At 59.9% G+C, this 114,554-nt stretch carries 103 protein-coding genes, 1 tRNA gene, 3 rRNA genes, 1 other RNA gene and 1 pseudogene (2 of these 109 only partly in view); 62 read left to right on the top strand and 47 right to left on the bottom strand.

Features of this window, described 5'->3' with window-relative positions; genetic code table 11:
* Positions 1–173, bottom strand: the 5' portion of a protein-coding gene (locus ABZS45_RS06825) for a septum formation initiator (protein ID WP_412099185.1). 1,099 nt of this gene lie to the left of the window's left edge; 173 of the gene's 1,272 nt are visible here — the first part of the coding sequence; the start codon lies at positions 171–173; its stop codon lies off the left edge, out of view.
* A gap of 211 nt (positions 174–384) precedes the next feature.
* On the opposite strand from ABZS45_RS06825, the gene ssrA reads away from it, so the two are divergent.
* Positions 385–764: a transfer-messenger RNA gene (gene ssrA, locus ABZS45_RS06820) on the top strand.
* Between the two features lie 58 nt (positions 765–822).
* Here ssrA and ABZS45_RS06815 read toward each other — a convergent pair.
* Positions 823–1,890, bottom strand: coding sequence for an LLM class flavin-dependent oxidoreductase (locus ABZS45_RS06815; RefSeq protein WP_412099183.1), 1,068 nt, complete (start codon positions 1,888–1,890; stop codon positions 823–825).
* A 202-nt stretch (positions 1,891–2,092) separates the two neighbouring features.
* On the opposite strand from ABZS45_RS06815, the gene ABZS45_RS06810 reads away from it, so the two are divergent.
* The 11 genes from ABZS45_RS06810 to rrf all read left to right on the top strand — a co-directional run bounded on the left by ABZS45_RS06810 (position 2,093) and on the right by rrf (position 16,666).
* Positions 2,093–2,743 (top strand): DJ-1/PfpI family protein, encoded by a 651-nt coding sequence (locus tag ABZS45_RS06810; RefSeq protein ID WP_412099182.1) that lies wholly within the window; start codon positions 2,093–2,095, stop codon positions 2,741–2,743.
* 193 nt (positions 2,744–2,936) lie between these two features.
* Entirely contained in the window at positions 2,937–3,410 is a 474-nt protein-coding gene (locus tag ABZS45_RS06805) for a GNAT family N-acetyltransferase (protein WP_255365831.1), read from the top strand.
* Positions 3,411–3,711: 301 nt separating this feature from the next.
* Complete coding sequence (locus ABZS45_RS06800) at positions 3,712–5,382, top strand: AbgT family transporter (protein ID WP_412099181.1); 1,671 nt, start codon at positions 3,712–3,714, stop codon at positions 5,380–5,382.
* Between the two features lie 4 nt (positions 5,383–5,386).
* On the top strand, positions 5,387–6,739 hold the full coding sequence (locus ABZS45_RS06795) for a M20 family metallopeptidase (RefSeq protein ID WP_070524658.1): 1,353 nt from the start codon (positions 5,387–5,389) through the stop codon (positions 6,737–6,739).
* 171 nt (positions 6,740–6,910) lie between these two features.
* Positions 6,911–7,942 (top strand): siderophore ABC transporter substrate-binding protein, encoded by a 1,032-nt coding sequence (locus ABZS45_RS06790; protein WP_070524657.1) that lies wholly within the window; start codon positions 6,911–6,913, stop codon positions 7,940–7,942.
* Between the two features lie 35 nt (positions 7,943–7,977).
* Positions 7,978–8,979, top strand: a complete 1,002-nt coding sequence (locus tag ABZS45_RS06785; RefSeq protein ID WP_412099180.1) for an ABC transporter permease — start codon at positions 7,978–7,980, stop codon at positions 8,977–8,979.
* A gap of 35 nt (positions 8,980–9,014) precedes the next feature.
* Entirely contained in the window at positions 9,015–10,034 is a 1,020-nt protein-coding gene (locus tag ABZS45_RS06780) for an iron chelate uptake ABC transporter family permease subunit (RefSeq protein WP_412099179.1), read from the top strand.
* Entirely contained in the window at positions 10,031–10,786 is a 756-nt protein-coding gene (locus ABZS45_RS06775) for an ABC transporter ATP-binding protein (protein WP_412099178.1), read from the top strand. The genes ABZS45_RS06780 and ABZS45_RS06775 overlap by 4 nt, the downstream gene beginning before the upstream one ends.
* Positions 10,787–11,354: 568 nt before the next feature.
* Positions 11,355–12,872 (top strand): 16S ribosomal RNA (locus tag ABZS45_RS06770).
* 470 nt (positions 12,873–13,342) lie between these two features.
* Positions 13,343–16,421 (top strand): 23S ribosomal RNA (locus tag ABZS45_RS06765).
* A 127-nt stretch (positions 16,422–16,548) separates the two neighbouring features.
* A 5S ribosomal RNA gene (gene rrf / locus ABZS45_RS06760) occupies positions 16,549–16,666 on the top strand.
* Together the 16S, 23S and 5S rRNA genes form the textbook arrangement of a ribosomal RNA operon.
* Before the next feature lie 266 nt (positions 16,667–16,932).
* On the opposite strand, the gene ABZS45_RS06755 is transcribed toward rrf, so the two are convergent.
* Positions 16,933–17,643, bottom strand: a complete 711-nt coding sequence (locus ABZS45_RS06755; RefSeq protein WP_412099177.1) for a GAP family protein — start codon at positions 17,641–17,643, stop codon at positions 16,933–16,935.
* Positions 17,644–17,825: 182 nt separating this feature from the next.
* Here ABZS45_RS06755 and ABZS45_RS06750 point away from each other — a divergent pair, with 182 nt between their 5' ends.
* Positions 17,826–18,437 (top strand): TetR/AcrR family transcriptional regulator, encoded by a 612-nt coding sequence (locus ABZS45_RS06750; RefSeq protein ID WP_412099176.1) that lies wholly within the window; start codon positions 17,826–17,828, stop codon positions 18,435–18,437.
* Between the two features lie 77 nt (positions 18,438–18,514).
* Here the strand turns inward: ABZS45_RS06750 and ABZS45_RS06745 are convergent, their stop codons facing one another.
* The 4 genes from ABZS45_RS06745 to ABZS45_RS06730 are packed head-to-tail and all read right to left on the bottom strand — an operon-like array spanning position 18,515 to position 24,066.
* Positions 18,515–19,645 carry a pyridoxal phosphate-dependent aminotransferase gene (locus ABZS45_RS06745; protein WP_412099175.1) on the bottom strand — a complete coding sequence of 377 codons (1,131 nt, stop codon included), beginning with the start codon at positions 19,643–19,645 and terminating at the stop codon, positions 18,515–18,517.
* On the bottom strand, positions 19,646–20,284 hold the full coding sequence (locus ABZS45_RS06740) for a DUF3239 domain-containing protein (RefSeq protein WP_412099174.1): 639 nt from the start codon (positions 20,282–20,284) through the stop codon (positions 19,646–19,648).
* Between the two features lie 4 nt (positions 20,285–20,288).
* The gene (locus ABZS45_RS06735) at positions 20,289–21,926 is read right to left on the bottom strand and encodes a DNA repair helicase XPB (RefSeq protein WP_412099173.1); all 1,638 of its coding nucleotides are present in this window, start codon (positions 21,924–21,926) and stop codon (positions 20,289–20,291) included.
* Positions 21,927–21,963: 37 nt separating this feature from the next.
* Positions 21,964–24,066 (bottom strand): helicase-associated domain-containing protein, encoded by a 2,103-nt coding sequence (locus tag ABZS45_RS06730; protein WP_412099172.1) that lies wholly within the window; start codon positions 24,064–24,066, stop codon positions 21,964–21,966.
* 100 nt (positions 24,067–24,166) lie between these two features.
* On the opposite strand from ABZS45_RS06730, the gene ABZS45_RS06725 reads away from it, so the two are divergent.
* On the top strand, positions 24,167–24,352 hold the full coding sequence (locus tag ABZS45_RS06725) for a hypothetical protein (protein WP_010187772.1): 186 nt from the start codon (positions 24,167–24,169) through the stop codon (positions 24,350–24,352).
* Positions 24,353–24,628: 276 nt separating this feature from the next.
* On the opposite strand, the gene ABZS45_RS06720 is transcribed toward ABZS45_RS06725, so the two are convergent.
* Complete coding sequence (locus ABZS45_RS06720) at positions 24,629–25,267, bottom strand: resuscitation-promoting factor Rpf1 domain-containing protein (RefSeq protein ID WP_412099170.1); 639 nt, start codon at positions 25,265–25,267, stop codon at positions 24,629–24,631.
* Positions 25,268–25,795: 528 nt separating this feature from the next.
* Between ABZS45_RS06720 and ABZS45_RS06715 the strand changes: the two genes are divergently transcribed.
* Entirely contained in the window at positions 25,796–26,176 is a 381-nt protein-coding gene (locus ABZS45_RS06715) for a cold-shock protein (protein WP_412099169.1), read from the top strand.
* Between the two features lie 147 nt (positions 26,177–26,323).
* On the opposite strand, the gene ABZS45_RS06710 is transcribed toward ABZS45_RS06715, so the two are convergent.
* Positions 26,324–26,926 (bottom strand): DUF2771 domain-containing protein, encoded by a 603-nt coding sequence (locus ABZS45_RS06710; protein ID WP_412099167.1) that lies wholly within the window; start codon positions 26,924–26,926, stop codon positions 26,324–26,326.
* Positions 26,927–26,937: 11 nt separating this feature from the next.
* Positions 26,938–27,786 carry a glutaminyl-peptide cyclotransferase gene (locus ABZS45_RS06705; protein WP_412099166.1) on the bottom strand — a complete coding sequence of 283 codons (849 nt, stop codon included), beginning with the start codon at positions 27,784–27,786 and terminating at the stop codon, positions 26,938–26,940.
* Positions 27,787–27,851: 65 nt separating this feature from the next.
* On the opposite strand from ABZS45_RS06705, the gene ABZS45_RS06700 reads away from it, so the two are divergent.
* The 3 genes from ABZS45_RS06700 (at position 27,852) to ABZS45_RS06690 (ending at position 30,877) form a co-directional block, all read left to right on the top strand.
* Positions 27,852–28,481, top strand: coding sequence for a DUF3027 domain-containing protein (locus tag ABZS45_RS06700; RefSeq protein WP_412101147.1), 630 nt, complete (start codon positions 27,852–27,854; stop codon positions 28,479–28,481).
* A 126-nt stretch (positions 28,482–28,607) separates the two neighbouring features.
* Complete coding sequence (locus tag ABZS45_RS06695) at positions 28,608–30,011, top strand: NCS2 family permease (protein WP_412099165.1); 1,404 nt, start codon at positions 28,608–28,610, stop codon at positions 30,009–30,011.
* A gap of 44 nt (positions 30,012–30,055) precedes the next feature.
* The gene (locus ABZS45_RS06690) at positions 30,056–30,877 is read left to right on the top strand and encodes a TrmH family RNA methyltransferase (protein WP_412099164.1); all 822 of its coding nucleotides are present in this window, start codon (positions 30,056–30,058) and stop codon (positions 30,875–30,877) included.
* Here the strand turns inward: ABZS45_RS06690 and ABZS45_RS06685 are convergent.
* The 3 genes from ABZS45_RS06685 to serC form a co-directional block, all read right to left on the bottom strand.
* Positions 30,829–31,659 (bottom strand): DUF6928 family protein, encoded by an 831-nt coding sequence (locus ABZS45_RS06685; protein ID WP_412099163.1) that lies wholly within the window; start codon positions 31,657–31,659, stop codon positions 30,829–30,831. The two genes, ABZS45_RS06690 and ABZS45_RS06685, sit on opposite strands and share 49 nt — an antisense overlap.
* Positions 31,660–31,672: 13 nt before the next feature.
* On the bottom strand, positions 31,673–32,857 hold the full coding sequence (gene sepH / locus ABZS45_RS06680) for a septation protein SepH (protein WP_412099162.1): 1,185 nt from the start codon (positions 32,855–32,857) through the stop codon (positions 31,673–31,675).
* Between the two features lie 154 nt (positions 32,858–33,011).
* Positions 33,012–34,142, bottom strand: coding sequence for a phosphoserine transaminase (serC, locus tag ABZS45_RS06675; RefSeq protein WP_412099161.1), 1,131 nt, complete (start codon positions 34,140–34,142; stop codon positions 33,012–33,014).
* 151 nt (positions 34,143–34,293) lie between these two features.
* Here serC and ABZS45_RS06670 point away from each other — a divergent pair, with 151 nt between their 5' ends.
* From ABZS45_RS06670 to ABZS45_RS06645, 6 genes are all read left to right on the top strand, one after another.
* A complete protein-coding gene (locus ABZS45_RS06670; RefSeq protein ID WP_412099160.1) occupies positions 34,294–35,586 on the top strand; it encodes a citrate synthase in 1,293 nt (430 codons plus the stop codon).
* Between the two features lie 172 nt (positions 35,587–35,758).
* The gene (locus ABZS45_RS06665) at positions 35,759–36,115 is read left to right on the top strand and encodes an FKBP-type peptidyl-prolyl cis-trans isomerase (protein ID WP_010187736.1); all 357 of its coding nucleotides are present in this window, start codon (positions 35,759–35,761) and stop codon (positions 36,113–36,115) included.
* 165 nt (positions 36,116–36,280) lie between these two features.
* Positions 36,281–37,138: an aldo/keto reductase gene (locus ABZS45_RS06660; protein ID WP_412099159.1), complete on the top strand. Its 858-nt coding sequence runs from the start codon at positions 36,281–36,283 to the stop codon at positions 37,136–37,138.
* A 459-nt stretch (positions 37,139–37,597) separates the two neighbouring features.
* A complete protein-coding gene (locus ABZS45_RS06655; protein ID WP_049154159.1) occupies positions 37,598–37,942 on the top strand; it encodes a DUF485 domain-containing protein in 345 nt (114 codons plus the stop codon).
* 3 nt (positions 37,943–37,945) lie between these two features.
* The gene (locus ABZS45_RS06650) at positions 37,946–39,592 is read left to right on the top strand and encodes a cation acetate symporter (RefSeq protein WP_412099158.1); all 1,647 of its coding nucleotides are present in this window, start codon (positions 37,946–37,948) and stop codon (positions 39,590–39,592) included.
* A gap of 49 nt (positions 39,593–39,641) precedes the next feature.
* Positions 39,642–40,664 carry a hypothetical protein gene (locus tag ABZS45_RS06645; RefSeq protein WP_412099157.1) on the top strand — a complete coding sequence of 341 codons (1,023 nt, stop codon included), beginning with the start codon at positions 39,642–39,644 and terminating at the stop codon, positions 40,662–40,664.
* Between the two features lie 23 nt (positions 40,665–40,687).
* Here ABZS45_RS06645 and ABZS45_RS06640 read toward each other — a convergent pair whose 3' ends face one another.
* A complete protein-coding gene (locus ABZS45_RS06640; protein ID WP_412099156.1) occupies positions 40,688–41,614 on the bottom strand; it encodes a DUF1906 domain-containing protein in 927 nt (308 codons plus the stop codon).
* A gap of 194 nt (positions 41,615–41,808) precedes the next feature.
* Between ABZS45_RS06640 and ABZS45_RS06635 the strand changes: the two genes are divergently transcribed.
* Positions 41,809–42,792 carry a hypothetical protein gene (locus ABZS45_RS06635; protein ID WP_412099155.1) on the top strand — a complete coding sequence of 328 codons (984 nt, stop codon included), beginning with the start codon at positions 41,809–41,811 and terminating at the stop codon, positions 42,790–42,792.
* A 32-nt stretch (positions 42,793–42,824) separates the two neighbouring features.
* Here the strand turns inward: ABZS45_RS06635 and ABZS45_RS06630 are convergent, their stop codons facing one another.
* Positions 42,825–43,253, bottom strand: a complete 429-nt coding sequence (locus ABZS45_RS06630; RefSeq protein WP_412099154.1) for an OsmC family protein — start codon at positions 43,251–43,253, stop codon at positions 42,825–42,827.
* A gap of 126 nt (positions 43,254–43,379) precedes the next feature.
* On the opposite strand from ABZS45_RS06630, the gene ABZS45_RS06625 reads away from it, so the two are divergent.
* From ABZS45_RS06625 to ABZS45_RS06605, 5 genes are all read left to right on the top strand, one after another.
* Entirely contained in the window at positions 43,380–45,602 is a 2,223-nt protein-coding gene (locus tag ABZS45_RS06625) for a LamG-like jellyroll fold domain-containing protein (RefSeq protein WP_412099153.1), read from the top strand.
* Between the two features lie 184 nt (positions 45,603–45,786).
* Positions 45,787–46,161 carry a TetR/AcrR family transcriptional regulator gene (locus tag ABZS45_RS06620; RefSeq protein WP_230308896.1) on the top strand — a complete coding sequence of 125 codons (375 nt, stop codon included), beginning with the start codon at positions 45,787–45,789 and terminating at the stop codon, positions 46,159–46,161.
* Positions 46,162–46,172: 11 nt separating this feature from the next.
* Positions 46,173–46,529: a hypothetical protein gene (locus tag ABZS45_RS06615; protein WP_216379929.1), complete on the top strand. Its 357-nt coding sequence runs from the start codon at positions 46,173–46,175 to the stop codon at positions 46,527–46,529.
* Positions 46,530–46,750: 221 nt separating this feature from the next.
* Positions 46,751–47,032, top strand: a complete 282-nt coding sequence (locus tag ABZS45_RS06610) for an MFS transporter (RefSeq protein WP_216379928.1) — start codon at positions 46,751–46,753, stop codon at positions 47,030–47,032.
* A gap of 481 nt (positions 47,033–47,513) precedes the next feature.
* Entirely contained in the window at positions 47,514–47,747 is a 234-nt protein-coding gene (locus ABZS45_RS06605) for a hypothetical protein (RefSeq protein WP_070517043.1), read from the top strand.
* A gap of 144 nt (positions 47,748–47,891) precedes the next feature.
* Here the strand turns inward: ABZS45_RS06605 and ABZS45_RS06600 are convergent, their stop codons facing one another.
* The 5 genes from ABZS45_RS06600 to ABZS45_RS06580 are packed head-to-tail and all read right to left on the bottom strand — an operon-like array spanning position 47,892 to position 54,236.
* The gene (locus ABZS45_RS06600) at positions 47,892–49,664 is read right to left on the bottom strand and encodes an ABC transporter ATP-binding protein (RefSeq protein ID WP_070545080.1); all 1,773 of its coding nucleotides are present in this window, start codon (positions 49,662–49,664) and stop codon (positions 47,892–47,894) included.
* Positions 49,657–51,405 carry an ABC transporter ATP-binding protein gene (locus ABZS45_RS06595; protein WP_216379927.1) on the bottom strand — a complete coding sequence of 583 codons (1,749 nt, stop codon included), beginning with the start codon at positions 51,403–51,405 and terminating at the stop codon, positions 49,657–49,659. The genes ABZS45_RS06600 and ABZS45_RS06595 overlap by 8 nt, the downstream gene beginning before the upstream one ends.
* A gap of 7 nt (positions 51,406–51,412) precedes the next feature.
* On the bottom strand, positions 51,413–52,882 hold the full coding sequence (locus ABZS45_RS06590) for an ABC transporter ATP-binding protein (protein ID WP_216379926.1): 1,470 nt from the start codon (positions 52,880–52,882) through the stop codon (positions 51,413–51,415).
* Positions 52,879–53,550 carry an energy-coupling factor transporter transmembrane component T family protein gene (locus tag ABZS45_RS06585; RefSeq protein WP_366511210.1) on the bottom strand — a complete coding sequence of 224 codons (672 nt, stop codon included), beginning with the start codon at positions 53,548–53,550 and terminating at the stop codon, positions 52,879–52,881. The genes ABZS45_RS06590 and ABZS45_RS06585 overlap by 4 nt, the downstream gene beginning before the upstream one ends.
* A gap of 50 nt (positions 53,551–53,600) precedes the next feature.
* Positions 53,601–54,236: an MptD family putative ECF transporter S component gene (locus tag ABZS45_RS06580; protein WP_216379924.1), complete on the bottom strand. Its 636-nt coding sequence runs from the start codon at positions 54,234–54,236 to the stop codon at positions 53,601–53,603.
* Between the two features lie 140 nt (positions 54,237–54,376).
* On the opposite strand from ABZS45_RS06580, the pseudogene ABZS45_RS06575 reads away from it, so the two are divergent.
* A pseudogene (locus tag ABZS45_RS06575) lies at positions 54,377–54,654 on the top strand (IS481 family transposase); the annotation flags it as partial.
* 21 nt (positions 54,655–54,675) lie between these two features.
* On the opposite strand, the gene ABZS45_RS06570 reads toward ABZS45_RS06575, so the two are convergent.
* The 5 genes from ABZS45_RS06570 to ABZS45_RS06550 all read right to left on the bottom strand — a co-directional run bounded on the left by ABZS45_RS06570 (position 54,676) and on the right by ABZS45_RS06550 (position 57,251).
* A tRNA-Arg gene (locus tag ABZS45_RS06570) sits at positions 54,676–54,748 on the bottom strand.
* A gap of 70 nt (positions 54,749–54,818) precedes the next feature.
* Positions 54,819–55,106, bottom strand: coding sequence for a mycoredoxin (locus ABZS45_RS06565; RefSeq protein WP_216379917.1), 288 nt, complete (start codon positions 55,104–55,106; stop codon positions 54,819–54,821).
* Positions 55,106–55,651 (bottom strand): dihydrofolate reductase, encoded by a 546-nt coding sequence (locus ABZS45_RS06560; RefSeq protein WP_216379916.1) that lies wholly within the window; start codon positions 55,649–55,651, stop codon positions 55,106–55,108. The genes ABZS45_RS06565 and ABZS45_RS06560 overlap by 1 nt, the downstream gene beginning before the upstream one ends.
* Positions 55,651–56,457 carry a thymidylate synthase gene (locus ABZS45_RS06555; protein ID WP_216379915.1) on the bottom strand — a complete coding sequence of 269 codons (807 nt, stop codon included), beginning with the start codon at positions 56,455–56,457 and terminating at the stop codon, positions 55,651–55,653. The genes ABZS45_RS06560 and ABZS45_RS06555 overlap by 1 nt, the downstream gene beginning before the upstream one ends.
* A gap of 35 nt (positions 56,458–56,492) precedes the next feature.
* Complete coding sequence (locus ABZS45_RS06550; protein WP_412099152.1) at positions 56,493–57,251, bottom strand: 3'(2'),5'-bisphosphate nucleotidase CysQ; 759 nt, start codon at positions 57,249–57,251, stop codon at positions 56,493–56,495.
* A 34-nt stretch (positions 57,252–57,285) separates the two neighbouring features.
* On the opposite strand from ABZS45_RS06550, the gene ABZS45_RS06545 reads away from it, so the two are divergent.
* The 5 genes from ABZS45_RS06545 (at position 57,286) to ABZS45_RS06525 (ending at position 66,053) form a co-directional block, all read left to right on the top strand.
* The gene (locus ABZS45_RS06545) at positions 57,286–62,241 is read left to right on the top strand and encodes a DEAD/DEAH box helicase (RefSeq protein ID WP_412099151.1); all 4,956 of its coding nucleotides are present in this window, start codon (positions 57,286–57,288) and stop codon (positions 62,239–62,241) included.
* 87 nt (positions 62,242–62,328) lie between these two features.
* Positions 62,329–63,597, top strand: a complete 1,269-nt coding sequence (locus ABZS45_RS06540) for an alpha-hydroxy-acid oxidizing protein (protein ID WP_412099150.1) — start codon at positions 62,329–62,331, stop codon at positions 63,595–63,597.
* Positions 63,598–63,624: 27 nt separating this feature from the next.
* Complete coding sequence (locus ABZS45_RS06535; RefSeq protein ID WP_412099149.1) at positions 63,625–64,452, top strand: DNA-formamidopyrimidine glycosylase family protein; 828 nt, start codon at positions 63,625–63,627, stop codon at positions 64,450–64,452.
* Between the two features lie 67 nt (positions 64,453–64,519).
* Positions 64,520–64,933, top strand: a complete 414-nt coding sequence (locus tag ABZS45_RS06530; RefSeq protein WP_412099148.1) for a YccF domain-containing protein — start codon at positions 64,520–64,522, stop codon at positions 64,931–64,933.
* Positions 64,934–64,985: 52 nt separating this feature from the next.
* Complete coding sequence (locus ABZS45_RS06525; protein WP_412099146.1) at positions 64,986–66,053, top strand: HNH endonuclease signature motif containing protein; 1,068 nt, start codon at positions 64,986–64,988, stop codon at positions 66,051–66,053.
* A gap of 159 nt (positions 66,054–66,212) precedes the next feature.
* Here the strand turns inward: ABZS45_RS06525 and pgi are convergent, their stop codons facing one another.
* The 3 genes from pgi to ABZS45_RS06510 form a co-directional block, all read right to left on the bottom strand.
* On the bottom strand, positions 66,213–67,847 hold the full coding sequence (gene pgi / locus ABZS45_RS06520) for a glucose-6-phosphate isomerase (RefSeq protein ID WP_412099145.1): 1,635 nt from the start codon (positions 67,845–67,847) through the stop codon (positions 66,213–66,215).
* Positions 67,848–67,948: 101 nt separating this feature from the next.
* Positions 67,949–68,842, bottom strand: coding sequence for a trypsin-like serine protease (locus ABZS45_RS06515; protein ID WP_412099144.1), 894 nt, complete (start codon positions 68,840–68,842; stop codon positions 67,949–67,951).
* A gap of 67 nt (positions 68,843–68,909) precedes the next feature.
* The gene (locus tag ABZS45_RS06510) at positions 68,910–69,272 is read right to left on the bottom strand and encodes a chorismate mutase (RefSeq protein ID WP_412099143.1); all 363 of its coding nucleotides are present in this window, start codon (positions 69,270–69,272) and stop codon (positions 68,910–68,912) included.
* Between the two features lie 122 nt (positions 69,273–69,394).
* On the opposite strand from ABZS45_RS06510, the gene pcrA reads away from it, so the two are divergent.
* Positions 69,395–71,920, top strand: a complete 2,526-nt coding sequence (gene pcrA, locus ABZS45_RS06505) for a DNA helicase PcrA (RefSeq protein ID WP_412099142.1) — start codon at positions 69,395–69,397, stop codon at positions 71,918–71,920.
* A gap of 4 nt (positions 71,921–71,924) precedes the next feature.
* Here the strand turns inward: pcrA and ABZS45_RS06500 are convergent, their stop codons facing one another.
* The 5 genes from ABZS45_RS06500 to ABZS45_RS06480 all read right to left on the bottom strand — a co-directional run bounded on the left by ABZS45_RS06500 (position 71,925) and on the right by ABZS45_RS06480 (position 78,027).
* Positions 71,925–72,680, bottom strand: coding sequence for a M23 family metallopeptidase (locus tag ABZS45_RS06500; protein ID WP_412101111.1), 756 nt, complete (start codon positions 72,678–72,680; stop codon positions 71,925–71,927).
* Between the two features lie 386 nt (positions 72,681–73,066).
* Positions 73,067–75,763, bottom strand: coding sequence for an FtsX-like permease family protein (locus tag ABZS45_RS06495; protein WP_412101110.1), 2,697 nt, complete (start codon positions 75,761–75,763; stop codon positions 73,067–73,069).
* A 1-nt stretch (position 75,764) separates the two neighbouring features.
* Positions 75,765–76,481 (bottom strand): ABC transporter ATP-binding protein, encoded by a 717-nt coding sequence (locus ABZS45_RS06490; RefSeq protein WP_412101109.1) that lies wholly within the window; start codon positions 76,479–76,481, stop codon positions 75,765–75,767.
* Positions 76,478–77,020 (bottom strand): PadR family transcriptional regulator, encoded by a 543-nt coding sequence (locus ABZS45_RS06485; protein ID WP_412101108.1) that lies wholly within the window; start codon positions 77,018–77,020, stop codon positions 76,478–76,480. The genes ABZS45_RS06490 and ABZS45_RS06485 overlap by 4 nt, the downstream gene beginning before the upstream one ends.
* Positions 77,021–77,274: 254 nt before the next feature.
* Complete coding sequence (locus ABZS45_RS06480; protein WP_010187647.1) at positions 77,275–78,027, bottom strand: M23 family metallopeptidase; 753 nt, start codon at positions 78,025–78,027, stop codon at positions 77,275–77,277.
* A gap of 375 nt (positions 78,028–78,402) precedes the next feature.
* Between ABZS45_RS06480 and ABZS45_RS06475 the strand changes: the two genes are divergently transcribed.
* Genes ABZS45_RS06475 through purH form a run of 3 tightly spaced genes read left to right on the top strand, consistent with a single transcriptional unit; the run spans position 78,403 to position 82,334 of the window.
* A complete protein-coding gene (locus ABZS45_RS06475) occupies positions 78,403–80,115 on the top strand; it encodes a DUF6350 family protein (RefSeq protein WP_412101107.1) in 1,713 nt (570 codons plus the stop codon).
* Between the two features lie 41 nt (positions 80,116–80,156).
* Positions 80,157–80,762: a phosphoribosylglycinamide formyltransferase gene (gene purN, locus ABZS45_RS06470; protein ID WP_070731081.1), complete on the top strand. Its 606-nt coding sequence runs from the start codon at positions 80,157–80,159 to the stop codon at positions 80,760–80,762.
* A gap of 39 nt (positions 80,763–80,801) precedes the next feature.
* Positions 80,802–82,334 carry a bifunctional phosphoribosylaminoimidazolecarboxamide formyltransferase/IMP cyclohydrolase gene (gene purH, locus ABZS45_RS06465; protein ID WP_412101106.1) on the top strand — a complete coding sequence of 511 codons (1,533 nt, stop codon included), beginning with the start codon at positions 80,802–80,804 and terminating at the stop codon, positions 82,332–82,334.
* A gap of 225 nt (positions 82,335–82,559) precedes the next feature.
* Here the strand turns inward: purH and ABZS45_RS06460 are convergent, their stop codons facing one another.
* A complete protein-coding gene (locus tag ABZS45_RS06460; RefSeq protein ID WP_412101105.1) occupies positions 82,560–83,381 on the bottom strand; it encodes a hypothetical protein in 822 nt (273 codons plus the stop codon).
* Between the two features lie 271 nt (positions 83,382–83,652).
* Between ABZS45_RS06460 and ABZS45_RS06455 the strand changes: the two genes are divergently transcribed.
* Both ABZS45_RS06455 and ABZS45_RS06450 read left to right on the top strand, forming a co-directional pair.
* Complete coding sequence (locus tag ABZS45_RS06455; RefSeq protein WP_412101104.1) at positions 83,653–84,576, top strand: hypothetical protein; 924 nt, start codon at positions 83,653–83,655, stop codon at positions 84,574–84,576.
* A 32-nt stretch (positions 84,577–84,608) separates the two neighbouring features.
* Positions 84,609–85,535: a hypothetical protein gene (locus ABZS45_RS06450; protein WP_412101103.1), complete on the top strand. Its 927-nt coding sequence runs from the start codon at positions 84,609–84,611 to the stop codon at positions 85,533–85,535.
* A 23-nt stretch (positions 85,536–85,558) separates the two neighbouring features.
* Here ABZS45_RS06450 and ABZS45_RS06445 read toward each other — a convergent pair whose 3' ends face one another.
* A complete protein-coding gene (locus ABZS45_RS06445; RefSeq protein WP_070646108.1) occupies positions 85,559–86,227 on the bottom strand; it encodes a hypothetical protein in 669 nt (222 codons plus the stop codon).
* Between the two features lie 144 nt (positions 86,228–86,371).
* Between ABZS45_RS06445 and ABZS45_RS06440 the strand changes: the two genes are divergently transcribed.
* Complete coding sequence (locus ABZS45_RS06440; protein ID WP_284763390.1) at positions 86,372–87,694, top strand: serine/threonine protein kinase; 1,323 nt, start codon at positions 86,372–86,374, stop codon at positions 87,692–87,694.
* Positions 87,695–87,828: 134 nt separating this feature from the next.
* Positions 87,829–88,509 (top strand): DNA-binding response regulator, encoded by a 681-nt coding sequence (locus ABZS45_RS06435; protein ID WP_284763392.1) that lies wholly within the window; start codon positions 87,829–87,831, stop codon positions 88,507–88,509.
* A gap of 17 nt (positions 88,510–88,526) precedes the next feature.
* Here the strand turns inward: ABZS45_RS06435 and ABZS45_RS06430 are convergent, their stop codons facing one another.
* From ABZS45_RS06430 to rpmB, 6 genes are all read right to left on the bottom strand, one after another.
* Positions 88,527–89,243, bottom strand: a complete 717-nt coding sequence (locus ABZS45_RS06430; RefSeq protein ID WP_070447240.1) for a TetR/AcrR family transcriptional regulator — start codon at positions 89,241–89,243, stop codon at positions 88,527–88,529.
* A gap of 88 nt (positions 89,244–89,331) precedes the next feature.
* Complete coding sequence (locus ABZS45_RS06425; protein WP_070447238.1) at positions 89,332–90,126, bottom strand: hypothetical protein; 795 nt, start codon at positions 90,124–90,126, stop codon at positions 89,332–89,334.
* 240 nt (positions 90,127–90,366) lie between these two features.
* On the bottom strand, positions 90,367–90,621 hold the full coding sequence (gene rpsR, locus ABZS45_RS06420) for a 30S ribosomal protein S18 (RefSeq protein WP_010187626.1): 255 nt from the start codon (positions 90,619–90,621) through the stop codon (positions 90,367–90,369).
* 15 nt (positions 90,622–90,636) lie between these two features.
* Positions 90,637–90,942, bottom strand: coding sequence for a 30S ribosomal protein S14 (gene rpsN, locus ABZS45_RS06415; RefSeq protein ID WP_010187625.1), 306 nt, complete (start codon positions 90,940–90,942; stop codon positions 90,637–90,639).
* Positions 90,943–90,945: 3 nt separating this feature from the next.
* Positions 90,946–91,110, bottom strand: coding sequence for a 50S ribosomal protein L33 (gene rpmG / locus ABZS45_RS06410; protein ID WP_010187624.1), 165 nt, complete (start codon positions 91,108–91,110; stop codon positions 90,946–90,948).
* A gap of 2 nt (positions 91,111–91,112) precedes the next feature.
* Positions 91,113–91,349, bottom strand: a complete 237-nt coding sequence (gene rpmB, locus ABZS45_RS06405) for a 50S ribosomal protein L28 (RefSeq protein WP_010187623.1) — start codon at positions 91,347–91,349, stop codon at positions 91,113–91,115.
* 538 nt (positions 91,350–91,887) lie between these two features.
* On the opposite strand from rpmB, the gene ABZS45_RS06400 reads away from it, so the two are divergent.
* From ABZS45_RS06400 to ABZS45_RS06370, 7 genes are all read left to right on the top strand, one after another.
* The gene (locus ABZS45_RS06400; RefSeq protein WP_005530151.1) at positions 91,888–92,157 is read left to right on the top strand and encodes a type B 50S ribosomal protein L31; all 270 of its coding nucleotides are present in this window, start codon (positions 91,888–91,890) and stop codon (positions 92,155–92,157) included.
* A 15-nt stretch (positions 92,158–92,172) separates the two neighbouring features.
* Complete coding sequence (gene rpmF / locus ABZS45_RS06395; protein ID WP_010187615.1) at positions 92,173–92,346, top strand: 50S ribosomal protein L32; 174 nt, start codon at positions 92,173–92,175, stop codon at positions 92,344–92,346.
* 257 nt (positions 92,347–92,603) lie between these two features.
* Positions 92,604–93,302, top strand: coding sequence for a response regulator transcription factor (locus tag ABZS45_RS06390; RefSeq protein WP_010187613.1), 699 nt, complete (start codon positions 92,604–92,606; stop codon positions 93,300–93,302).
* A gap of 158 nt (positions 93,303–93,460) precedes the next feature.
* Positions 93,461–94,909, top strand: coding sequence for an ATP-binding protein (locus ABZS45_RS06385; RefSeq protein WP_412101102.1), 1,449 nt, complete (start codon positions 93,461–93,463; stop codon positions 94,907–94,909).
* 132 nt (positions 94,910–95,041) lie between these two features.
* Complete coding sequence (locus ABZS45_RS06380; RefSeq protein ID WP_070731063.1) at positions 95,042–96,487, top strand: S1C family serine protease; 1,446 nt, start codon at positions 95,042–95,044, stop codon at positions 96,485–96,487.
* Positions 96,488–96,596: 109 nt separating this feature from the next.
* On the top strand, positions 96,597–97,190 hold the full coding sequence (locus ABZS45_RS06375; RefSeq protein ID WP_010187605.1) for a molybdenum cofactor biosynthesis protein B: 594 nt from the start codon (positions 96,597–96,599) through the stop codon (positions 97,188–97,190).
* Positions 97,190–97,456, top strand: a complete 267-nt coding sequence (locus tag ABZS45_RS06370) for a hypothetical protein (protein ID WP_070447232.1) — start codon at positions 97,190–97,192, stop codon at positions 97,454–97,456. The genes ABZS45_RS06375 and ABZS45_RS06370 overlap by 1 nt, the downstream gene beginning before the upstream one ends.
* A 91-nt stretch (positions 97,457–97,547) precedes the next feature.
* Here the strand turns inward: ABZS45_RS06370 and mscL are convergent, their stop codons facing one another.
* From mscL to ABZS45_RS06355, 3 genes are all read right to left on the bottom strand, one after another.
* Positions 97,548–97,976, bottom strand: a complete 429-nt coding sequence (gene mscL / locus ABZS45_RS06365) for a large conductance mechanosensitive channel protein MscL (protein ID WP_070447230.1) — start codon at positions 97,974–97,976, stop codon at positions 97,548–97,550.
* A gap of 378 nt (positions 97,977–98,354) precedes the next feature.
* Positions 98,355–98,999 (bottom strand): SAF domain-containing protein, encoded by a 645-nt coding sequence (locus ABZS45_RS06360; protein WP_216379899.1) that lies wholly within the window; start codon positions 98,997–98,999, stop codon positions 98,355–98,357.
* A gap of 91 nt (positions 99,000–99,090) precedes the next feature.
* Complete coding sequence (locus ABZS45_RS06355; protein ID WP_216379898.1) at positions 99,091–99,657, bottom strand: 5-formyltetrahydrofolate cyclo-ligase; 567 nt, start codon at positions 99,655–99,657, stop codon at positions 99,091–99,093.
* A gap of 70 nt (positions 99,658–99,727) precedes the next feature.
* Between ABZS45_RS06355 and ABZS45_RS06350 the strand changes: the two genes are divergently transcribed.
* The 4 genes from ABZS45_RS06350 to glpR all read left to right on the top strand — a co-directional run bounded on the left by ABZS45_RS06350 (position 99,728) and on the right by glpR (position 104,181).
* Positions 99,728–100,657: a UTP--glucose-1-phosphate uridylyltransferase gene (locus ABZS45_RS06350; RefSeq protein ID WP_412101101.1), complete on the top strand. Its 930-nt coding sequence runs from the start codon at positions 99,728–99,730 to the stop codon at positions 100,655–100,657.
* 88 nt (positions 100,658–100,745) lie between these two features.
* A complete protein-coding gene (gene glp, locus ABZS45_RS06345; protein ID WP_070447222.1) occupies positions 100,746–102,038 on the top strand; it encodes a gephyrin-like molybdotransferase Glp in 1,293 nt (430 codons plus the stop codon).
* Between the two features lie 18 nt (positions 102,039–102,056).
* Positions 102,057–102,773 (top strand): GNAT family N-acetyltransferase, encoded by a 717-nt coding sequence (locus tag ABZS45_RS06340; protein WP_412101100.1) that lies wholly within the window; start codon positions 102,057–102,059, stop codon positions 102,771–102,773.
* Positions 102,774–102,942: 169 nt separating this feature from the next.
* Positions 102,943–104,181, top strand: a complete 1,239-nt coding sequence (gene glpR / locus ABZS45_RS06335) for a gephyrin-like molybdotransferase receptor GlpR (protein ID WP_412101099.1) — start codon at positions 102,943–102,945, stop codon at positions 104,179–104,181.
* A 40-nt stretch (positions 104,182–104,221) separates the two neighbouring features.
* Here the strand turns inward: glpR and ABZS45_RS06330 are convergent, their stop codons facing one another.
* Positions 104,222–104,839 carry a DNA-3-methyladenine glycosylase I gene (locus ABZS45_RS06330; RefSeq protein WP_412101098.1) on the bottom strand — a complete coding sequence of 206 codons (618 nt, stop codon included), beginning with the start codon at positions 104,837–104,839 and terminating at the stop codon, positions 104,222–104,224.
* A gap of 24 nt (positions 104,840–104,863) precedes the next feature.
* A complete protein-coding gene (locus tag ABZS45_RS06325) occupies positions 104,864–105,367 on the bottom strand; it encodes a methylated-DNA--[protein]-cysteine S-methyltransferase (protein ID WP_216379895.1) in 504 nt (167 codons plus the stop codon).
* Between the two features lie 54 nt (positions 105,368–105,421).
* On the opposite strand from ABZS45_RS06325, the gene ABZS45_RS06320 reads away from it, so the two are divergent.
* Together ABZS45_RS06320 and ABZS45_RS06315 are read left to right on the top strand one after the other, a co-directional pair.
* A complete protein-coding gene (locus tag ABZS45_RS06320) occupies positions 105,422–105,835 on the top strand; it encodes a DoxX family protein (protein ID WP_010187578.1) in 414 nt (137 codons plus the stop codon).
* Positions 105,822–106,511: a zf-HC2 domain-containing protein gene (locus ABZS45_RS06315; protein ID WP_216379894.1), complete on the top strand. Its 690-nt coding sequence runs from the start codon at positions 105,822–105,824 to the stop codon at positions 106,509–106,511. Before ABZS45_RS06320 ends, ABZS45_RS06315 begins: the two co-directional genes overlap by 14 nt.
* On the opposite strand, the gene ABZS45_RS06310 is transcribed toward ABZS45_RS06315, so the two are convergent.
* Positions 106,508–108,121, bottom strand: coding sequence for a dolichyl-phosphate-mannose--protein mannosyltransferase (locus ABZS45_RS06310; protein ID WP_412101097.1), 1,614 nt, complete (start codon positions 108,119–108,121; stop codon positions 106,508–106,510). The genes ABZS45_RS06315 and ABZS45_RS06310 overlap by 4 nt on opposite strands.
* A 38-nt stretch (positions 108,122–108,159) precedes the next feature.
* On the opposite strand from ABZS45_RS06310, the gene rsmI reads away from it, so the two are divergent.
* The 5 genes from rsmI to ABZS45_RS06285 form a co-directional block, all read left to right on the top strand.
* Positions 108,160–109,008, top strand: coding sequence for a 16S rRNA (cytidine(1402)-2'-O)-methyltransferase (rsmI, locus tag ABZS45_RS06305; RefSeq protein WP_412101096.1), 849 nt, complete (start codon positions 108,160–108,162; stop codon positions 109,006–109,008).
* A 305-nt stretch (positions 109,009–109,313) separates the two neighbouring features.
* A complete protein-coding gene (locus ABZS45_RS06300; protein ID WP_412101095.1) occupies positions 109,314–111,158 on the top strand; it encodes a BCCT family transporter in 1,845 nt (614 codons plus the stop codon).
* Between the two features lie 75 nt (positions 111,159–111,233).
* The gene (gene metG / locus ABZS45_RS06295; protein ID WP_412101094.1) at positions 111,234–113,066 is read left to right on the top strand and encodes a methionine--tRNA ligase; all 1,833 of its coding nucleotides are present in this window, start codon (positions 111,234–111,236) and stop codon (positions 113,064–113,066) included.
* A 4-nt stretch (positions 113,067–113,070) separates the two neighbouring features.
* On the top strand, positions 113,071–114,264 hold the full coding sequence (locus ABZS45_RS06290) for an MFS transporter (RefSeq protein ID WP_070731051.1): 1,194 nt from the start codon (positions 113,071–113,073) through the stop codon (positions 114,262–114,264).
* A 101-nt stretch (positions 114,265–114,365) separates the two neighbouring features.
* Positions 114,366–114,554, top strand: the 5' portion of a protein-coding gene (locus tag ABZS45_RS06285) for a type II toxin-antitoxin system RelE/ParE family toxin (protein WP_412101093.1). The gene runs 93 nt beyond the window's last position; only the first 189 of its 282 coding nucleotides appear in the window; the start codon lies at positions 114,366–114,368; the stop codon falls past the right edge of the window.

Below are 114,554 nucleotides of genomic sequence, written 5' to 3'. Positions count from 1 at the left end.
ATCAGGATGGTTGCCACGAGTAGCGGCCAGAAGCCGAAGCTGCCGGCGTTGATGGGAAGGAACAAAATGCCGGCGCCCACGGCGGTACCAAAGAGGGAGATGGCCCATTCGGTATTGCTCGCTTGATGGTGGGCGGTTTCTTGGGAGCTAGAGGTTTCGGTGGTTGCGCTCACTTTGCAGCCTTTAACAAAGTAGGTGAATAGGACTCACACACCTTAACAGCGTTTAAGTTGATGTTAATCACAAGGGGGTGCTTATGAAAGCTATGCCTCATGTGGCCTGGGGTGAAGCTTGCGGGAATAGGGGCGGGTGCAGTAGCGTTGAACGAACCGTAGGGCGCGCAGAGGCGCGTGCTGCGCAGCTTTCACAGCAATGTGTAATCGAGGGGTCGACATGGTTTCGACTTCGTACATTGAGCCAGGGGAAGCGTGCCGGTGCAGGCTAGAGACCACCGTTAAGCGTCGTAGCAACCAATAAACGCAGAGAAGAACTCTCAGCGTGACTACGCCCTCGCTGCCTAATTTCAGCGACGCGTGTCTGTCAGCCTAGGTTTGGTTCCTGACCTAGATCCTGGCATCGACTAGGGAACTTGCCTGACCGGTTTGTTGTTCGGCCGGTTGGGGACTTTAAGAGCAACTGGGCCCATCATCCGGAGCGAGTTTGCCCGAGCCGGAGGGCCGAGTAGAGATCCTGTGCAGACTGCGCACGGAGAAGCCCTGGCGAGGTGACGAAGGACCCGGGTTCAATTCCCGGCGGCTCCACAAATAGCAGCAAACCCGCTGGCCATAACGGCCAGCGGGTTTCTTGTGTGAAGGGGGCGGATTAGTCGATCGGGTAACCGGTGACCGGGCCCTCGGTATTTGGCTGCCAGCCCAGCGCAGGGGCGACATGGGTTGCGAAGTTTTCGAGAATCTTCACGTTGACGTCCACACCCATGCCGGTCGGGATGGTGATCAGCAGGGTGTCGGCGGACATCACGGCCGAGTCGGCCTTGAGCTGCTCGATGAGCTTGTCAGGCTCGGCGGCATACGTGCGGCCGAATGTGGAAGCGCCGGCGTCGGGCAGCACGCCTACTTGGTCGGAGCCGGAGGCGTGCATGCCGAAACGCTGCATATCGGCGCCGTCCACGATGGGGAAGATGGAACGGGAGACGGACACGCGCGGGGTCCAGTCGTGGCCCGCTTCCTTCCATGTGGCACGGTAGCGGCTGATCTGGTCCGCCTGGATCTCACCCAAGGTCGCGGCGGTGGTCTCGGAAACCAGGGTGGAAGACATCAAGTTCAGCCCGTCCTTCGCGGTCTGCTCTGCCGAAGTGTGAGTGCCGGAGCCGTAGAAGATGTGCTTGCGCAGCTCAGATGCCGTGGGGAAGACGGGGAGGGTGGAGCCTGGCTGAAACATATTTGGGTACTGGCGGTCTAGGGGTGCGGCGGTGGCAAACCCGTTGCCGTCCACCGCGGCCATGAACGCCTCGAGGTGGTCGCGCGCCACGTCCGCGCCGTTGGGGGCCTCGCCCTTGTAGCCGAAAGCCTCCCAACCGCGCTCGGCAACCTCCGGGGCGCCGCGAGAGACACCCAGGGCCACGCGGCCGCCGGAGAGCTGGTAGAGGGAGGCGGCCTCTTCGGCGAGGTAAAGTGGGTTTTCGTAGCGCATGTCGATCACGCCGGTACCCACCTCGATGTTCTTGGTGGTGGCGGCGACTGCGCCGAGTAGCGGCATGGGGGCTGAGGCTTGCGGTACGAAGTGGTGGACGCGGAAAGACGCGTTGTTCACGCCGATCTCATCTGCAGCCTGGGCGATTTCCAGGTGGATCTTCGCGACTTTTTCGGCGGACGGTCCACGCTGGCCGCCGAAGGCGTAGTGTCCGAAGCTTAAGAATCCGAATGCTTTCATTGGCTAAACACTCCTATTGGTGACGTATCAACAACCAGGGTAGCGCCCCATCAGCAGATTGTCACGGTCTAAGGCTGCTCCGCCAAAATCCCCAGTTAGAAAGCGTTCTATCTGGGGTCTCTTCGTGTGTGGAGCCGCCGGGAATTGAACCCGGGTCCCAGATGCTCGTCCGTGCTCATAGGGCCTGCTTTAGGATGGCCGCATGGATACCGAATCTCTCCGCATCGCTGTCGTCTTGTTTGAAGGCTTTGAGCTTCTCGACGTCTTCGGACCCGTCCAGCTGCTTCAAGCGGTGCCTGACATCACCGTGGTTTTCGCCGGGCCGACGGGCGAGCCAGTTGCAAGCTCGCAGGGCGTGGAAGTGGTGCCGACGATTTCTTATGGGCAGATTGGGCCGACCGACGCTCTCCTCGTTCCCGGCGGTAAAGGAACCCGGCAGCTCGTAGGGGACGAATCTTTTCTGTCGTGGCTTCGTGGGTTGGGCGCACAAGCACCGTGGGTTGCCTCCGTGTGCACGGGTTCTGCGGTCTTGGCGGCAGCGGGGCTTTTGGAAGGCTACGCCGCGACGAGCAACAAGCGTGCCTTTGCGTGGGCGAGCTCCTTCGGGGAGTCCGTGATTTGGAAGCCCAAGGCGCGGTGGGTGCAGGACCGTAATCGGTGGACTTCCTCAGGCGTGGCGGCGGGGATGGATATGACGGTCGCACTCATTGAGTACCTCAGCTCCGAAGCTGTTGCCATCGACGCTGCCAACTTTGCGGAATTCGAGCCGCATCGCGATTGCGAGTGGGATCCTTTCGCCCGGCTTTATGGGCTGGTGCCCTCGAGCGTTGACGACGCTGAATGCGGGGAGTGACGTCTGGGAAGCCGACGACGCTCACGGTAGATAAGGTGCTAAAAACGGTCGATTTTGGGCCACTATTTACCGTGAGTGTAGCGATGGGTGAAAAGCGCTCTTGGTGAGAGGGCGCTCGGAACTTCGTCGTCAGCAGAAGCGTTAATGTTCTAGTGACTGATCAAATCTTGCGTGGTGAACTATGGCGATAAAGATGCCTATCGACTTAAGGCCGCTTCGTGTCGAGGATGCTACCGAGATGGCTACTGTGCTTTCCAGCCGTGCCCTGTACACGTTTACGGGTGGTGAGCCGCCTTCTGCTGATGAGCTTGCGCGACGGTACGCGTTCCAAACCCGAGGCGGCTCGAGCGACGGTACCGAAGAATGGATCAATCTCATCGTCACCCTCGGTTCGAGTAAGCAACCGATAGGTTACGTCCAGGCGACTGTGCCCCGCAGCGGTGATGCGACGGAGATCGCATGGGTGATTGGGAAACAGTGGCAGGGGCATGGATACGCCAAGGAAGCTGTGAAACTGCTTAGCGCTTATCTTGCGGAGCGAGGCATTACGCATCTCATCGCTCATATCCATCCCGAGCACTTAGCCTCACAGCATGTCGCTGCCTATGCAGGGATGAGCCCCACGGCACAGGTCGTTGACGGCGAAGTCCGTTGGGAGCGCAGATAGTCTCCAACAAAATCGTGAAAAGCGAGCATCATTGCCAACTCAGGGCTAATGGACACCTCTCAGTGTTGTTCACGGTAGATAAGGGGCTAAAAACGGCGTCGAATTTGGGGCGCTATTTGCAGTGAGCGTAATGAGAATCCCGTGAGGGGTGTAGGGGCGCGGGGCGAAAGCGGAGGACGGCTGGCCGGGAAAATGTGACGAAGAAGGAAAATATTTGTTACCCAAGTTACATTCCCGTGGTAGCCTTTCCCCAACAGTGTGACGTGGAGCACTGGGACTGACCCCTACGACAGGAGTACCCATGAACAGCCCATCCAATACGGCGCCGAAAGGCGGCGCCGGCACCACGGAGAAGTCGAAAGCAAATCCCGCCAAGGCCGAGCAAAAATCGAGCCAGCAATCCAGCGGGGGAATGCTGGATAAATTCCTCAACGGTGTCGAGTACATCGGCAACAAGCTGCCGGAGCCCTTCACCATCTTCTTAATCCTCTTCCTAATTACCGGTGTCCTCTCCACCATCATGGCCAAGATGGGCGTGGAGATTAAGATTCCCGGATCGGATGAGATTCAGCCGGTGAAGGGTCTCTTCACCGGTGAGGGACTGACGTGGTTCACCACGACAATGGGTGAGAACTACATCAACTTCCCGCCGCTGGTGACGGTGCTGCCCATCATGCTGGCGGTGGGTGTGGCGGAGCGCTCCGGCATGCTCTCTGCGTTGATTCGCAAGCTCTTTGGTTCCGCCAAGCCCTGGCTGCTTCCGTACGCCGTCGGCGTTATCGGCGTGACCGCTTCCGTCATGGCGGATGCCGCCTTCGTCATTGTTCCGCCGCTGGCCGCGATGGTCTTCAAAGCCGCGGGCCGCCACCCAGTGGCAGGTCTGATTGGTGGCTTCGCCGCCGTGGGCGCTGGTTATTCCACTGCCTTGGTGCCCACCTCCCTGGATGCCCTCTTTGCCGGTATTACGACCGCAGTCATGGAGACTCTGCCAGATACCGAGTTCGCGCCGGTTAACGCCATGTCGAATTACTACTTCAACGTGGCTTCTTCCATCGTGCTCGGTGTGCTTGCTGGATTCATCATCGACAAGGTCATCGAGCCGCGCATGTGGAAGCAGGAAGTTCCCACCGAGGAAGATATTGATCCCGAGGATGCCGCTGAGCGCGGTGACCGCGATGAAAACGGCGAGGAGCTCACCGCCGAACTGCGCCCGGCCGAATCCAAGGGCCTTATCTGGTCCGGTGTGGCCACGGTTATCCTCACCGCCATCATCCTCTTCGCAGTCCTTCTGCCGGAATCGCCGTGGCGCAATGAAGAGGGCAGCTTCTTGCCCAAGTCCCCGCTGCTGAATTCCATCGTCTTCATCGTCTTTGCCTACTTCTTGGTGCTTGGCGTGGTCTACGGCAAGGTCGTGGGCACGGTCAAGGGGATCACCGACGTCGTGAACATGATGATCGGTGCTCTCAAAGACATGATGAGCTTCCTTATTCTGGCCTTCATCCTGGGTCAGTTCGTGGCGCTCTTTGCGTGGACCGGTATCGGTACCTTTACTGCCGTGAAGGGTGCGGCCTTCCTCGAGTCCATTGGGCTTACCGGCTTCCCGGCCATCTTCGCCTTCATCGCGCTCGCGTCGTGCCTGAACCTGCTGATCATTTCCGGTTCTTCCATGTGGACGCTCATGGCAGCGGTCTTCGTTCCGATGTTTGCCCTGCTGGGTTATGAACCGGCCTTCATTCAGGGTGCGTTCCGCGTTGGTGATTCCGCGACCCAGATCATCACCCCGCTGAACCCGTACATGATCGTCATGCTTGGCTTCCTCCAGCGCTATGAGCGCGGGGCGGGCCTGGGGACACTGATGTCGCGCCTCGTGCCCTTCGTTATCCCGTTCTTTACCGCGTGGGCAATTCTGCTGGCCATCTGGTTCTATGTGGATCTTCCGCTGGGACCGGGCAACAACGTCATGATTGGTTAATCGAATGGACGAACGCAACAATCCGTCGACAGCGTATTTGGAGGCGATGGAGGAGGGCGTCGCCAAGCGCGTGGCGTCCGCCGCCCCACCGGAAAAGCACGGAGAGGACTACCCGGGCCAATCGCGGCTCTGGGACGCTGCTGCCGCACAGGCAGATGTCCTGCGGGAGCAGGCAGCGCACATCGTTGCGGATCTGCACGCCCACCCCGAAACCGCTTTTGAGGAGCATCGCTCCATGTCGGTACTCGCGGACCTCGTGGAGGAGCATGGTTTTTCCACGCGCCGCGGGGTCTATGGTGTGGAGACCGCGTTCGAAGCCTCGTGGCGGAGCCCGGATTTCAATCCCGAGCAGCATCCCACCGTGGCCATCCTTGCGGAGTATGATGCCCTGCCGCATATTGGGCACGCGTGTGGGCACAATGTCATCGCCGCGGCGGGTGTTACTGGATTCTTGGCGGCTACTGCCGTGCTGGACGACGCCACCCCTTCCTTATCCGGCCGCATACTTCTCCAGGGAACCCCTGCGGAGGAAGGTCATTCCGGCAAGGAATACATGATTCGCGGAGGCAGCCTCGACGGCGTGGATGCCGCAGTGATGATCCATGGCTTTGGTTATGACATCGGCGCGCACGCCTGGGTAGGCCGCCGCATCTTGCGTGTGACATTTCGTGGTGTGGCTGCACATGCGAGCTCCCAGCCCTTCATGGGGCGCAACGCCCTCGACGCCGCGAGCTTGGCCTACCAGGGCATTGGTCTGATGCGGCAGCAGATGCCGCCTTCGGATCGCGTGCACGCCATCATGAGCGGTGGCGATCGCCCTTCCATTATTCCGAGCGAGGCGGAGATGACTATTTACGTGCGCTCGTTGGGAACGCGCACGCTCATGGATCTGTCCGCCAGGGTGGAAGACATCGTCCAGGGTGCAGCGCTCATGGCCGGCGTTGAGGTGGATGTGGATTGGGACGAGCATCCGATGACGCTGCCCGTGCGCAACAATGCGGCGCTGGTGGACCGCTGGACGGCGACGCAAGCGCGCCGGGGGCGCACTGCGCTGCCGGCGGGGACGGTTCCGGATACGGTGGCTGCCTCGACGGACTTCGGCAACGTCTCCCACCTCGTTCCGGGTTTGCACCCGATGGTGCAGGTTTCGCCTACCGACGTGGCCTTGCATACCGAGGACTTCGCCCGCTGGGCGGCCACGCCGCAGGCGGTGGATGCGGCTGTCGATTCGGCTGCCGGGTTGGCGCAAGTAGCGCTAGATTTCTTGGCGGACTCGGACTTTCGCCGCGCGGCGCAGGAAGACTTTGATAGGGAAGGGCCCGTATCGGTGACCGATCTCATCGCGGAGAAGGGGTAGCGGGCCACGTCCTTGTAATGGCACGTCACGGGGCGTCGCCCAGCGTATGCGTACCCCCGTGATGAATTAAGAAACAATTGTGTGCTTGAAAGGTAAGCCTTACATAGGTTAGGTTATGCGCTGACATTATTTGCCAGCTGTGGTTAGCCACACCTAATATGCAAGGAAACTATGTTTACTCTTTCTCGCCGTGCCGCAGGCGCGACCGTCACCAAAGTTGCCGCCACCCTCTCCGTGGCTGCGCTCGCTCTAACGGGTTGCTCCGCAAACCAATCCCAGGATTCTGCTGAGCCGACCAACTCCGCAGCCGCGGACTCCTCCACGATTACGCTGGAGGATAACTTTGGTTCGAAGGAGGTCGCGCTGCCGGTAGAGAACCCCGCGGTGACGGATAACCGCGCTTTCTCCGTTCTGGCTCAGTGGGATATCGACCTTGCCGCCGCGCCGCTTCCGCTGGTGCCGAAGTCCCTGCGTGATACCTACAACAAGGACACCGTCGAGGTTGATCTGGGCTCCCATAAGGAACCGGATCTGGAAAGCCTCGTCGCAGCGGAGCCGGACGTGGTGTGGAACGGCCAGCGTTTCGAGCAGCACCAGGAGGACATCGAGAAGCTGCTCGAAGATGTTCCAGTTGTTGACTTCGAGCCGCGCGATGACAAGGACTTCTTCGAAGAGCTCAAGCGCCACACCGAGGCGCTGGGCCAGGTCTTTGGCCACGAGGAAGACGCCGAAAAGCTCATCGCGGACTTCGACGCTGCCGCCGAGCGTGCCAAGAAGGCCTATGACCCTGAGCAGAAGGTGATGGCCGTGAATACCTCCGGTGGTGAAATCGGCTACATCGCTCCTGGCATCGGGCGCGTGTATGGGCCGGTCTTCGACTTGCTCGGCCTGACCCCGGCCCTAGAGGTCGACAATGCTTCTGACGACCACGAGGGCGATGATATTTCCGTCGAGGCGATTGCTCAGTCCAACCCGGATTGGATCCTCGTTATGGACCGCGACGCTGCCATTTCCAAGGAAGGCGAGCAGGTCACCCCGGGTGAGAAGCTGGTCAAGGACAATGCGGCGCTGAAGAGCGTGAGCGCGGTAAAGGACGGCAACGTTTACGTGGCGCCGAATGACACCTACATTGATGAGTCCATCATTACCTACACCGAGATCTTGAACGCGCTTGCCGACGCCTTCGAGAAGGCCCAAGCCTAAACAGTTCTGCGTTAGCGAAGGAGAAGATTCACAACGTGACGGTGAAGAGTAGCGCTGCGTCCCAGCGGCCAGCCGCGAACAAGCGCAGTTCGCGCGGTTCTGTGCTGACCTGGAAGCTGGGCCTTGGCGTACTTGGCGTCGTCGCGCTACTCCTCCTTTCCCTCATGGTGGGCGAGTACAGCATCCTCGATAATGAGGATGGCTGGGACATGTTCTTCACCACCCGCATACCGCGTACCGTGGCGCTCGTTTTGGCGGGCGCTGCGATGGCAATGAGCGGTTTGGTTATGCAGCTGCTGACTCAAAACCGCTTCGTGGAACCCACGACGACGGGTACCACTGAGTGGGCAGGTCTTGGCTTGCTTTTTTCTTTAATCCTCTTCCCGCACGCATCGGTGCTGGTGAAGATGATCATTTCGGTGCTCTTCGCATTTGTGGGCACCATGGTGTTCTTCGCGTTCTTGCGCCGTGTGGCGTTGCGCTCTTCACTCATCGTGCCGATCATCGGCATCATGCTGGGCGCGGTCGTCAGTGCGGTGTCTTCCTACGTGGCGCTAGCGACGGATACCTTGCAGCAGCTCGGCATCTGGTTCATGGGATCCTTTACCTCTGTCTATGAAGGACAGTACGAAGTCCTGTGGATCGTGCTGCTGGTTTTGGTGGCTGTGTATTTCTATGCTGACAAACTCACCGTCGCTGGGCTGGGTGAGGATATCGCCACCAATATTGGGTTGAACTATCAGCGGATGATTCTGCTGGGAACCGGGCTCATCGCCGTGGCGACGGGTGTTGTTACCGTCGTCGTCGGCGCATTGCCGTTCCTCGGTCTTATCGTGCCCAACGTAGTGAGCATGCTGCGCGGCGATGACCTGCGCTCTAACCTCCCGTGGGTCTGCCTGCTCGGTATCGCCACGGTGACCTTATGCGACCTCATCGGCCGCACCATTATTTCCCCGTTTGAAATGCCCGTATCAGTCATCCTGGGCATTGTGGGTGCTATCGTGTTCGTCGTCTTGATCGTGAGGTCGACCAAGTGAGCGTAAGTATCTCTATCCCAGCGACGAAGGAACCTGTGCAAACGTCACGTGCCCAGCGGAACGTGGGAAGCTTCCAGTCTGCTGCTGCGGCACGAAAATACTGGATCATCCTCTGCGTACTGATTGTCGCTGGTTTGGCCTTCGCCTTTGGGCTCTTGGCCTACGACAACCCCATGGAATTTGGCACCCGCAAATGGTGGCTCATTGCACGTCGCCGCGCTGATGCAGTGACGGCCATGGCGATCGTCGCCGTATGCCAGGCCGTGGCTACGGTGGCTTTCCATACGGTGACCAACAACCGGATTCTCACTCCTTCCATCATGGGGTTTGAGTCCTTGTACGTAGCAATTAATACAGCCACGATCTTTTTCCTTGGCGCCTCCGGTCTAACTCAGGCCCGCAACATGGGAACCTTCCTTGTACAGCTTGTGCTCATGGTGGCCCTATCCCTCGTGCTGTACTCATGGCTGCTGACCAGCCGCCGCAACAATATGCATGCGATGTTGCTGGTCGGCATCATTATCGGTGGAGGCCTGGGATCGCTCTCGACGTTTATGCAGCGCATGCTGACACCCAGCGAATTCGATGTGCTGACTGCACGCCTTTTCGGTTCCGTGAATAACGCGGAGAGCGAGTACTATCCCATCGCCATTCCGCTGGTTCTCGCCGTGACACTGCTGATGTATCTGAACTCCCGCCAGCTCAACGTGCTAGCTCTGGGCCGCGATGCTGCGACGAACCTTGGTGTCAACCACAAGGTCAATGCAATTTATACCCTGATTTTGGTCTCCATTCTTATGGCGACGAGCACCGCGCTTGTAGGGCCTATGACCTTCCTTGGCTTCCTCGTGGCGACCTTGGCCTACCAGGCGGCGGAGACGTATGACCACCGTTTTTTGTTCCCAATGGCAATTGCCACAGCCTTTGCTGTTCTTACCGGCGCCTACTTCCTCATGCAGCACGTCTTCTATGCGCAGGGCGTGGTCTCCATCATTATCGAGCTCGTGGGTGGCAGTGTCTTCCTTCTGGTCATTCTGCGAAAGGGCAAGCTGTGATCAAGCTTTCCAAAGTTTCCAAGTCCTACTCCGGTGAGACCAACATTGGCCCCATCGATCTGGAGATCCCCTCCGGCGGTATCACTGCGCTGATTGGGCCGAATGGCGCGGGCAAGTCCACGATGCTGACGATGATTGGCCGGCTTCTCGACGTCGACGAAGGCACCATCGAAGTCGCCGGTTACGACGTGTCCGCCACGAAATCTCAGGACTTGGCGAAGATCCTCTCCATCCTGCGCCAGGAGAATCACTTCATTACCAAGCTGACCGTGCGCCAGCTGGTGAGCTTCGGCCGTTTCCCTTACTCGAAGGGGCGCCTGACTGCGGAAGATGAAGAGATAGTCTCGCGCTACATTGACTTCTTCCACTTGCGTGAATTGGAGAATCGCTATCTCGATGAGCTGTCCGGCGGCCAGCGCCAGCGCGCCTACGTGGCGATGGTGCTCTGCCAGGAAACGGATTACGTGCTTCTCGACGAACCCCTCAACAACCTCGACATCTCACACTCCGTGGAGATGATGAAGCATTTGCGGAAGGCCGCCAAGGAATTTGGCCGGACGATCATCATCGTCCTCCATGACATCAACTTTGCTGCCCGCTATGCCGACTATATTTGTGCGGCCAAGGACGGGAGCATCGTTGCCTTCGGAAGCCCGGAGGAGATCATGCGTGATGAGATCCTCACGCCCATCTTCGAAACCCCAATCACTGTTATCGATGGCCCGGATGGGCTGTTGGCCTGTTACCACTAGCTATTAACATTCAGGTGGACTGCCCGACAGCGAGGAAAACCGCCCCAGGAAGAGTGTCAAAAGGTGCATCTTCCTGGGGATTTGTTGTTTGTTGGGGGTGTGCGTATATTTATCGGAGTCGCCGCGAGACGCCGGTGACAAGGAGATTAACTCCCAGTTGACAAGATTTAAACTTGTTGGCTAGAGTATGAACTCCAGCCGCTCAGAGCAATGAATAAACAGATTCAGTGCAAAGAGTGTGCGGATGATGTTTGAGAACTCAATAGTGTGCCAATGTACTTTTTTGTTGGTTGATTTTATTCATTTTGGCCGTGATGCGTTGTATGTGTGTTGCGGTTGGTGTATGCCGGATGGCGCTTTTCTTTCAAGCGGCGTCATTGTAAATAACATAAGTTGTTTGGGCGTATTGTTTAAAATCTTCTAACGTGACCGGCTCCCTGTATATCCCCGTCGGGTTGGGGGTTGGTTGATGGATTTTTTCTTTATGTAATTTTTGGATAGCCAGTTCAGGCCTTTTGGTCTGTTGTGGTTTGTTCTTTTTGTTAGGTTTGGGCTTTTCACGGCCTTTTTTGTGGAGAGTTTGATCCTGGCTCAGGACGAACGCTGGCGGCGTGCTTAACACATGCAAGTCGAACGGAAAGGCCAGTGCTTGCACTGGTACTCGAGTGGCGAACGGGTGAGTAACACGTGGGTGATCTGCCTTGCACTCTGGGATAAGCTTGGGAAACTGGGTCTAATACCGGATATGAACCGTCTTTAGTGTGGTGGTTGGAAAGTTTTTTTCGGTGCAAGATGAGCTCGCGGCCTATCAGCTTGTTGGTGGGGTAATGGCCTACCAAGGCGTCGACGGGTAGCCGGCCTGAGAGGGTGTACGGCCACATTGGGACTGAGATACGGCCCAGACTCCTACGGGAGGCAGCAGTGGGGAATATTGCACAATGGGCGGAAGCCTGATGCAGCGACGCCGCGTGGGGGATGACGGCCTTCGGGTTGTAAACTCCTTTCGACAGGGACGAAGCGCAAGTGACGGTACCTGTATAAGAAGCACCGGCTAACTACGTGCCAGCAGCCGCGGTAATACGTAGGGTGCGAGCGTTGTCCGGAATTACTGGGCGTAAAGAGCTCGTAGGTGGTTTGTCGCGTCGTCTGTGAAATTCCGGGGCTTAACTTCGGGCGTGCAGGCGATACGGGCATAACTTGAGTGCTGTAGGGGAGACTGGAATTCCTGGTGTAGCGGTGAAATGCGCAGATATCAGGAGGAACACCGATGGCGAAGGCAGGTCTCTGGGCAGTTACTGACGCTGAGGAGCGAAAGCATGGGTAGCAAACAGGATTAGATACCCTGGTAGTCCATGCCGTAAACGGTGGGCGCTAGGTGTAGGGGGCTTCCACGTCTTCTGTGCCGTAGCTAACGCATTAAGCGCCCCGCCTGGGGAGTACGGCCGCAAGGCTAAAACTCAAAGGAATTGACGGGGGCCCGCACAAGCGGCGGAGCATGTGGATTAATTCGATGCAACGCGAAGAACCTTACCTGGGCTTGACATACACCAGATTGCTGCAGAGATGTAGTGTCCCTTGTGGTTGGTGTACAGGTGGTGCATGGTTGTCGTCAGCTCGTGTCGTGAGATGTTGGGTTAAGTCCCGCAACGAGCGCAACCCTTGTCTTATGTTGCCAGCATTTGGTTGGGGACTCATGAGAGACTGCCGGGGTTAACTCGGAGGAAGGTGGGGATGACGTCAAATCATCATGCCCCTTATGTCCAGGGCTTCACACATGCTACAATGGTCGGTACAACGCGCAGCGACACTGTGAGGTGGAGCGAATCGCTGAAAGCCGGCCTTAGTTCGGATTGGGGTCTGCAACTCGACCCCATGAAGTCGGAGTCGCTAGTAATCGCAGATCAGCAACGCTGCGGTGAATACGTTCCCGGGCCTTGTACACACCGCCCGTCACGTCATGAAAGTTGGTAACACCCGAAGCCAGTGGCCTAAACTTGTTAGGGAGCTGTCGAAGGTGGGATCGGCGATTGGGACGAAGTCGTAACAAGGTACCCGTACCGGAAGGTGCGGGTGGATCACCTCCTTTCTAAGGAGCTTTAATTTTAAGCACCAGTTGGTGCTATGAGCATGTGAGTATTTGTTCTCATGTGTGTGGTGGTTGATGTAGGCGATTGTTCTACTGCCATCGAATGATAATCGGGTGGAGATACATCTTAACCAGAATGGTTGACTAACATTTTTTTTAAAAGTACGTGGTGCATTGTTGGGTGTCTGGGGCATTGTTCCCTGGTTGTATAACCCACATGATGGTAATGACCGTGTGTAGGCCTTTGTTGGTTGTGGTTGTTGGGTTGTGTGGGGTGTTGTGTGAGAACTGTATAGTGGACGCGAGCATTAAACCGCATGCTTTTTACCTTGTGGCAGCTGGCTTTTTATAGTTGGTTGTTGTGGTGGGTGTGTGGTTTGTGTGATTTCTTTGTTCTTTTTGTGTTTTGTGTGTTCACGCCACTGTTGATGATTGCTGCTTGTTGTGTGGTGGTTGTTGGTGGTGGTTGTGTGTTCGTTATTTAGGGCGCATGGTGGATGCCTTGGCATGCTGAGCCGATGAAGGACGTGTAAGGCTGCGTTAAGCCTCGGGGAGTTGTCAATAAAGCGTTGATCCGAGGATGTCCGAATGGGGAAACCTGGCACCTGTTATGGGGTGTTACCCTTCAGTGAATTCATAGCTGTTGTGGGGGTTTACGCGGGGAAGTGAAACATCTCAGTACCCGTAGGAGAAGAAAATAAAATTTATGATTCTGCTAGTAGTGGCGAACGAACGTGGATGAGGCTAAACCGTGTGCATGTGATACTTGGTAGGGGTTGTGTGTGCGGTGTTGTGGGCCCCAATGTGAATCAGCTACCACTGGTTTGCTTGTGTGTTGTTGTTAGGTGAAGTGGTGTGGAAACGCCTACCGTAGAGGGTGATAGTCCCGTAGTTGAAGGCTGCAATGCATGGGTTGTTGGGTTGCCCGAGTAGCAGCGGGCTCGTGGAATCTGCTGTGAATCTGCCGGGACCACCCGGTAAGCCTAAATACTCAGTGTGACCGATAGTGTATGAGTACCGTGAGGGAATGGTGAAAAGTACCCCGGGAGGGGAGTGAAATAGTTCCTGAAACCATGTGCTTACAATCCGTCAGAGCACCTTTTTATGGTGTGATGGCGTGCCTTTTGAAGAATGAGCCTGCGAGTCAGCGGCATGTCGCGAGGTTAACCCGTGTGGGGTAGCCGTAGGGAAACCGAATCCTAATGGGGTGTTTTAAGTGGCATGTCCTGGACCCGAAGCGGGGTGATCTACCCATGGCCAGTGTGAAGCAGTAGTAAGATGCTGTGGAGGCGCGAACCCACGTAGGTTGAAAACTGCGGGGATGAGCTGTGGGTAGGGGTGAAAGGCCAATCAAACTCCGTGATAGCTGGTTCTCCCCGAAATGCATTTAGGTGCAGCGTCGCATTAGCTTGGTGGAGGTAGAGCTACTGGTTGGTTGAGCGGGACTACAATCTTAGCAATGTCAGCCAAACTCCGAATGCCATCAATTTGTGTTGTGCGGCAGTGAGACTGTGGGGGATAAGCTTCATAGTCGAGAGGGAAACAGCCCAGATCGCCGGTTAAGGCCCCTAAGGGTGTGCTAAGTGGAAAAGGATGTGGGATCGCGAAGACAGCCAGGAGGTTGGCTTAGAAGCAGCCATCCTTGAAAGAGTGCGTAATAGCTCACTGGTCGAGTGGTCCTGCGCCGACAATGTAGTGGGGCTCAAGCACACCGCCGAAGCCGCGGCAAACTTTTTTGTTTGGGTAGGGGAGCGTCGTGCATGTGTTGAAGCGTTACCGTAAGGAGGCGTGGAGTGTGTGCGAGTGAGAATGCAGGCATGAGTAACGAATTGGAAGGTGAGAATCCTTCCCGCCGGATGACTAAGGGTTCCTGGGTCAAGTTCGTCTTCCCAGGGTGAGTCGGGACCTAAGGCGAGGCCGACAGGCGTAGTCGATGGATAACCAGTTGATATTCTGGTACCCGTATATCCGCGCCCATGATAAAGCACTGATACTAACCACCGCGGATATAATTGATGTGTTCTTTGAACATGTTGGTTGTTGATGTCGTGGGGCCTGATGTGTGGTTCAAGTGATGGGGTGACACAGTGTAGTAGCCATGCCGCTTAGTGGATTGTTGGTGTAAGCGTGTGAGGTGGTGTGTAGGCAAATCCGCACACCGTAATGCCTGAGGCGTGATGCGTAGCCCAAATGTGGGTGAAGTTGGTGATCTAGTACTGTCGAGAAAAGCCTCTAGCGATGTGGATGTATGGCCCGTACCCTAAACCGACACAGGTGGTCAGGTTGAAAATACTAAGGCGTTCGGGTGAACTGTGGTTAAGGAACTCGGCAAAATGCCCCCGTAACTTCGGGAGAAGGGGGACCACATGACTTAAACCAGTCTTTGCGCTGGTGGTGGGTTGTGGGGTCGCAGAGAATAGAGGGAAGCGACTGTTTATCAAAAACACAGGTCCATGCGAAGACGTGAAGTTGATGTATATGGACTGACGCCTGCCCGGTGCTGGAAGGTTAAGAGGACCGGTTAGTAGTCTTTTGGCTGCGAAGCTGAGAATTTAAGCCCCAGTAAACGGCGGTGGTAACTATAACCATCCTAAGGTAGCGAAATTCCTTGTCGGGTAAGTTCCGACCTGCACGAATGGCGTAACGACTTCTCTGCTGTCTCAACCACAGGCCCGGTGAAATTGCACTACGAGTAAAGATGCTCGTTACGCGCGGCAGGACGAAAAGACCCCGGGACCTTCACTATAGCTTGGTATTGGTGTTCGGTTCGGTTTGTGTAGGATAGGTGGGAGACTATGATGCATGCACGCCAGTGTGTGTGGAGTCGTTGTTGAAATACCACTCTGATCGGATTGGATGTCTAACCTTGGCCCATGATCTGGGTTGGGGACAGTGCCTGGTGGGTAGTTTAACTGGGGCGGTTGCCTCCCAAAATGTAACGGAGGCGCCCAAAGGTTCCCTCAGCCTGGTTGGCAATCAGGTGGTGAGTGTAAGTGCACAAGGGAGCTTGACTGTGAGACAGACATGTCGAACAGGGACGAAAGTCGGGACTAGTGATCCGGCACCTACTTGTGGATGTGGTGTCGCTCAACGGATAAAAGGTACCCCGGGGATAACAGGCTGATCTTCCCCAAGAGTCCATATCGACGGGATGGTTTGGCACCTCGATGTCGGCTCGTCGCATCCTGGGGCTGGAGTAGGTCCCAAGGGTTGGGCTGTTCGCCCATTAAAGCGGCACGCGAGCTGGGTTCAGAACGTCGTGAGACAGTTCGGTCTCTATCCGCCGCGCGCGTTGAAACTTGAAGAAGGCTGTCCCTAGTACGAGAGGACCGGGACGGACGTACCTCTAGTGTGCCAGTTGTTCCGCCAGGAGCATCGCTGGTTGGCTACGTACGGAAGGGATAACCGCTGAAAGCATCTAAGCGGGAAGCCTGTTTTAAGATGAGGTTTCACTTGAGGTCCCCCAAAGACGATGGGGTTGATAGGCCAGACCTGGACGCACCGCAAGGTGTGAAGGCTACTGGTACTAATAGACCAAAACAAACACACACACTCACAATTGAGTGTGTCAACATATAAACACAAATAAAGACAAGAAACACACTGTCGCTTCGCGTCCACTACACAGTATCTGACACAACACACGCAACCAGGCACAAAGATGCCTCGAGTGTTTGTCGGTGGCCTATAGCAGCAGGGAAACGCCCGGACCCATTCCGAACCCGGAAGCTAAGCCTGCTAACGCTGATGGTACTGCAACCGGGAGGTTGTGGGAGAGTAAGAAACCGCCGACACCAAACAAAACAACAACTCAATAAACACAGAAGAGACCCTTTGAAAGCACCACCGCTTTCAAAGGGTCTCTTCGTTGTTTTCGCATGCAGCCTAAAAGTACAGACACGAAGATGCATACATCCTGCTGGCAGGCCACTACCCGCACGAAGGCGTGGAGAAGGGGTGGAGAAGACTTAGCCCTCGGCTGCCGTTATGACGGGCCGGGGCTAGCTCTGCAGGAAGGGGCTCTTCAATCGCCGCTATCGCTCAAGGTTCAACCCGGCACTCAACCGATCAATCCGAGTCCTTCTGCACTCGATGCCGCCATGTAGACTCCCACAATTGCCGCAATCCACAGCAACGTCACTTTGGCTTCATGCTCCAGCCGACGGATGGCGCGCTCCAGACGGGGAAATATAGCCGGCCCTGCTGCGCCTGCAATGACAGCCATAAGAGTTGCCGGAAGGACCATGATGATGCAGTACCCCGCAATAAGCGCGACCTTGCCGCTAAACCCGAAAGACATAGACTGGATAATTCCCATTGCGCCTAGGTAGGGCAACATCGTTGCAGCCTCGACAACGGCAGCACCTAGCGCAAGCCCTACCATGCCGGACGCACTCAGTGACGCGCCCCGTGCAAGGCGGGAGGCGCGACTCTTCGGTACTTCGGGGCCGGCGGTCTGCGTGGCCGCGGGCTTTTTGGGGTTTGGCGAGAAGACGCCGAAGATGAAAAGCCCTGCGCCCAGAACAAGCGTCACCCACTGGAACCAGTCAGTCTCGCTTACGCCAGAAAGTCTCGATACTGCAGCATCGAATCCTAATAGAAGCGCAATGCCAAGGCCGCAGTAGGCCGTGGCGATCGTAGCGAGATAGGTGCCCAATAGGCCTAAACGTACTCGTCGCCAGATAACAATCATGGCGATAGGAATGACAAGGGTACCTGCACTCAAACTATCTACGAGTGCAAGGCCGGCAAGGGGAAGGAAGTCTGACATGGAATTCTCCAGTAGTCGGGTGTTCGAGGGGAGGTTGACCTTAGCTTCGCGAAGGGCCTCAACCCCGATTAATACGTTCGTATTAATCGTGCGGTTGGTACGATTGTATGAGGCGCAATGCGTGAGTGCAACTACACTTATGAATGGCTCATCGCATTTGAGCCACGGAAGATTGGAGCTCCTTGTCTGTTGATCGCAATACCCCCATCACCGGTACCACCGCAGTGATCGCTGATGCTGCGATTCGAGTGATGGTCAGCCAGGGCCTCGATGCCCTGAGCGTGCGCAATGTCGCCACTGAGGCTGGCGTCGCACCTGGGACTGTCCAGTACCAGATGGGTAAACGGGACGATATCATCGCGAAAGCTTTTGTCAGGTCGTTGCAGCGCCAGGAGTCGCGGGCCCTTACACAAACCGATGCGACGGATTTTCACGCGGTCTTCCACGGTCGCCTGGCTGAACTTTTGCCAATTGGACCTGTCCAGCGCGAGGATTCCGCTGTGTGGGTCATAGTGGGAGCTGCTGCCTCGACGCGCGAATGGCTGGCTGACTTATACGACGCCGAGGTGAGGAAGTTTCGGGCGCGAGTGTCTGAAGGTCTCGAAGTAGCGCAACGTTTCGGAAAGTTAGCCCGAGGGCTGTCGCCTGAGCAAGGTGCTCGTCTTGTCACCGCACTGGTCAACGGGCTGACGATCGACTACCTCAATGCGCCTGTGGACTCGGCGAAGCAGCTGCTGGCAGACCTTGCTTCGGGACTCGCGCTGATTGTAGAACCCGGTTCTCCTAAAGGCTAGAACGGAATGTAGGGGTTGAAAGCCGTTAAAGACAAGAACGCGCAGGACGGTGAAGGCATGCTTAGGAGCCTGAATTCTTAGGACTCTGCAGTTAGCCGGCGCACGGCTTCCCGTATCACCTCGGGACGCTTGCAGAAGGCAAAGCGCACCTTGTACTTCCATGGCTCAGGGTTGTCCGTGAAGGCAGCAAGCGGGATGGCAGCCACGCCCTTCGTGGTTGGGAGTTGCATGCAGAAGTCCACGCCGGTCATGCCGGTCGAGGAGACATCGGCAACCACGTAGTAGGTGCCGCCAGTGTCATGCACGTGGAAGCCCAGCTGCTTGAGGCCTTCCACTAGGATGCTGCGGCATTCTGCAAGCTCATCCACCATGCCGTCCAGCCATTCTCGTTCGTAGCGCAGGGCGTGGGCCACGGCGGGCTGAAAGGGCGTGGTGGAGACGAAGGTGGTGAATTGCTTGGCTTTGATGACGCCATCGAGAAGCGCAGGCTCCGCAATGGCCCAGCCGGTCTTCCACCCGGTGCAGTTGAAGGATTTGGCGGCAGAAGACACGGTGACGGTGCGCGCGGCCATCCCCGGCAGGGAAGCGATGCTGACGTGCTCGGCGCTGCCGAAGGTGAGGTTTTCGTAGACCTCGTCAGCCAACACGAGGAGGTCCTTCTCCACGCAGAGTTCAGCGAGCTTGGTGAGTTCTTCGCGGGAGAAGACCGAACCGGTCGGGTTGTGCGGGGTATTGATGATGACCATGGCGGTCTTGTCCGTCACTGCGGCGCGCACGGCATCGACGTCGATGTCCCAACTGTTGCCGGATTCCTTCAAGGGGACGGGGACGCGGGTGGCGTCGGCAAGCGCGATGGCAGCGGCGTAGGCATCGTAGTAGGGCTCGAGGACGATGACTTCTTGTCCAGGCTCCACGAGGCCCAGCACCGTGGCGGTGATGGCTTCGGTAGCACCCGCGGTGACCACGACGTGATCCTGCGGTACGGAGTAGGTCTCCGCGATGGCGCTGACAAGGTCCGGAACACCGCGCAGGGGAGCGTATTGGTTGTTGCCGCCGGCGATGTTCTCCTGGGCAATCTCCAGCATGCGCTGTGGGCCGTCGCTGTCGGGGAAACCCTGGCCTAGGTTCACCGCGCCATTCTCTACGGCAAGCGCGGTCATGGTGGCGAAGATGGTTTCGCCAAATTCTTGTAGTCTCTCAACAGTCATTTAGAGCACCAGCAGATCGTATTTCGTAGCTTTTACATCGGTTAGACGCTTGCGGGCGCGCTCGAGGCGCTGCCACTGATCTTCCGGAATGGACTTGCGGGCAATCGTCACGGTCTCCGCATCTGGGGTGCCCCAGGCAATCGGCATGGGGGTGATCTGCTGCCAATGTTCCTTGTCGTCGCTGCTGCGCTGGCCGGAGACAGCGGCCACCGGAACCTTGGTTCCCACGGTGCGCTTAATGCCCGGGATATTGGTGACCGTGCGCAGGCAGGCGCCCCAGCGCGGCGGAGCCTTCGGGTCCACGTTGGTGTTCACCAAGGCCATGAGCACCATATCGCGCTCGTTGACCTCCGCCACGACGGCGGGGGCAAGCGGATAGGAGTCGTAGAGCTTTTGGGCCGATCCAACCTTGCTCGAAGCCAAGACACCGATGACGGCGCAAAAGATGCCGAAGAGCGCCATGCCTACCGCCAGCGTGATGCGCCAGACGGGGTCGATTCCAAAATAGACGGCAATCGCACCGATGATAAGCACCAGACCCATGACGAGGCCGGAATTGCGCAGGCGCGAGGAATCACGCAGGAGCTCATTGTTCTTCTTGGCAAAGTCTTCGTTGACTTCAAACTTGAAAATCTTCATCAGCTCACAAGTCTACTTCGTCCACCAGCCGGTAGGCATAACCTTGCTCGGCCAAAAAACGCTGGCGGTGCATGGCATATTCCGCATCAATCGATTCGCGCGCCACGAGAGTGTAGAAGGTAGCCTCCTGCCCGTCCTTTTTCGGGCGCAGTAGGCGGCCTAGGCGCTGGGCCTCCTCCTGGCGGGAGCCGAAGGTACCGGAGACTTGGATGGCCAGGGCGGCTTCGGGCAGGTCAATGGAGAAGTTGGCCACCTTGGACACCACGAGGGTGTCCAGGTTGCCTTCCCGGAATTGTTGGAAGAGCTTTTCGCGTTTGGCGGTGGAGGTCTTGCCGTCGATAACCGGTGCGTCTAGGTGCTCACCGAGCTCCTCCAGCTGGTCCACGTAAGCGCCAATGATGAGTGCCTGCTGACCTTCATGTTTCTTCAGCAGCTTGTCGACGGCCCGCAGCTTCGCGCCTGCCGACGCCGCAATCCGGTAGCGCTCCCGCGCTTGTGCCGTGGCATAAAGCAGGCGTTCCTCCTGCGTCATGTCGACGCGCACCTCGACGCAGTCCGCGGTGGCGATATAGCCGGCGGATTCCAGCTCCTTCCACGGCGCGTCATAGCGCTTGGGTCCGATGAGCGAAAAGACATCACCCTCGCGGCCGTCCTCGCGGATCAACGTGGCGGTCAGCCCGAGGCGGCGGCGCGATTGCAGGTCGGAGGTCATCCGGAAGACTGGGGCGGGCAAGAGGTGGACTTCGTCGTAGATAATAAGGCCCCAGTCATGGGAATCGAAGAGCTCGAGCGCCCGGTATTCACCTTTGGTCTTGCGGGTAACCACTTGGTAGGTGGCGATGGTAATCGGCTTGATTTCCTTCTTCTCGCCAGAGTATTCACCAATTTCCTCCGGCGTGAGGCTGGTGCGGCGCAGTAGTTCATCGCGCCATTGGCGCCCGGCCACGGTGTTGGTCACCAGGATGAGCGTGGTGGCCTGGGCTTTGGCCATGGCGGCAGCACCCACGATGGTCTTGCCCGCGCCACAGGGCAGGACCACGATGCCGGAGCCGCCAGACCAGAAAGATTCGGCGGCATACTGCTGATAATCGCGTAGCTGCCAGTCCACCTCCTCCGTGCTCAGCGCGATGGGGTGGGATTCGCCGTCGACGTAGCCTGCGCGGTCATCGGCGGGCCAGCTGGCTTTGAGCAGCTCTTGCTTGAGCCGCCCACGCGCGGAGGGCGGCACGGCGATGGTGTTGTCATCAATGCGCGGGCCCAGAAGTTCGCTGACCTTCTTGGTGCGCGTGAGCTCCTCCAGGATGACGGGTTCGTCCGATTCGAGGATGAGGCCGTGGGCCGGATGTGCCAGCAGGCGCACGCGCCCGTAGCGCGACATGGTCTCGGCGACGTCGATCAGCAGCGCCTGCGGCACCGGGAAGCGGGAGTAGTTCTCCAGAACGTCGACGACCTGCTCGGCATCGTGCCCGGCGGCGCGGGCATTCCACAGTGCCAGTGGGGTGATGCGATAGGTGTGGATGTGCTCGGGGGCGCGCTCCAGCTCAGCAAAAGGTGCGAGCGCTGCGCGAACCTCGTCGGCCTGCGGGTGATCCACCTCGAGGAGGACGGTCTTGTCCGATTGGACGATGAGTGGTCCGGGCATGTCTGGGGCCTTTCTACTCTGGGCGTCAGGGAAGGACTTAATCCCTGTCGGCGAAGCGGACGGAGGAAATGCGGTGTACCGGGAAGCGCACGGGTTTGCCCGCTGCGCCTAGGGCATCAATGTAGCCGCCTTCCACCGACAGTGGCTTCACAGTCACGGTGCGCAGCTCGCCGCTTTTATCGGCATAGGAGATCACGATATCGGCGTGGAAGCGCGCGGCGGCACGGGCGAGCGTGAGGGGATCCGGTTCCTCTTCCTTCTGCGCGCTGGGATTCTGTGCTGACTTCTGCAAAGCCTGAAGCGCTTGGTCCACCGAGGCCGGCTCCCGCTTGTGGGCTTTCGGACGAGGCGTAGGAAGCAGGTAAGGCTCGGGTGCGACGGTAAGGGAGGCCCCGGATTCATCCTCCGCAGTGGGGGAGAGGCCCTTAGCGCGCAGCTTCTCCAGCAGCTCGCCCACGCGCAGCTGAGATATCGCCACGGTGGGCGCGAGCAGACGCAAATCAGGAACGGATGCGACGGCGAGCTCCAGAAGCGAGGGGTCCTCGCTGCGGAGATAAGACAGTGCAGCTCCGCTGCGGAGGGTGCCATGGCGCTTGGCGACGTCCCCGATGGCAAACCCCAACGCCTGCGGCACGCCCGTCGGCGAGTGTGCTTCCAAGAAGTCGGTCATTTCCTGCGCGGTGAGCCCCTGGTCCATGCAACGGCGAATGGTGGCCTCGCTGATGCGGTACACGCTGGCTAGGCCTGGGGATTCGAGGTCCGCCAGGGAGGCGAGGGTGCGGTGCGTGTCTGGCTCAAGGGGTCCGGGCACGAGGACGGTGAGATCTTGCTGGATGATGAATTCGCTGACGGTATCGGGGACAAGGCTGGCGGCTGCTGCGCAATCAGCCAGCACGCGGGTGGCTTTGCCCAGCGCAATGGCGCCGATCCATTCGGCTTCGGCGCGCAGATTCTCAATGGTCAGCGTGCGCGTGTGGCTGGCAAAGAGTGGGGATCGAAAGCGCAACTCTTCCCAGAACTCATCGTCATTCAGCGCGACTGCGGAGTGTGCATAGACGCCGAGAACGAAAGCGCGGAAGCGCGGCAGGCGGCGCACGAGGCTATCCTCCGCGAGCACCCGGGTCTCAGCCCAGCTGGCCCAGGGGGAGGTGCGCCAGGCGTCGAGAAGAATGCGCCACTTCTCCCCGAGATCGGCCTCGAGCCAGTCCTGGGAGCCGGTGGTAGGCGCGAGGAAGTGGCCCTCCAAGCCATCCGGCTCGCCGCGGTGGAGAAGCCTAGCGTGGTGGCCCATGCAGATGAGCCGCGCAACCTCCTCCTTCTCCAGAGCGAGATCCTTGGCCAGCTGGTTGAGTGGACGAACGCCCACCGAAGAATCCTTCAGTAGTGCTACCGGATGGCTTCCGAGCAACTCGATGAGCCGCTCCATGCCGCGCACGGCTTCGAGGCCAGCTGCGGCACCGGCGTCATCCGCCTTGGGATTCGGCTCAGGGGTGCCCGCGCGCCCCGAGGGGGTGGTGGGAATGGGCGGGGTGGTATCACCAGCCAGCAGGCGGGCGAGCGAGTGCGGCAAGCGCACAGAGTGCGCGTTGATACGCTCCAGAAAACCTTTGGCCAGCAGGCGCTTGGCGGGATCCTCGGAGTTGATGTCCGGCTCGGTGTCGGTGGTATAGCCCATGCCGTCGCTTTTGCTTAAAGCATCAAGGACTCGGCGCTCCTCGGGGGCAAGCGCGGCTAGATCCTTCTCATCGACCTCTACTTGGTTGCGCAACGACCAGCCGGTGGGAAGTGAGCCCATCACGGCGGTGACGATGCGCACCTGTGGGGCATCGCCGAAGACGAGGCCGCGTTCCTTGAGCTGCCGAGTTACCTCAGGGTTGGTGTCCTCGACCATGTCGACCTCGCCGCCGCGTTGGGCGATATCCTCCAAGACAGCTAGCTGTTCGGCGTTGCTGGCTGCCAAGGCATCCGCGACGTGCATCGGAAGGGTCAGGCGTGAGGCCAGTGCGTCGAAGTCCTTCGGTGCGGGGGAGAGAACATCGCTGCGGTTGCTCAGCAGGGCGCGCAAGTCTTCGTCGGGCAACTGGCTGAGCCACTCGCGGTAGCTCTCGGTGACGCGGGCGCGGTGTGAAGGGGAGGTCATAATGGCGATCAAGTTTAGTAGTTAGCAGAAGGGGGAGGCATGGGGCCCTCGTTGGGCGAATAAGTTACTTTTTGCCGCGGGGTTTGGAATAATGAGGAGCATGTCGAACGAGAACAAAGGCTTCGTATCCCCGGCTTGGCCGAAGAACAGCCCCCGCGAGCACGCAATTACTGAACTTACTGCACCTTTTGCTGGCGCTTCCAGCCCGTACGGTGACGACCTGATTCTGCCGATGCCGGCAGAAAAGCTCAACTACGTTCACCCGTACACCCGCATCAACCGCTAAGTAGATGCGCAACTAACGGCGCATCCATACGCGGTGAAGCCGAGCCTTGGCGGCTTGCTTTCAGCCCCTCCGAGAGTGTTCTCCTCGGTGGGGCTATACGTGTATGTGTCGGATCCCTTCATCCCTTCTTCGGGATGTCTTGGGGCTAAGTAGAGCGGCTCCTCTGGAGCCTAGGAAGAAATGAAAGTAGGGGCCGGCTGGATTTCTCCAGGCGGCCCCTACTTTTTATGTACTTAAAGCTCTGCCTCTACGTGCCAAGCTTGCACAGCGCACTACTTAGCGTGTAGCCAGAACCTGTGCCAGCGGGTCGATGATGTGGCGGTTAGCGGAGTAGAAGGCGTTGAAGTCGTGGCGGTTAGCCTTGTACTGCTCGGTAAAGGTTGCCGGGATGGTCAGGCCGTACTGGGTAGCGGTGTCCTCGATGAGGGTGTAGAGGGCGTCGGAAGCCAGCTCATCGGTCGGCTGCTCAGCAGCCTCTTGGACCGCCTTCGGTGCCTCAGCCGGAGCCTGCGGTGCAGCCGGTTCCGGAGCGGCGCTCACGTCGCGCGGGGTCGGAGCAGAGTTCAGGCCCAGGCTAGCGGAGCAAGCTGGCCATGCGCCCCAGCCCTGCTGTGCCAGGGTGCGCTCAGCAACAGCGATCTGCTGCTCGCGGGTTGCCAGGTTAGCGGTCGGAGCGAATTCACCGCCGCCGTAGGCCTGCCAGGTCTGAGCGTTGAACTGCAGACCGCCGTGGTAACCGTTGCCGGTGTTGATGGCCCAGTTGCCGCCGGACTCGCACTGTGCGAGGCGGTCCCAATCGGAATCCGGTGCAGCGGCAGCGTTCGGTGCCATGATGGCTGCGGCGGCGCCCACGGCAACAGTGGAGGCGGCAAACTTGGTGGCGATGGACTTGTTCTTAGCGGAGTGGCGTCCCATTAAAGTATTCCTTCTCTAGGTTGTTCTTGCTTTCTCGCGCCCAGATGATGCCCAGTCCGGCATGTAGTTCTGCAATTGATGTTCATGTTCATGCACATCATGTATGGCCGCCGTGTGGAAGCCCGGACTGTGTCTGGGGCGAGACTTCCACGGCCGGCGGCCGAAGTGCCTGTGGGAAAGAGTAGCGGTTTATAACGAAACAGTCACGTTAAATGCTCTAAAACGGTAACGGAAGTTCCGATTCCCCAACATTTCCCCTGTTCGCAGTGCAAATGTTAGCTATCTCACACATGTAACGGGTGTGGTTGCTGGGGTGATATCTATCGTGGGTTTCTTTGTCGGGAGCGTGAGGGTTAAAATGTATCTCTTTAAAAGTTCCACGGATAATTCCTCCGCGCGGCTGCAAGGATTCGGTTCACGCTTCGCCGCGCCTCCTCGTCCCAAGACGGGCGGATCCTATCAGCCTGGTGCCTGGCAGCGCCTAAGCTCTTAGAAGAGGAGACACGGAAAGAAAGTGAGTGAAGAGCCATGCCTATCGGCAAAGTGAAGTGGTATGACGCAGACAAGGGCTTCGGCTTTGTCAGCAACCCTGGCGATGAAGACGTCTATGTTGGTCGCAATGTGCTGCCCAAGGGCGTTGATGAGCTGCACCAGGGCCAGCGTATTGAATTCGATTTCGCGGCTGGCCGCCGTGGCCCGCAGGCACTGCGTGTCAAGGTGCTTGATATCCCGCGCCGTCGCACCCCGGCCCGCAAGCCCGAAGAGCTGGCGAGCATGCTCTCCGACGTCATGACAATGCTTGAGACCCAGGTGCAGCCGGTGCTGAGCCAAGGCCGCTACCCGGAGCGCAAGACTGGCCGCCAGGTTGCCGAGATCCTGCGCGCTATCGCCAAGGACTTGGATAGCTAAGGGATCTAAAGCGTTAGGCCCGTAACTGAAAAGTGCCCTAGCTGACGAAAGTTGTGCTGATTTTTCAATGATCAGTCGTACTTTTGGCAGCTAGGGCACTTTTGTGATCGCGTAGGCGCGTGGGGGTTAACGCGCGCCGCAGTACTGCTATTTCTCTTCTGGTGCTTCGGCCTCGTCGTCTTGGGTGTTATCGGAAGTCTTGGATTCCTTGAGCTCTTCATCAGTCATGGTGGACAGTGACCATACCGTGTGCATCGGGGTCTCCTCGCCGTTGGCATCCTGGCCAATCATCAGGGTGGAGATTTCCACCACCATCAACTTCGGGCGCTCACCGGTGGAGGCTTCAATAGGCGGTACAGAGCCGGGGATTTCCAGCGACGTGGTTTCGTTGGCACCGTGGGAGGTGCTGTCATTAGCGGCCGGGTCGTCGTAAATGGAAAGCACTGACCATTCGTGGTTGGAGATAGCCTCGGGGATCTCCACTTTCAGGGTGTCATCGGGGCCCACCGTCAGGTTAGGCACTTCGCCCTCTTCGCAGTCCGTGCCGGGCTCGCAGACGATGTAGGGGGAGACCTCTAAGGTGTCCTCGCCCACTGTGGCCGTGATCGTGACGTCTGCTGGCTCGGGGCCGGGGCGGTCGTTCCACCACTTCTGGAACAACACCACTGCAACGACGATGACTGCCACGGCGATAATGAGCGCCAGAAACTGCAGTAGCGACTTCTTCCTTGCTTGCTTCACGGTAGCCATGGCAGAAAATCCTACTCGAAGCGCACCCGGTACAGCTCATCCCAGAGCTTGCCGGTGATCCAAAACTCGTCGGTGCCCGGGATTCGGGCAATGCCGTTGAGGACCGCGTTGGGATCTGCAGAGGGAACGTGGTTGAGGTTTGCGGTATCGATCACGGCGGTGACCGCGCCGGATTCCGGGTCGATGCGCAGGATATCCTCGCTCATCCAGACATTGGCATAGACCGCGCCCTCGACGCACTCAAGCTCATTGAGGTTATCCACGGGGGAGCCGTCGAGGGTGACCTTGGTGCGCGGGCCGCGCTCCTCAAAAGTCTCTGGATCGAGACGGCGTAGTGTGGCAGACCCATCGGACATGATGAGCTCAGAACCCGCGTTACACAGGCCCCAGCCTTCGCCGTCGTAATGAGCGCGCTGTAGTTCTTCAAAGGTGGTGGAGTCCCGCAGGAAGGCCGTGCCGGACTTCCACGTCAGCTGCCAGATGCCGGCGTCGGTTTGCGTGATGCCTTCGCCGAAGTATGTGTGCTCGAGCGTGGTTTCTTCCAGAGCGGTTTCTGTTCCCGGGTTGAAGCGCAGCAGGCGCGACTTGCCGTTAAGCCCGGTGCCGATCAACAGGTTGCCATCGGGGTCGACTTCTAGGCCCTGGGTGAAAGTATCGGCAGGCAGGGGTGCGGTGTCCAGGACGGTGACACCGAGGTGCTCTGGGGAGCTTGCGCTTGGCGACGTCCCACCCGCCGTAGACGAAGAAACATCCTCGTGTGCGGCTTGAGAAGAACATGACGTTAAGGGTGCGAGCAGTGCAGCAGCGGAGAGGACGGCAGCAAGTGCGCGGAGGGCGCGGTCGGTGTGGAGGAGAGGCATGACTGTCATTGTGCACTATGGCGCGGTACGTGATTAATAATGGGAGAGTGACTCGCAAGAAAAAGATGCATTCCCCGCTTCTCGATTCGACCGCCGTCAGCCTGGCGCGCCGGGCCGTGGAGGAGGTGGGTGAGGGGGACGTCGGCAAGCACCGTGGCGTTGCCGGTGTGGGCCGCAACGTGGCCACCCATCGTTTTGATGCGCACGTGCCGGGCTATCCGGGGTGGGAATGGCACGCCGTCGTTGCCTGTGCCGAAGGCTCGCGCACCCCAACCGTCAACGAGGTAGCCCTCGTCCCCGGCGGGCAGGCACTTCAAGCGCCGGAGTGGGTTCCTTATTCCGAGCGCCTGCGCCCAGGAGACCTTGGTCCTGGCGACCTCATGCCGCCCGCTCCCGATGACGACCGGCTGGACGAAGGGAAGCTCTCCCAGGTTGGCCTCACGGAGGCCAAAGAGCGCTGGCGCAAGAAGTACGGGCCGAATTCGGATATGGCATCCCAAGCCCAGCTACAGTGCAAAACCTGCGCTTTCTATCTCGAGCTGCTGCCTAATTATGGCGTCTGTGCCAATGAATACTCCGCGGATGGAAAAGTGGTGCACGCCACCTACGGGTGCGGCGCGCATTCCGGCACCACCGTCCGTGAGGAGGGATCGGAGCAGGAGAGGCCCTTCGATGATGAGAGACCTATCTACTAAAGAGTGAGGTTTCCTTCCCGCGCGCAGCAGCAATGCCGCGTGCGGGTTTTGCGTTTTAGTGCCTCGATGGAGCACCCTTAGCAGGTAAAACTTCATTTCTCTAGATAGAAGGGGCGCTCTCTCACGATGAACGCAGCTATCGATCGCTATTTCAAGATTTCCGAACGCGGATCCACCGTAGGAACCGAGGTCCGCGCCGGCGTGGTCTCGTTCTTTGCGATGGCCTACATTATTCTCCTCAACCCTCTCATCCTGGGTACCTCCGCCGACTCTGCCGGTACCACCCTGGGCATCCCGCAGGTCGCCGCTGCTACCGCGCTGGTGGCCGGTGTTATGACCATTGCCTTCGGCATGATTGCGCGCTACCCGTTCGCCATGGCCGCGGGCCTGGGCATGAACACCTTTGTGGCCGTGACCATGGTTTCCCTCAACGGCTTGGAATGGCGCGAGGCCATGGGCCTCGTCGTCATTGAAGGCCTCATCATTGTTCTGCTGGCCATCTCCGGTTTCCGCCAGGCGGTCTTCGACGCCATCCCGGCCTCCATGAAGGCAGCGATGGGCGTGGGTATTGGTATGTTCATCGCGCTCATCGGTTTCGTGGACGGTCACTTTGTTACTCGCGTGCCGGATGCCGCGATGACCACAGTTCCGGTGAGCCTAGGCGTTAACGGCTCGATTGCTACGTGGCCGGCCTTCGTCTTCGTCGTGGGCCTGATTCTCTCCGCCTTCTTCGTCATCCGCCAGGTTCGCGGCGGGCTGTTCATCGGCATCGTCATTACCACCATCATCGCCATGATCATTCAGGCGCTGACCGGCTCCGAGGACTGGGGCATGGCTACCCCCGAGGTGCCCAGTTCCTTGGGCGGTTTGCCGGATCTGTCCATTGTGGGCCAGGTGGATCCGATTAGTGCCTTTACCAAACTCGGCGTGGTCTCCACCGTGCTGCTCATCTTCACCCTGCTGCTCACCAACTTCTTCGACGCCATGGGCACCATGAACGGCTTGGGCAAGCAGGCCAACCTTGTGGATGAGAAGGGCAACCTTCCAGAGATGAAGACCGCCCTGGTGGTTGAGGGCTTCGGTGCCGTTGCCGGTGGCGCCGGTTCGGTCTCCTCCAACACAGTGTTTGCGGATTCGGCGGCCGGCATTGGTGACGGTGCCCGCACCGGCCTGGCTAACGTGGTGACCGGCGTGATCTTCTTGTTGGCCATGTTCCTCACCCCGCTCTACGAGATCGTGCCCATTGAGGCAGCGGCCCCTGTCCTCGTCGTCGTGGGCGTGATGATGGCGGCACAGCTCAAGGACATCGAGTGGAACCGCATGGAGGAGGCTATCCCGGCCTTCCTGACCATCGTGGTCATGCCCTTTACCTACTCCATCGCTAACGGTATTGGCGTGGGCTTCATCGCTTATGCCCTGATGGCTACCTTTGCCGGCAAGGCCAAGAAGGTGCACTGGATTATGTGGCTCGTGGCTGCGCTCTTCGTGGTCTACTTCGCTATGGAGCCCATCAGCTCGCTGCTGGCATAGCCCGCCGGGGGAGAGCACGCGGCCCTGTGCCTAAACTAGAGGCCATGCGTTTTGTCATCGATGACCCCACAGACCCTTGCCTGGACGATATCCGCGATCTCAAGCACGCGGACAAGTCCGGCGAGGGTTTCGTCTTTGGTGAGGGCCCACTGTGTGTGGAGCGCCTTCTTGCTTCTCGATTCCCGGTGCGCTGCATCATTGGTTTTGAGGGAAAGCTCGACACGTTCCTGGAACACCACGATGTTGGCGATATCCCCGTCTACCAAGTCACCCGGCAGACTTTGGGGGAAGTCACAGGCTTTGACATGCACCGTGGGCTGGTTGCCGCGGCTGACCGCGCGGAGGCGTGGACCGTGGAGGAAGTTATTGACGGTGCTCGCACCCTGGCCATCATGGAAGGGGTGGGTGATCATGAAAATATTGGCTCGCTCTTCCGCAACGCTGCAGGCATGGATGTCGATGGCATCCTTTTAGGCTCTGGTGCGGCGGATCCGCTCTACCGACGCTCGGTGCGTGTGTCCATGGGGCACGTTCTGCGCTTGCCCTGGGCGCGTTTCGACGGTGGTTTTACCACCTGGCAGCGGGGGCTAGAGCAGCTGCGCGAAAAGGGCTTCCGGCTGGTATCTCTGACCCCTCATCCAGATGCGGTACATATCGCCGATGCCCTCGAAGGCGCGGAAAAAGTCGCACTGCTGGTCGGCGCGGAGGGGCCAGGCCTGACTGAGCATGCTATGCGAGCGACCGACGTGCGCGCCCGCATTCCTATGGCGGAGGGCACGGATTCCCTTAATGTGGCGACGTCGGCGGCCATTGCCTTCTACGAGCGCCAGCGCTCCCAGAGGCTCCGCGAGGTCGACACTGCATAGCGGCGCACCAGCCCGCCTAAGTGCTTGGCGGTACGGATGATCTCTTCACCAGTGGACTCCGGTTCGAGATCGTGCTCCTCGTAGTCGTCATAATCGTTAAGCCCCAGCTTCGCCACTGAGGTTGTGGCCACCTCGGCCACGCTTCGGCGGGGTGGAGGAGTATCTACCTTGGGCTCAGGACGGCCGTCGGTGGCGTAGCCCACGACGTCCACGTCCGGGCCGTCCTCACCCACCTCAATACCGAGCCAGAATTCCTGGGCGGCTTCAGTGATAGTGAGCGGCTCGAAGGGCAGGGAGATACCACCCGCGGGCTCATCCATCTCCCCCGCCCAGAAAGGGGCCTCGAAGGTTTCAGGCAGGCCATGATCCTCGTAGAGGTTAAAGCGCGTTCCGCACAGGGAGCGTCGCAGGCGGCTGCCCGTCCAATGCGCAAACCCGGCGTAGCCGCTCTCCGGATTTGAGGCGAAAGCATAAATCTCTGTAGCGGGCACGGCCTCGCGCAGTGTGCGGGAGAGCTGCGAGAGAATTAGCTGATCATCGTGGATGATGGTCTGCACGACGGTCACGCCGGGATAGCCACCCACATAGAACTCGCTCGCGCCGGGCTCGGCGGAACGGTTGAGGGGGAATTGGCCGATGGGCGTGACGGGTAGAGAGGGATTGAGTTGAGCAAGGAACTTGCGGCCGAAGCCGCGGTCGGCCTTGGGCTCGCCGCGAAGAACTTCGGCGGGATCGGCGGCGGTGACGTACCAGAGAGTGAGAACGGCGCTTTGGGTATCCACGGCAGGCTACTCGCTAATTGCGGGGGCGCTTGGTAGAGGAACGAACGCCGAGCAGCACATCCTCCCAGTGCGGGGTGACGGCCTTGCGGCGGCGCTTGGTGGGTTTGGGTTCCGGATCTGGGTTCTGGAGGAAGTCCTCGTCCACTCCCGTCTCCTTCTCCTCGGACTGCGGTGCGGACTCCTCGCCAGCGGGAGCTGAGTCCTCGGCGCTTGCGGTTTCGGCCGGGTGCTCTCCGCCGTGTGGGGAGGGGAGCACGGAAGGCTCGGCGTAACCATCGGCGTCTTCTCGGTTACCGGCGTTGTCGCCGCCGGCATAGGAGGACAGCTCCGTTACGCCGGGGGCACCAGCGCGCGCGTCCTCGTTGACCTCCCGGTCCTCCGCGTAGTCACGGCCATCGATGGCTTCGTCATAGCGCTCATCGCGGCCTACGGAGGTCAGCGAACGCACTGGCTGTACGAAGTCCGGGTCCGTCAGGTCTGCGGCCACAGAGTTGCGTGCCTCCACCGTGGCTGGCGAGGACATGGTCTGCTTGAAGGTCCACTCGGCCTCGTTGGCGGACAGCCCGGTCTTCCACGTGATGCGCAGGATCCACGGCTCGCCCTGGTGGCGGTAGGCATCCCACGTGGCCTCAGATAGCGAGTGCCCGCGGGCTGCGAAGGCAGTGGCCAGAATCTCCCACAGGGTGAGCTTGGCCGGGCCATCTTCGCGGATGGGGTGTGCCTGCTTGGCGACGTCCGCGATGCGCGCCCGCTCCAAGAGCACTGGGTGCGCGAAAGGCTCGATGCGGGATTCCGGAACGTCGAGTTCCTCGGCGATCTCCGCGGCAGTTGCGCCGGCGCGGATGCGGGACTGAATCTCATTGGGCCGCAGGCGGATTTCTTGTGCCTGCGGTGCGGGCTGGCTCTGTGGGGAGGAAGGTGAGCCACCAGAGGCGGGCATGACGGTGTGCAAACCGTTGGAGCGCTCAGCCTGTGCAGGCGCGGTGGTGGAATCTTCGGTTGCTGTGGTGGCGTCGCCTTTATCCTGGGCGGTCGAGTCTTCCGCCGCGGTCTCGGATTCAGATTCGGCGGAGTCGGCGGGAGCGAAAAGCTCGCGAAGCTCGTCGGTGACTTCGAGGAAGAATTCCTCACCATCCTCAGCCCGGAGGACGAGCGAGGTGTCAGTTGAGTCGCTGGGTGCGAGGAAAATCTCGCGCATGATGGCGCTCCTTAGCCTGGTAGCGGACATGTGATGAAGTCCACTTTACCCAGAACATGCCCCGAACTCTGGCAAGAGCGCGGGGCATGTTGTACGCGGCAACAAATAAATGCAACAAACGTTGTTGTGCCGCTGAAGGAGATTCGAGCGAAACCTAGCGGTTGTCTAGGACGTAATCGATAGCCTTGGTGAGCTTGGTGACGTCCGCCGAGTCAATCGCCGGGAACAGGCCCACACGCAGTTGGTTGCGGCCGAGCTTGCGGTAGGGCTCGACGTCGAGAATGCCGTTGGCGCGCAGCGTTGCGGCGACCGCAGCGGCATCGACGCTGTCCTCGAAGTCAATGGTGCCGACCACCAGGGAACGTTCAGAAGGCTCGGCCACGAAGGGGGTGGCCTCCGGGCGGGCTTCTGCCCAGTCGTAGAGGATGGAGGAGTTCTCCGTGGTGCGCTTGACCATCCCGTCGAGGCCGCCGTTGGCGTTCATCCACTGAACCTGGTTCTCCAGCATGAGCAGCGTGGCTACGGCCGGGGTGTTATAGGTCTGGTTCTTGCGGGAGTTGTCCACGGCAGTCTGCAGGTTGAGGAAGGCCGGGATGAAGCGATCAGAGGAGTTGATCTTCCCAATGCGCTCGAGGGCTGCCGGGGACATTGCTGCCAGCCACAGGCCGCCGTCGGAAGCGAAGCACTTCTGTGGAGAGAAGTAGTAGACGTCAGTATCGGACATGTTGACCGGCAGGCCGCCGGCGCCCGAGGTGGCGTCGATGACGACGAGCTGCTCTGTGTTATCCGGATTGGGGCGGGTCACTGGGACCATCGCTCCCGTCGAGGTTTCGTTGTGGGCCCACGCGATGACGTCTGCGCCTTCAGCGTCGGCGGCCTTCGGATCCGGGGCGGTGCCGACTTCGGCTTCGGTGACGAGCGGAGTGTCGAGCCACGGGGCGGCTGCAGCGGATTTAGCAAATTTAGAGGAGAATTCGCCGAAGCTCAGGTGGGCGGATCTTTTCTCGATCAGGCCGAAGGTTGCTGCGTCCCAGAAAGCGGTTGCTCCGCCCAGCGAAAGGACGATCTCATAGCCCTCAGGCAGGGAAAACAACTCGGATAGCCCCTCGCGAATGGAGCCGACGAGGTTCTTGACGGCTGGCTTGCGGTGCGAGGTACCAATGATGGTGTCGGCACCGGCGGTGATTGCCTCAATTTGGGCCGGGCGGACCTTGGAAGGTCCGCAGCCAAAACGGCCATCGGTAGGAAGGAGATCTGCTGGCAAGACGAGTTCTGAGTTGCTCATGTGGGCAGTGTAGCCTAATTTCGTTCGCGCACTAGATACTTTGCCAGGATTGCCAATGTTGGCAGAGTCACAAGTTTTGCTACAGTGTGAAGAGGTTTAGATTTGTCGCGCCGGCCTTGGCCGGCGTTGAACATTGAGGAAAGGAAAACACGTGGCTTCTGAAAAGAACAAGGTTGTACTGCAGTACCCCGGTGGCGAATACGAAATGGACATTAAGCAGTCCACGGAGGGTGACTCCGGCTTCGATATCGGCAAGCTTCGTAATGAGACTGGCCTGGTGACCTTCGACCCGGGTTATGCAGCTACCGGTTCCACCGAGTCCAAGATCACCTTTATTAATGGTGAGGAAGGCATTCTCCGCCACCGCGGCTATGACATCGCGGACCTGGCGGAAAACGCCACCTTCAACGAGGTGTCCTACCTGCTGATTAAGGGCCACCTGCCTACCGAGGATGAGCTGTCGAAGTTCAACACCGAAATCCGTCACCACACCCTGCTGGATGAGGACTTCAAGGCCGCCTTCAACATCTTCCCGCGCAACGCGCACCCGATGGCCGTTCTTGCCTCATCCCTTAACATTCTCTCCGCTTACTACCAGGACCAGCTCAACCCGCTGGATGAGGAACAGCTGGACAAGGCAACCGTCCGTCTGCTGGCTAAGGTGCCGATGCTGGCCGCTTATGCTTACCGCGCATCGCAGGGTAAGCCTTATATGTACCCGGATAACAAGCTCAACGCGCGCGAGAACTTCCTGCGCATGATGTTTGGTTACCCGACTGAGGACTACGAGGTTGACCCGGTTGTGGCAAAGGCTCTGGATAAGCTCCTCATCCTCCACGCTGACCACGAGCAGAACTGCTCCACCTCCACCGTCCGCATGATCGGCTCCGCTCAGGCCAACCTGTTCGTTGCTATCGCCGGTGGTATCAACGCCCTGTCCGGCCCGCTGCACGGCGGCGCTAACCAGGCCGTTCTGGAGATGCTTGAGGATATCCAGAACAACCACGGTGGTGACGCTACCGACTTCATGAACCGCGTGAAGAACAAGGAAAAGGGCGTTCGCCTCATGGGCTTCGGCCACCGCGTGTACAAGAACTACGACCCGCGCGCGGCAATCGTCAAGGACACCGCTCACGAGATCATCGATCACCTGGGCGGCGACCCGATGCTGGATCTGGCCATGAAGCTCGAGGAGATTGCGCTGAACGACGACTACTTCGTCTCTCGCAAGCTCTACCCGAACGTGGACTTCTACACCGGCCTCATCTACCGCGCCATGGGCTTCCCGACGGACTTCTTCACCGTCCTCTTTGCCATCGGCCGCCTGCCGGGCTGGATTGCTCAGTACCGCGAGCAGCTTGAGCTCAACACCAAGATCAACCGCCCGCGCCAGATTTACACCGGCGAGACCCTGCGCAAGGTCACCCCGCGTAGCGAGCGCTAAACGGTAGCCTCAGCGGTGGTCTTTCACAGGCCGCCGCGGCTTACCTATAGACCATACGCTGCATTTCTAGGGCCGAGCCCCACATCTCCGCTTATACTGGGGGACGTTGTGGCTCGGCCCGAAGTGCATGCGGCCAGCAAAGAAGAAAGTAATCCAAGGAGGATAATCCCCAATGGAAAAGCCCGTAATTGAGCCGGCAACGGAGCCTGCTCCCCAGGACCTTGTCATCGAAGACATTGTGGTGGGTGACGGCGCCGAAGCCCAGCCGGGCGGCTTCGTTGAGGTCCACTACGTTGGTGTTGACTACGAGACGAACCAGGAGTTCGACTCTTCGTGGGGCCGTGGCCAGTCCATCGAATTCCCGCTGACCGGTCTCATCGCCGGCTGGCAGGAAGGAATCCCAGGCATGAAGGTTGGCGGCCGCCGCAAGTTGGTCATCCCGCCGGAGAAGGCCTATGGCCCGGCTGGTGGTGCTCACCCGCTGTCTGGCCGCACGCTGACCTTCGTCATCGATCTCATTCGCGCCTAAAGGAGGAAGGGGGGCACAGCCCCTCTTTATCTCTTTAAACGACGCCCTGACCGGCCGCGCATTAGAGCACGGCACACATTGGTGAGGGCGTTTCGCGCGTTTTCGTCGGGGCTGAAGGAGCCGTACCGCCCTTTTCTGCTACGCAGCGCGCGGCAGTGCGGCACAATGGGGGACATGAGTGTCCCACAAACTACGTTCAATGATGACCGCGAGATGCCGCTATTGGGTCTCGGAACCTACAAGCTGCGCGGGGAGGAGCTTGTCCGCTCCGTGCGCGAAGCCATCGACCTAGGCTACCGCCACTTCGATACAGCCACCCTCTACGAGAATGAAGAAGAGCTGGGCCAGGCGCTCAACGCCGCTATGAAGGCCGGCGACGTGACCCGCGATGAGCTCTTTATTACCAGCAAGGTCTGGCACGACCACCATGGCAAGGACAAAGTGGGCCAGGCTTTCCGCGAGTCCCTGGACAAGCTGCAGCTGGACTACCTCGATCTCTACCTCATCCACTGGCCCTGGCCACAGGGCGGGTTGTACGTGGAGACCTTCGAGGAGATTGCCCGCATGCAGGGCATGGGTCAGATTGCGTCGATTGGCGTGGCCAACTTCTATGAAGAGACTCTGCAAACTTTGATCGATGAGACGGGTATCGTGCCGGTCCTCAACCAGGTGGAGCTGCACCCGGGCTTTACGCAGTCGGAGCTGCGTCGATTCCATGACAAGCATGACATCGTGACGGAAGCCTGGTCGCCCCTGGCGCGCGGTGTTGTCCTCACTAACCCCGAGGTTGAGGAAGTAGCTGAGAAACACAATATTACTGCTGGCCCAGCTGTCCTGGCATACCTGTTGAACAAGGGAATTTCGGTCATTCCGAAGTCCAGCCGCCGCGAGCGCCTGGCGGAAAACTTCGCTGCCGCGGAGGTAGAGCTTACTGCCGAAGATGTCGCGGCACTCGACGCGCTTGATGGCAAGGAAGGCTTTGGCCGAATGTTCAAGGACCCGCGTGAGTTTCCTGGCGCCTAAAGCTTGAACACTGCGGGGTGCGTTACGTGCCCGTGAGCGATGGAGCCCGTCTTCCGCACCGCGCTCTTTCTTCCTTCAATGTTTTGGGAAGAAGGGTGGGGCGCTGAAGGCGGGCTTTGTTGTGTGCCTGGGAAGGTAGGGAGTTGTGTGCCTGGGAAGGTGGGGATCGGCAGGAGAGGAGAGTGAAGATCTGTTAAAGATCCTGCGAAGTTTCGGTTTGCTAAATTAGATTCCCTCTTTGAATTCTCCTGTGGGGGTGCTAGCGGTGAGCTGAAAATGCCTCGTAGATGCAGGGGTAGGGGGTAGTAAAAGTGTGTGTTATTAACTTTTCTTGGCAGGATTTACAACCTTGCAAGGGCAGTTAGGTAACTTACTGTGCAAGGCAAAACGTGATTGAAGACACTACCTTTGTCTCTCACCGCGGTTTGTGGAGAAAAGACCCCTTGTAAGGAGAGCGACATGACTGACGCACCTGCTTCGATTAACTCGCGCCGCGAACCTACGCCGCAAGAGTTCATCGAGATGCGTGACAGCCCGCAGTTTGCCAAGCTGCGCGGCACATACCGCAAGTTCACCTTCCCCATGACTGTGGCGTTCTTTGTGTGGTACGTCCTCTACGTGCTGGCCGCCGTTTTTGCGCCAGACTTCATGGCTATTGAACTTGGGGGAGGCTGGAACGTTGGCCTCATCTTCGGGTTAGCCCAGTTTCTGACCACCTTCATCATCACGTATATCTACGTTAACTACGCCAATAAGAACATCGAGCCGCAGGCAGCGGCCATTCGCCAGGAACTGGAGGGCTAAACAATGCAGACCATGACCTTGGCCGCAGCGGAATCCTCCGCCGGCAATCCGATTCTCAATATTTCAGTCTTCGCGGCGTTCCTTGTCGTCACCATGTACGTGGTGCTGAAAGCCGGTAAGTCCACGAAGGAAGCTTCTGATTTCTACACCGGTGGCGGTAGTTTCTCCGGCCGCCAGAATGGCCTGGCTATCTCCGGTGACTACCTGTCCGCCGCATCCTTCTTGGGCATCGTCGGTGCCGTCGCGCTCAATGGCTACGATGGCTTCCTTTACTCGGTGGGCTTCTTCGTTGCCTGGCTCGTTGCTCTAATGCTCGTCGCCGAGCCGATGCGCAACGTCGGCCGTTTCACCATGGCGGACGTGCTGTCCTTCCGCCTCAAGCAGCGCCCGGTGCGCGTGGCGGCGGCAATCTCGACCTTGTTCGTGTCGCTGTTCTACCTCATCGAACAGATGGCCGGCGCGGGCTCCCTCGTGGCCGTGCTCCTGAATATTCACGACTTCAAGTGGCAGGCCGTCGTCGTCGGCATCGTGGGCATCCTCATGATCGTCTACGTTCTTGTCGGTGGTATGAAGGGCACGACCTACGTGCAGATGATCAAAGCCGTGCTCCTGGTCACCGGTGTGGTCATCATGTGCATCCTCACCTTTGTCTTGCTGAAGGGCGGCTTCAGCGCCCTGTTTACCCAGGCGATTGATATGCACGCTAATTCCGAAGCAATCAAGGAAGGCGGCTACGAGGCTTCCCAGATCATGGAGCCGGGGTTGAAGTACGGCAAGAACCTCACCACGAAACTCGACTTCATCTCCTTGGGCATCGCCCTCGTTCTCGGTGTTGGTGGCCTGCCGCACGTTCTCATGCGCTTCTACACGGTGCCGACCGCGACCGAGGCTCGCCGCTCCGTTACCTGGGCCATCGTCATCATCGGCGCCTTCTACCTGATGACCCTGGTTCTGGGCTACGGCGCTGCCGCCCTCGTTGGCCCGGACCGCATCCTCGCCGCACCGGGCGGTGCGAACTCCGCGGCCCCGCTGCTGGCGCTGGAGATCGGTGGCTCCATCTTCATGGCGGTCATCTCCGCGGTGGCCTTCGCTACCGTTCTGGCTGTTGTCGCCGGCCTCGCCATCACTGCTTCGGCTTCCATCGCGCACGATATCTACCACTCCGTCATCCGCAACGGTGAGTCCACTGAGGCTGAGCAGGTTCGCGTTTCCCAGATTACCGTGGTCGTCCTGGGCATTGTCTCCATCATCCTGGGCATTCTGGCCATGACCCAGAACGTTGCCTTCCTGGTGTCCCTGGCCTTTGCCGTGGCTGCCTCCGCCAACCTGCCGACCATCCTGTACTCCCTGTACTGGCGTCGATTCAACACCGCAGGTGCCGTGGCGTCGATGTACACCGGTGTTATCTCCTGCTTGGTACTCATCTTCCTGTCCCCGGCAGTCTCCGGTACCCCGACCTCGATGTTCCCGAACGCTGACTGGTCCATCTTCCCGCTGTCCTCCCCGGGCCTGGTCACCATCCCGCTGGCCTTCTTCGCCGGCTGGATTGTCTCCATCATGACCCCGCCGGACAACCTAGAAGAACTGTCCGCCGAGATGGAGGTTCGCTCCCTGACCGGCGTGGGTGTTGAGGCTCCGGTGGATCACTAAAACGCCTCAATCACACCGTTTCAGGCGGTAGAGAGTAGACTCAAACATCGTGTTTTACTCTCAGCCTTCTCACAGGGCGGCGTCAGTGCGAGCTGGCGCCGCCCTTCTGGCGTGCGTACTCGGTGCAGCCTCTCTCGTTGCGTGCTCGCCAGCGCACGAAGAAGACTCCGCGGCTGGCGGTTCAGTGCAGACCAGCGCACGCAAACCTGGCCCCATCACACATCGGAAAGGCCAGCTGCAGCTGGCTGCTGTCCCGGACTCAGTAGGTCAGTTCCTCAAGGGCGATGAGTCCAAGGCCATCACGTATTACCGCATTGAGACGGGCATGCACATGGGCTCGACCACTGAACACCAGCCGCGCTATGCGCTGAGCTTGATTAAGCTCTACATCGCAACCTACGTGCTGGAACGCGGGTCTTTCGAGGACAAGTACCTAGCGTTGGATATGGTTGCTGATTCCTCTGACGAGAGTGCCGCACAGCTCTTTGAGAAATATCCGCGATCCATCGATGCCATTGCTAAGGAATATGGCTTGGAGTCCACGTCCGCGGGGGAGGACTGGGGGCATTCCATGACCTCTACGTACGACGTTGTGAGGTTCATTGTTCAGCTCATGGAGGATGATCCGACCCATCCTGTGCTGGTAGCTATGTCCCACGCCGATGCTGTATCTGCCGACGGATATCAACAGAACTACGGCACCGCGAAGCTGAGCGACGTCGTGGGCTCTAAGTGGGGATGGTCGGACAGCAAGGATCGCCATTCCTCGGTATCTTTTGGGGAGAACTTCGTTGTGGCTGCGTCCATTGAAGGAAGCGCTCAGGAACTCACGTCCTATGTACGCAAGGAGATCACCGGTAAGAACCTGGTGAAGGGCAACAACCTGAACAAGGAGGCGCTGGCTAATCCTGGTGCTGTTGCCACGCGCTTGACGACGTCCAGCGCTGCGCCCACTGCGACCTCCACGACAGCGACGCCGGCTGCCGCGACATCTTCGGAGCCGTCTTCTTCTGCGCCGTCCTCTCAACCAACGTCTAGAACGTCGGCCTCGAAGACCTCTGCGGCGCGGTAAGGCGCCGCGCCGCTGCGGGGCATTTAGCCCATGGACTTGCGCACGGTGTTGAGGATATCCACCGCGCCGCGGACTTGGTCATTGCTGATGGAAGAACCAGCAATGGTGATGCCATCACTGCTCACACTGGAGCCGCGACCAGTGGGATCCGGCAGGGTGATGTTGGGCAGCGGGATGTTGTCCGGCACGCTCGGGATGTCCTTGACCTTGGGCGGTGTCACCGCGCCTTGGCCCGGGGTCCACTGACCCCAGTCATTGGCGTAGACGGTGTTAATATCGCAGGTCACGCCGTCGATGGTGGCCTGGTTCTTGGCTTTTTGGTGGATGGTGGTGCGCGGGTGAATCTTGCCGCCCGAGCCCCAATCGTGCATCCAGTAGAACTGGCCAATGCGGTCGTTGACACACCAGTCGATGACGTTGTAATTGCCGTACACGCCGGTCTGGTAGCCGGCCGCGCTCAGCGCCGTCGAGAAGGCCTTGAGGTAGGGGCGGATTTGGTTCTCATACTGGGCGCGGGTGGGGTTGTCATCGATCGCGATGTAGATCGGGCGGCCCTTCGGCCCGCCAGCGGCCTTGTGAATGGCGATGGCCTGCGGGGCGTGGACGGCGGCACCCGCGGCACCGTTGAGCCAGTCGGCGGTCTCGGCGCGGCCGAACTGGTAAATGGAGGCGGTCTTCAGGCCGACAGCGGCATTGGCCTTCGTTTCCGCCAGCGTGACGGGTTTGCCCTGCATCCAGTTAGCGCCGGGGCGGCGCTGGGAAACATAGCGAATGGCGCCGAGGTGGCCGGCGGCCTTGATGGCGCGCGCAGAAGGGACACCGGCGGAGAAGTCAATAATGGTGCCCACAGCTGGACCCACGGCGAGCGCAGCGGGTGCTTGGCTGCCGATGGCACCGGCGGTCAGCGCGAGAGCGCCAGCTTTGATGAGTAAACGGCGGGACAGAGGCATAGTGGAGTTCTCCTAAAGGGCTGAGTGTGACGATGAAGGCGAGCGTAAAGTAAGTATCTGCGATAACTTTAGTCACAATGGTCTAAAATTTCACCACGGAGAGTGTGGGTGGGCACACAGTTGTGCCTCGCAGAGCCATAAACGTGCACGGAGCCCCATAAGACGGAGGAATAAGTATGGCTGAAGAGCTGAGAATGCGTTTCATTCAGGGCGACAGCGTGTTCCGGCTGAACCACCAGCAGTTCAGCGATGCTGAGGTGCAAGCGGTGCTTCAGGGCTACATCGAGAACTGCCGTCGGAACTCTCAGTGGATCCTCGATACCCGTGAAGAAGGAAACACCCTCGTGGTGGAGCATCTTTTCCCCGCGGAAGAATTCATCGAGGCGAATAATGACCGCCTGCACATCGATGAGGCCTTCGTCGAATCACTGCCCCTGACATACCCGATCGTGTTTGAAATCCGCTCCGGCTACCTGCGCATCCACAAGCCGCTAGCCAATAAGTACGGCGCTCTCCTGTCTGACTTCATTCGTGGCTTGTGGGAAGTGTTGCTGCAAGGTCAGATGCACTACCTGTGGGATCACGGCTTTGCGCAGTGTGGTGGTGTGGGAACGATACAACTCAACGCCTATGGGCTGCTGGAGCCGGACGAGCCGCTCATTGGGTTTTACCGGGTAGACGTCGATATGCAGCACGAGGCCTGGGTGTACATCACCCCGCAAGGGCTCATCCTGGTTTTCGACGATGACGACGTCCTTGCCTTCGACAAGGTGGACATGCGCAATCCCTCGATTCCTTCAGGAGTCTTTTCTTTTAGCATGCTCAAGGCTGAGGTGGTTGGAACCGGCGGCGGCAAGACTATTAAAACCTCAATGAGTCCAAAGGATCTTGGGGAACTGGACCAGGCTCGGACGGATATCCGCACTATGTTGTCCTCACCGCATCAGGGACGTCCGCGCCGCATGGTGGATCCCAGCCCGCTTCCCTGGCTCGTGGTGGACGGCGAAGAGCTGGGCTACATGGCGCAGGCGGATCGTGAGCGCTATCGCCGCCAGCGCTCCGATGCCGGGCACAACCCATTCGGGGATGGCTCCCACACTATGCAGCAAGCCATGGACAACCCCTTCGTTGAATCGTGGGAGGAGAACCCTTCGCGCGACGATAACCCTTTCGCTTAAAGCGCTCTAAAGGCGCTTAAAGCGGAGTGGGCTTAGGGCTGGGTCGTGCGGAACGTGACGTTGGTGGGGTTTTCTACCGTGCGGGACACGGTGCAGTCCTTGTCGTGGGAGATGCGCACCAAGCGCTCGACCATGGACTGGGCCTGACGGCCGGCGTCGGTATCGGGGAATCGGAGGGAGAATTCCACGTCGACGTCGCTAAGCCTTGAGGCGCCGTCCTCGTTGACGCGGGTACCTTCCACGTGAACGTCGAAAAGCTCCGGCTCCGTGCGCCGGGAGGTAACTACGTCGACGTCCACGGCTGAGCAGCCCGCCACGGCGGCGAGGAGCAGCTCAACAGGACTCAGTAGTCCCTCGCCCGAGCCGAACTCGAGGCTGGTGCCCGCCGCGTTCGTGGCGCGGTAGTGGCCGGTATCTACGCGGGTGACATCGACGTTGTACTTCTTAGTGATATTGCTCATGAGCGTTCATCCTAGCGGCGGATAATCTTTTAAACGGGCGTTCATGCGGTCGTTACGTGGGTGCAAGCTGCGCAGAATACATTTCTGGTGTCTCTTTTGGTTTTATTCACTGTGATTGGAAGATCTATGACGTTTCGCCGCCTGCTCGGCACCGTGGTCACCGCTTCGGTGGCCGGTACGTTCCTTATTGTCCCTGCTTCTGCCGATGAGTCGGTGGAAGGCCTAGGTTCGCGCTTCAGCATCGGTGTGCTGCCGGATACTCAGTTCTATTCCCGTTACTCCACCCCGGAAACCGGCAACCTGGCGCAAGCGCGCTACGGTAGCGAGCCTTTTAAGGCGCAGACCGAGTGGCTGGTGAAGAACCAGCAGGCGCTCAACATGGACTTCGCTACCCACCTCGGTGACGTGGTGGACCAGGCGGACGTCGAGGGGGAGTGGAAGGTTGCTGATGAGGCGATGAAGGTCCTCGATGATTCCGACCTGAACTACTCCATCTTGCCGGGCAACCATGACATGATTCAGGATGGTTCGGCGCACCCGTACAATGACTACTTCAGCGCCGAGCGCGCCAAGGCCGCCAACTCGGAGACCTTCCAGGAGCGCCACACCGCAGTCAACAGCGATTCCGAGTACCACATTTTTGAAGCCGAGGGCCAGAAGTACCTGGTCTTGGCGCTGGGCTGGCGCGCTGACGATGCGGCGCTGGAGTGGGCGCAGGGCGTTCTCGACGCTCACCCGGACCTGCCGGTTATCCTCACGAGCCACGAGGTACTCAACATTGATGGCGCTGGCGAGGTCTTCTACTCCGATGACTATGGCCAGGGCCTGTGGGACAAGTTCATTAAGAAGAACGACCAGATCTTCCTCACCATGGGCGGCCACCACCACGGCGCGGGCTACCGCGTGGATAAGAACGATGCAGGCCACGACGTTATTGGCATCCTGAAGGACTACCAGATGGCTTACCAGGGCGGCAATGGCCTGCTCGGCGTGCTTGAGTTCGATCTTTCCGGCAACGAACTGGAGATGACCGCCCTGTCCCCGTGGGTGGCGCAGAAACCGGCGGAGGAACTCACGCAGTTCGACAAGCTCATCCTCGACGGCAAGGGCGATAGTTACCATGTGCCGCTGAACTTCAAGGAGCGCTTCGCCGATTTCGCTCCGGAGTGGACCATCGGCGATGAGAATGACCCGGACCTTGGCCAGAAGGCCCGCGACATCGTTGAGGAAGGCTACACCCCGTACACCATTCCGCAGGACCAGCTTCCGGAGGGCCCGAACGACTTCGTGAAGTCCGACAAGACCGTCTTCCACTGGCGCCCAGGCCAGACCAAGGACAAGGACGGCGCGCAGCTTAGCGACGGCGACGTGGCCACCGAAGGCGCAATCATTCCGGATGCCTTCGGTTCCGACGGTGCCGGTGACCTCGTTCGCGAGGGTGGTCCTTCCAACACGGGTGAGCGCATCACCTACACCAAGGATCACCACCCGCTGTCTTCTGATTCTGGTTCCCTCTACTGGTCCGACCCAGCTGGCAAGGCCGCCATGGCGGAGTTCCGTTCCAAGGAGGGCGCTGACATCAACAAGGTCGATACCTCCGCGGGTTACACCTTCGAGTCCTTCGTGAAGATTCCGAAGGATTTCAACGGCTCTGAGCACGGCTGGGGCAGTGCGCTCTCCCGCGACTCCAGCATTGCTGAGCTTGTCGACGGCTCCGATGACACCGACCCCACCGTCATGTTCGGCATCTCCAACCTGCGTGAGCTGCGCTGGTGGGCGGAGCCCAAGGAAGGTGAAGGCTCTACTGTCTGGTCCCACGAGGTTCCCACCGATGAATGGATGCATATCGCCGTGGTGAACAAGCCGGATTCCGACACCGTGGAGATGTTCATCAACGGTGCTCCCATCCTGCGCAACGCCAAGGGCGCTGAGGGCCTCCTCCCGTGCGATTTGCAGTGGGTCATGGGCGCTGGCTTTGATAACCGCAAGCCGCAGGACCCGTGGTACGGCTGGATTGGTGAGACTCGCCTGACCCAGGGCGTTCTGGACTCCGATGAGTGGCTCACCGCCCGCCCTGCCGCAAAGGAGGAAGGGCCGACCACCTCCACCACGACGCCTAGCGAGCCAACCAAGCCCACTGAACCGACTCACACCAACGAACCTTCCGCCGACGACATGGCTGCGGCCTTCTTCGCCGGCTCGAGCCGCGGCGCGAAGATTATTGCTCCAATCCTGGCAGTCATCGCAGTCCTTGGCGGTGCTGCCTACGGCCTCATTCCCACCATCAACCGCATCTTCGGTCTGAACATCCCACAGCCACAGCTGCCGAAGATTCCGGGCCTGAACTAGAGAACTCAGCCCACTAACCTCCATCCCCCGTCTCACAGTGAGACGGGGGATTTTCTGTTGTGTTGCTACATTTCGCGGCGGTCACTATTTGTTAGAAACGTTGCTTCGATGAAGCGGCTTCGCTGCGTGGCCAACGGCGATCTAGTTATGGACAAACCATTCTGGAATGAGTAGTATGAAACTTATGGGACGGCCTCGTAAATTCAATGAAAAAGAAGTTCTTGCCGGCGCGATCGCGTTATTTGGCACGAACGGATTCACTGCAGTCTCAGTGGATGATGTGGTGAATCAACTGGGACTTAACCGGTCCAGCTTCTACAACCTTTATGGCTCGAAGCATGGACTGTTTCGTGCAGCAGCTGAAACGGTGTGCGCTGAAGCTGAAGGCGGCCGAGTATCGGATGCGACAAAGGACTTCGTGGTGGTGGCACTGGTTGAGGTGGCGCCAGTCAGTAAGGATTTACGCGAGCTTATCCAGCGGGCTTATGAACTGTGCTTCACGGGCCCGGAATCGTTAGGGCAGCATGCGCTCGCCCGTGCACAAGGACGCAAACACTAAGGGGAGGCATCATGAACAACAAACTCACTCTGACAGAAACAGAGCTCATCGTCGAACCACTCGGGCTAGATAAGCTCTGGTCGTTGACCGGCAGTATCAAGGTTCCGTGGGAGCATGTGCGAGGCGCTACCCATGACCCTGGCATGAAGCATGAGCCAAAAGGTTTTCGTGCGCCGGGGCTGCGCAGTGGACAGAAGCTAGCGGGCACCTTCCACGCGGATGGCGGCCGACATTTCTGGAACATTAGCGGCTATGAGAATGCCGTTGTCATCGAGCTTAAAGACGAGCATTTCGATCGGCTCATCGTTTCCTTGGAGAACCCGACTGAATGTGTAGCGCGCATCAACGAAAAGGCTCAGGCCGTCTGAGCCTGACGTGTCCCAGCGTCAGTGCTTGATGTCATTCACGGTAAATGGCAGGCGAAAACTGTGAATTCTCGTCCACTATTCACGGAGAATGACACGTTTAGGCTGAACGGCTCTCGGTTCTGGAGTTAAAGTGCCCCAGGTTTTGTCCTATCTACTCAGTCGGGACAAAACAGGGACACTTCAATCATCACTGACCTGCAGCTCAACCTGACGCAGGCGCAGTGGGTCAACAGCCTCTATGCGGTGCTACTGGCGGAGCTGCTCTGCGACGGGGCAAGATTGCGGATACCTGGGGACGCAAGCGCGCCTTCCTCACCGGCCTGACAATATTCGTGGCAGGCAGCGTATTGGCGGGATTTCCTACCTCGACCGCCACGTGGATCTCCGCGCGCGCAGTACAGGCAATCGGTGCTGCGTTCATCATGCCTTCCACGCTTTCCACGGGTAAACCGTATTCCGCGGCAAATACCACGCAACAGCCTTTGGTGTGTGGGGCGCGGTAATTTCCGGTGCGGCAGCGGTCGGACCCTTGCCGGTGGTGCACTGACGGAATGGGTGTCCTGGTATTCGCGATTATCGAGGGCCCGACCTAGGCTGGTGGGAGCCCCAATCCTCATTCAGCTTCTTTGGCTGGACCTGGTTCGAAAACGCGGCTATTTCACCGGTTCCGCTAGGGCTCACGGTTTCGGCCGTGGGCTTCGCGCTGTTAATCAGGTCGGAAAAGCACCGCGAGCGGGGTCACCGCTCGGTGCTGTTGTATCTTGAATTGTTTTCTTATTCCACGTTCTCGTGGGACAATATCACCGCTGGTGCGGTAGCAATCGGCGAGTTTGCCATCATCTTCGTGTTGCTGCTGTACCTGATTAATACGTTGGACCTCTGCACGGTGTTGTCTGGCCTGGTGCTGGCAGCCACGGCAATCGGTGCATTCTTCTCCGTTGCAGCAGCCCCCACGTCGCGGCACGGTACGGGGCGCCTGGCACCGTGCTCATTGGGCTCGGCTTGGAAGCCGTCGGCGTCCTTATCCTCGTCCTGCTTATGGGGCCGGATACGAATGGTTGGATCATCGCCGCGCCGCTGACCCTGTACGGCTTGGGCCTAGGGTTCGCCTCCGCGCAGCTGACCGGCACGATGCTGCGGGATATTCCCGTCGATGACTCCGGGCAAGCCTCCGCAACGCAAACCACCGTGCGCCTGGGGCAGTGGTGTGGGCCTTAAGCGAAGGCATGGCCAACGCCGCGCAGTGGTCGCTCGTAGCCGCTACTGCATTCTTCGCTTCGAGCTTTGTCGGTGCACTTAGGGTGCTCCGTGCTGCGGCGGAGAAGGGTGCCCCCGCAAACAACGCCGATCTCGGTGCCCGCGTTAATCGCGTCCCGAACTGATTCTCCACCCGCGTGCTGCTTTGCGTTGCTGCCAGAAGTGACGGTAGATACCGGGGACATCGGAAAGCTCAGAATGCGTGCCTAGCTGGCTGACTTGCCCGTGTTCATCCAAGACTACGATTTGATCAGCAGATTTGATTGTATCCAGCTTATGGGCGATGACAATAAAAGTAGATTGCTCCCGTAGCTCGTCCATCGCAGCAAGAATGTTTGCCTCATTTTCTGCATCGAGCGCGGAGGTCGCCTCATCAAAGAGTACAATCGGCGCTTGCTTGAGAAGCGCGCGAGCTACAGATACACGCTGGCGTTCACCACCGGATAGAAGCCGCCCGCCTTCACCAACAGGAGTATGCCACCCTAGGCGGTTGGCAATAGAAGTCACGCCTGAAAGATCAGCTGCGCGGAAGACTTCCTCATCGGAGGCGTCGGGACGACCAACGCGGATATTAGCGATTAACGAGTCGTCGAAGAGGTAGACATCCTGAAAAACCATGGACAGTCTGGACATTAACTGTTCGGTTCCAAGCTCGCGGATATCTACGCCGTCAACCATCACCGCCCCGGAATCTACATCCCAGAATCGCGAAATAAGGCGCGCAATTGTGGTCTTTCCGGAGCCAGAAGGACCGACAATGGCGGTAACGGTGCCTGGTCGAGCATGGAAAGCGATATCTACCAATACTGGTTTATCGCCGTATCCAAACGTGACATTACGCAGCTCTACACTTCCCGAACCATCGCCTGGGCGCGGAGTAGTGGGTTCCGGTAGGGAAGGGGCATCGGTGATGAGCTCAGTTTCTGTGAGCGCGATACGGCCGGCATCTAAACCGACGAAAGAAGAACCCAGCTGCTCAAGCGTGCGGGTAAACCTCAAGCTGATTCCGATGATCGCAATTGTTTCTAGTGGCGATAGGGCGCCTTCAACGGCAAGATCCGCGGAGACCATAATGAGAGCCACAATGAAGATCTGCACTACTATGCCGTTGAGTAGCAAAGCTAATGTGGATACCCATAGCTCGCGTATTCGTGCTTTATGGTCGATTTCTAGCGCTTGCTCTAGTGGCGCAAAAACTTGTGATTGTCCTGCCGCGCGCAGGGCTGGTTGACGGTTAGCAAATTCTACGATGCGCTGGGAGAGCTCTTTACTCGGCCCCAGTGCGCGGTTCGATGCTTTCTCACGAATCCATGCAGCCAACTGCATCACCACGAGCGCCAATGGTGCGATGATAAGAAGGACCAAGCCCAGCTTCGGGTTCCAGAAACACGCTCCTACTAACAAGGTGACAAGTGCCGCGCTATCGCGGTATATCGTTCCTTGAATATGCGCAATGGTCTCGGCCGCCACCATAAAGCGATCTGAAACGAGGCGAGATAGGCCGCCGGTATTAGCCGGTACGAACCAGCCGAGCGGTAGCGTTGCTAATTTATCGCCCACAGTCGTGTGCGCGGCTCGGATGAAATCCAAGGCCGTGTGGTAAGAGGCCATGGTTGCGAAAAATCGTAGCGCAAAAGCTACGAGCGCAATTGCCAAAAGCGTCCACATCCATGGTGCGATCGTCGTATCCCCATCGAGTGCCTTTGTAAGTGGCACGAGCGTGAGAACGGCGAGGCCATCAAGCACGCCAACGATAAGCGATAGACAAGCATACCTTTTATTGAGCTTATGGCCTACAGGACTTTGCAGCTTTTTGACACTGCGAGTGAGTAGCGGATCACGAAGACGCGAACTAACAGGCGTAGTGGCATTAGACATGAGAATTATCCTTCATAGGCTTGAGGCAGATTATTTGGTCTGCTCCTTGGATGGACTCCGGCTTGTGGGCGATGACTAAGACGGTCTTGCCTCTGACGAGTGTGGCTAGAGCTGCTTGAATTTCTGCTTCGCAGTCAGGATCAGTTGCCGCAGTAGCTTCATCCAGGATCAAGATTGGGGCATTGGTAATGATTGCCCGGGCAATAGAAATGCGTTGCTGTTGTCCACCGGATAAAGAGGTGTCCTCACCAACAACGGTGTCGAGCCCAGCCGGTAAAGCGCGAATATCAGCAGCTATGTGCGCAGCCTCTGCGGCTTGCCAGATCTCTTCATCGCGGGCTTCTGGGCGTGCAAGGCGAATGTTTTCCCGAATACTCATACGCAGTAAGTGAGGATCTTGTAAGACGAAAGCCACAGTGCGGTACAAACTGTCGAAAGTGAGATCACGGATATCCACGTTGTTGATAGTGATTGTGCCCGAATCTGGATCCTGGAAACGCGCCAACATCGTTGCTGCTGTGGATTTGCCAGACCCGGAGGGGCCAATCAATGCCGTGACAGTGCCTGCATTTAGTTGCGCAGAAAAGTCTTGGAGGACTGGTGTGTCTGGGGCGTAGCTAAAGCTGACCTTATGGAACTCCACCTCCATGTCTTGACTATTGGCGTCGAGGCTCTTTTGGCCTTCTTTCACATGGGAAATTGTCATGACTTCATCAAGGCGCAACGCCGCATTGCCAGCGAGCTGGTAAGACCACATCATTTGGCCGACGGTTTGAATCGTGCCCGGGAGCACCAGCGCAATTAACGTTGTTGCGATGACTTCAGCGACCGTGACATAGCCACCAGCTATCAGCAGGGAACCCACTCCTAGATTGATAAGGATGAGGACAGGAACCGCCACCACAGACTCTGAGATTGCGGAAACACGCAGAAGCGGACGTACCCACTCGTAATAGAATTCCGCGAATTTTTGGGCAGCTTCGCGATATCGAGCGTGGGCTTTGCCAACGGTGCCGAAAGCCTTGACGACGGAAATACCTTCGGAGAACTCCACCGCAGTCGCAGAGACCTCACCCAGATAATTATCCATTTCCGCAGTTTTTGTGCCCATATCTTTCATTGAATATGCTTGGATTGCTAGGAAAAAGGGCACAGTGGCAATAGAAAGTAGACCAAGGCGCCAATCCAAGATAAAGGCATAAACCAGAAGCGCGAGGGGCGTAAAGATCGCGGCGACCTTCTCTACAGGAGCATGGGCTGTCAGGGTGTGCAGAGTTAACGTATCGTCCTCGACGGCTTTGCGGACTTTGCCGGAATTAGTCTGGCTAAACCACGAGAGTGGTGCTTTCGCAATAGCGGTAATAATTCGGCGCCGGTTAATCCCCACCAGCTTTGCATCAGCGAAGTGGGTGATTGCAAGGGCAAGGAAATAGAAGAATAGCTGGCCCAAAAATGCAGCAAGTAGCCATTTCACAATGGACGCGACGTCATCAGTATTGCCGTCGATTAGAGCATTTCCCAGTGCCACCAACGCGACGTAGGGTGCTACGGCGAGTACCGAGGATATAAGCGCGAGAAACTGTGCGAAGTAGATGGTTGTTTGCACTGGGGCCAGTAGTTTTTTTAGAGCGACCTGGCCGGCTTTTAGTTTTGCGCGAGCCTCTTCTTCCGGTGACGCACCGTGTGATTCTGGTGCGTGGGTTCCGCTTGATTCTGTGGAACTTTGTTTTAGTTCAGACATTTCTTTCTCAATTCTTGTTGATGTCAGTCATATCGATGATTCTGGTGACTGATTCTTGGATGAATTCGTGGTCATGGGTGATGACGATGACCACTGCTCCGCTTGCTGCAAGAGATCGAAGTAGCGCAGAGATGGATTGCAGTTGGCGCCAGCCCACGCCAGAGGTAGGTTCATCGAAGATGTAGATCGCTGCTTGCTCGGCTTGGGCTGAAGCTATGGCTAAGCGTTGCCGTTGCCCACCGGACAGAGACTGCGGATGCCGTTGGGCCATTCCTGCCAGATCGAGGCGATGGAGAATCTCATTGACATCGATGTGGTCCCGCTTCTTCTTTGCCAGTCCGAGCGTGACTTCTTCTTCGGTGGTGGCTGCGAATAATTGGCGGCCAACATCTTGCATCACCATGTACGCGGCACGTCTGCGGGCAGCCGCTCCGACTCGTTTGCTGTTCAAACGGAGACTACCGCCGCGTTTGGGAGAAGCAAGACCACAAATGATCCTGGCGAGGGTGGTTTTTCCAGCGCCGTTGGGCCCGATTAAGGCGGTGACTTCGCCGCTGGGGAAAAATGCGTGGTCAATGTTTAATACCTCATGTGCGCCATAAGAAAAACAGATGTTGCTTAGCTCGAGTCCGCTCCGCTGGGGATCGGCGTTTTCGAGCGTGGGTGGTACCGGCACGCTCGCGGGCAGGGGAACATGGTGTAAGCTGCGTAGCCCCAATTGTTTGCGTTCGGGTTCGTCTAAGGCATAAAACTCCTGAGCGCGGAAACTCCGCGTTATTTTTCCCTGAGTCAAGTAAATAACTTGGTCAGCGATATCTTTTAAGAAAAAGAGACGGTGATCAGCGATAATGATCGTTGTGCCTAATTCCTTCAAGCGGTGTAGCACGCGTGCAAGAATATCGATGCTTTCCATAGAGAGATTGGACGTGGGTTCATCGAGAAGCACGAGACTGCCCGGGGACACAAGCGCGCATGCGCATGCCATGGTTTGTAACTGCCCACCGGATAATTCTTTGAATCGCCGGCCCCGAAGATTGTTAATGCCTAGTAGCTCGACCGCTGATTGAATCCTCGACTCAATTTCTTTGGGATCTACACCAAGGTTTTCTAGCCCGAAGGCCAATTCTGCATTGACGCTTTCAGTGAAAAATTGTGTCCTTGGATTCTGGAATACTGAGGCGCTGAACTCGATGGCTCGGGACAGCGGTTCTTCCGCAGGGGTAAAAGCCTGGTCATCCTTTATAATAGTGATGGTGCCTAGTAGCTCTCCTGGATTGAAATGGGGGATGAGTCCGTTGATCAACTTGAGTACCGTGGACTTTCCCGATCCGGAATCACCGGTAATCAGTAGACACTGTCCTGGAGAGACAGAAAAAGACACATCAGATACACCTTGAATGCCTGGCCGAGCTCCCAATGGATATGTAAAAGAAACGTTGTGGGCGTCTACACTGGTTGCGATACTGCGTTCGTTCATAAGTGGACCTCCGTGGGAAGCCAGACAGAGGCAACAACGAGGCCCAACCCAGCTAGTGCAGTTGCATCGACAAGCTTGAAGGAAAGATCGGCGGTGGTGGTTGGGCGTGCGGGTCCTCCCAATCCCCGGACAAGAGCAGAGGCAGCGAGCTCATCACCAGCGCGGACGACGGCACCTAATAAGGGGATGATCAACATCGCGGACGATTGTGTGGGCTGTGTGATCCAGCTTTTTACTCCAGGCTGGAGACCCCGAAGGACCATGGCATCGCGGATGGCTTTGGCTTCTGCCACGATGATCGGCAAAACGCGCAGGAATACCGCCGGTGGAGTGGTGGCCCAGCCTGGTAAACGCAGGTCCCGCAGTGCTGAGGTCAACGTGGATGGTGTGAGAGTGAGCAAGCCGAATGTGCCGATGGACATGCTGATGACAAAACGGCTTAGCCACGAAAAAATTGCCGCTGAAAAAGCGAAAAATGTGGAGCCAGGAAGCTGTAATAGGCCCCAGTACCCTAGATAGGATAATGCAAAAGCGAACAGGCAAATAAGACCATAGTGTGGCTTTACTGTAGCTAGTGCGATGGAGCTGAAAGCGATAGAAATCAGCAGTGTCGGTAGGTGGCCGTGGCTGAGAGCTACCGCATTGATTACTAGAACAGAAAGCAGCACGGTCCGTGGATCGATCGAAGATCGATGAAGCACGCCCTGTTTTTGCAGGCTCACAGGAGACCAGCGCTTTCAAAGTGTTTGCGGCTGACGCGAACTCCGACCTTTCCTCCGATAAAGCCGACGATGAGCGCACAAATGGCCAGTACTCCAATGGTCCATGGCTGGAAGATATCCGACATGGCATCGGCATATTCTTGACCCATTTGGTCTGCGATATCGACGTAGTAGGAGTCCGTATCCAGAATTAGCGGGATAAAAGGCATAGAAATCCAGACACAGAAGACGCTGTAGGCAATAGGGAAGGATTTGGCAATACTGAGGTGGCTTTTTGTAATAATCAAATCCGCGATAAACCCTAGAATTATGCTTCCCAGCAGGGTCCAGAAGTAGTGTCCGGTGAGCATGAATGCTAGTCCGTTAATACCACCGACGAGGGTGAAAGCACCCATTTTGGGCGTGCGGGCGGCATAAAGCGCTAGCACGATTCCGTTTGCGATTGCCGCGATGAACCATCCAATAAACATGAATTGTGGTCCTGCGAATCCAATCATTCCGCTTACAAAGGTGATTACAAAGTAAAGTGCAGCAAAGATGCCAGCGTTGATGAGATCTCTGGTGTTTAAACGTGCCGTCGACCCACTGGATGAGCTTGCACTCCGTGCGGCCGTAGAGGACTGTTGGGTCATAGTAAACCTCGATTTATGAACAGCAGGAAAGGTAAGGCTTACCTAAGTTAGGTAATACTGTTTATAAAACATTTCAAGTTTTGATCTGAAGATTCACCCTTAATGGGGGTGAATGCAGATAAGTAGACATCAAACCAGACCACGACTACCGACTAAGTACCGACAAAATCGGCACCAACGGCAAGACAACCCTGCGATGGGGAGGCAAACTACGCCGCCTCTACATCGGACGCAGATGGGGCGGGGAACCAATCACCATGGTCTGCATCGACAACCACGTCGACGTCAAAATAGCCATCACTGGGGCACAAATCGCCGCCTACACACTCACCGAAGAAAAGATCTACTACAACTAGAAAGACAACGAACTCAACCCCAGTCGGGGCAACTAAAAAATCTCGAGACACCGACCGGAACGATGTCTCGAGACTTCACAGCGTGCCCCAGAGAAGATTCGAACTTCCGACACCGGCTTTAGGAGAGCCGTGCTCTATCCCCTGAGCTACTGGGGCGGGGTGCGTTGCGCACCTAGGTAAGAGTAGCAGCCCCGCGTGGGGCGGCGGTAAATGCGTCGCCTTTGGTTTATTCGCCGGACAGCTCCGCGTACTTGGCGCGGACCTCGCTGGCGGAAGGATTGGTGGCGTGGGTACCGTCGGAGTAGAGGACGGTCGGAACGATGCGGTTGCCGTCGTTGACGGACTCGATCCACGCATTGATGTCTTCGGTGCCGTCGGCTTCGACGTCGACGAGCTCGTATGGGGTTTCGGTGCGATCCAGGTTTTTGATCAGCTTTGCACAGAACGGGCACCAGTCGGCAAAGAAGATGGTGACGTGCTCAGTGGTTTCGGGAGTGGCAACGTTGGTGCTCATTATGCAGCAGCCTTTCTGTCGTAGGTGAGGAATCGGTATTTCATGGGCAGCTCACTTGGAGGCTGCCCGGGGATGGTGAGGTGGCCCGAGGCTGAGGTCAGCCAATCGCTATCGACAGATAGGCTGAACTCCTCCGGCACTTTCGGGGCCAGTACGACATCTGCGCCGTAGGCATCGCCGACTTGTACACCCATGAGGGTGAGCTCGATGGTATCCACGCGCTCGAGGGCGGAATGGTAGAGCTGGCCGCCGCCGATGATCCAGGCGTCGCCAGGCGCAGCATCAAGCGCGGCGTCGAGGTTATCCACCACGGTGGCGCCCGCAGACCACTCGCCGGGCTCGCGGCTAGAGAGCACGATGTTCTCCCGGCCTGGCAACGGGCGGAACTTGGGGTTGAGGGACTCCCACGTCTTGCGGCCCATGATGACAGGCGCGCCCATGGTCACTTCCTTGAAGTGCTTCAGGTCCTCCGGCACGTGCCAGGGCATAACCACGCCGTCACCAATGACCCCGTCGAGGGACTGGGCCCAGATTGCGCCCAGCATTAGACGGACACCTGTGCCTTGATGGTGGGGTGGGGGTCGTAGCCGATGACCTCAAAATCTTCGAAGTCATAGGAGAACATGTCCGGCGCCTTGTGGAGCTTGAGCTGTGGGTACTCGCGGGGCTCACGGGAGAGTTGCTCTTTGACCTGCTCGATGTGGTCGTTGTAGATGTGGCAATCGCCGCCGGTCCAGATGAGATCGCCCACCTCTAAACCTGCTTGCTGGGCAAACATGTGGGTCAGCGCGGCATAGGATGCCAAGTTGAAGGGCACGCCCAAGAACATGTCGGCGGAGCGCTGGTAGACCTGCATGGACAGCTTGCCGTTAGCGACATAAAGCTGGAACAGCAGGTGGCAGGGCATGAGCGCCATCTTGTCCAACTCAGAAACGTTCCACGCGGAGACCAAGTTGCGGCGCGAATCCGGATTGTTCTTGAGCGTATCCAGCGCGACCTGAATCTGATCGATGTGCTGGCCATCCGGCGTGGGCCAGGAGCGCCATTGCACGCCATAGACGGGGCCTAGCTCACCGTCCTCATCGGCCCACTCGTTCCAGATGCGAACCTTGTTCTCCTGCAACCACTTCACGTTGGAGTCGCCACGCAGGAACCACAGCAACTCACCAATCACGCCGTGGAAGTAGACCTTCTTGGTGGTCAGCAGGGGAAAAGACTCCGCCAGGTTATAGCGAAGTTGGGCACCGAACAGGGAGAGGGTGCCGGTGCCAGTGCGGTCGCCCTTGGGCGCGCCTTCTTCGAGGACGCGGCGCAGGAGGTCCTCGTACGGAGTCTCAATCATGGTCGCCATGATAGCGCTCTTGCGTCCGTGCCACGCGCGTGGGGTTAGTACCCGCCGTTGGCCTCAGCGTAGGCGGCGGCGTGCTCCAGAATCTCCTCTGCCAGTTCCGGGCGGCAGATCAGAAGATCCGGGATGAAGGTGTCCTCGTTATTGAACTTGATGGGGGAGCCATCCAGGCGCGAGCAGTGCAGGCCCGCGGCCAAAGCCACGCCCACCGGGGCGGCCTGGTCCCACTCGTACTGGCCGCCGGCATGGATGTATCCGTCATAGTCACCCAACAACACGTGGATGGCCTTCGCACCCGCGGAGCCTACGCCGACGGTCTCAAAGCCCATCTTCTCCGCGACGTAATCCGCTACCTTCGGCGGACGATTACGAGAAACCACGAACTTCTTCGACAGCGGGCCGGTCACCGCGCGCACGTCGGAGGACTTAAAGGTCACGCCCATGTCCGGCATGCCGACGGCCGCGTGGATGGGGGTGCCGTTTTCGACCAGAGCGATGTGGACGGCCCAGTCCTGGCGGCCGGTAGCGAACTCCTTCGTGCCGTCGAGCGGGTCAATGATCCACACGCGGTCCTTCTTCAAACGGCTTAAGTCATCGGCAGCCTCTTCCGACAGGACGCCGTCCTTGGGACGGTGCTGCTCAAGGACGCGGGAGATCCACTCCTGAGCGGCCTCATCGCCGGCATCACCCAGCGCCAAGCCGCGCAGCAGGCCACCGTTGCGCACGCCTTTGAGGATCTCACCGCAGCCAGCGGCGAGGGAATTAGTTAGACGGGAATCAGAAATCTCAACGGTCATAGTGACCAGATTAGCGCGCGCGATACAGTAGGGCATGTCCAAAAACGTTCTGGCGAAGTTCCGCCCGCAGGTGGCCGGGTGGTTCCAGGACGTTTTCGCCGCCCCCACCCCCGTCCAAGAGCAGGCGTGGGAGGCGATTTCCGGTGGTGCGAATGCGCTGGTTGTGGCGCCAACCGGCTCCGGTAAGACGCTCGCAGCCTTTTTGTGGGCGCTGAATTCTTTGGTGGAGCGCGAGGGCCAAACCGCGCTGCCATTGAGCAATGAACCTTCCCGCGAGGGCGCTCATGATGGCGTGAGAGTGCTGTATATCTCACCACTGAAGGCCTTGGGCGTGGACGTGGAAAATAACCTGCGCGCCCCGCTCAACGGCATCGCTCGCACCGCCGAGCAGCTGGGGCTGGAGGTGCCGGATATTACCGTCGGCGTGCGCTCGGGGGATACCCCGCAGGCAGAGCGTGCCCGCCAGGTGCGCAAGCCACCAGACATCCTCATCACCACGCCGGAATCGGCCTACCTCATGCTCACATCCAAGGCTGCGGGGATTCTGAAGACCGTTGATACCGTCATCATCGATGAAATCCACGCCCTGGCTGGTACTAAGCGCGGCGTGCACCTGGCCCTGACTTTGGAACGCCTCGGGCTCATCGCCGGGGAGTTCCAGCGCATCGGGCTGTCGGCGACGGTGCGTCCGCTGAGTGCTGTCGCGAACTTCTTGGGCGGCGACCGTCCCGTCGACATCATCGCACCGCCTGCCAAGAAGCGTTGGCAGCTCGACGTCCACGTGCCAGTCGAGGACATGTCGGACCTGCCCACCCCGGAGCAGGGATCCCCCATCGGGGAGGCGACTGTCGACGATCCCCTGGGCATCACTCAAGGCCCCCAAGACGCGTTGCGCGTAAACGCGCAACGCAAGGAAGAGAGCGGGGTAGGAGACTCCGCCCTGCCCACTGCGAAGTCCATCTGGCCCTTCATCGAAGAGGAGCTGTACGCCGAAATCATGGAGCAGCGCTCCACCCTTGTCTTCGTCAACTCGCGTCGCACCGCCGAGCGGCTTACCAGCCGGCTCAACGAGCTCTATGCCCAGGAACACGATCCAGATTCCTTGAGCCCAGCCACCCGGCGCGACCCGGCCCAGCTGATGAAGCAGGTCGACGTCGCCGGCAAGGCCCCCGCCGTTATCGCCCGCGCGCACCACGGTTCGGTGTCCAAGGATGAGCGCGCGTTGACGGAGACGATGCTCAAGGAAGGCACGCTCAAAGCCGTGGTGGCCACGAGCTCCCTGGAGCTGGGCATCGACATGGGCGCGGTGGAGCTGGTGGTGCAGGTGGAATCCCCACCCTCGGTGGCTTCTGGTCTGCAGCGCGTGGGCCGCGCCGGGCACTCCGTCGGCGTGGTCTCTCACGGCTCCTTCTATCCCAAGCACCGCGCGGACCTCGTGCAATCAGCACTCACCGTCGCCCGCATGGAGGAGGGCCTCATCGAGGAAATGCACGCCCCGCGCAACCCGTTGGATGTCTTGGCACAGCAGACGGTGGCGGCGGTGGTGGCGTCGGCAAGCGCGGGCACGAGCGAGGGACTCGAGGCCGACAGTTGGTACGACACCGTGCGCCGCGCCTGGCCCTATAAGGATTTGGCGCGCGAGGTTTTTGACTCCGTTCTGGACCTGGTCAGTGGCGTGTATCCTTCGACGGATTTTGCGGAGCTGAAACCGCGGGTGGTTTATGACCGCGTGACGGGCGTGCTCACCCCGCGCCCCGGCGCGCAGCGTGTGGCGGTGACCAACGGCGGCACGATTCCGGACCGCGGCATGTTCGGTGTCTTCCTCGTGGGAACTGGTGAAGCCGGTTCTGCGCCGCGCCGCGTGGGTGAGCTCGATGAGGAAATGGTCTATGAAACCCGGGTGGGAGATATCTTCACTCTCGGCGCGACGAGCTGGCGCGTGGAGGAGATCACGCGCGACCAGGTGTTGGTGACACCCGCGCCGGGGCACACCGGGCGTTTGCCTTTCTGGAACGGTGACCAAGCTGGGCGTCCCTATGAGCTGGGCAAGGCGCTGGGCGCATTCCGGCGGGAGGCGCTCGCGGACCCGTCGGTGGTGCGTGGTGCGGATGAGAACGCGCGGCGCAACATCGCCGCCTACCTGCAGGAACAGAACGAGGCCACCGGGATCATCCCGGATGAAAGGACGCTGCTGCTGGAGCGCTTCACGGACGAGTTGGGGGATTGGCGCGTGCTGTTGCACACCCCGTTTGGCCGGCCGGTGAATGCGGCGTGGGCGCTGGCGGTGGGGCAGCGCGTGGCGGAGCGTACCGGGATGGATGCACAGGCCGTGGCGGGCGATGACGGCATCGTGCTGCGCCTGCCGCAGGGCGAGGCGGATCCGGATGCCGCGCTCTTTCTTTTCGACGCCGATGAGATCGCGGACATCGTCACCGAGCAGGTGGGCAACTCCGCGCTCTTTGCCTCGCGTTTCCGGGAGTGCGCCGCGCGTGCGCTGCTTCTGCCGCGGCGTAACCCGGGCAAGCGCGCGCCCTTGTGGCAGCAGCGCCAGCGTGCGGAGCAGCTTCTCGACGTCGCCCGCAACTACCCCTCGTTCCCCATCATCTTGGAGACGGTGCGCGAGTGCGTACAGGATGTCTATGACCTGCCGGCTCTGACGGAGGTCATGCGCGAGTTGGCGCACCGCCGCGTGCGCATCGCGGAGGTCACCACGGAGCAGCCTTCGCCTTTCGCGTCCTCGCTGTTGTTCAACTACACCGGCGCGTTCATGTACGAGGGGGACTCGCCCCTAGCGGAAAAGCGCGCAGCGGCCTTGGCATTGGACCCGGCGCTGTTGGCGAAGCTGTTGGGCACGGTGGAGCTGCGCGAGCTTCTCGACGGCTCCATCATCGCCGAGGTCCACGCCCAGCTGCAGCGCACCACTCCGGAACGTCAGGCGCGCACCGCTGAGGAGGTCGCGGACCTGCTGCGCGTGCTCGGCCCCATCCCGGTCGAGGAATTCGGCGCGCACGCCACGGTGCCATTGAGCGCACTCGATGCGCTTGGTGCTCGGATCATGCGGGTGCGCATCAACGGCCGCGAGCACGTGGCGCAAGCGCTCGATGCGCCGCTGCTTCGCGACGGCCTGGGCATCCCCGTCCCACCCGGCATCCCCGCTCAACAGTCCACGATTACCGATGCCGCGGACCAACTGGTCAGCCGCTGGGCTCGCACGCGCGGGCCATTTGTGGCGCGCGATGTGCAGGAGGCCTTTGGCCTGTCAGCTGCGGTGGCGCACTCGACGCTGAATGGGCTGGACTCCATCCTGGCGGGGCACTACCGGCAAGGCGTGGAGGAGCAGGAATATTGCGCGGCGGAGGTGCTCAAGGTCATCCGCTCGCGCTCGCTGGCGGCTGCCCGGGCGGCCACGCAGCCGGTCTCGCCCGCGGCCTTCGGGCGTTTCCTCCCGGATTGGCAGCAAGTGGCCGCGGTGGGCCGGCGCCCGGTTCTGCGCGGGGTGGACGGCGTCTTCGCCGTCATCGAGCAGCTGGCCGGCGTGCGCCTGCCGGCCTCGGCCTGGGAGAGCCTCATCCTTCCTGCGCGGGTAGGGGATTATTCGCCGACCATGCTCGATGAACTCACTGCCAGCGGCGAAGTCCTCATTGTGGGTGCGGGCAAGGCCGGCTCCAACGACCCGTGGATCATGCTGCTGCCGGTGGATTATGCCGCGCAGCTCGCCCCGCAGGTTTCTGCGGAGGAGGCTGGCGTGTCCTTGCTGCAGACTCAGCTGCTGGAGGCCTTGCAGGGCGGCGGCAGCTACCTCATCTCCGATATCCAACCGCAGTTGAGCGGTACGCCTGAGGAGGTCAGGGAGGCGCTCTGGGGCCTGATGGAGGCAGGCTTGGTCAGCCCTGATTCCTTCGCTCCCGTCCGCGCCCACCTGGTCGCAGGAGGGCGCGCCGGGCGTGCGGCGCATCGCGCGCGGCGTCGGCCAACGCGCTCGCGCTTACGCATGGGGCGCACGTCCTTTGCGCAAGCACACAATGCCTCCAGTACGCCGACCGCGCCCGACGTGGTGGGGCGCTGGTCGCTGTCCGTTCCCGCGGCCACGGATGCAACGTCACGCTCCATCGCCCACGGCGAGGCCTGGCTAGACCGCTATGGTGTGCTTACCCGCGGCTCTGTGGTGGCCGAGGACGTCCTGGGTGGTTTCGCCTTGGCTTATAAGGTGCTCTCCGGTTTTGAGGAATCCGGCAAGGCCATGCGCGGCTACGTTATTGAGGGCTTGGGTGCCGCGCAGTTCTCCACGCCCGCGGTCATCGACCGCCTGCGCGGGGTCGATGATTCCCCGGACGTTACAGGCTGGCCCTCCGGAACTCGCGAGCCGCAGACGTATGTTCTGGCCGCGACGGACCCGGCCAACCCTTATGGCGCAGCGCTGTCTTGGCCGCCGACTGATGCTGGCGACTCTGGTGCCCGCCCCACCCGCGCCGCGGGTGCCTTGGTGGTGCTCATGGATGGCCTGCCGGTGGCTCACTTAACCCGCGGCGGAAAGACGCTGACGACGTTCTTCAACGCCTTGCCCGAGGACATCGAGCGCACGGAGGTACTAGCCGCGGTTCTTGCAGGCCTCAACGAGCTGGTGGCCGCCGGGCGCTTGAGCAAGCTGGTCATTGAGAAGGCGAACGGGCGGCCTATCTTCGAGTCAAAGCTTGGTGGCGAAATGCGCGGCTTAGGAGCGGCGCTAACCCCGAAAGGCGTGCGCATTACCGGATCTGCCCACTCTGCCCCCTCCGGTCGTTCGGGACAGCACGGCCAATCTGGAGAAGCCGCGCGTTCTACCGAGCCTTATCGTCCTGCACGTCGCGGTGGGCGTCGCGCCGTCGATGCAATGGAGGAACTGTCCTTCGATGATCCGGAGAACGGAGCTTCTGAGGACTTGGGGGACCCGGGTGCACCCGATACACCGGGGAGCCCGGGTGGCTTCCGCCCGCGCCGCCGCCGGCGCTGAATCTTATTCCGCAGCTTTTCGGCTTCGCGCATTTCCTAGGTCTAACCTCAGAAGTTGATAGCCCAATAGAAAAGGAGTCTTATCGCCATGCGGCTGAAGCGCCAATTGCCTAACGTGTCCGAGCTGAAGAACCTCATGCGGTTCGAAGCGCCCAACCTCGACCGCCGGGCTGCCCGCCTGGCGGAGGCCGCTGATGTGTGGGATCTGCGCAAGATAGCCAAGCGCCGCACACCGAAAGCAGCCTTCGACTACGTCGACGGGGCCGCCCGCGACGAGGTCAGCTACCGCGAATCCCGCGATTTCTTCCGGGACGTGCGCCTCATGCCGAACGTGCTCAACGGCGCACACGACATTTCCTTGAGCACCGAGATTGCCGACGAGCCCGCGACCCTGCCCTTCGGCATCGCGCCGACCGGCTTTACCCGCTTCATGCACGCCGAAGGCGAGGACGCCGGTTCCCAAGCCGCCCGCGACGCAGGCATCCCGTTTACGCTCTCCACGATGGGCACGCGCTCGGTGGAGGAGGTCGCGGCGTCGCAAGGCAATAGCGGCCGCCGCTGGTTCCAGCTCTACCTGTGGAAGGACCACTCCGCCTGCCAGGAGCTCATGGAACGCGCGGCGGCCAACGGCTATGACACCCTGGTGGTCACCGTGGACACGCCCGTGGCCGGCCAGCGTCTGCGCGATACCCGTAACGGCATGCGCATCCCACCTCGCCTGACCGCAGGCACCGTCTTCGACGCCGCCTGGCGCCCGGAGTGGTGGTTCAACTTCCTCACCACGGACCCGGTTACTTTTGCCTCCCTGACCTCGACCACCGGCACCCTGGGCGAGCTGGTCAACACCATGTTCGACCCGGGCCTCAACTTCGAGGATCTGGCGTGGATCCGCGAGTCCTGGCAGGGCAAGCTCTTTGTCAAGGGAATCGTCAACCCCGAGGATGCCCGCAAGGTCATCGACCTCGGCGCCGACGGCATCGTGGTGTCCTCCCACGGCGGGCGCCAGCTCGACCGCGTGGTCAACACCCTTCAGGCCCTTGAGACTGTGCGCGCAGAAGTGGGCCCGGACGTGGAGATTATCTACGACTCCGGCATCATGTCCGGCGTCGACATCGCCATCGCGCTGGCTCTGGGTGCGGACTTCGTCCTCATCGGCCGCGCCTACCTTTACGGCCTGATGGCCGGCGGCAAGGAAGGCGTGGACCGCGTTATCGAATTGCTGGCGGAGGAGTTTAAGAACACCCTCCAATTGCTCGGCGTGAAGAGGATCGAAGACCTGGGCCGCCAGCACGTGGTCACCCCGTGGGAGCCGGGTGCGCTGGCATTCGGTGCGGGAAAGGATGCGCCGGTAGAGTAGGCACCCGTTTGGTGAGGAGGTTCTGCCGTGCCCGAGGGTGATTCCGTTCTGCAGCTGTCGAAACGGCTGCAGTTCATGGAAGGCCGGCGCGTAACCCATTCCTCCCTGCGTGTGCCGCGCTATGCCACCGTGCGTTTCGACGGGTTGGTGTGCGAGGAGGTCTGGCCCTATGGCAAGCACCTCTTCATGGACTTCGGCGGCGAGCTGATCTTGCATACTCACCTCAAGATGGAGGGCACGTGGGCCATTCACTACGCCGGTGACCGCTGGCGCAAGCCCGGCCACAGCGCGCGCGTAGTGCTACAGATGGAGAACACCCCGCGCGATATCGAGATGGTGGGGCATTGGCTAGGGCTGGTCGAGGTTTTCCCTGCCCGCGAATTTGAGCAGCGCATGGCGCACTTGGGCCCCGATATCCTCGCGCCGGAGTGGTTGGAGGGTGGCTTTGAGGAGGCCGTGCGCCGCATCGAGTCCCGCCCTGAGCGTAGCATCGGCGCGGCCCTCCTGGATCAGCGCAACGTGGCGGGCTTGGGCAACGAGTACCGCGCCGAGATCTGCTTTCTGGCGGGCCTTCATCCCGCGACGCCGGTAGCGCTTGTCGACGTGCCCCAGATCCTCACCCTCTCCCGCCGCCTCATCTGGGCCAACCGCGATTCCCCGGTGCGCGTGACCACCGGTGTCAAGCGGGCAGGGGAGACCACGTATGTCTTTGGCCGCAACCGCCGGCGCTGTCGGCGCTGTGGCACTCTCATTGAGAAATCCACGCTGGGTGGCGTGGACGCCGGCGGCGACGAAGGCGAGTTGGAGCGTGTGATCTGGTGGTGCCCACACTGCCAGCTACAATCAGGCATCTAGCGTGCCTGCCAAGCGCGCATTTGTGCGTGCCAGCCGAGGCCGAGCTCACGTAGCTAGGCTGGGAAGCATGAAAACGCTCCTCAACATCATCTGGTTGCTCACCGGCGGCATGTTCCTGGCCCTGGGCTACTTCCTTCTGGGTATTCTGGCGTGCATCCCCATCGTGACGATTCCCGCTGGCGTGGCCTCGATGCGCATGGCGAACTTCGCGCTGTGGCCCTTTGGGCGCTCCGTGGTGCAGCCGGTCAAGGGCACTGGCGGCATGTCGGCTTTCGCGAACGTCGTGTGGTTCCTGGTGGCCGGCCTGTGGCTCGCCATTGGCCACGTCACCACCGCAGCAGCCCAGGCGGTGACCATCGTAGGCATCCCGGTGGCTCTAGCCAACCTGAAGATGATCCCAGTGACCTGCTTCCCCTTCGGCCGCAAGATCGTGGATTCTGACCACATCCCCTTCGGCTGGGAGTCGATGATCAAGCTCTAATGTCACTGTCTCCGGTTGCGGGGTGGCCCAGGGTGCTTTAATGTTCTGGGTTATGGGGGATTTGGAGACCTATTTCTCCTACCGCAACTCGGGGATTTCTTTGGTGGAGCAGGCGGTAGGAGGCGAGAAACACTTACGCACACTCGGCGCTTCACCTGCCGACGCTGCCGAACTGGCACGCCTGAACCACATTTACTTCGGCACTACGAAGTTCACGGGTAAGCAACGCACTGCCCGTACCCGGGCCGCAGAGCAACGCCACGACCTAGCCACATTAAGCCTGATTGAGTCCTACACCAAGAAGCTGAAGAACCAGCTACACGCGTGGAATCTACGGGTCAAGCTTGCCAGCACACCCGCCCACAGCATCCCGGCCGTGGCAGCCAAACGTTTAAAGGAGCTCAAACCTAAACGCGTACCCACGCCCGGTGTGCGCATGACTTATCGCGCTGACGGTCCACATTCACTGACCATCACCGATGATCCGATGACAGTGACCGAGATGCGTGGCGTGCTGGAATCCATCAATCAGAACAACCTACTGGAAGCGGCCAAGCACGTCTTCTTCAACAAATCCCACGGCGGTACCAAACCTGCTGTTCTCACCAGCGTGGTTGTCACCTTGGATAAGCTCGACAAGATTGTCAGCGGCGACGGTGACGACATTGTTCTGGAGCTGACTAACGGTGGCCGGATGACCGGTGCTGAGTTTTTAAACTATAAGTTTGCCGAGATCGGCTACGTCACCCTGGTCCACCCCACGATCGGGCCGGTGTGGTTGCACCGTATGAAACGCCTAGCCGGGTTTGAGCAGCGAATGATGGCCAGTGCCGAGCATCCGACCTGTGCCAGAAAGGGCTGCAATAAACCTGCTGATTATGCCCACGTGCATCACCTGGTGCCGTGGAAAGCAGGAGGTACCACCGACCCGCCGAATCTGACCATGTTGTGTGCATATCACAACGGCATCAATGATGATGACCCGGATAAACCCACCGGTGCCGGCTATGTCTTCCGCCTTCGCGGCGAAGTAAGCTACATCCCACCCTGGGCAGAACCAATCACCGCCCAGGCGGCGTATCAAGCCGCACAACGCGCACTCGAACCACCTGGCGGGTAAAGCGCCACGCGGGTTCGTCCACAGGGACTGCCCGACAGGTAAATTGCCTCGCGGACGCCCATAAGGGCCTCCGCGGCGTTGGCGATCCCACACGTCGATTGCGCGTTAAAAACGCGTGAACCCCCGACCGTTCGGCCGGGGGACGTCGCCAAGCAGTGCTTAACGGTGGCTGCGGTACCAACCGATCAGAGCATCGGTGGAGCCATCGCCGGATGCGGCTTCCTCCTTGCCAGAGACTGCCGGTGCCAGGTCATTGGCTTGCTGCTTGCCCAGCTCCACGCCCCACTGGTCGAAGGAATTGATGTCCCAGATGATGCCCTGGGTGAAGACGATGTGCTCGTAGAGCGCGATTAGCGCGCCGAGGGTCTGCGGGGTGAGCTCCTCCGCCAGGATGGTGGTGGACGGGCGGTTGCCCGGCATCACCTTGTGCGGCACGAGGGCTTCGTCCACGCCCTCAGCGGCGATTTCCTCAGCGGTCTTACCAAATGCCAAAACCTTGGTCTGCGCGAGGAAGTTACCCATGAGCAGGTCATGCATCGAACCGGTGCCATCTGCAGTGGGGAAGTCCTCCTTCGGGCGGGCAAAGCCGATGAAGTCCGCCGGGATCAGCTTGGTGCCCTGGTGCATGAGCTGGAAGAAAGCGTGCTGGCTGTTGGTGCCTGGCTCGCCCCAGTAAATCTCCCCGGTGCCAGCGCTCACCGCAGTGCCGTCGCGGCGCACGGACTTACCATTGGATTCCATGGTCAGCTGCTGCAGGTAAGCAGGGAAGCGGCCGAGGTCCTCGGAGTAGGGCAGCACCGCGTGGGTCTGCGCACCGAAGAAGTTCGAGTACCAGACACCGAGCAGGCCCATCAGAGCCGGCACGTTCTGCTCCAGAGGAGCGGTGCGGAAGTGCTCATCCATGGCGTGGAAGCCTTCGAGGAAACGCATAAAGTCCAGTGGGCCAATGGTGCACATCAGGGACAGACCGATGGCGGAATCGACGGAGTAGCGCCCGCCGACCCAGTTCCAGAACCCAAACATGTTCTGGGTATCGATGCCGAACTCCGCGACCTTCTCCGCGTTGGTGGAGACCGCAACGAAGTGCTTGGCGACGGCCGACTCATCACCATCAAACTGCTCGATGAGCCAGCGGCGAGCGGCATGAGCGTTGGCCAGGGTTTCCTGGGTGGTGAACGTCTTGGACGCGACGATGAAGAGGGTGGAGCCGGCATCGAGGCCGTCGAGAGTCGCGGCGAGATCTGCCGGGTCGACGTTGGAGACGAACTCTGCGCTAATACCCGCTACTTCGTAGGAGCGCAGCGCCTTGGCGGCCATGGCGGGGCCCAGATCGGAGCCGCCGATGCCGATGTTGACGACCTTCTTGATGGTGTGGCCCGTATGCCCCAGCCACGTGCCGGAGCGCAGCGCGGTGGCAAAGTCGCGCATGCGTCCAAGGACTTCGTGGACGTCGGCGGCGACGTCCTGGCCGTCGACGCTCAAGTCCTTTTCAACAGGCAGGCGCAGCGCGGTGTGCAGCACGGCGCGGTCCTCAGTGTTGTTGAGATGCTCGCCGGCGAACATGGCATCGCGGCGTCCTTCGACGTCCGCGGCGCGGGCGAGGTCTACCAGCGCGGTGACTACTTCCTCATCGATGAGGTTCTTCGACAGATCCACGTGCAGGCCCGCAGCATCGAAGGAAAAGTCTGCGGCGCGGGAAGCGGAGTTGGCAAAAAGCTCACGCAGGTTGAGGTCCTTTTTGCTCTCAAAAAGCGAGGTGAGCGCGGCCCACTGCGGCTGAGCGGTGATGTCCATTGCAAAAGCCTTTCTGGCAGGTAGCAGACAGGAAACTTACTGTTTCCACCGTAGTCCAGAAATCTCTTCGGTGCCGAGGCAGAAGGCTGCGCTGCTAGGCGCTAGGCATAGAGCTTCAAGTCGAATTGCTTCATCGTGTTTCCGATCTCCATGGCGCCCACTTCGATGTCAGAGGGATCTTGGTCATTGCCGAAGGACAGCACACCAACGGCCCAGAGCTCGCCATCGATGTAAGCATAGACTGGTCCGCCACTGTCGCCTGGGGCGCTGTCATTGCCGAAAGTAAACAGCCCTTGATCCTCGTGGCGGTCGATGAAGTTGCCGCAGGAGACTCCTCGCGTGGAGCCGGCGCGGCAAATTGTGGGCTTCGTCAAAGCAACGTCCTCAAGGGGCAGCCATCCTGCTAAAGGAGCGTTCAGAGCAGGTGAGGTCGAGACTTGAGCGGCCGGATTGGAAACCTCAATAAGTGCGATATCGGCGGAGTTGATCTGGTCCGTATTGGTATTGCGGGCCTCCAGCACCATCTCACCAATCTTCACGTTGTCACCAGAGTGGTCCTGGTAGAAAAAGGTGTCTCCCTTGTCACCGCAGTGGCCGGCGGTCAGGATAAAGAGGCGCTCGCCGTCGCCAACGAAATGACCAGCCGAACATCGATTATCGCCCGCGGCGTTATAAATAGCTGCTCCAGGCGTCAACAACCCCACGGTCATGAAGTATTCAGCTGCTTCTGGCTGGGCCAGATCCACGCGGGGTTCGGGGCGCTCCGCTTGGGGGATTTCGGTGGTGTTATCCCAGAGAGAATCGCTGTCGAGGACTTCTTCCGAACCTCTATTTGTTCCGGAATCCTGCGTGCGGCCGGAATTACCAATAGCGGGAAGATTCAGAGTCGTGGTGGTGATGGAAGCGACGTGGGAAGAAGAACCGCTGCAGGCGGTCAATACGAAGGCGGAGGTAGCCGCGGTGAGAGCTGCAGCGAGACGAGAGAAAAAGCGCATGAAGAGAGAGTAGCTCACGGCCTAGCGTCAGGCGCGTGCGTTGGGGATTATTCCGCGGGCCGCTCAGCTAGCCAAGCTTGCCGCGTCCCAACCGCAGCAGGGCAGAGGCGATGGCGGGGCCTTCCTCGCCCAACTCGCTGCGGAACTCGTTGAGGATAGCGATTTCGCGGGTATGCACCAAACGGGTACCACCTGAGCTCATGCGCGTCTTACCAATGGTGCGGGAAATATCGGTGCGGCGCTTGATGGCGTCGAGAATAACGCGGTCGAGGCGGTTGATTTCTTCGCGGTAGCGCTGAATCTCGGCATCGCTCAGTGGATCATCGGTGCCCGAGGGCATACGAATGTCGAGGCCGTTGTCCACGACGTTGGGGTCGTGGTGCTCGGGGTTTAAGCCCGAGTCAGGGGTGCCAGATTGTGAAGCGCTCATGTCTTCAGATTGTGCCACTCCCGTTAAGGCAAAGGGGAATCATGAGTCGTGACGTCGGTCTTCGCCGATAAGAAGTGGTGTGGCAGGCAATGTCCGGTGGTGCTAGTAGGTTGGAGAGCATTATGAATAACAATTCTCCGTTTAGGCCCCGTTCTTTTTCCGCTCCTTCCACCGTTGCCTCCGCCGGTGGCTTTTCCCCCGCGCCCGGACCCAACGCGGATACCCCTTCCGGTCAGGCTTCTGATCCGTTGCTGGAAGGATTAAACCCACAACAAGAAGAGGCCGTGACGCATTCGGGCTCACCGTTGCTCATCGTGGCCGGCGCGGGTTCGGGCAAGACCGCCGTGTTGACCCGCCGCATCGCGTATCTCATGCGCGAGCGTGGGGTCGCCCCGTGGCAGATCCTTGCCATCACCTTTACTAACAAGGCAGCCGCGGAGATGAAGGAGCGCGTGGGCCAGCTTGTCGGGCCTGTGGCAGAACGAATGTGGGTGTCTACCTTTCACTCGATTTGCGTGCGCATCTTGCGCAATAATGCCCAGCTGGTGCCGGGGTTGAACACGAATTTCACCATTTATGACGGCGATGATGCCCGCCGGCTGCTCACCATGATCGCCAAGGACATGCAGCTGGATCTCAAGAAGTACTCGGCACGTGTTCTGGCGAACCAGATTTCCAACCGCAAGAATGAGCTCATCTCTCCGGAGCAGGCGCGCGCGGAGGCAGAGAGGACGAAGAATCCTTTCGAGCTCACCGTGGCGAGCGTGTACGAGGAATATCAGCGCCGCCTGCGTGCGGCGAATGCGGTGGACTTCGATGACCTCATCGGGGAAGTGGTGCGCATCTTTAACCAGCACCCACAGGTAGTGGAGTTTTATCGTCGCCGCTTTAAGCATGTGCTTATTGACGAATACCAGGACACCAACCACGCGCAGTATGCGCTTGTGTCGGCCTTGGTGGGCAGGGGAGAGCTGCCGCCGGATGCGCCGGAACTATGCGTGGTGGGTGATTCTGATCAGTCAATTTATGCCTTCCGTGGAGCCACCATCAGGAATATTCAGGAGTTCGAGCGGGACTACCCGCAGGCGCATACGATTCTGCTTGAGCAAAACTACCGGTCGACGCAGATCATCCTGAACGCGGCGAATGCGGTCATTGCGAAGAATGAGGGCCGCCGCGAGAAGAACCTGTGGACTGCCCACGGCCAGGGTGAGCAAATTGTTGGCTACGTGGCGGATAACGAACATGACGAGGCGCGGTATATCGCCTCGGAGATCGATTCCCTAGCGGATAAAGGCACGGCCTATTCGGATATTGCAGTGATGTACCGCACCAACAATGCTTCCCGCGCGTTGGAGGATATTTTCGTGCGCTCGGGCATCCCGTACAAGGTGGTCGGTGGTACGCGTTTCTACGAGCGCCGCGAGATCCGGGATATGGTGGCCTACCTGCGCATCATGGATAATCCGGATGACACGGTGAGCCTGCGCCGCATCATCAATGTGCCCAAGCGTGCTATTGGTGACAAGGCGCAGGCACAGATTGCTCTGCACGCGGAGAACCTTGGGGTGAGTTTTGGGGCTGCTCTCCGCGATGCGGCAGCGGGCAAGGTTGCCGGGCTTGGCACACGGGCAGTGAATGCCGTAAGCAAATTCAACGAGATGATGGACGGCGTGCGCGCGCAGATTCCGGGCATGGTCAACGAAGTGACGGGTCAACCGGATTTGGGAGAGCTGCTCAACGCGCTTCTCGATGCCACCGGCTACCGCGCAGAACTCGAAAACTCCAACGACCCGCAGGATGGGGCACGCCTCGACAACCTCAACGAGTTGGTGTCGGTGGCGCGCGAGTTCAGCTCTGAGGCGGCCAATGAGATGGCCTTCTTGGGCGCAGACGCAGAGGAAGCCCCGGAGCTCTCGGAAGGTGAAGCCGCGCCGGGCTCGCTTCAAGCCTTCCTTGAAAAGGTCTCGCTGGTGGCGGATGCAGACCAGATTCCGGATCATGAGTCCGGAGTAGTCACGCTGATGACCCTGCACACCGCGAAGGGCCTGGAGTTCCCAGTTGTCTTCCTCACCGGCTGGGAGGATGGCCAATTCCCGCACATGCGCTCCCTGGGGGACCCGAAGGAGCTCAGTGAGGAGCGCCGCCTTGCTTACGTAGGTATTACGCGCGCTAGGGAACAGCTCTACCTCACGCGCGCGATTCTCCGCTCGTCCTGGGGTAACCCGGTGACGAACCCGGCCAGCCGCTTCCTCGCCGAGGTCCCGGAAGACCTCATCGACTGGCGCCGTGAAGAACCAGACAGCTCGCTGTCCGGCGCGTGGGGTGGAGATGATTCCTATCAATACGGGCGAACCTTCGGCTCAGATAGCGGGTTCTTTGGGTCCCGTGGGGGCGGCTATGGCTCGCGGGGCGCTGCGTCTTCCCCTTCGCAGCGCTCGCGCAAGCCAGCTCCGGCAACATCGATGCCGAAGAATAACCATCTCAATTTAGTTGTGGGGGACCGTGTCAACCACGCGAAGTACGGGCTGGGCACGGTCATCGAAGCCTCCGGAACCGGCGCGCGGGCGACGGTCACCGTGGACTTCGGCTCAGCGGGCAAGGTCCGCCTCATGCTCATCGGCGGTGTGCCGATGGAAAAGCTTTAAAGCTTTAGATGAGGATGCCACGCTCGCTGAACCAATCCACCGGATCAACGGCCGCGCCGCCGCCCGGGTGCACTTCGAAGTGCAGGTGTGGGCCGGTGGAGTGGCCCTCGTTGCCGATGACGGAGATCTGGTCGCCGGCCGTGACTCGGTCACCGACGTTGACCAAGAGCTGATCGCCGGGCATGTGGCCGTAGACGGTGATAGTGCCGTCGTCGTGCTGGATGCGGATCCAGTTGCCGAAGCCCTGGGCTGCGCCGGAGGAGATGACCTCTCCATCCATGACGGCGTAGATGGGCGTGCCAACTGGGTTCGCTACATCGATGCCGTTGTGGAAGGAACCCCACCGCGGGCCAAAGCCAGAGGTGAAAGTACCGGAGGTCGGAAAGACCACGGTATTACCGTTGGCATCCTGGCCGCGCGTAGGGGTGAGACCGGAGTGATCGCCCTGTGGGGCGAAGGCCTCGGCGAGACCAGGAATGCTGGAGGGATCGAGGACGATATCGAAGCCGTCCTGCGTGGAGTTGATTTCCGGGGTGGAGGCCCCGTTGAGGGCTCCGGCCGTGGAAACGATTAGCCCGGAGAATGCTTTGAAGAGGTCGGCCTTGGAGTCTTCCTTGACTTCGATGTCGCCGGCGGTTGGGCCCTGGGAGGACCCGTCGGAGACATCCACGCTTGCTACCGGTTCGGCGGCGAACGCTGGGGCCGTCACGGTAGCGGTGGTGACCGCCACGGCGGCGAGTGCGCTGAGCGTGCGCTTCATAACTTCACGTCCTTAAGTCCTGCTGTGGCTCGCTTCCGCCGGCGTCAGCGGCAGGAAGCTTGTGAGCGATAGGGCACGGCCATACAGCCGTTATGCGCCTTGAAGCCTGCGACACGCCGGCGCGGGTGCAGCCGCGTGCTGAGGCTCTGTGGCAACGAGATACAAACTATCCCGAGCTATCACCCTGCGCAACGTCTAAAAATGCAGGTAAATACAGGGATTGTTCGAAAAACTATCGAACACCCCAGCGTGTTACATATGTGAAAGAAGTGAAAATTGTTACAGGGGTAAAGTAGAGGTTTAAAGAATGGGGGTAGGCTATGGGGGTGTGAAAAGAGTAGTTCCCCAGCCGAAAGCTCGGCCAGGGAACAACGGGGCGTACGGAGCTATGTCAGCGAACGTGATTCGCTGCGATCCCGTGCGGTCAGCGGCCCCGTCTTGTCGCTGCGATTCACCGCAGCCGCCAGTGCGGCGGCCAGAAGCGGCACGATAAGCACGGCGAGGAATTGCCACCAATCCGGGGTGAAGTAGTCTTGCGGGCGCAGACCATAAGGTGGCGTCGAGAAAACGAATCCAGAACTATCGGCAAAGAAGTACGTGCCGAGATGACCGGAAATCACGCCGAAAAGCATGCTTACGGTGGCCAGCATCCAGGTCTGCCACGCCGCTACCTTGGCCATCAGCGAAGGGTGGGCGCCGATGGATTGCAGCACGGTGCTTTCCTGGCGCATGCTGCTCGCTGCGTTGGCAATGATGAGCGCGAGCACGATGAGGCAGACGATCCCCATTCCGAGGCCCAGGTAGTAGCGGAAGTTCTCGGGAGTAGTGACTGCGAAGCTTAGCGAGTATTGCGACTGCGAGGCGCTCGCTGTCAGGTCTCGCAGCTCTTCGCGCTCTGACTCGCTTGGGGGTTCGTCGAACGTGAGGGCTTGGCCCACGTAGAAGGGCTCCATGTTCAGCTTTTCTGCTGCCTGCTGGCTAATCAAGACCACGTCGCGGGCCGCAGTGGGGAGGGCCTCCACAATTGGCAGATCAGCCTCCTGTGTTCTGCTCGGTTCTTGGCTGTCAATGCGGTTATAGGATTTTACGGTCACCGTTCCATGTGCGTTATCCCCGACGTGGCTGCTGTGGGGAAGCACGATGCCGCCGGCATCCAGCGTCTGTGCCGCTGCGCGTCGATCCTCCTCCGAGTCGAACTGCCAGAGCTCAAGCTGGGAAGAATCCGTTTGAACCATCCTGCTTTGATAGATCAACGGGTTATAAGGAAATGACGTCATCAACTCGTGCGCGCACTCTTGACGGGCCTCTTCGGACTCATCGGTGCGCCGCCCCTGGCTATCCACGAAGACTGCCCTCTCAACTGGCTTGCTGAGATCGACCTGCTCGCACTGGTAATCAAATTCGGTGGTGAGCTCGTAAAACGTGCCATCCTCCGGAAGACTGAAAGACGTCGTCCACGAAGGGAAAGCGTAGAAGGAGTGTGTGCGAACCCCGGTAGCCTGCTGGATGGCCTCTGCTGCTGCGCGTTCTTCCGGCGTGGACACCTGCGTTGGTTGGTCAAACGTCGTCTCTTCAATCAGCGCTGTGGTCTCCGGCATGACAAGCGCTTCTTCGGCTACGCTCTTTGCGCTATCGGTCATGACGCCCACACCAAACAGGGAGGCTGTGAAGGAGACCGATACGAGAGCGATGGACGTCGGCAAGGCATGCATGCTGCGCCGGGTCAGGCCGCGTCCAGCCAGACGCAATGCGAGGGGGCCGCGGCGAGACAGCAGGGAGCACAGGAAGACCAAGGCCGGGGCAGACGCGGCAACCGCGATGACTCCGAATAGCGCTAGCACCGTGGGGATATACCCGCCCCATGGGCTGAAGCTGAAGAGCACGAGCAGAAGCAGGAAGGCAGGGCCGATGGCCATCCACTTCCTAAAGCGCAGCAGACGGTCGGGTGCGGCGCCCTGGATTGCTGTGGAGAGGGCACCACGTTGTGCCAACCATGCGGGAACGATGGAGACAATGACACAGCCTGCCACCGCCACGAGCCATGCGAGGCCAATAGCTAGGAAGGGTGGGTGGGCAGCAAAATCCGGGTAGCGGGCTGTCCACCACACCCACGAGACCGTCAGACCAACCACCACGCCGATGGTGGCGCCGATAAGTCCCATCAGCAGGCCATAAGCCATCACTGCGAACATGATGTGGCGTGGTAATGCACCCTGGCTCGACATCAGCGCGTACAGGCGCGTATTGCGTCCGGTGGCCAGCGTGAAGACAGGTGCGAGTAAGAAGAGGATGAGCAATCCGGCGATGGCGTAGAGGCCGAAGAAGAAGAGTACGAAAAGAATGCTGCTCAGGATTCCACCAAAGGAATCCGACTCAGAATCGGGTCGGTCCGTATCTCGCAGCTCCGGTGCCCAGATTTCCAGCCCAGCTTCACGGGCACGGTCGGCATCCTCTTTGGTCAGCGTTGTATCACCCACGATGACCCAGGAGGTGTTTATCTGAAAGGACGGGTCGCTGAGAGCGTCATTGAGGGTGGGGGAGGTGACAAAGTCAAAGTTTTCGGGAGCAATGGCCGCGACTGTGGCTTGGTGGTCACCGCTCAGGGCGTTGGTGCGCACGATGATGACGTCTCCAACGGAAGCGTCGATCTTGTGTGCCGTCGAGCGCGATAGAACTGCCTGGTTGGGGCCAAGATTGAACTTATCGACGGCCTCCTGTGCAGGCTCCGGCGGATTCTCTGCGTCGAACTGATCTACCCAGGAGCTGGTTGACTTCCCATTATGGATTAGTGACGTGCTAGAAAAAGCGGTGACCGGGCTGACGCTGAGGCCTCCAGGAAGCACGTCGGCAGCCAGACCGGGCACGTCTTCATAACTAATCTCCGGGTGCTCGGCGCTGATCTGCAGGGTTCGCTCGGGTGAGCTCAAAGCCGCGAAGAGCCGGCCGGAGGAATTGTCAAAGAGTGCCATTCCAATCACGAGTGCCACTGGCAGCGCGATGAGCATCACGGCGGCCAGCGTGCGCCACGGGTGGCGCCACAGGTCGCGCCTCGTTGGGCGGGTGGCGGCATTAATGCCTGGCATGCTAACGCACCTCCTCGCCGGTGAGGCGCCCGTCGCGAACCATGACAACGCGGTCGGCCCAGCCTGCGAAACGTGGCTCGTGGGTGACGAGGATTCCGGAGGCGCCGGCGTCGATACGCGCGCGCAAAACCTTCATGATCTCCTCACCCGTCGAGGTATCCAAAGCTCCGGTAGGTTCATCGGCGAGCAGTACCTTACGCGGGCCGATGAGCGCGCGGGCAATGGCCACGCGCTGGGCCTGTCCACCGGAGATTTCCTCCGGGAAGCGGTCGATGGTGCCGTCGAGACCGACCTCATTGAGTGCTTGCTCAGCAGCTTCGCGGCATTGCGCAGGCGAGAGTCCGTCTAGCTCAAGAGGGAGGGACACATTCTCTCCGACGGTGAGGGAAGACACTAGGTTGAAGTGCTGAAATACCAAACCAAGGTGTCGGCGGCGAGCGATAGCTGCCTTGGCCTTGGAGAGCTGGGAGGCATCGGCACCGTCGAGAAGCACGCGTCCGGACGTCGGCGGCTGCAGCAGGCCCGCGACGTTGAGCAGGGTGGACTTGCCGGAGCCGGAAGGTCCCATAACTGCCACCAGTTCACCCGGTTGCAGCTGTAGGTTGACGGAATCCAGGGCGGTGACCTGGCGGGCGCCGCTACCGAAGACGCAGGTGATGTTCTCGAGTTCGAGCGGGAAAGGCATGTGCTGGGACGTGGGGATAGAGTCGGGGGTCATCGCGGGGCCTCCTCGGTGGCGGTTGGGTTGGCTAGGGATTCCACGCGGTCGAGCCAGCGTGAGAGAGATTCAAGGTCGAAGATTTGGCGCTCAACAGCCAAGCGCTGGGCGCTGCGTTCCGCAGGCAACTCAGAGGCCTGACGGTTGAGCTCACGCAGCTGGCGGACGGTGGCAAAGCGCTGGGCGTCGAGCACGGCAATGACGTCGATGTCGGAGCGTCGCGCTGCAAGCGACACTTTGAGTACGAGTTCATCGCGCTCAATGGCGTCGTTATGCAGTGTGGACATCCACCACTGTGAGAGCTCTTCGCGGCCAGTTGGGGTTATGGCATAGCTGGTGGCGCGGCGCCCAGTGGGGCCGGTGAGCTCACCGTCGGTGGCGATAAAGCCATCGCGTTCCAAGCGGCTTAGGGTCTGGGCAACTTGACCCATGTTGAGCGGCCAGAGGTTGTCGAAGGTCTCGGCAAAGCGCGTTTTGATGTGGCTAGCTGTGGCGGGTTCTTCACTCAGCAGAGCAAGCACGGAGTGTTTGACGGACATGGTCACCTCCTGCGCGGAGGAAAGAGGGAGGATACGATTGGTGCATACCCGGTAAGTTACCGGGTAACCTTTGGGGCGGTCAAGAGTTTTCGAGAAAAGAATCTTTCAGTACCCCCGTCCGCTTGTCCGGTGTGGAGTAGGTGGTGGAGCGTGCTCGAAGGTAGGGGGCGGGGTGGTTGAGATGCAAAAAGCGGCACAGAGCAAAAGTGCTCTATGCCGCCTAAAAGTTGTTGGAAGGCTAGGTTGAGTAGGGCTTAAGAAATGTTGACGCCGCGCTCTGCAAGCCACGGAATCGGGTCCACAGCGCCCTCACCGGTGGGGTGAATTTCAAAGTGCAGGTGGGAGCCGGTGGAGAAGCCCAAAGAGCCCATGCCGGCGATCTTCTGACCGGCGTGGACGCGCTCGCCCACAGCGACGTCGAGGGTCTGCATGTGGCCGTAGACGCTCATGGAGCCGTCATCGTGCTTGATGCGGATCCACTGGCCGTAGCCGGAAGCCGGGCCGGAATCGATGACGGTGCCGTCCATGACGGAGAGGATTGGGGTGCCCACGGCGTTGGCGATGTCGATGCCGGAGTGGAAGGAGCCCCAGCGGGGGCCGAAGCCAGAGGTGAAAGTACCTTCTGCCGGGCGGGCAACGGACGGTGCACGGTTGGCTTCGTCAGCAGCTGCGCGCGCATCGGCGGCCTGAATGGCCTTGTCGAGCTGGGTAGCCAGGTCAGCAACCGGCTTCGTCTCAGCGATGGAAAGGATCTGTGGTGCGGCATCCTCAACGGCGGCCTGTGCGTCCTTGAGCGGATCGGTATCTGCCTGCAAGGTGTAGTCGATGGACTGTGCCTTGGTCTCACCAGTGCCAGCGGATTGAATGGTGCCGGCTGCGGCGCCGCCAACACCTGCGGTGGATACGGCGCCTGCGGCGACGGTCATTACCGCCAAGCGCCCCTTCGTGGTCTGCGAGGTGGTGATCTTGCGGTGGCGACCTGCGCTTCGCTGAGTCTTGCTTCGCATGAACTCTACTTCCGTCCTAATTCACTATCGTCCAACCAGAACAATCGTTACATCTAAACCTGGTTGGTTATCCGATTGTGACCTTCCTGTTACCAACGAGATGTAACAGTAGCGTCTCGGCGAGAGCGGAGCAACCCGGATTGCGGTTTTCTTCTTGATATGTCGAAAGATCTGCTTGTTTTGATGCGGTAGCTGATTCCTGTGAATGAAGTGAATCCCTGGCGGTGCTTTCGATCTCCGGTAGCGATGTGCGCGTGGGTCGTTCTCATGGGCGGATGCAGCTAAGGATATAGCTGATAAAGAGTATCCGTTCGGGGGTGTGAGCGACCTTTTAAAACAGACCTCGTCGCGCCACCCCCGGTGGGGGAGGTGCCCGTGGCAAAGTGGACGCCGATGAATAAGAACACGAGTCCCCAGTCTAGGTCGTCTGCCCGTCCACGCGCGCACGTGCGTGGACGCGGTGATGGTGCTGAGCACTCTGAGCGCGGGCACCGGCGGGATCGCCGGGATCCTGCGCAGCGTATTAAAGGAATCGAGTCAGACAAGGCACGTGCCCGCCGCGCACAGACCCCAACAACACTGCGCGGGCGCATCCGCCGCATGCTCATCGTCGTCGGTGTTCCGCACCTCGTTGTTGTCCTCGGCATCCTGGTGGTCGCCATCGCAGCACTTCTTCTCACCAGCTCCCCATCGGCGTGGCTGAACACCATCGTCGGGGAGGCCTGGATGGTGTTCAACCTTGCGCCTATCCGCGCTGGTGGAATTGATGTGGGCTTCGTTCCAGCCCTACCTGCACTGCTCTTGGCCTGGTTGGTGGGTCGCCGTGTGCGCGCGGCGGTGAAGGATAGGGTGAGCATCAACGACCTGCTTGTCTTGAGCGCCTGCGTGCTGGTGGTGCCACTCGTCCTGACTTTCATTGCGTGGTTGATGTTGTGGGATGCCGGGAAAGTCTATGATGTTTCTCCTCCGGAGCTCTATCGCGTTCTTCCCCGCATGCTTCTGCTTCATGCGGTTGCCCTTATTGGTGGCATGGGGCCTCGCTTGTGGAAGGCCTTGGCCAAGCGCAGCGGCATTCCGCGCGTGTTCGTCGATGCCGCCCGCATCGGCCTGAGCTACCTCGGATACCTGGTTGCGGCTGGGCTCGTCCTCGTGGTGGTTCTGTGGGGATTCGGTTGGTCGCGCCAGGCCGAGATGCTTGCCAGCTATCCGGTGCTCAATGCGCTGGGAGCAATCGGCCTGTTTCTCGTGAGCATTGTGTACCTGCCCAACGCCGCGGTGGCAGCCGGCGCAGTGCTGAGCGGCTCGGAGATGCACATTGGTGAGGGAACCAGTGTGAGTCTGTTTAGCGGTCATGTAGTTCCGCTTCCTCCGCTACCTTTGGCCGCCGCGGTTCCGCCTTCCATTAGCCCTTGGTTCGCGGTGTTGTTGGTGGTCCCAGCAATCGCAGCCGTGGCGGCATTTGCTCGTCGCCGCGCCTTGGTGTCTTTCCAGGTCGTGCTCGTTGCAACCATCACGGTGGCAGTGACCGCCCTCGTGGCAATCTACGGTGTTTCCGGAACGTTGGGAGTGTACGGAAACACAGGCCCTGAGGTCTGGACCGCGGTGGGCTTGAGCTCCCTGTGGTGCCTTGTCGTGGGATGTGCTTTTGCCGCCGCACAGGCAGTGACGGCGTGGCGTGCGCGCCGCGCCACCGCCCCGGTTGCTGAGCCGGAAGCCTCGGCTGCAGCCGAGGACGTTGAGGAGGTCACTGAGGACTCCACCAGCGCCGCTCAGGAAGAGCACGAGCAGGCAGCGCTTGACGACGACACCGGTGCCGAGACAGCCGCCGACACCGACATAGACGCCGACACCGAGGACGAGACTGATACCGAGGCGAAGACTGATACGGAGGAAGCCGGTTCCGAAGTAGAGGATGACGCTGAGCCGGAGGCTGATGTGAGTGATGCAGAAATCGTGGAAACGGGCGATGCTGACGTCGACACCCAAGCTGAAGTCGAGGACGAAGCAGTAGCGGATGAGGACAGCGATGCGGAGCGCGTTCCAGAAACAGAGGAGAGCGAAGAGCCCGATGGTTCCGTTAAAGAGTGAAAATTCCCCGGTTCGCAGCGGTAGCGGCTAGGCTGTAGCGCGTGACTACACCGCATCAGCCCGCTGCTACTGCCCGCCTCAACGTCGTGGTTCTGGTTTCTGGAACCGGCTCTTTACTGCAGGCCATCTTGGACGGTCAGGATGAGCACTACAGCGTCGTGAAAGTCATCGCGGACGTGCCCTGCCAAGGCATTGAGCGCGCGCAGGCCGCGGGAATCGCCACCGAGGTTGTAGAGATGGGTGCTGACCGCACCGAATGGAATAAACGTCTGGTTGCCGCAGTGGATACTGCGCAACCAGACGTTGTTGTTTCCGCAGGTTTTATGAAGATCCTGGGGAAGGATTTTCTGGATCGCTTCGAAGGTCGCACCATCAACACTCACCCTGCGCTCTTGCCTGCCTTCAAAGGCGCGCATGGCGTGCGCGATGCGCTGGCTTATGGCGCCAAAGTCACAGGCTCGACTGTCCACTTCGTTGATGCTGGTGTCGATACCGGCTCCATCATTGCCCAGGAACCCGTCCGGGTCCTGCCAGAGGATGATGAAGCCAGTTTGCACGAGCGCATCAAAGTGGTCGAAAGAGAACTTATCGTCGATGTCCTCCGCGCGATGCGCGTGGAGGGCGAGACGCTCAGCATTCAGCTCTAACTATCTCACTACCGCAAGGAAGGCTTAAGTCCCCGTACCATGAGCGAAGATCCTAAGAACATCAAGCGCGCGCTAATTAGCGTTTATGACAAGACCGGTCTGGAAGACCTTGCTCGGTCACTTGATAACGCTGGCGTGGAGATCGTTTCCACCGGTTCCACCGCGAAGAAGATCGCGGACTTGGGCATTGATGTCACGCCCGTCGAGAAGCTCACCGGCTTCCCGGAGTGCCTCGAAGGCCGCGTAAAGACCCTGCACCCGCGCGTGCACGCAGGAATTCTCGCGGATACCCGCAAGGAGGACCACCTGAAGCAGTTGGAGGAGCTGGAGGTAGAGCCCTTCCAGCTCGTCGTGGTCAACCTGTACCCCTTCCGCGAGACTGTGGCTTCCGGCGCAGACTTTGATGGCTGCGTGGAGCAGATCGATATCGGTGGTCCATCCATGGTGCGCGCGGCTGCCAAGAACCACCCGTCCGTGGCTGTGGTTGTAGATCCTGCCCGCTACGGCGATGTGGCTGAGGCCGTGGCCAACGGCGGCTTCACCTTGGAACAGCGTCGTGGCCTCGCCCGCGATGCCTTCCTGCACACCGCTGATTACGACGCTGCGGTGTCCGCTTGGTTCGTCGATCAGCTCAGCGACGGTGACGTGACCACCCCGCTGCGCTACGGCGAGAACTCCCACCAGTCCGCGACCGTGACCCGCATCGGTACCACTGGTTTGGCCAATGCGAAGCAGTTCAACGGCAAGGAGATGAGCTACAACAACTACCAGGATGCTGACGCCGCCTGGCGCGCTGCCTGGGATCATGAGCGCCCGTGCGTGGCCATCATCAAGCACGCCAACCCGTGCGGCATCGCGGTGTCTGAGGAGTCCATCGCGGCTGCTCACCGCGCAGCACACGCCTGCGACCCAATGTCTGCCTTCGGCGGAGTCATCGCGGTGAACCGTGAGGTCACCGTGGAAATGGCCGAGCAGGTCAAGGAAATCTTCACTGAGGTCATTGTGGCTCCGTCCTACGAGGAGGGCGCCATTGAGGTTCTCAAATCCAAGAAGAACTTGCGCGTGCTGCAGGCAGAGCATGAAGCGCCCAAGGAGGAAGTTAAGTTCATCTCCGGTGGCATGCTCACCCAAGAGCCGGATACCTACCAGGCAGAGGGCGATAACCCGGCCAACTGGACGCTGGCTGCGGGTGAGGCGTTGAGCGAGTCCGACTTGGCACAGCTCGAATTCGCTTGGCGTTCCGTGCGCGCGGTGAAGTCCAACGCCATCCTGCTGGCCAAGGACAACGCCACCGTGGGTGTCGGTATGGGCCAGGTCAATCGCGTCGATTCCGCCAAGCTCGCGGTGGAGCGTGCTAACACGCTGGCCGACGGCGCCAACCGCGCCGAAGGTTCCTTCGCTGCTTCCGATGCTTTCTTCCCGTTTGCCGATGGCCTGGAGGTTCTCCTTGAAGCCGGCGTGAAGGCCGTGGTGCAGCCAGGTGGTTCCATCCGCGATGAGGAAGTCATCGAGGCCGCTAAGAAGGCAGGGGTGACCATGTACTTCACGGGAACCCGCCACTTCTTCCACTAAATCCTGGATAGCCCGCTGCCGTAGGCAGCGCGCAGCCGTCTCTCTTCGCCGTTGCTGTTTCGCCGCGCGGGGAAGGAGGCGGCTTTCGCATACATGGCAGCTTTCCCTAGAGGGCAGTAGCTGCCCTAAACGACGAAGTTATGCGCCGCCACTGCAGTCAGAGGCTATAACTTTGGCAACTAGGGCAGCTTCGGCGCTACTGCGCGAGGGGCCGTCGGGGGTGCGCTACTGCGCGTGGAGGGAAGCCACCGCGAAGCCAGTGTTGTCCGCAGGATTGCCGTTGGCGTCCTTATACGTAAAAGTAAAGCGCAGGGCTTGGTGGTCTGCGATGTTGATGGGCATCTCGAGAGCTTCCTTTGCCGGGACCTCGAAGGAAGCCAGCTCAGCACCGTCAGCTCCGTTGACGGTAACGGTGGCGCTGGCAACATCAGTATTCTCCCGGTCATCGCTGAAACCAAAGACCGCGTTGAGTTGGTTATGGCCTTCGGTCAGCTGAACGTCCGCGATGTTGGTGCTACCGGAGCGCGAGACATAGGAATCTGGGAAGAAGGTGTGGGCAATGACCACGCCGTCAGCCTCCAGGTCAGTATCGATACGGCCGCTGGTGGCAAGAGGAGTTCCCGGAAGTGTAGCAGTTGAGGTCGGTTCGGAGGATGCACCGGTGTGGCTTGAGTCGGACGACTCGCGTCCCCAGATAAACCATGCACCGACGCCGAGAATGACCGCGAGGATGACGAGCAGAGCAATCAGCGCAGCGATGGCACTACTGAAACGACCTGTGCCCTTCGGCGGTTGTGGAGCGGTGTACGCGGTGGGTTGAGGTGGACTCGGCGGAGTTGGAGCACTCCCGCCGAAAGGCTGTGAGCTGGGGCTAGCAGATTGCCCACCAAACGGCGGAGTGTTGCCGAACCCGCCCGGGCCGGACTGATGTGGGCCGTTAGCACCTCCGGGGGCGCCGGGGCGGCCAAACCCCGGAGCGGGTGAACCGAAGCCGGAGGAACCGGAATTGCGTGGCGGAGTGCCCGAAGGGCCGGTAGGAAACGTCATGGCTGGGAGAATAACAACCTTTCCGTGCACAGGGGAGATAGAGCATTGAGATACCTCTAATAATCTAAACCCTCTACCGCTGTCCGCGCGGACAGAGATGCAAACTCGTGGGAATACTCCCCATCAGAATCAGAAAAGTCGTGGAAACACGGCGTCGTGAATGAAGCACGATGCACGAACCTCACCGCAATCGTGGTAGCTGTGCAAAGATAAGAAAGATAGAAAACGCCTATCGGGCATAACCAGAACGTCTAGATCTACGGAGGCTTCGGTGACTGACTCAGATCGCAACCATGGATTCGGCGCACAGTACCCGCAGGGAAATAGCGGCCAGCCGCAGCCTTCCCGTAAAGATACCCACCCGGAAACCGCGGATTTTGAAGCGCCGCCAACGCAACAGCGTCCGCTCCCGCCCCAGAGCTACCCGCAGAACACTGGAAACAATCAGAGTTATTCGCACTCCGGCGAGCGCAATTACTCGAACCCTTTTGCCGCCTCCGGCGCATCGGGCCAGTACGGCCAACAACAGCAGTTCCAGACGCAGCACTTCGCGTCCCAGCAGGTGCCGCAGGACGGTAGCGGACAGTATGACCAGCAGCCAGCAGGGTACCCCGCTGGCTATTCTCAGGAGAGCAGCGGAAGTGGCAGCTCCTCCAACTCCGGCAAGTTTGTGCTTATCGCCGTGCTGATCCTGGCGGTCGTCCTCGTTATGGCCGCGCTGGCCTACATCTTTTTCTTCAAACATGCCGATTCACATTCTCAAGCCGGCTCACCCCTGACCACCGCGCAACTCACCGAGCAGAATGAGAGCGCACAGGAAGACACAGAGAGCGCGGGGAGCGCGGAGAGCTCTGAAAAGACGACAGAACAGCCCACGACGACCTCGCAGTCTCACAAGCGTCCCGAGCACCCGGACTTGCCTGAGGGGGCGATTCCGGCGAACGACGCCGCGCGCAACAACGAACCGGGTGGCAACTTCAACAGTGTCTACCGTGGAACAGTGGTAACGACGGAATCCTTCGCCAACGTTGTGCGCGATGAGTACGTCAAGCACTACGTGGAAACCCACGAGCTTGATGCCACCATCAAGGCCTACAGCCCAGTCACCAAGATCACCTACACCATGGATTGTTCCGACAACGGTGAATTTGTCACCTGTACCGGCGGCAACAACGCGGTTGTGCTCATCCTCTAATGCTCAGGCGGTCAACAATGAAACAGGCAGCAATGCGACGTCACAGCCCCGCACAGCCGCGGCGCCGGATGGCAGTACTAGCAGCGCTGGTGGGGATCGCGGGGGCGTCGCTAAGCGCCTGCACTATTGGTGATGTCTCCACACCTGAGTCCAGCGCTCCGGCGAGCAGCCCACAGCCCACGCTGCCTGATTCCGGGGCAGAGGTATCTGATGGGCCCACCACTGATTCAGCCCTCGACAAGGAACCAACCGTGATTAAAGCTACCGACCTTCAGGAAGCTGTCGACGCCATCGCTGCCGACAACCCCGGTACTGGAATCGCGGTGGCCGGCTCAGGAACCGTTGCAGCGGCTGGCAACACCGGCCCGCTGCCTGCGTGGTCCACCGTGAAAGTCCCGTTGGCCATTGCTGCCGAACGCGCCGGGGTGGCGGATCCCGATACCGTATCCCGGGCGATCACCTATTCAGATAACGCCGCGGCCGATTCTCTCTGGGAGGCCCTCGGCGGGGGAGAACAAGCCGCACAAGCCACCCAGGCCATCATTGGCACAACCACGGTCCCCGCTACGCCACCGCGCCCCGGTTTTAGCGCCTTCGGCCAAACACAGTGGTCGGTGTCCGAGCAAGCAGAATTCATCGCCGCGCTGGGGTGCCACGAAGGCGCGGATCCGATCCTTGCAGCCATGGGACAGCCGGATCCCGCGCAGAACTATGGTCTTCGGGCCTTAGAAGGCGCGGTGATGAAAGGCGGCTGGGGGCCGGCCGAGGACGGATCTTATGAAGCCCGCCAGATGGGATTAATCACGCTAGGCGGGCACACGGTGGCAGTGGCGATCTATGCCGCAGCGCCTTCCGGCGATTATGGCGAAGCACAGCAGATGCTGAGCCGCGTGGTCAAACAGCTGGCCACGGCAGAGGTCGAGTGGCCCGATGCGCGATGCCAGCAGGGCGCTGTTTAAGAAGCACGAGCGATGTAAAGGCGCTAGCGCGGCCAATAGTCCTCGAATTCGCCGGCCTCGCCGTCGATGTCATAGTCCGTGCCGCGAATGTTCAGCACGGAGCCGGTGTCTTTCCCGCTGGTTGGATCAAGAATCGTGGCGCTGAAGGAATCCCCTTCACCACGCGCCGGGCCAAAGGCAGCGCCGCTGGACCAAACACCGCGGTAAAAGAGGGAGTCCTGTTTCTCACAGACCACAATGTGGGAATCGGGATCGGTGCCATGGGCAGCGAAGATCATATCCTCCCCCTGTTGGCAGCGTGCCTCAGGATAATCGGACCAACCGGCGGCAGTGAGTCCCTCGGGGACGTCGGCAGCCCCGGCGCTCACTGAAGTTCCCGGAGCCTGCTCGCTCGGTGCTTCTGCCTCGTCCGTTTCTTCATCTTTCTGCGCAGCAGTCTCCTCCGGGGAGGCAGCCTCCTCCTGAGGGGCTGTCTGCTCCGAGTTTTCGCTGGTGCTGGACGTTTGTTGGCTGGTGGAGCGGGCGTCGTACCAGATAACGAGGCCTGCAATCACCAGCGCAATGAGAATTGCGATCGCGCAGATAATCGGAACGAGGTTGCGCTGCTCCGATTGAGGCTGCCGAGACTGGCCCGACACCGGTGTAGGGGGCTTATGCTCGTGATGGTTAGTGCCAAATCCTGGGGTCGTCATAGGGTCCTTGGAAAACGGTAGAGAACAACACGTAGCATAACCGGCCTGGCAACACCGGACGGAACCGCGCTTAAGTACCCTCCATTTGGGGGCGATGGGACATGGCAACATCATGCTGCCCAGTGCATATGGTCCAATGGGGCAGTGACTAATTCCTACTTCGTGCAATGGCTGACTCAGCAGAAGCGCTACACCAACGTGTACCTGCTGGGTGAAGGCGGCATGGGGCAGGTCTTTCATGCCACGGATCCGGACCTTTCCCGTGAGCTCGCCGTCAAGGTGCTGTTGGATGACGTCCGTGATGAAGCCTCCTGCGCCCGTTTCCACAATGAAATGAAGGCGCTCACGAAGATCGGTAGCCACCCAGGGGTAGTCCAGTTTTATTCCAAGGAGTCCACCCCGCGCGGCGATGACGTGATGGTCATGGCCTTCATCGACGGCAAAACCTTGGGGCATGCTATCCGTGAGCGGGCCCACCAGGGCCGGGGATTTAGCGTGGCGGAGGTTGTGTATTACCTCAAACCGATTGCCTCGGCGCTGGATTATATGCACCATGAGCTGCACCCTGGGTGGGTGCATCGGGACATCAAGCCCGCCAATATTCTATTGCGTAAGAACCCCGGCAGCTTGCCACCGGCTGTGCTGAGTGATTTCGGAATCAGCATTGAGGAGGGCCAGTCTCGGCTGACCAAAATCGGCCACATTGTGGGAACTGAGAAATACTTGGCCCCGGAAAATAACGGTAATGCTTATGGCGATGATGATATGTCGGCGCGCGCGGACGACTATTCCTTGGCCCTTATCGCCTTCGAGATGCTTACGCTGCATCATCTTAAGGACACGATGCCGCGCAGCGAGTGGGAAGGGCAGCGGCGCATCCCGGATCTGTCCAGTGATGCCTTCGCCGAATTCCTGGCAGGGGACACAAGCCGAGTTGTGTCGGAAGTACAGACCGTACTGAATAAGGCACTCAACAGCGTGCCCATGCAGCGCTATGCGCGGGCCCAGGACTTCATTGCCGCGCTTGGCGACGTCTCCCAGTCCCGCCCCGCCCAGCGTGTGGCGGCACCGGCGGCCGATGCTCCGCGTATAGCGCCCACGCCGCAGCCTTCGGCACAGCCGGAGCAACCGCGAAATGCCGGAAGAGCTGGGCAGCCGAGCCAGTTTGGCCGGCATCCTCAACCCTCCCAACGCTGGCCGGAACCTGCCGCTTCCTTCGGATCCGTGGAGCGGGCAAGGCCCACTGGTTTCGTCGCTCCTTCGAACCCGATGGCGTCCCCAGGGACTGTGTCACCTTCCACACCGGTTACGCCGGCGATGCCAGGGTCTACCGTCCAACGCGGTTCCACGCCGCAGCAAGCAAACAACAAGCCGCCTGCGAGGGATAATTCAAACGCTCTCATTATCACGGTGACCGTCGTTGTCATCATCCTCATCTTTGTGGTGACGTGGGCTATCGTGGCCTAGCGCTAGCGGGGTGGGGCAGTAACTTAGCGAGCGGAACTAAAGTGAGAGCCGCTACACTGAAAGACACTGTTTGAAGGCGCCTCGCCGGGATGGATGGCGATGTGCGCACGTTTCCCAGCCCTACGGAGGTGTCTATGAGCTCGCAGCAGCCACTCCCACCGCAGAACGCTCCTCAGGGGCCGCGGCTGCGCATTGATGATTTGATCGGTGGCGTGATGGTCATGTCCCCGGGCCAAGAAGTCATTGTCGGCCGCGCCGGTGACTTCCGGGTAGGCGAGGAGGACCTCAGCCTGCACCGCCAGCTTTTTCAGCTGTGGTTCGGCGGACAGGGCTGGATGATTTGCAACGTGGGCAGCCATATCCCACTGCGCATCGAGCTGCGCGGTGTCACGGGGTTTTCCCGCATCGATTTGGGCCCGCGTTCAGTAGCGGCTGTACCCCCGGGGCCATCGCGGATTACCTTTGAGACTCCCGAATGCCCCTATGAGCTGTATATAGACGTGGAAAACAGCAACTACTCGCGTCGCACAAAACGCGAGCAGGATGTCGATGAGGAGCGCACGCGCACCCGCCACGTTCCCAATGACGAACAAGAAGAGTTGCTGCGCCTGCTAGCCAGCTACCTCAAGAAGCCGGGCTCCACCGATGCTGATATCCCTTCGGTCCGCGAGATCGCCGAGGAGCTGGAGTGGACGGAAAAGAAGACGAATCACAAGATGGACCGCCTTGTGGACAGCCTCCGAGCAGACGGTGAAAAGGCGTATAAGCCTTATAAGACCTTCCTAGCGCACTATGCCATCCGGCACGGCCGCTAGGGCATCCGCTACGGCCGCTAGCGAGTCGACTTCTTCCGGTCGGCCGCGGCGGCGGCAGCGGAGGAAATAGAGTCGTTGCGGTTCTTGAGCAGATCTAAGGTGGTCGCTTCGGCGTCCTTAGGCGGGGTGGCGCCGAGGACTGCGAGGGCGGCGTCGGCAAGCATGGCAGACTGCTCCGGTACGCGCTGCGAAGCATCAAATGGCGCGTTGCCATCGTTGGGGCGCATCTCGATGACGGAGAGCGCGATGTGGAAGGGCAGCTCGAGGCGCGGATCATCCTCGCCCACAATCCCCGCTGCGGCAGTGCGGAAGTGCTCTTTCAAGCGGTCACGCTGTTCGTGATACTCGCCGAATTCGGGGGAGTTGGCCACCGGCAGTTGATACAGACGGCCTACATTCCACGCTGAGGTCAATAGCAGGCGCGACTCTGCGGCCACAAGGGACCACAAGCGCTGTGCCGGTGCAGCGTCTGAGGCCGCGAGCTCATCCGCGAGTTCCAGCGAAGGCTCAATGGTGGAATTGAGCAGAGTGAGGAAGATATCCGTCTTCGAAGGAAAATGGTAGTACAGCGAGGCCTGACGGATACCGACGGCATCGGCAATCTGGTGCGTGGAGGTTGTCGCAAAGCCCTGGGTGGTGAAGAGCTCGGATGAAGCATCCAGGATCTCCTCGCGCGCGGTGTTTCCCCGGCGGCGCGGACTGTTCTTCCGTGGCCTGCCAACGCTCCCTGCCATGAGGCGGACTCCCTTCGATAAAATTCATGTAATAACTGACGGCAAGTCAGTAATCCTACACCCCGCCGTGAACGGCGATCGTTAACGCTTAGCTTTCACTACAGCTAACCACACTACCGTGCCTAGCCACGATGGATTCGATAGCAGCAGAGACAGTGCGGCACGCCGAACCGTAGGCGGTGCGGTCCAAAGGCGGCAAATCTGCCAGCATAACGCTGTGCTGATCGACGCCCTCGTACCACCGACCCAACTCGAGGGCGATGCCCGTGCCCCAAGCTAGGCTCAGCCCCTCCGCTTCGGCGGAGGTAAGAAGCTCACGCTCGACGCCAATGGCGAGGCGGTCTGGGGTGGGGCGGGGCGCGGGAGCTGCCCAACGGGCGATGGCAGACACCGGTGCGAGCAAGGAGAGACGAATGGACACGTCGGCAGAGCGGTCGGGGAGACCGTCGACGAGCTTCAGTGGTGCCGGCCGCTGAGACACTGCCTCGGCGTAGAGTTCCTCCTCGCCGCCCGCGCCTAGGGGAAGGCCGGCGTCCGCACGCGTCGATGCTAGGTCTTGCACCGCACCACAGGATAGACCGGCTTCAGTGATAATCTGCTCCAGCTGTTCGTCGGTGCCCAGCCACGTGATGGGGAGCGAGGGGAGAAGATCGCCGCGGGCAGCGGCGCCGGTGAGCCGCACAGGGCTCGCCAGACCGGGAGAGCGGACAATATCGGTCACCACGCGAGAAAACCAGGCAGCGAGCTCAACTCCATCTCCGCGGTGGGCTGTGGCGTTGCGCAGCAGGTCCTGTGCCTCCTCTAGCAGGCCACGGGCATGGGCAGGGGAGTGGCAATGGGTGGCGAGTTCACTGAGATCGGTGAGGGATTCGTGCAGTGGCATAAGGTCCTTGTTTCCCTTTCCATCAGGGGCGTTCTAGCCCTTCAATCTATCACTCTGCACGCGCGCGTTGAACATGACAGGGTGGATACGGGCGCACAAGGTTGCTGGTTGGAAAATAAAAGCCGCCGCCTACTTTCCCCTTTCAGTAGGGGAGGTAGGCGGCGGCTAAAAGCTCTTTTGTCCTGTCCTAGTGTGTCACGAGTACAGCGGCAAAAGTGCGCTGTTGAAACCAGCTAGTGTTTAGCGGGACGTGAACGGCAGGAGAGCCATTTCGCGTGCGTTCTTGACGGCAGTAGCAACCTGACGCTGCTGCTGCGGGGTCAGACCGGTGACGCGACGGGAGCGGATCTTGCCGCGGTCGGAGATGAACAGACGCAGGGTCTTGATCTCCTTGTAGTCAACCTTCTCAATGCCTTCGGCCTTGAGCGGGTTCTTCTTCGGGCGGCGGGTCTGCTCCATACGGAACTTCTTGTGATTATTACGCTTGACAGCCATTGTATGGGTACCCCTTTACCAGCTGGACTTGCGAACGCCCGGCAGCTCACCACGGTGAGCCATGCCGCGCATACGGACACGGGACAGACCGAACTTGCGGAGGTAACCGCGCGGACGTCCATCAGCGGAGTCGCGGTTACGGACGCGGACGCGGGCGGCGTCGCGCGGCTGACGGTTCAGCTCGAACTGCGCCTCGAGGCGCTCTTCGTCCGGGGTGTTCGGGTTCTTGATGATTGCCTTGAGCTCAGCGCGACGCTCCGCGTAGCGGGCGACGATTTCCTTGCGCTGCTCGTTCTTGGCGATCTTTGACTTCTTAGCCATAAATTATCGCTCCTCGCGGAATTCGACGTGCTTGCGGACGATCGGATCGAACTTCTTCAAGGTGATGCGATCCGGGTTGTTGCGCTTGTTCTTACGGGTCACGTAGGTGTAGCCGGTGCCCGCAGTGGACTTCAGTTTGATGATTGGACGGATGTCATTACGTGCCATCTTTAGATCTTCTCCCCACGTGCGCGAATCTTAGCCACGACGGACTCGATGCCATCGCGGTCGATGATCTTCATGCCCTTGGTGGAAACGGTCAGGGTGATGGTACGGCCCTCAGAGGGCAGGTAGTACCGACGACGCTGCACGTTGGGGTTCCAACGGCGCGAGGTGCGGCGGTGCGAGTGCGAGACCTGCTTGCCGAATTCCGGCTTGCGGCCCGTTACCTGGCAAATAGCCGACATGGGTCTTCTTTCTCCTAGCCGCCCACATCGAAAGCGACTAACGGAGTGCCTATTCCGCGGTGAGGCGCGGCGCTCGAAAAGTGAGGTTGAGCAGGAGGCATATATCCGTTGAACACCAGTTGATGAGGGCGTAAAACGATTACTTTGACAACAGCAAGGGGAAATCTTACATGCCACGGACTGTAGAACCTAATCACCGTTGAATTATCGTCGGGCTTTGGCGCTTGTTATTTGTGTCTCGCCCACGGCTCTCCCGTGGTGAAGCTGCAGGCGGGGGCGTTGGAGGCGGGTTTCCGCGCCTAACTCTGTGGGCTGCGTCCTGCGGCGATTTCGATTTTAATGCCGCTGGCCTGTAGGATATTTCGAGTTGTCGGCGCGAGCCGCACAATTTTGTAAGTATAGAGACCCAACTCGGGCACGATCCTTTCACGCTCCCACAAGCCATCGAGCGCCGTCATCGCGGCGATGCTCGGTGGTATGAAAAGTGAAGCGTCGCGGAAGGAACCGACCCGTAGTTCAACCCTGAGGGAATCGACATATGAAGAAAGATATCCACCCGGATTACCACCCGGTGGTCTTTAAGGACGCCGGTACCGGCCACTCCTTCCTGACCAAGTCCACCGCTACCTCCGATCGCACCGTTGAGTGGGAAGACGGCAACGAGTACCCGCTCATCGTCGTTGACGTGACCGCTGAGTCCCACCCGTTCTGGACTGGTGCGCAGCGCGTTATGGATACCGCTGGCCGTGTTGAGAAGTTCAACCAGCGCTTCGGTGCAATGGCTCGCCGCAAGAAGAAGAACGCGTAAGGAGGATAGAAGAAGATGGCAACTCCTAAGTTTAAGAAGTCCCGCGCGAACACTCACTCTCGCCGTTCCCAGTGGAAGGCTGACAATGTCGCCCTCCAGGAAGTCACCATCGACGGCCAGACCGTGCGCATTCCGCGCCGCCTGGTTAAGGCTGCCAAGCTCGGCCTGGTAGACGTCGAGCAGTTCTAAGGTCTGAAGCGCTTTCAGCGTTGAGGTCTTAGGGCCATGACTGTTACCCCGCGAATCCACAAAGAAAAGTGGATTTGCGGGGATTTTTGTTATGCCTGAAAATTTTTGTTTTTGTTGTCGTGTCCACTGTTTATGTAGCTTGGAACAATTGTTTAGCACACGTATAAACTATTGCGGTGCTTAAGGGGTGGCTTTTAGGGGGCGACAGGCTGGGTTCTACTTCGTGAATAGGGCCCCGATAGGACATAATTGAGATTATGAAAATTCTTGTCGTCGATGACGAGCAGGCTGTACGCGAATCGCTCCGCCGCTCTCTGAAGTTTAATGGCTACGAGGTCATATTGGCCGCTGATGGCGTACAGGCTGTCGAGATGGTGCACAGTGAGCACCCAGAGCTTCTCATCCTCGATGTGATGATGCCGAACATGGATGGTCTGGAGGTCTGCCGCACCCTGCGCAGCGAAGGTTGGGACCGCCCCATTCTGGTATTGACGGCTCGCGACGGAGTGTCGGACCGCGTTGCGGGTCTTGACGCGGGCGCTGATGACTATCTTCCCAAGCCCTTCGCGCTGGAGGAGTTGCTAGCTCGCGTGCGTTCCTTGGTCCGCCGTGCCGCTGCGGAGTCGATTGCTAAGAAGCAGCCAGTTGAAACTCAGTTGAGCTTTGAGGACCTCAAGCTCGATGCCGATACGCGTGAGGTGACTCGGGGCGAGCGTCAGATTTCTTTGACCCGCACTGAGTTTGCCCTGCTGCGCCTGCTCATGGAGAACCCCCGCAAGGTACTCTCCCGCAATACCATCTTGGAAGAGGTATGGGGCTATGATTTCCCGACCTCCGGAAACGCTCTTGAGGTCTACATCGGTTACCTCCGAAAGAAGACTGAAGAAAGTGGCGAGCCGCGTCTTATTCACACCGTGCGTGGCGTTGGCTACGTCATGAGGGAGGCTATCGCGTGATTCTGCGGAGGCCCGCGCCCGACGCGGTGCCTTCTGAAGCCCTAGATACCACTGCGTGGTTGGGTCTCTCAGGCCGTCGTGGCTGGGCTTCGCGGGCGCCGCTTCGGTGGCGCCTTTCTCTTGTTACCGGTGTCGTTGTCGCCGTTGCGGTAGCCGTAATGACTTTTTTAACCTACTGGTTGGTTGCAGCGTCGATGACGGCGAGCGTCGATAAGCAGATCATGCAACAAGCGGATGTGCTGATGCGGCAAGCTCAGGACCCAGCCTTTGTAGAGAATATCGATCAAGAAATCGCGACATTTAAGCTCTATAACCCCTCGACTCGGGTCTCTATCTCTCCGCCTGCGGTTGCGTTTTCCTACGGTGATGCATTGCCCGTGGGTGGTGATTTTAAGTCGGATGGGGACAGTGTGGAAAGCTCCATCCGTACCTTGGGCGGTGAGCGGGTACTGGCCAAGTACCAAGAAGGCGGTGCGACGGTAGTCCTAGCTAAGGACTTGGGGTCTACCGAAGACCTCGTCTCCGCAGTAGGCTCGGCTTTGCTTATCATCGTGGCCTTTGGCGTTTTGCTGTCCGTCTTTGCGGGCATGGTGGTGTCCAAGACAGGCATGGAGCCCATTGCTCGGCTGAAACGTGCAGTCGATTATGTGACGCAAACCAATGATCTGCGCCCGATTGCGGTCGAGAGCAACGATGAGATGTCGCAGCTGACGGTGTCCTTCAACCGAATGCTGTCCGCACTCCAACACGCGCGCGTGCAACAATCGCAATTCGTGGCCGATGCCGGCCATGAGCTCAAAACGCCGCTGACGTCCATGCGGACCAACATTGAGCTCCTCATGATGCTGAATAAATCCGGTGGCGGTTTCGGTATCAGTGAGGAAGACCGGCGCGATTTGGAAGAGGACGTGATGGCGCAGATGTCCGAGCTGTCGACTTTGATTGGTGACCTCGTGGATTTGGCGCGTGAGGATGCCACCGAAAAGGAACCCGAGCCGGTGGAGCTGCATGAAGTTTTGGAGCATTCCCTCAACCGAGCTAAGCGCTGCCGCCCAGACGTCGACTTCCGTGTGCGGTTTATCCCCTGGGTCCTAGACGGGGATCCCTTTGCTTTGGGCCGAGCCACGCTCAATCTCATGGACAATGCCGCGAAGTGGTCTCCGGCTACGGGCACCGTCCGCGTATCGATGCAGCAAGTAGCCCAGGATAAGGTGCGCCTGCGCGTGGATGACTCGGGCCCCGGTATTGCCCCAGAGGAACGCGACAAGGTCTTTGAGCGTTTCTACCGTTCCGCGGAAGCCCGAGCGATGCCGGGATCTGGGTTGGGGTTGGCCATCGTGAAATCCGTGATTGAGCGGCACAACGGAGCCATCACCATCAAGGAATCTGCAGATGGAGGAACGCGCATGGAAGTCATCCTACCAGGACATCCTACCGAGGGCGATGCCATGGTGGACGGCCTGGAAGAGCAGCCGAACGAGTTTCAGTTAGATTCGACCGCTGCACAACAAGCGACGGGACAGGCGCAGGAGACTTCCGGAGAATACTCGGAGAACCACAATGACCGCGGCCGAATCTTTGCCGAGCGGTGGTTCAATCAAGGTTGACGTGCCGTGGATCGCCCCAGTTCAGAGCACACAGGAAACGTCCAGGCTTTCCTAGCACACTGGCAGAGCAGAGACAGATGCGCACCAGCTTGAAAGAGCACACTACCTGATATGAATATGAGGAATTCGAACATGGATAGTCCCATGGATAACCCGCTGAACTCTGATGGACGGGGGCAGGCGCAACAGCGCGGCGAGGCATCTTCGGCGGGAAGCGAATCGAATGGTTGGAATCAACCGCGCACCAACTCGTGGGAGTCTGGCGGGCAGGCCCCTTATGGGGGCCAGCAGGGGCAGGGGAACCGACCTTTGTTTGGTGCTCAGCCCTCCCAGGTTCCCTACGGCGCGCAAGCGCCTTATGGCGGAGCGGGCTACGGCTTCGGCCAACCCAATCAGAGCAGCCAGCAGTTGCAGAATCCGACGCAGCCTTATGCAGGACAACAAGGTGCGGGCGTGCACGGCGTGCAGCCGGGCCGCGATCAGAAGAATAAGCGCAAAGTAGGTCTGGGCACTGCGCTGGCAATGATGCTCGTCGCAGCCGTCGCTGCTGGCGGTGTCACCGGTGCGGTGGTCGGCGCGGCGGGCAAGGACAAGTCTTCCACTTCGACCGTCAACGAAGTATTGGAACGTCAGCCAGTGGCAAATAGCACCGGCCAAGAGCCGGCTGATGGCTCTGTGGAAGAAGTAGCGTCGAAGGTTCTCCCGGCAGTGGTCTCCATTTACTCCATAACCCGCTCGGGTGGTGCTGAGGGCTCCGGATCCATCATTTCCCCGGATGGCTATGTGCTGACCAACCATCACGTGGTTGCCGGTGCAGACCAAGGAGGGCGCCTAGAGGTGACAATGAATGACGGCTCGCGTCATAGCGCTACATTTGTTGCGTCGGATGCGACGACGGATGTTGGCGTCATCAAGATTGATGATGCCAATGACCTGCCCTACCTTCAGTTTGGGGATTCGGACGCTGCTGCAGTGGGGCAAGAAGTAGTCGCAGTTGGTTCCCCGCTGGGGCTCAACGCAACGGTAACGTCGGGAATTGTGTCAGCCAAGAACCGCCCTGTTCGTGCCTCGCAGGAAGGCGGGGAGTCCTCGCTGATCGACGCTATTCAGACCGACGCAGCCGTAAACCCCGGTAACTCCGGTGGCCCCTTGGTGGACATGGAGGGCAACATCATTGGCATGAACTCGATGATTGCCTCGCTGTCGAGGGGCTCGAGTTCCGAAGGCGGTTCCATTGGTTTGGGATTTGCAATTCCTTCGAACTTTGCCAAGCGCATGGCCGATGAGCTCATCAATAACGGCAGGGTCAAGCACCCCACCTTGGGCGTTAAGGTTCGCGCGCAGAGCGAGACCCAAGGCGCAGAAATCGTCGACGTGGAACCTGATAGCCCGGCTGATAAGGCAGGGCTGAAGTCCGGTGACGTGGTCACCCGCGTTAATGAGCGCCTCATTGAAAGCTCTGATGCCCTGATCGCGGCAACCCGTTCCCAAGAGTTTGGTGCAACCGTCACTCTCGAGGTGAAGAGTCGCGACAGCGAAGATGCGAGAAAGGTAGAGGTAACGCTGGCAAGCGAGTAAGTTTACAAATACTTGGGCGGTGCGCCAGCACCGCGTGAACCTCGCACCCTGACACCTTTTCAAGAAACTACTTCCGGAAGATTCCGTCCCACCTTTAAGGAGAACCTCCGTGGCAGACAACACCGACGCAACCGAGCTGTTGGGGCGCGATGCCTCACGCGAACTCGATGATGTTACCGAACCCGATGACGCCTTCCTCATTGCCAGCGAACAAGAGCAAAGCGTTCAAGCGCCGCGCCGCGCGCTCGTTGTGATCGTCACCGATCACCCGGATGAAGCGGCCCAGGACACATCGCGCTTGGCCGGTGAATTGCTGGCTGAAGCCGAGTTCACCGTTGACGGTGCAGTGATCGTCCGCTCGAAGAAGTCCAAGATCCGGCAGGCTATCGAAACCGGCGTGGTCGGGGGAGTAGACCTGGTGCTCACGATTGGCGGCACGGGAGTCGGCCCGCGTGATAAGACCCCGGAGGCAACCCGCGCGGTGTTGGACCAAATGGTTCCGGGCGTGGCGCAAGCGTTGCGCTCTTCCGGCCAGGCTTGTGGCGCGGTGGATGCGTGCACCTCCCGCGGCATTTCGGGCGTGTCTGGGTCAACGGTCATCGTCAACGTCGCTTCTTCCCGCGCGGCGGTGCGCGATGGCATGGCCACTTTGACGCCGTTGGTGCATCACCTCGTTGATCAGCTGCAGAAATCCAGCGTCTAATGGCCGAGCCCACACCGCGTACCCCGCGGGCGCGCCGTCGCGTGAAACGTCCGTCGACCGCCAAGAATTACGACCGCAGCTTCGATGTCCCTCACGGGCCAATGTCTGGGGCCGCTGGCTCTTCTTCCGCCGCAGGGGCCGATGAGCTGCGCACCGTGAGCTTTGATATGGACGCAGGCGGCCCCGGTGGTGACAACGAGGACGAGGTCACGGGGGAGGCCTTCTACCGCGAGAACATGCCGCCGCATTTTGGCACCACACAGTAGTGCGTGAGCAGCGTGTGAAGGCAAAAGAAAATCCCGCAGAACTCCGGCGAAATGCCGGTTCTGCGGGATTTTTAGGCTTGGGGCTTCTGGCTTAGATGTTGGAGCCAGGCTTGTTGGTGGTCGTGCCACCGTTTTCAGCAGCGAGCAGGTCGCGGATCTCGCCGAGTAGCTGCTCGGTGGTCGGAGCCGGCTCCTCCGGGTCAACGCCCTGGCGGCGCTTTGCGTGCTCGGTGACGGCGTTGATCGGAGCAACGATGACGAAGTAGATGACAGCGGCAACGATGAGGAAGTTGATAAGGGCGGTGATGACTGCACCGAAGTCCAGGAAGGTCTCCGGGTTATCGGTAATTGCGAAGCCCAAGCCACCAAAGTCTGGGGAGCCGAGGGAGTTAATCAGCGGCTGGATGATGTGATCGGTGATGGAGGTAACGATCGCGGTGAAGGCGGCACCGATGATGACTGCTACGGCCAACTCGATGACGTTGCCGCGCAGGATGAAATCTTTAAAGCCCTTGAGCATGGTGGTGGTTGTCCTATCTACGGGGGGTAGGTGCTTCTTGTGTCTTAAGCGTCTGCTTTGTGTAGTCCGCACTGTGTGCAGGCGCGCTGTTCAGAGAAGTCGGAGAAAAGCAGGCATAGAGCAATAATGCTCTCTAAGAGAGGCTCTAGATGCGCAGGGACTCCAACGGAAGACGAAGCATGTGGAAATACTGGAATAGCGAAAGCCACTTCTGTGCGCCATCCTGCAGGTGGTGCCGCGGGGGTCGCGCGGCAGTCACGAGACTGCAAGAGCATAAAGCGCCCGAGTGGATGTGCCTATAGTAGGCAGAGTTTTCATGTCGTGGCAACATCTTGTGGAGGTTTACCAGTGCAAATGCGATGATCTTCACAACATGGCTTAACTGTGGGCGCGATCGCCCACAATGACAACCGTGAGCGGCTGCGCAAGAGAAGCGGCCGCGACGGCTTCGGCTGCCTCAGCAGGAAGGGCGACGAGGAGTGTGTGCGTGCGCGCATCTTCTTCGCCAGTGCCCACCGATACGACGCGTGCACCCCGTGCAATTGTCGAGCCGCGAGTGGGAGCAGAAATGTCGTCGCTGTCGTCGACCGTGCTGATGATATTGACTGTATCGCCGTGATGGAGGTTTCGGGCAATTTCTGGCTCAGCCAGGGTAAGCGGGATGAGGTGGCCGTCCCCCATCCCGAAATCCGCGATGAGATCAGAGCTGAGAAGGCGGGTGCTGGTGAGGATTTCACCGGCGCTAGCCGCTGCCACCAGAACACGCCCTACTGCATCTTCCGGGTTGCTCCCCAACGCCGTGGCGGGCAGAGCGGAGGAAGGGACGCGTGCCACGGAGACATCGCTTAGCACCAGCGTCTCGCCAGCGGCGACGTCTCGGGCCATGACCACGACGCGGGGCTGCTCGCGGGTAGAGGCGAGGGCACTCGCCGCCGCGGCAAGGAGCAAGACTGTGGCTGCTATGCGGCGAAGGATAACGCTACGTTGATGCCCCGGAGTGCGCAGAACGTGAAGAAAACCCATGCCTTTTTAGACTGCACGCGGCGCCGTATGGTTCCCGAAAAATCGATGGAAAGCGCACAAACCAACGAAGCGTGCGAGACAAGGGTGCTGGCTACAGCCAGCGCATTCCGCGCTCGGTGAGGATGCCATCGACGGGGCGGTCGTGTTCCTCGAAGGGGACGTCCCGGACCTCGGTGGAGTGAACTAGCGCGACGACGGGCGGGTGCCCAGTGGGCAGCGGTGTCAGCGCGCGGTCGTAATAGCCGGCGCCTTTCCCGAGACGCATGCCAGATTCACTCACCGCCATCGCGGGCGCCAAGATGAGGTCGAGGTGTGCCAGGATTTCGCTACTGTGGCGTTGCCCGACGGGCTCTGCAATCCCTAATGCCCCCGGGCGCATGGCCTCCGGCCCGCCAAACAGCGTCCATAAAAGCCCACCGTTTTTGCCGGAAATGGGCAGGTAGACCTCCTTGCAGAGTGCTGCCACAGTCTCTACGAAGTTGGGCCCACCGGGCTCTGTGCCCAGTGGGTGGTAGGCGGCAACTCGCATCGCGGGAGTGAGCAACTCACCCACACCGGCGCACCACGCGGTATTGTCATCAGCGCGCTGCTCGGCGCTGCGCTCGCGACGGGCGTTAAGGAGTGAGGATCTTAAGGCGTCCTTGTGGGAGGTCGTCATAGGCTTTAATCATAGCGGGATGGCGTAGCGCAGCACGGGGGCGCGGGGGCTGCATTGTAAAGTGGAAATTATGGCTATTGCACACGAGGATTCCCATACCGGGATCACTACGGTCGTTGTCCCCGCTGCTGGCATGGGCACTCGCTTTTTGCCCGCCACCAAGACCGTGCCGAAGGAGCTGCTCCCCGTCGTTGATACGCCGGGCATTGAACTCATCGCGGAAGAGGCCGCGTCCGTGGGCGCCCAGCGCCTTGCGGTGATTACCGCGCCGAACAAACAGGAAGTGATGCGGCATTTCGAGGAGTTCCCCGATCTCGTCGAGACCCTCGACGCCCGTGGCAAAGATGAGCAGGTAGCCAAGGTCAAGCGCGCTGCTCAGTTGATCCACCCGATTTCCGTGGAACAGGAAAAGCCGCTGGGCCTGGGTCACGCGGTGGGCTTGGCGGAATCTGTGCTGGAGGATGACGAAGAATTCTTCGCCGTCATGCTCCCGGATGACATTGTCCTGCCGGCCACCGTCATGGGGGAGATGGCCCGCGTTCGTGCAGCGCTGGGCGGCAGCGTGCTGTGCGCCTTCGAGGTGTCGCGCGAAGAGACCTATAACTACGGCGTCTTCGACGTCGAGGACACGAACGCGCCGGGAGTGAAGAAGGTCGTGGGCATGGTGGAAAAACCGGACCCGGCTGATGCGCCCTCGAATCTCGTGGCTACTGGGCGCTACCTGCTCGATAGGAAGATTTTTGATGCCCTTCGCCGTATCGAGCCAGGTAAGGGTGGGGAACTGCAGCTGACTGACGCCATCGAGCTCCTTATTAAGGATGGGCACCCCGTTCACGTCGTAGTCCACCAGGGTAAGCGCCACGACTTGGGCAACCCGGGCGGCTACATCCCGGCCAACGTTGACTTTGGTCTGCGTGATGAGAAGTACGGTCCTGCGCTCTACAAGGCAATCAAGAAGATTGTGGAGGACTACGAAGAAGAAAAGGGGTTGAAGGGCTAAGCCTTCACACGTCCAGCGCGCTAAGCTCTACTCCAGTAACTTCCATCCCTTTAGGCCCCACATACCCCAGAGTAAAGGCAGGCGGTACATGCGTTCGGTCGATGACCAGATGGCGTTCATTCTTGATGCAGCGATGACACCTGAGCCGGTACGCATCGCCATCGCGAATGCCCTAGGTCTCAAGTGCGCGGAGGAGGTGCAGGCAAACCAGCCGCTTCCGGGCTTTCCGCAAGCAGCCATTGATGGCTACGCCGTGCGTGCCGTAGACGTCGGGGGAGAAAAAGCCCTCAAAGCGCGCTCGCGCCACGACTCCGAGGACGCGGATGCTCCCATCACGGAGACGGAGGTTGAACGTTCTCTGCCTGTAGTGGGGGAGGTTCCCGCAGGTTCGCGCCAGCCTCTGCGTTTGCAGCCCAAGCAAGCGGTGCGCGTGTACACGGGCGCGCCGTTGCCGACGCTTGCCGACGCCGTCCTTCCCCTCGAATGGACGGACCGCGGCCGTAAGCGCGTGACCTCCCACCGCCCGGTACGCTCGGGCGACTTCGTGCGCCGCGTGGGCGATGACATTCAGCCCGGGGATGTTGCCGTGTCTTCCGGAACCATCCTGGGCCCAGCACAGATTGGCTTGCTCGCGGCTGTGGGGCGCTCAAAGGTCTTGGCGTATCCGCGTCCACGCGTGACCATCGTGTCCTATGGCAAGGAGCTTGTCGACGTCGACCGCGAACCCGGCCTGGGTCAAGTCTTCGACGTGAACTCTTATTCGCTTGCAGCAGCCGCGAAGGAAGCCGGAGCGGATGTGCATCGCGTCGGCATTGCCGCCGGTGAGCCGCGCCGCGTGCGCGAGGCCTTGGAAACCTACCTGGCGCGCAGCGAGGTACTGGTGATCTCCGGCGCCGTGGGCGGTGCGGGTTCGGAAGAAATCCGCGAGGTCCTCGATGAGTTGGGAGACGTGGATACCTCACGCGTAGCCATGCACCCAGGCTCGGTCCAGGGCTTCGGGTTGTTGGGTGAGGAGCGCATCCCGACCTTCCTGTTGCCCTCGAACCCGGTATCCGCGCTGGTGATCTTCGAGGTCTTTGTGCGCCCGCTGATCCGGCTCTCCCTGGGCAAGCGCAGCGGCCAACGCCGCATGGTGCGCGCACGCGTGCTTAATCACATGGAATCCCGCCCGGGGCGCCGCGGCTATATTCGTGCCCGGCTCATGCGAGATGCAGACACCTCCGACTACCTGGTGGAAGGACTGGGCGGCGCGGCTGGCGCGCCGGCGCATTTGCTGGCTGGACTATCCGAGGCCAACGCGATGATCCGTATCCCGGAGGAAGTTACAGAGATCCGCCCCGGGGACGTGGTGGACGTCCTGTTCCTGACCCAACGCGCCTAGCTGGTCACCGCCGACATCATGCTTGATCCTTTCGGTACCGCCGCGGGGCGCTTTTCTACTCCCGCCAGCGGTGAGGTCAACCCCGACCATCCTGGATGGCCAGAAGCTACGCCTGCGGTCCGGTTGCGAGAGTCTCGCGTCCTCCCACGCGGGGCGACAGTGCGCCTGCGCCCCCTGCTGCGCCGGGACGGTGAGTCTTGGCGGCGTCAGCGCATCGAGGATAGGGATTTCCTTAAACCTGTGGAGCCGACTCTGCCGACGTCGTGGGATGCGGCACATTCGCAGTCGGCATGGTGGAATCACCTTATGTTTCTGCGTGATTCTGCCCGCGCTGGCACGGTGGTGCCGCTTGTCATTGACGTCGATGGACAGTTCCGGGGTCAGTTGACCTTAGGCAATATCCAGCACGGAGGGGTCAGCGAATGCTGGATTGGCTATTGGGTTCATTCCGCGGTGCACGGAGCTGGCGTGGCTACTGCTGCCTGTGCTCTCGGCGTGGACCATGCCTTTTACCGTGTGGGGCTGCATCGTGTGACGGCCACCTATCTGCCGGAGAATCCTGCTTCAGGCAAGGTACTGCACAGCAACGGGTTTCGGGATGAGGGCTTCCTGCGCCGCAACCTGCATATCGACGGTGCGTGGAGGGACCACCACTTCTTGGCACTGAATCGTGAGGATTTTGCTTCTGGAGCGGTCGAGCGCCTGCGTGCGACGGGCCGCCTCAGCGGTGCTTAGCCAATGCCGAATCGTTCGATATTTTAGGTCAACTACCTCTGCTTTCACTTAAGTAACAACCTTGTAATTTATGGGCTCGTTGATGCCCACAGGCCGGGGCTGGGAGGCTAGAGTAGGGGCCTAGTTATATTCCCTTTTTCGTCGACCCCTGAAAGTGGGACACAGCCGCATGATGACTGCCGTGCCGATCATTCTCGTAATCGTGTTGTGGCTCTTCATTCTCGCCCCGTTGCTTTTGCGTTCGCAACGCCCGATGAGCCATACAGGTGAGGCCTTTGAAGAGACCCGCGTGCTCTTCGAAGGTGATTCCGGCTCCGTGCCGGGCCGTCCTAAGCCGCGCTTGGGTAAGGAAGATATCCGCGTGAGTTCTCAGGCAGGGGCGGAGGCTGGTGCTGAGGAGGCAGACTACGAGCTGGTCGAGGCCGAAGGAGTCAGCGAGGATTCTCAAGCCGGCCGCGCTGAGGCCGCTGCGGCTGATGCTGCCGAGCAGCCAGATGTCGCCGACACGATTGACGGCGAAGTTGTCGAGGCTGAAGATGCGGAAGAGGATTTCGAGCTAGCAGCGGAACCTGAGCATGAAGCCGAAAATGAGCACGACCTCGATGATGATATCGAGAGCGTTGAAGCGAACGCCGCCGAGGTTTTCACGGCTCCAGCCAACGCTAGCGTCGCAGAAGATGCCTACGGCTTGGATGACTCCTATACCTCTCCGGTGGATTTGATGTACCCGGGTGCTATTGATTCTCTGGACCAGACTCCGGAGGACTCCCGCGCTGAGGAGGCAGACGGCGCTGATGATGCTCCAGGGCAGGAAGAGACCACGGCGGTTGAGGGCGTGAGCATTGATGTCGCAGATACGAACTCCGCTGAGGACGCTGAAACCAACGGCAGCGATACCGAGCTCTCCGCGGAAGAGCTTGCCTTTGCGCAGCGCCGTCTTGGCCGCGGCGGCTGGGATCCGGTGAAGGAGAAGGAGGCTTCGGCCACGCGGTACCAGCGCCGCCAGCGCACGCTCATCGGCCTGGCTGTGGCGGTGGTCGCAACGTTATGCCTGGGCATCGTCGTGGGCGGTTGGACTTGGTGGTTGGCGGGCATCGCTGGTGTTGCGACCACGGTCTACCTGGTGGCGCTGCGCGCCCAGGTACGCCGCGAGCAGGAGCTACTTCGTCGCCGCGTCTACCACCTGCGCCGTGCGCGCCTGGGTGTGCGCAACGCGGAGAATCCTGCTGAGTCGCTGCCACCGAACCTGCGCCGCCCGGGCGCCCTCATCTTGGAAATCGATGATGAAAGCCCGGACTTTGATTACCTTCCGGTGTACTCGGAGGATGATTCCGACGGTGGTTTCGACGGCCCCCATCCTTCCCCGCGCCAGCGGCGTGATGATCTCGCGGCACGGCGAGTCGGTTAAGTGGCACGCGAGTGTGTCTTGTGCCTAAGCGCGCTGAGCACTAGGCCGACCACACTCCCGAGCTCCCGCGGCGATGTGAGCCCACAAGGTGGGCATCCACCATCCCGATGGCCGTCATGAAGGAAAAGCAGGTCACTGGACCGACGAACTTGAACCCGGCCTTCTTCAAAGCCTTGGACATGTCCAAGGCTTCTTTTGTGTATTTCGGGATATCTTCTTCGCTTTCCGGCGCGATGGTTTCTTCAGGCAAGAAGCTCCATAGGAATTCGTCCAACCCGCCCTGCTCGCGCAAGGCCACCGTGGCTCGTGCGTTAGCGAGCACCGCGTTGATTTTGAGACGGTTGCGAATAATTCCTGGATTGTTCATCAAACGCTCGACTTCCTCCTCACCAAAGCTGGCCAGAAGGTCCGCATCAAACCCCACGAAAGCAGCGCGGAAAGCATCACGCTTGCGCAGTACTAGCTCCCAGCTCAGCCCTGCCTGGAAGCCTTCCAGACAGAGGCGTTCCAGCAGTGCGGATTCTTCGTGGACAGGCATGCCCCATTCAGTGTCGTAATACTCCTTGAGCAGTGGGGAAGTCATTGCCCACGCAGGGCGGCCAAGCCCTGTCGCGTCATAAACAAGTCTCGTATCATTTGCCATTTGTGTACTAGTCATGCCTTTTTAGACTGTAATACTTACTCATTGGTTCCCCGCTTCGTGCTCCAGCAGTAGCCGCTTTGCGGCAACGCCCCCGCGGTAAGACCCCAAGCCGCCGCTTGCTGGTACGACGCGGTGGCAGGGCACCACGAGAGGCAGAGGGTTGCTGGCACAGGCGCTGCCTGCGGCGCGGGCAGCTTGGGCGCTCCCAGCCGCGGAGGCAAGGCGTGAATAGGTCCAGCGCTCACCGAAGGGGATATCACGAAGCGCGCGTTGTGCTCGGGCGCGGAAGGTGTCAGGAGATGCAGGGACGTCGAGTAGCAGCTCGAAGTCTCGCCGCGTGCCAGCGAAGTATTCGGTGATCTGTTGGGTGGCCGCGACGAGAACCTTAACGCTCGACCAGGCGCTATCTGAGCGAGCGGTGAGGCGCTGCAGGCCGTTGAGATTTGGAGCCTCGTCAGGGAAATACACCTGCGATAAGCCTCGCGCGGACCCTACGAGGGTGAGGCGGCCGAGGGGAGTGTCCAGTGAAGTCCACAGGTGCATGCTGGGAGGGAGTCCTTTCGGAGAGAGGTGGCCATCCAGGGTAGTCTATGAACCATGAATAGACCCGCCGTACGCGATGCCGCGCTCCTGATCTTCCGCGCGGTACTGGGAGTCATCTTCGTGGCGCACGGTGTAGACAAGATGTTTTTTAGCGGAATGGATGAAATAACCGGGCAGTTTTCCGCACTTGGTGTCCCGCAGCCGCATACTTCCGCGTACTTGGCTGCCTTCGCAGAAATGCTGGGAGGCGCGGCGCTGGTCGTAGGCCTGCTCACCACCTTTGTGGCGGGGGCTTTGGCTCTCCTCATGGCCTGTGCTTTGTATTTTGTGCACATGGGCAATGGCCTTTTTGCAGCCGATGGTGGCGTCGAGTATCCGCTGGTTCTCATCGTGTCGCTGCTCATGATTGTCGTTTTTGGCTCTGGCCGGGCCAGCGTGGATGGGGTGCTGAGCCGTGCTGACGCATGAGCAGGTGCAGGCGGCCATTTCCGCACAGCTGGACGGGGAAGCCCCGCAGCTCTCACCGGATGTTATTGAAGCGCACGTATCGGGATGCCCCGAGTGCGCGGCTTTCCGGGATAAGGCGGCAGCCCTAACACATTCCTTGAGCCTCGTGGAACCGGCAGGCGTTCCGCCGCACGATTTGTCTGAGGTGATCCTCGCCGGCGTGGAGCCGGAATGGCAGCGCGCTTCCAGCACGCGGCAGGCGTCGCTGACGTTGGCGCGAGTATCCCTCGGAGTGTTGTCCCTGGCGTTTTTGGTGTGGGCGGTCGTGGTCGTTGTTAGTGCCTCAGGTTTGACCACCTTATCGAGCGAAGGAACCCTCGCGGAAGGGGCTGACCCAGGGCGCGCGCACCTGCTGATGGAGGCTGCGGCGCTGCGTTTCGGCCTTGCAAGTGGCTTGGCTTTTGCGGCATGGCGCCCCGCTTCGGCACCTGGATTGTTGCCGGTAGCGTGCACGATGTTCGCATTCCTGTGCGGTTTTACCATGCGCGATTTTGCCCTGGGCAGCGTCGCCGCGGGGCAGGTTTATATCCTCATCGGCACGGGCTTGGCCACCGCCAGCATGGGCTGGGCCTGGGCGGCGGACCGGGGATTCCTGCTGCGGGATATTTACCGGACGTTGTCCGCTAGCCCGCGTTAGGACCAAGATGGCAGCCACATCATGGAGCTGTACCACGAATCCGGTATGAGGTATCCATAAAGAATCGGGGAGAAGTAGGCGAACATCGCCACCACGAGCGCGGCGTAACACACCGTGAGGAAGGTACCCAAAGGCATCGCGGTACCAAAGAGTCCTGTGAGCCAGCGCCACTGCACAACACGGCCGCGCCCAATCATTTGTCCCAAGGTCAGAGATATCAGCACGATGACAAATGGGATGAACGCCGTGGCGTAAAAGAAGTACATTTGGCGGTCGAAAACGGCCAGCCAGGGCAGGAATCCCGCCGCAGCGCCCACGAGTGGGATAAGGAAGGCGCGGTTGCGGCGAACGAGCAAGGACCACAGGCCCCACAGCACAGCTGGGATGACCAGCCACCAGATGGCGGGAGTGCCAAAGAGGTACAGCATCTTGCGGCAGGAGTTGCCGTCCCCGCAGGAGATGTCCGTAGCGGAGTAGTAGAGGATAGGGCGTGCAGCCACCAGCCAAGCCCACGGCTTGGAATCCCACGGATGGCTGTGCCCACCGGAGGTGGTCAGGGAAGCGTGGAATTCCAACACGGAAGAGTGGTAGTAAAACCAGCCGGCGAGTGGCTCGGGGAGATGGAGCAACCAAGAGCCCTCTTCAATAGTGCCGTCTACTTTGGCGTGGCGGTAAACGGCGGTTTCATCAGCGAACCACGCACGCCAAGACCAGGTGTACAGTGCCACAGGAACCGCGACGATGGAGGCGAGGGCCGCTGGCGTATCGCGTACCAGCGTGCCCACGATGTAGCGGCGCACGCCGTAGAGGCGGCGCAGCGCGAGGTCCGAGAAAACGCTCATCAGACCGAAGAACATGATGTAGTACAGGCCGTTCCATTTGACCGACAATGTCAGCCCCAGGAAAACGCCGGCCGTAAAACGCCACCACCGGAACCCAAAACGGGGCCCGAAGTCGGAGTCACCCATCGCTCCCGATACGAAGGCGGCGTGGAGGCGCTCACGCATCTGCTGGTGATCCCGCGCCAAAGCCCACGCGGCGGCAACCACAAAGAAGACTTGGAAGATGTCGAGCATTCCGAATTTGGAGGCTACGAGCAGTACGCCATCGCACACGGCGAGCAGGCCTGCCAGGAATCCCACCTGCCACGAACCAGACAAGCGGCGAGCCAGTGCCATGGTGAGCATTACTGTGCCCACTCCGAAAAGCGCGGCCATGGCCCGCCATCCCAGTGGGGTATAGCCGAAAAGCGCTTCTGATATCGCGATGATCTGCTTGGCCAGCGGCGGATGCACAACCAAGCCGTAGCCCGGGTTAGATTCAATACCGCCGAGGAAGAGGTTGTGCCAGCTGGTGACCATGTCCCAGGCCTGCGGAACGTAGTGCTTCTCGTCGAAGACGGGTGTGCCTTCAGAAACCGGAGCAGCCAGACCAATGAATCGTGTGAGAAAAGCCAAGACACCAATGATCGCAGTGCTGATCGAGTCGGCCCGGGTCCAGGTGTAGGGCCGAGGGGCAGGCGGTGCCGGCCGGGTATGGGCGCCACGCGTGGCGGAGGGGCGCGTGCGCTTGCGGCGGCCAGATCGATCTGTAGGGGTTGCGGTACTCACCCGGAAGAGTCTAGCTTACATGTGCAATGCTGGGGAGTATGAGTCTTCAGCTTGAACCCCTGCCCCGCGGTGTCATCCTCGCCGCCACGCCGCTGGGAAACCCCGGTGATGCTTCCGCCCGTCTCATGCACGCTTTGGGCCACGCAGATGTGATTGCCGCGGAGGATACTCGCCGTGTCCGCAACTTGGCCCAGGCGTTAGGAGTAGAAATCCGCGGCAAGGTGGTCTCCAACTTCGACCACAACGAGGAGGAGCGCTCACGCACGTTGGTCGCCGCTGCCCAGACGGGAACCGTACTTGTCGTGTCGGATGCCGGCATGCCGGTAGTTTCTGATCCGGGGCACTCCATCGTGACCGCCGCCGTGGAGGCGGGCGTGCCCGTGACGTGTTTCCCCGGGCCCTCTGCGGTGCCGACTGCCCTCGCCCTGTCGGGCTTAGGGGTAGGCCACTTTCTCTTCGATGCTTTCCCGCCGCGCAAGCCCGGCCCGCGTAAGGCGTGGCTCGAGTCCTTGGTGGGGGAGCAGCGCGCTATTGCTTTCTTCGAGTCCCCACACCGTTTGGCGCAGACGCTTGGTGACGCCTCTGAGATCCTCGGCGCCGACCGTCGCGCTGCAGTGTGCCGCGAGCTGACGAAGACATATGAGGAGATTAAGCGTGGTTGCTTGGGCGAGCTTGCCGAATGGGCGCAAGAGAATGCGCGGGGTGAAATCACCGTAGTCATCGAGGGTGGTGATGCCGCACCCGTGTCGTTGGAGATCCTCGTGGAGCAGGTCCGCGCAGAGGTTGAACGCGGCGTGCGGGCCAAGGATGCCTGCAAGCAAGCCGCCGCAGGGACGGCGTGGTCCAATCGTGAGCTTTATGATGCCTACCTTGCTGCCCGTGGCTGAGCTGCACGAATAAGAACAAGTGATGGCCGTCTCTTTCGCGGGAATCGTTATGGCATCGTTATGTCGCCCGGCGTGGCCGCGGCATGCGTGGTAGGGGCGTCATACCTCCGAAATGCCTTCGAACAAGCTGGCAAGCTGCACAGTTGCGGTACAGAACCGGCAGTTGCAGTGGAATAACGGTCGCGTAAAGAAGCTCGTGACAGATGCTTGAGGAACGCTATATGCCCGAAATGCATGTGGCGAATAGTCTTTTTGTTTCTGATTTAGTTTGACTAGTTGATGAGACAGCACCAAGGTCGGTAGGTATGACAGACTCGACCAATTCAGACAATGTGAAGGACACGGAGGTGTCTTCGGCTGCCTCCCAAGAACAGAGCTCGCCGGCGGCGGTGGAGGAATACCGCACTGTCGACGAGCGCCTCGAGGCATCCACAGCCACGAGCCAGCTCCAGGATATGCTCACCAACAAGGCGTTCGATCCTGCGGCTGCATCTACCCCAGTAGAAGAACAAGAAGAAACCGACGAGTTTGGGCCCGGCGGCATCGATTCACCGATTGACTGGACCATTGTGGGGTTCGCCGGTCTGCTCATCGCTGCCATCGTGGCATGGGGCTTGGCGGCGCCGGAGAGCTTTGCTTCGTTCTCCGGTAACGCGCTGAGCTTTGTTGTGAATAACTTTGGATGGGCCTATGTGCTCTTCGGGACCATCTTCGTTATTTTTGTCATTTGCATTGCTGCTTCTAAGTTCGGCACCATTCGCTTGGGCAAGATCAACGAAGAGCCGGAATTCTCCACGGTCTCTTGGATTGCGATGATGTTCGCGGCCGGCATGGGCATCGGCTTGATGTTCTACGGCGCATCCGAGCCACTTAATTACTTTAAGAACGGTGTCCCGGGCCATAGCGAGCACGAGGTAGGAACTTCGATGGCCACGGCCATGTTCCACTGGACTCTGCACCCGTGGGCTGTATATGCCATCGTGGGTCTCGCCATTGCCTATTCCACCTTCCGTATCGGCCGTAAGCAGCTGTTAAGCCAAGCCTTCGTGCCACTGATCGGTCAGCGCGCGGCCGATGGCTTCGTTGGCAAGATTATCGATATCTTGGCCATCTTTGCCACAGTCTTCGGTACCGCATGTTCACTGGGACTGGGCGCTATGCAGATTCAGGCTGGGTTGGAAGCCTCCGGAATTATTGAGAACGCGACTCAGAAGGTCGTCATTGGTATCGTTCTCGTTTTGACCTTGGCATTCCTTCTATCTGCCATGTCCGGCGTGGGTAAGGGCATTCAGTACCTGTCCAACACCAACATGGTTCTGGCGGCTTTGCTGGCCATTTTCGTGTTCATTTTTGGCCCCACGGTGTCGATCTTGAACCAGATTCCGGGTTCCATTGGTAACTATCTGGCGAACTTCACTGAGATGATCGCTCGTACCGCCGAGTCTGACAACGGAACTGCTGGTGAGTGGCTGTCGACGTGGACCATCTTCTACTGGGCTTGGTGGGTTTCCTGGTCGCCGTTCGTGGGTATGTTCCTCGCCCGCATTTCCCGTGGTCGTTCCGTCCGCGAGTTCTGCGTTGGCGTGCTTCTCGTCCCGGCTGGTGTCTCCACTGTGTGGTTTGCCATCTTCGGTGGTACCGCTATTCACATGGAGCAGAAGGGCAACTCTATCTCCGGTGAATCTGCCGAGCAGGAGCTGTTCAACCTTTTGCAGAACCTGCCTGGTGGTTTCATTGCAGGCATCGTTGCCGCTCTGCTGCTGGCTACGTTCTTTATTACGTCGGCCGACTCGGCGTCGACAGTCATGGGCTCGATGTCCCAGTCCGGTGCAACCACCGCTAAGCCGTGGCTATCCGCAGCGTGGGGTGTGCTCACTGCAGCCGTCGGCCTGACCCTGCTGCTGTCGAGCGAGGATTCCCTATCGAACCTGCAGAACGTCACCATCGTGGCAGCACTGCCATTCCTCTTTATCCTCGTTGGACTCATGTTCGCTATTTTCAAGGACTTGAGTAACGACGTGATTTACCGCGAGTACCGCGAGTCCCAGGCCTTCCAGCGCAAGCTGGCGCGTGAGCGTCGCCTGCACCGCGAGTTCCAGCGCGAACAGGCCTTCAAGGCCCGCCGCCGCCAGCACAGCAACAAGAGCTAGTTCTGGCGCGAGCATTTCTCTGATACACCCCCTCACTGCATTGCCGGTGAGGGGGTGTTCGATAGAGTAGAGGCCATGACTGAGACAGTTGTCGTTAATGTTGCTTGGCCCTATGCCAACGGACCCCGCCACATCGGACACGTGGCGGGTTTCGGCGTTCCTTCCGACGTGTTCGCCCGCTTCCAGCGAATGCGTGGCAACGACGTCCTCATGGTTTCCGGTACCGACGAGCACGGCACCCCGTTGCTCGTGCAAGCGGATAAGGAAGGCGTGACGGTTCGTGAACTGGCGGATCGTTACAACCGTCAGATTGTCACTGATCTGGCTGGGCTCGGCCTGTCTTATGATCTCTTTACCCGTACCACCACCCGCAACCACTACGCCGTGGTGCAGGAGCTGTTCAAGGGGCTGTACGAGAACGGCTACATGCTTAAGGAGACCACCCAAGGCGCTATTTCGCCGTCCACGGGCCGTACCTTGCCCGACCGCTATATCGAGGGCACCTGCCCGCTGTGTGGCGCTGATGGCGCGCGCGGTGACCAGTGCGATAACTGCGGCAACCAGCTTGATCCGGTAGATCTCATCAACCCGGTGTCCAAGATCAACGGTGAAACCCCAGAGTTCATCGATACCGAGCACTTCCTGCTGGACCTGCCTGCGGTCAAGGACGTCCTCGAAGAGTGGCTGAAGACCCGTGAGGATTGGCGCCCGAACGTCCTCAAGTTCTCCCTTAACCTGCTGGAGGATATGCGCCCGCGCACCATGACCCGCGATATCGACTGGGGTATTCCCATCCCGGTGGAAGGCTGGGAGGACAACGGCGCGAAGAAGCTCTATGTGTGGTTCGACGCGGTGATTGGTTACCTGTCTTCTTCCATCGAGTGGGCCCACCGTACCGGTAACCCGGAGGCCTGGAAGGACTACTGGCAGAACCCGCAGGCGCGTCACTACTACTTCCAGGGCAAGGACAACATCACCTTCCACTCCCAAATCTGGCCAGCGGAACTCTTGGGTTACGCGGGCAAGGGCTCCAAGGGCGGTGAGCTGCACACCTATGGTGAGCTCAACCTGCCGACGGAGATTGTGTCTTCGGAATACCTGACCATGTCTGGTTCTAAGTTCTCCTCCTCCAAGGGCGTCGTTATCTACGTCAAGGACTTCCTGGAGGAGTTCGGCCCGGATGCGCTGCGCTACTTCATTGCCGTGGCTGGCCCGGAAAACAACGACACCGACTTCACCTGGGATGAGTTCGTGCGCCGCATCAACAACGAGCTTGCGAACGGCTGGGGCAACCTGGTCAACCGCACGGTGTCGATGGCCCACAAGAACTTCGGCGAGGTCCCGGCTCCTGCGGCGCTGGAGCCGGCAGACAAGGACATACTGGCGCTGGCGGAGGAGACCTTCACCACCGCCGCGGAATTCCTCGAGCAGTCCAAGTTCAAGCAGGCCATGACCGCCATCATGCACGTCGTCGGCGAGGCCAATGCCTACGTTGCTGCGATGGAGCCGTGGAAGCTGGCCAAGGATGAGACTCAGCGGGAGCGTCTGGCCACCGTGTTGTGGACCGCACTGCAGGTGGTCTCCGACTGCAACGTGATGCTGACTCCGTTCCTACCCTTCACCGCACAGAAAGTGCACGAGACCCTGGGGCGTGAGGGCGTCTGGGCCGCACAGCCGCGCATTGAGGACGTGGTCGATGATATGCCGGTCGAGCTCGTTGGCGTAGACCTCCCGCCGGAGAACCATCCCTACCCGATCATCACCGGTGACTACTCGGCGCAGCAGGCTGCGTGGAAGCGTGTCGACATTACTCCGGGTACTGCGCTGCAGAAGCCGAAGCCGTTGGTGGCTAAACTCGATCCGGAGCTCGGTGAGACCGGCCCAGAGTGGGCCCCGGTTCAGAAGTAAAGGCGTGGGCTCGGCGTTTCGGCGCTCCCTGGCGCCCGTCCTACTCTTTGTCGTTGTCTGTCTGACCGCGCTAAACCTGCGCTCGGGCATTGCCTCCGTGGCACCGGTGCTGGGGCAGATCCAGGACTTCTTCGGGATTAGCTCCGGCCAGGCGGGTTTGTTGACCGCGCTGCCGGGGCTGTGTTTTGCCGCCATGGGGTTGGCAGCGGTTCCCCTCGCGCGCCGCGTGGGGCTAAGCCGTACCTTGGCCGGCGGCACGGTGGCCTTGGTCGTGGGGCTTGGCCTGCGTCCATGGGTAAGTAGCTTTTCGCTTTTCGTAGCGCTTACCCTATGCGTTGTTGCCGGCATCGCGCTGGCAAATGTGCTGCTTCCCGCATGGATCAAGCAGCATGGGTCGGGCCGCACGCTGGTGGCGCTGATGACCACCTATACCACGATGTTGGGCGTGTCCAGCGCCCTCGGCCCGCTGTCCGCGGTGACACAAAAATCGTGGCAAGGTGCGTTGTGGATCTGGGGTCTTCCCGCCATTGCCCAGTTAGTGGCTTGGATAGTGGTCCTTCCGCAAGCTGGAAGGGACGTCGCCCACGGAACGGTTGATGGCGCGGGCGCGCCGAAGCCCATGTACACGTCGCCCACGGCGGTGGCCATGCTCTTTTTCTTCGGGCTGCAGTCCTCCATGGCTTATGTTCAAATGGGGTGGCTGCCACGCATGCTGCTGGAGAAGGGCGTGAGCGAGAACACCGCCAGTGTGGCACTTGCCGTCATCGGTGTCTTCAACATTGCCGGCGGCGTTGTCATGCCGTGGCTCATTTCTCGCTTGGACCGCCTCACACCCGTACCTATTGTGCTGGCGCTATGCACATGCGCTGGGTGGGGTGGGGTTCTCGTGGCTGCGGACGCCGCCCCGCTGGCCTGGGCCAGCCTCATGGGGATCGGCGGCATGTGTTTCCCGCTGGCGCTGGCGCTGCTCACCGCCCGCACGCGGAGCGCGCTGACGACCGCGCGGTTGTCCGGCTTCGTTCAGCCGGGCGGCTACATCCTAGCGGGCCTGGTACCGCTGTCCGTGGGAGTGGTGCGCGGGGCCACCGGCGATTGGACCGCTGTGCTTATTGGTCTCATGGTGCTCAGCTTGTGCATGCTAGTCGCGGGCCTGCGTGCGACGACGCGTGTCTACATCGACGACGAGCTCGCTGCCTAGCCGGTTCTCGACAGTTGGGGTAGCTTTTGGGTGACAACGTTAGATAGAGTTAACGTCTCGCGTTATTGACGTGTTGCGTTATAGGGGGGTATGGTGCGTTTATGATTCAGTCGTTCGCGGATAGGGCCACTGAGCGTCTATGGAATCGAGAGAGGGTGCTCTCGATTGATTCACGTATTCACTCGGTAGCTCTTCGCAAGCTGAGGCAATTGGGCTACGTTCAGAGGCTCGATGAGCTTCGGATTCCTCCAGGAAATAGGCTCGAAGCTTTGACGGGCGATCGGCGGGGT

The organism is Corynebacterium aurimucosum, assembly GCF_046895345.1.
In the GTDB taxonomy this organism is placed as follows: domain Bacteria; phylum Actinomycetota; class Actinomycetes; order Mycobacteriales; family Mycobacteriaceae; genus Corynebacterium; species Corynebacterium aurimucosum_G.
Note: the sequence above shows the minus strand (reverse complement) of the source record. Positions and strands in the feature narration are given on the sequence as shown.

Bases quoted from the DNA above. Each gene is read 5' to 3' on its own strand.
- ABZS45_RS06390 (WP_010187613.1), top strand. From the start codon at position 92,604: ATGAAAATTCTTGTCGTCGATGACGAGCAGGCTGTACGCGAATCGCTC.
- ABZS45_RS06715 (WP_412099169.1), top strand. From the start codon at position 25,796: ATGCCTATCGGCAAAGTGAAGTGGTATGACGCAGACAAGGGCTTCGGC.
- ABZS45_RS06430 (WP_070447240.1), bottom strand. From the start codon at position 89,243: ATGGCAGGGAGCGTTGGCAGGCCACGGAAGAACAGTCCGCGCCGCCGG.
- ABZS45_RS06385 (WP_412101102.1), top strand. From the start codon at position 93,461: ATGACTTTTTTAACCTACTGGTTGGTTGCAGCGTCGATGACGGCGAGC.
- ABZS45_RS06495 (WP_412101110.1), bottom strand. From the start codon at position 75,763: ATGCCAGGCATTAATGCCGCCACCCGCCCAACGAGGCGCGACCTGTGG.
- ABZS45_RS06745 (WP_412099175.1), bottom strand. From the start codon at position 19,645: ATGACTGTTGAGAGACTACAAGAATTTGGCGAAACCATCTTCGCCACC.
- ABZS45_RS06665 (WP_010187736.1), top strand. From the start codon at position 35,759: ATGGAAAAGCCCGTAATTGAGCCGGCAACGGAGCCTGCTCCCCAGGAC.
- ABZS45_RS06525 (WP_412099146.1), top strand. From the start codon at position 64,986: ATGGGGGATTTGGAGACCTATTTCTCCTACCGCAACTCGGGGATTTCT.
- ABZS45_RS06445 (WP_070646108.1), bottom strand. From the start codon at position 86,227: ATGACGACCCCAGGATTTGGCACTAACCATCACGAGCATAAGCCCCCT.
- ABZS45_RS06380 (WP_070731063.1), top strand. From the start codon at position 95,042: ATGGATAGTCCCATGGATAACCCGCTGAACTCTGATGGACGGGGGCAG.
- ABZS45_RS06350 (WP_412101101.1), top strand. From the start codon at position 99,728: ATGGCTATTGCACACGAGGATTCCCATACCGGGATCACTACGGTCGTT.
- glp (WP_070447222.1), top strand. From the start codon at position 100,746: ATGCGTTCGGTCGATGACCAGATGGCGTTCATTCTTGATGCAGCGATG.
- ABZS45_RS06485 (WP_412101108.1), bottom strand. From the start codon at position 77,020: ATGTCCGTCAAACACTCCGTGCTTGCTCTGCTGAGTGAAGAACCCGCC.
- ABZS45_RS06600 (WP_070545080.1), bottom strand. From the start codon at position 49,664: ATGTCTAATGCCACTACGCCTGTTAGTTCGCGTCTTCGTGATCCGCTA.
- ABZS45_RS06400 (WP_005530151.1), top strand. From the start codon at position 91,888: ATGAAGAAAGATATCCACCCGGATTACCACCCGGTGGTCTTTAAGGAC.
- ABZS45_RS06555 (WP_216379915.1), bottom strand. From the start codon at position 56,457: ATGGCGACCATGATTGAGACTCCGTACGAGGACCTCCTGCGCCGCGTC.
- ABZS45_RS06560 (WP_216379916.1), bottom strand. From the start codon at position 55,651: ATGCTGGGCGCAATCTGGGCCCAGTCCCTCGACGGGGTCATTGGTGAC.
- ABZS45_RS06340 (WP_412101100.1), top strand. From the start codon at position 102,057: ATGCTTGATCCTTTCGGTACCGCCGCGGGGCGCTTTTCTACTCCCGCC.
- ABZS45_RS06565 (WP_216379917.1), bottom strand. From the start codon at position 55,106: ATGAGCACCAACGTTGCCACTCCCGAAACCACTGAGCACGTCACCATC.
- ABZS45_RS06500 (WP_412101111.1), bottom strand. From the start codon at position 72,680: ATGAAGCGCACGCTCAGCGCACTCGCCGCCGTGGCGGTCACCACCGCT.
- ABZS45_RS06590 (WP_216379926.1), bottom strand. From the start codon at position 52,882: ATGAACGAACGCAGTATCGCAACCAGTGTAGACGCCCACAACGTTTCT.
- pcrA (WP_412099142.1), top strand. From the start codon at position 69,395: ATGAATAACAATTCTCCGTTTAGGCCCCGTTCTTTTTCCGCTCCTTCC.
- ABZS45_RS06730 (WP_412099172.1), bottom strand. From the start codon at position 24,066: ATGACCTCCCCTTCACACCGCGCCCGCGTCACCGAGAGCTACCGCGAG.
- serC (WP_412099161.1), bottom strand. From the start codon at position 34,142: ATGAGCAACTCAGAACTCGTCTTGCCAGCAGATCTCCTTCCTACCGAT.
- ABZS45_RS06480 (WP_010187647.1), bottom strand. From the start codon at position 78,027: ATGCGAAGCAAGACTCAGCGAAGCGCAGGTCGCCACCGCAAGATCACC.
- ABZS45_RS06545 (WP_412099151.1), top strand. From the start codon at position 57,286: ATGTCCAAAAACGTTCTGGCGAAGTTCCGCCCGCAGGTGGCCGGGTGG.
- ABZS45_RS06635 (WP_412099155.1), top strand. From the start codon at position 41,809: ATGCGTTTCATTCAGGGCGACAGCGTGTTCCGGCTGAACCACCAGCAG.
- ABZS45_RS06815 (WP_412099183.1), bottom strand. From the start codon at position 1,890: ATGAAAGCATTCGGATTCTTAAGCTTCGGACACTACGCCTTCGGCGGC.
- mscL (WP_070447230.1), bottom strand. From the start codon at position 97,976: ATGCTCAAGGGCTTTAAAGATTTCATCCTGCGCGGCAACGTCATCGAG.
- ABZS45_RS06805 (WP_255365831.1), top strand. From the start codon at position 2,937: ATGCCTATCGACTTAAGGCCGCTTCGTGTCGAGGATGCTACCGAGATG.
- rpmB (WP_010187623.1), bottom strand. From the start codon at position 91,349: ATGTCGGCTATTTGCCAGGTAACGGGCCGCAAGCCGGAATTCGGCAAG.
- ABZS45_RS06810 (WP_412099182.1), top strand. From the start codon at position 2,093: ATGGATACCGAATCTCTCCGCATCGCTGTCGTCTTGTTTGAAGGCTTT.
- glpR (WP_412101099.1), top strand. From the start codon at position 102,943: ATGATGACTGCCGTGCCGATCATTCTCGTAATCGTGTTGTGGCTCTTC.
- sepH (WP_412099162.1), bottom strand. From the start codon at position 32,857: ATGCGCGAGATTTTCCTCGCACCCAGCGACTCAACTGACACCTCGCTC.
- ABZS45_RS06705 (WP_412099166.1), bottom strand. From the start codon at position 27,786: ATGCCTCTCCTCCACACCGACCGCGCCCTCCGCGCACTTGCTGCCGTC.
- ABZS45_RS06710 (WP_412099167.1), bottom strand. From the start codon at position 26,926: ATGGCTACCGTGAAGCAAGCAAGGAAGAAGTCGCTACTGCAGTTTCTG.
- ABZS45_RS06660 (WP_412099159.1), top strand. From the start codon at position 36,281: ATGGGGGACATGAGTGTCCCACAAACTACGTTCAATGATGACCGCGAG.
- ABZS45_RS06450 (WP_412101103.1), top strand. From the start codon at position 84,609: ATGCGACGTCACAGCCCCGCACAGCCGCGGCGCCGGATGGCAGTACTA.
- ABZS45_RS06695 (WP_412099165.1), top strand. From the start codon at position 28,608: ATGAACGCAGCTATCGATCGCTATTTCAAGATTTCCGAACGCGGATCC.
- ABZS45_RS06300 (WP_412101095.1), top strand. From the start codon at position 109,314: ATGACAGACTCGACCAATTCAGACAATGTGAAGGACACGGAGGTGTCT.
- ABZS45_RS06690 (WP_412099164.1), top strand. From the start codon at position 30,056: ATGCGTTTTGTCATCGATGACCCCACAGACCCTTGCCTGGACGATATC.
- ABZS45_RS06370 (WP_070447232.1), top strand. From the start codon at position 97,190: ATGGCCGAGCCCACACCGCGTACCCCGCGGGCGCGCCGTCGCGTGAAA.
- ABZS45_RS06725 (WP_010187772.1), top strand. From the start codon at position 24,167: ATGTCGAACGAGAACAAAGGCTTCGTATCCCCGGCTTGGCCGAAGAAC.
- rsmI (WP_412101096.1), top strand. From the start codon at position 108,160: ATGAGTCTTCAGCTTGAACCCCTGCCCCGCGGTGTCATCCTCGCCGCC.
- ABZS45_RS06510 (WP_412099143.1), bottom strand. From the start codon at position 69,272: ATGAGCGCTTCACAATCTGGCACCCCTGACTCGGGCTTAAACCCCGAG.
- ABZS45_RS06460 (WP_412101105.1), bottom strand. From the start codon at position 83,381: ATGACGTTTCCTACCGGCCCTTCGGGCACTCCGCCACGCAATTCCGGT.
- ABZS45_RS06435 (WP_284763392.1), top strand. From the start codon at position 87,829: ATGAGCTCGCAGCAGCCACTCCCACCGCAGAACGCTCCTCAGGGGCCG.
- metG (WP_412101094.1), top strand. From the start codon at position 111,234: ATGACTGAGACAGTTGTCGTTAATGTTGCTTGGCCCTATGCCAACGGA.
- purH (WP_412101106.1), top strand. From the start codon at position 80,802: ATGAGCGAAGATCCTAAGAACATCAAGCGCGCGCTAATTAGCGTTTAT.
- ABZS45_RS06740 (WP_412099174.1), bottom strand. From the start codon at position 20,284: ATGAAGATTTTCAAGTTTGAAGTCAACGAAGACTTTGCCAAGAAGAAC.
- ABZS45_RS06655 (WP_049154159.1), top strand. From the start codon at position 37,598: ATGACTGACGCACCTGCTTCGATTAACTCGCGCCGCGAACCTACGCCG.
- rpmG (WP_010187624.1), bottom strand. From the start codon at position 91,110: ATGGCACGTAATGACATCCGTCCAATCATCAAACTGAAGTCCACTGCG.
- ABZS45_RS06595 (WP_216379927.1), bottom strand. From the start codon at position 51,405: ATGTCTGAACTAAAACAAAGTTCCACAGAATCAAGCGGAACCCACGCA.
- ABZS45_RS06630 (WP_412099154.1), bottom strand. From the start codon at position 43,253: ATGAGCAATATCACTAAGAAGTACAACGTCGATGTCACCCGCGTAGAT.
- ABZS45_RS06530 (WP_412099148.1), top strand. From the start codon at position 64,520: ATGAAAACGCTCCTCAACATCATCTGGTTGCTCACCGGCGGCATGTTC.
- ABZS45_RS06640 (WP_412099156.1), bottom strand. From the start codon at position 41,614: ATGCCTCTGTCCCGCCGTTTACTCATCAAAGCTGGCGCTCTCGCGCTG.
- ABZS45_RS06615 (WP_216379929.1), top strand. From the start codon at position 46,173: ATGAACAACAAACTCACTCTGACAGAAACAGAGCTCATCGTCGAACCA.
- ABZS45_RS06700 (WP_412101147.1), top strand. From the start codon at position 27,852: ATGCATTCCCCGCTTCTCGATTCGACCGCCGTCAGCCTGGCGCGCCGG.
- ABZS45_RS06620 (WP_230308896.1), top strand. From the start codon at position 45,787: ATGGGACGGCCTCGTAAATTCAATGAAAAAGAAGTTCTTGCCGGCGCG.
- ABZS45_RS06720 (WP_412099170.1), bottom strand. From the start codon at position 25,267: ATGGGACGCCACTCCGCTAAGAACAAGTCCATCGCCACCAAGTTTGCC.
- ABZS45_RS06320 (WP_010187578.1), top strand. From the start codon at position 105,422: ATGAATAGACCCGCCGTACGCGATGCCGCGCTCCTGATCTTCCGCGCG.
- ABZS45_RS06790 (WP_070524657.1), top strand. From the start codon at position 6,911: ATGTTTACTCTTTCTCGCCGTGCCGCAGGCGCGACCGTCACCAAAGTT.
- ABZS45_RS06625 (WP_412099153.1), top strand. From the start codon at position 43,380: ATGACGTTTCGCCGCCTGCTCGGCACCGTGGTCACCGCTTCGGTGGCC.
- ABZS45_RS06540 (WP_412099150.1), top strand. From the start codon at position 62,329: ATGCGGCTGAAGCGCCAATTGCCTAACGTGTCCGAGCTGAAGAACCTC.
- ABZS45_RS06550 (WP_412099152.1), bottom strand. From the start codon at position 57,251: ATGACCGTTGAGATTTCTGATTCCCGTCTAACTAATTCCCTCGCCGCT.
- ABZS45_RS06735 (WP_412099173.1), bottom strand. From the start codon at position 21,926: ATGCCCGGACCACTCATCGTCCAATCGGACAAGACCGTCCTCCTCGAG.
- rpsN (WP_010187625.1), bottom strand. From the start codon at position 90,942: ATGGCTAAGAAGTCAAAGATCGCCAAGAACGAGCAGCGCAAGGAAATC.
- ABZS45_RS06800 (WP_412099181.1), top strand. From the start codon at position 3,712: ATGAACAGCCCATCCAATACGGCGCCGAAAGGCGGCGCCGGCACCACG.
- ABZS45_RS06795 (WP_070524658.1), top strand. From the start codon at position 5,387: ATGGACGAACGCAACAATCCGTCGACAGCGTATTTGGAGGCGATGGAG.
- ABZS45_RS06360 (WP_216379899.1), bottom strand. From the start codon at position 98,999: ATGGGTTTTCTTCACGTTCTGCGCACTCCGGGGCATCAACGTAGCGTT.
- ABZS45_RS06355 (WP_216379898.1), bottom strand. From the start codon at position 99,657: ATGACGACCTCCCACAAGGACGCCTTAAGATCCTCACTCCTTAACGCC.
- ABZS45_RS06490 (WP_412101109.1), bottom strand. From the start codon at position 76,481: ATGACCCCCGACTCTATCCCCACGTCCCAGCACATGCCTTTCCCGCTC.
- rpsR (WP_010187626.1), bottom strand. From the start codon at position 90,621: ATGGCTGTCAAGCGTAATAATCACAAGAAGTTCCGTATGGAGCAGACC.
- ABZS45_RS06330 (WP_412101098.1), bottom strand. From the start codon at position 104,839: ATGACTAGTACACAAATGGCAAATGATACGAGACTTGTTTATGACGCG.
- ABZS45_RS06580 (WP_216379924.1), bottom strand. From the start codon at position 54,236: ATGACCCAACAGTCCTCTACGGCCGCACGGAGTGCAAGCTCATCCAGT.
- ABZS45_RS06325 (WP_216379895.1), bottom strand. From the start codon at position 105,367: ATGCACCTGTGGACTTCACTGGACACTCCCCTCGGCCGCCTCACCCTC.
- ABZS45_RS06515 (WP_412099144.1), bottom strand. From the start codon at position 68,842: ATGCGCTTTTTCTCTCGTCTCGCTGCAGCTCTCACCGCGGCTACCTCC.
- ABZS45_RS06425 (WP_070447238.1), bottom strand. From the start codon at position 90,126: ATGCCACTGCACGAATCCCTCACCGATCTCAGTGAACTCGCCACCCAT.
- rpmF (WP_010187615.1), top strand. From the start codon at position 92,173: ATGGCAACTCCTAAGTTTAAGAAGTCCCGCGCGAACACTCACTCTCGC.
- ABZS45_RS06650 (WP_412099158.1), top strand. From the start codon at position 37,946: ATGCAGACCATGACCTTGGCCGCAGCGGAATCCTCCGCCGGCAATCCG.
- ABZS45_RS06755 (WP_412099177.1), bottom strand. From the start codon at position 17,643: ATGTCAGACTTCCTTCCCCTTGCCGGCCTTGCACTCGTAGATAGTTTG.
- pgi (WP_412099145.1), bottom strand. From the start codon at position 67,847: ATGGACATCACCGCTCAGCCGCAGTGGGCCGCGCTCACCTCGCTTTTT.